Below are 115,343 nucleotides of genomic sequence, written 5' to 3'. Positions count from 1 at the left end.
GCGAGGCTGATTGCGTGGTGGCCGATCCGGCTCTTCACTGCTTTTCTCGGGGGCGACAAAGCCCTCTACCGGTAGTTTGGGAATCTCGCGCTTGATCAGCTTCTCAATGTCTTTCAACAATTTGAGTTCCTCCCTATCCACCAGTGACACCGCCGCCCCGGTAGCGCCTGCACGGCCAGTGCGGCCGATGCGGTGCACATAGTCTTCGGGCACGTTAGGCAGCTCAAAATTCACTACCTGCGGCAACTGGTCAATATCCAGGCCACGTGCAGCAATATCGGTCGCCACCAGCGCGGTGATGCCACCGGTTTTAAACTCAGCCAACGCCGCCGTACGCGCATTCTGGCTCTTGTTACCATGAATCGCCATCGCCGGGATACCGTCTTTAACCAGTTTTTCTGCCAGACGGTTCGCGCCATGTTTAGTGCGCGTAAACACCAGCACCTGCTGCCATTGTTGCTGCTTGATCAAAAAGCTCACCATCTCACGCTTGTGCGCCTGCGGCACCATGTGCACACTTTGCTCAATCAGCGCGTTTGAGGTGTTGCGCCGCGCCACTTCCACCAAATCCGGGTTATTCAGCAGGCTGTCTGCCAGTTGTTTGATTTCATCAGAAAACGTCGCCGAAAACAGCAGGTTTTGCCGTTTTTTAGGCAACAGGGCCAGCACTTTCTTAATATCGTGAATAAAGCCCATATCCAGCATGCGGTCAGCTTCATCCAGCACCAGAATCTCAATGCCGGACAAATCCAGCGCCTTCTGGTTGGTGAGGTCGAGCAAGCGGCCCGGCGTCGCCACCATGATATCCAGCGGTTTTTTCAGGCGGCTGATTTGCGGGTTAATGCCCACCCCGCCGAACACCACCATGCTTTTCAGCGGCAGATATTTACCGTAAGTGGTCACTGACTCGCCGATCTGCGCTGCCAGCTCACGTGTGGGCGACAAAATCAGGCAACGCGGCTTGCCCGCGGCGGTTTGTTTTAACGGGCTTTCAGACAAGCGGTGCAAAATCGGCAAGGTAAAGCCAGCGGTTTTGCCGGTCCCGGTTTGCGCCCCGGCCAGTAAATCGCCACCGCGCAACACATAAGGAATCGCCTGTGCCTGAATCGGCGTCGGTGAGGTATAGCCAGCATCGGCAATCGCGCGCAACACAGGCGCGCACAAATGTAAATCAGCAAACGTAATGTTTGCGGGGGTCGTTTCTTGTGACAAGGTTATTCAACTTTAATAGCGTGCATGACCTATCACAAACGGCAGGCATGCAACAAATTATTGGGCGTTGGTCTGTTGCCGCAGCAACACCAATCTGGACAAACGAAGAGTATATCGATGATTTATGACAAGGCCGCTGTGAGGATTGGTAGTTCACAAGGTAGCTATATTATACGTGGTTTATTAATTGCTCATACATTTAATTGCTTTGTGAGGAGGACTCCTCCGACGCCTTTTATTCATGATAGCGTATGCGCTATCATTGAAGCATGACCTTCAACATTGTTCTGGGTACCAATATTATGGTTGCAGCCTTGCAAAATGAAGGCAGTGTTGCCAGAGAGATTATGCGTCTATGCCTGCAGGGTCAGATTCAACCACTGATAGGTGCTGCATTATTTGCAGAAAGAGTATTTTTTAAAGATGATTAGCCCCCTAAGGAGTCAACATGAGCATATTGACGATTCGTTTGCCGGATGACAAACACGAAAGACTGAAATCCCTCGCCAAAGCGCATAAGGTCAGCGTCAACAAACTGGTGGATGAGTTGGCGACTGTCGCCCTGGCAAACTTTGACGCCAAAACACGCTTTGAAGCCAGAGCCAAGCAGGGAGATGCGAACACGGCACTGACATTACTTGATAAATTTGGCGATTAATATCACGTTAACCTCGCTCATAACTCCTAGCTAATCGCCATGGCTTTTGGTGGACGCGCGAAACGTCCACGCCACAAACCGGCTTTGTTTCTGGCCTTGCGCCATCTCCACCGTATTGACTGTCAGCGCCCCAGCTTTGTTAAGCTCGCGCATCACCAGCGGCAAGTTGCTGGCTTTAGAGACCAGCGTGGTAAACCACACGCACTGTTTGGCAAATAGCTTGCTCTCATGAATCATGGTGGTTAAAAACGCGGCCTCACCGCCCTCGCAGACCAGCTCATTGGCTTGGCCACCAAAATTCAGCGCCTGCGGTGGCCGCTTGCCCAGCCCGCGCCATTTACGCTGCGTGCCTGCCTGTGCCTCGGCTGCAGACGCATGAAAAGGTGGGTTGCACATGGTCAGCGTCCATTGCTCGCCCGGCAAGATCACGCCTTTAAATATCGACGCCGCATTTGGCTGCTGACGCACACTGATCTTTGGCTGCAAGCCATTCGCTTCAATCAATTGCTGCGCATTACGCAAGGCCTTGGCATCAATATCCACGCCCAAGCACTGCCAGCCATAAGTCTGCGCTGCAATCAGTGGATAGACCAGATTCGCACCAGTGCCAATATCCAGCAAACGCACAGCCTGATCAATCCCCTGCCCGGCCAATAAATCCGCCAGGTAATGCACATAATCAGCCCGGCCAGGAATAGGCGGACACAAGTATTGCTTGGGAATATCCCACACCGCCACGCCATAATACAGCTTGAGCAAGGCCTGATTTAAGGCCTTTACCGCCTGCGGGTTAGCAAAGTCTATCGAGTCATCGCCATAGGCATTCGGGCGCACATAGGGCGCCAGGGCCGGATGCGCCTGCACCAGTAACGCAAAGTCATAGCCCTCGCGGTGCAGATTGCGTGGATGCAATACAGATGAAGAACTGACGGGCTTCATACCTAAGTCATCGCCAATGGCACTTGGTCAGCGCGCCTAAGCAGCCCCGGCCTTGGCGCGTGCGGCGTGCAACTTCCGGTAGCTATCCAGCAGTCTATGGTGCCTGTCCAGCCCTTCCAGCTGCAAGTTGGTCGGTGTCAGGCCATAAAAACGCACACTGCCATCGACAGCGCCTAGTACCGCGTCCATACGCGCATCACCAAACATGCGGCGGAAATTCACCTCATAATCAGCCAGCTGCAGCTCGTCATCAAGCGTCACTTCGAGCACGGCATTCAGCGCCTGGTAAAACAAACCGCGCTCCAGCGTGTTATCGTTGTACTGCAAAAATGCCCCTACCATATCTTGCGCCTCTTCAAACTGCTGCAACGCCAGGTTGATCAAGAGTTTGAGCTCTAGCACGGTGAGCTGACCCCACACCGTGTTCTCGTCAAACTGGATGCCAATTAAAGTGGCAATATCGCCATAGTCATCCAGCTCGTTATTCTCCAGCCGCTCTAGCAAGGCTTGCAGGCTGTCATCGTCCAGCTGATGCAGGTTGAGGATATCTTCTCGGAACAACAACGCTTTATTGGTGTTATCCCACACCAGGTCTTCCACCGGATACACCTCAGAATAATCAGGCACCAAGATCCGGCATGCCGTCGCACCCAGCTGGTCATACACCGCCACATAGGCCTCTTTGCCCATCTCAGCCAAAATGCCAAACAAGGTCGCGGCTTCTTCAGCGTTGGCATTGTCGTCCTTGCCTGAAAAATCCCACTCCACAAACTCGGAGTCCGACTTAGCACTGAAAAAGCGCCACGACACCACACCGCTAGAGTCAATAAAATGCTCAACAAAGTTATTCGGCTCGGTCACCGCTTCGCTGACAAAGGTTGGCTGCGGCAAGTCGTTGAGGCCTTCAAAACTACGGCCCTGCAGCAACTCGGTCAGGCTGCGCTCTAGTGCGACTTCCAGTTTTGGGTGCGCACCAAACGAGGCGAACACGCCACCCGTGCGCGGGTTCATCAGCGTCACGCACATCACCGGATATTGCCCGCCCAACGACGCATCTTTCACCAGCACCGGAAAGCCCTGCGCCTCCAGCCCAGCAATGCCCGCCACAATGCCTGGGTACTTCGCCAGCACCGCTGGCGGCACATCCGGCAACGCCATTTCACTTTCAATAATCTCGCGCTTCACCGCGCGCTCAAAAATCTCGGACAAGCACTGCACCTGCGCCTCGGCCAGCGTATTGCCTGCGCTCATGCCATTGCTGGCATACAGGTTTTCAACCAGGTTAGACGGGAAATACACCACTTCGCCATCTGACTGCCGCACAAACGGCAGAGCGCAAATGCCGCGTTCACGATTGCCAGAGTTGGTATCAATCAAATGTGAGCCCCGCAACTCGCCATCGGGGTTGTAAATGTCCCGCGTGTAGTCATCCAGAATCTCTTTTGGCAGCGCATCTTTGCGCCCAGGCTTAAACCAGCGCTCGTTCGGGTAATGCACAAAGTCGGCATTGGCAATGTCTTCGCCCCAATAAGACCCAGCATAAAAATGATTGTTACTCAGGCGCTCAATATACTCACCTAGCGCCGAGGCCAGCGCGCTTTCCTTGGTCGCGCCCTTGCCGTTGGTAAAGCACATGGGCGAATGCGCATCGCGGATATGCAGCGACCACACGTTAGGCACAATATTGCGCCACGAAGCGATCTCGATCTTGATGCCCAGGCTTGCCAGCAAGCCGGTCATATTGGCAATGGTTTGCTCCAACGGCAAATCTTTGCCGGTGATATACGTCTGCGTCTCCGCCGCCGGGTTTACCGTCAGCAAGGCCTGCGCATCGGCATCCAGGCTCGCCACTTCTTCAATCACAAACTCAGGGCCGGTCTGCACCACCTTTTTCACCGTGCAACGGTCTATCGAGCGCAAAATGCCAATGCGGTCTTTTTCAGAGATATCCGCAGGCAACCCAATCTGTATCTTGAAAATCTGCTTATAGCGGTCTTCCGGGTCGACAATATTGTTGTGCGACAAGCGGATGTTTTCAGTCGGAATATTGCGTGTGCTGCAATACAGCTTCACAAAATACGCCGCACACAGCGCAGACGAAGCCAAAAAGTAATCAAACGGCCCCGGCGCCGAGCCATCGCCCTTGTAGCGGATAGGCTGGTCGGCAATCACCGTGAAGTCATCAAACTTGGCTTCAAGGCGGAGCTTATCGAGAAAATTGACTTTAACTTCCATGGGGGGATTCCGAAAATGACGTTTGAGCGAAAACCGCTATTATCCCTCACAACATTCAGGCGACCTAATTTAGCAGCAGCGCTGATTGCTTACTTTGCTACAAACTTAAGTCGAATAGAGAGTGAAACTTTGCTAGCCCCGCCGTTGAAACACTGAGTCCAGATGCTTGAAGCAAGTGTGCAGACCCGTAAAACGGTCAGCACTCGCGTCTCGTAAAGTGAAGTCAAAACAATTAAGTTTGTGTGCTATTCTTTAACGAATAAAACTACATTTTTCAGGGGTTACGACCATGGCTGCTGATGACAGAAAATTCATCATGCTGACAGATTATCTGCATGAACCTGTCATCCATTATGATAGAGATTGCAAGCGCACTTATCTCAATCCAGCCGCAATAAAACTGATTGGTGAACCTGCTAAAGATCTTCAAGGCAAAACACCCAGCTCGCTCAGACCCTCCTCCGTCGCTTTACAACACTACCAAGAAAAAATCCGCGGCGTCATAGAAACAGGCACGGATATCGAGTTTGATTTTTTTCTAGACCGGCTGCCTGATGGTCCGAATGTCCATACCAAGGTGCTCAGAATTCATGCCGTCCCCGAGCTGGATAGTGATAACAACGTGGTGGGCGCCCTTGCGATTGCCCATGACATCACGGCACTCAAGTTAAGTGAAAAACGTTTACGCGCGCTGATTGAAAACCATCCCGACCATATTACCCGCTTTGACCAGCATGCCAGATACAGCTACGTCAGCCCTTCTTTCACAGCATTGTTTGGCATAGAGGAATCCACGCTGCTGGGTAAGACCCTGCTTGAATCTGATCTGATTGCCACGCCAGCAGAACGCAAAAAAATTCACCACGCGATTTTGCAAACTCTAGAGCAAGAAACCGCTTGCACCATTGAGAGCCACTGGCCGCATGACCGCGTCATAGAGCTCCGTCTTGTCCAGGAAAAAGATGCCATCGGCGAGGTATCGGGGGTGCTTTGCATCTTGCGTGATATCACCCAACAAAAGCAGTCCGAAAAAGCAATGCTGACACTCAATCGCTCACTGCGTTTGTTGAGTAGCGGTAACCAGATGCTCATTCATGCAGAAAATGAACAGCACCTGCTCAACGACATTTGCCAGTTGGTGATTGACTCTGGGGGCTATCCGCTGGCCTGGGTGGGTTATCCCAACTATGGCAGCTACCAACCCTTGCGTATTGCCGCAATGGCCGGCCAAACGCTGGCGAAAACGATGGCGCTTGAGCAGCAAACCCCGGAAATCAGCCTGGCCGTAAAAGCCTTTCAATCCGAGCGTGTAGAGATTATTCAGGACTACCCCAATGCAGCCCGTTTGAATAATTTGGGCGACCTCGCCAGCCTGGAAGGCCTGCTTTCATGCATCGCCTTGCCACTCAAAGTGGCAAAACAGACCATAGGCGTGATCACGATCTACGCCTCCCGCACCTATGCATTTTCTGCTGAAGAAGTCACCCTGCTCGATGAACTCGCCAATGACCTGGCGTTTGGCATTCAGTCCCTGCGTATCCGTGCCGAACATCGGGACGCAGAAACAAAACTGGAATATCTGGCCCACCATGACCCACTGACCGGCCTCCCTAACCGCCTGTTACTGCGCAAACGTTTTGAACAGTTTATCCATCAAGCCAACAAGCGCGAATACGGCCTCGCCATGCTGTTTCTTGATATGGACAACTTCAAAGAGATCAACGACAGCTTTGGTCATGCCATAGGCGATGCGCTGCTAAAAGAGGTGGTCAGGCGCCTCGAACGTATGCTGTCTGAGGGTTGTATGCTCAGCCGCGAGGGCGGTGACGAATTTGTGCTGCTTATTAACAATGCCCAAGCGCCCGATATCGTGACTCAAACCGCACAGCAAATTCTTAACGCCATGCAAGAGCCGTTTGAGGTCAGCGGTAATACCCTGCATGCGTCTTTCAGCATAGGCATCAGCCTCTATCCGCACGATGGCAAAGACTTTGAAACCCTACGCAAAAACGCCGATGCCGCCTTGTATCTGGCAAAAGATTGTGGCCGCAATACCTACCGCTTTTTTGTCACCCAGATGAATGCCGACGCGCAAAAGCGCATGCGTATTCAAACAGACCTGCACACTGCACTTAAAAATAATGAGTTTTTACTGCACTACCAGCCACAAATACGCCTATCTGATGGCCGCATCAGTGGCATTGAAGCCTTAATCCGCTGGCAAAATGCAGATGGGCAGATGCTCCCGCCAAGCGAGTTCATACCTATCGCAGAACAAAGCGGGCTGATTATCCAAATGGGTCAGTGGGTGTTGCGGGAAGCCTGCCGGCAACTGGCCGCATGGCACCAGCGAGGGCAAACCCAACTGGTGGTGGCGGTCAACTTATCCTCACACCAGTTCCGGCATGGCAATATTGTAGAAACCATCAGCGCTGCACTGCATGATTTCGGCCTGCCCCCGCAATGCCTGGAGCTCGAACTGACAGAATCTATCCTGATCCAGGACACAGAATCCGTCATCAGCACCCTGCACACGCTAAAACACATCGGGGTCAAACTAGCCATTGATGACTTTGGTACCGGCTATTCCAGCCTGTCTTATCTTAAACGCCTGTCCGTCGACAAACTCAAGATTGATAAATCCTTCATCCGTGACCTTCACAAAGACCAGGACAGTGCTGAAATTGTCCGTGCGATCATCCAACTTGGGCACATTTTGCAACTCACGGTGATTGCAGAAGGGGTAGAGACTGAGCAGCAACTGGCTTTTCTCAACGACAGTCATTGCGACGAAATACAGGGATATCTGTTTAGCCGCCCGGTCGCCGCAGAAAACATACCTGGGATACTTGCTCAAATAGGCATGACGGCCTAATTCAGAAAGTAATCAATGAAAATAGCGAAGGACTTTGAATGAAAAATACATCGACCACCCCGCCATCTTTCTCAAAATCAGTCAAAGACGCTAAAAAACCCGCCGAGATTTTTAGCGCGCGGCAACAACAGGCAGACTATGAAAAGTTAGATGTGATTATGAATAGATCAGGTGGTCAAGCGCCGATTAAAGGCGATGTGATTGAAGAATGAATTTACTTAAGGTTTTGGCAAAAGACCAGATTATTCTTGCATTTGCTAATGCCGTCTAATTTGCCCCGACATCACATACAAAACCCCAGCGCCCTTCTTTTATATTCACGTATGGCCCAGTGACTGTTGCAAGAAAATACACGGCACGCTTTGGTTGATATTTAAAAGTGAAACTAAAGTCAGTAGCATTTTCTTCGTTTACCCCATATGTTCCAATCAAACTTGTAGAGTCTGCTCCTATAAACTCTTTCCTAATGAGTAACTTTTTATTCTTATCCCCAAAAGGTGAGAAATAATTTTGACGTAAGTGCTGATCAAGAACTTCCTTCTTAAAATCTGCCTCTACTTTTTTGAGGTGTAGTTCTGAGAGATCCCCATCAAAGGTAATACGGCAAAGTATCGATTTATCATTTAACTCAAAATCAACCGAAAGTTTATTGATAAATCGATATGCCGCTTTCTGTATTGTTTCAACAGAATAAACACGCTCATCAAATGTGAGCGTTGTTGTAGTCTTACTCACTTAATAACCAGATGAGTGTGAACGATGCGAGGAATGTGAGCTATGCGACGAATGAGAGTAGTGATCAGCGTAAAAAATACCGTCACTATTAGGTTTAAGAATAAACTTCAATGCGCTCTTATCACTAAAGTCGAACTTATTGATTTCTGCGGTCTCAATTTCAAGTAACTTAGACTTTTCCTGATTATCAATTGAAACGCTATCGATGGAGTTTGCGTGCGCTTGAGTTGCGGTTAATGCGTTCGCCAATACAGCCAAAGGCAAAAGATATTTTCTTTTATTCATATTAGCCTCCCACGTTAATTAATAATATTTTTAAAAAATTTAGCATGTACGCCACATAAACGTCCACAGCGACGAACTCAACAAGAATTAAAATATTGTAAATTTATGAATTTAAAAATTAACGTGAAAAATAACTATCAACATTATTGACCAACAGATTATTTAAACTAATCAATGACGCTTTTGATCAATAAATCGGAAGTTTGGGTAGCGCTGGATATCAAAACTCACCCAAACTACCGCTTCTCATAAACCGGCTCCACACCCAGTTTTTTAATTCTTTTCCTAAATGGCTTAAACGCGCCAGACTTGAGCGAAACAATAAACAAATGGATGGGAAATTCTTTGCTGACCAAGCGCTCGATGACTTTTTTCGAGGGGTCGGTGAGTGAAAAAGTGGGCATTTCAAAAGCGAGCAAATAGTCGCCCTTGGTGTTGTCGGCATCTAACACGCGCTTGAGTAAATAGACCCTTTTAATATCTTTGGCGTCGCTGGCGATGACGGCCCGGATTTGTTGCACGGTGGCATCATCGAGGTCGTGTTGTGCCAGCGTAGCGGCTGGGGTTAAGGTGGAGAGCTCCTGGTGGATGGCTTGCAACTTGTTGGCGCGGGCTTGGTAGCGTTGCAGGTATTCATCGGCACGGGACGGGTTTTTGGCAGCGTAGTAATGGTAGGCTTGCTCGCAGGCGGCGAGGATGGCGGATTCGTCTTGCGCCATGACGTACTCTAAATCGTCAATGCCGGTTTCATCATCGTCGAGGAGTTTGTACACCCCGACTCTATAGCGGCCTTGCAAATGCTCAGGGTGTTGCTGCACAAAGGCTTCAATGGCGGCGCGTTGCGGTTCGTCTGGCGTCAGGTCTTCTTTAATGGCAATGACTTGCCATTGCTCGTCGGCACTCAGCGTTTCTTTGGCGAGCAGTTCATTCAAGATGGCGGTTTGCGCCTGGATATCCTGATGGCGTGCGCTCCAGTTTTGTTCGATGCTGGACTGCCATTCTTGATCAAGCTTGTGGGTGAAGTGTGGCAGCTCGGCGCCAAGCCAGGCATCGGCGGCGGAGGTGCTGTTGTCTGCGCGTGGCAGGGTTTTCAGGGTCTCAAGTTCCACACCTATGGCTTTCAGGCGATCTTTGATGGCGGGATGCGTGTCGAGATGGTTGGTCTCGTAGGTGTAGGCGAGGTCTATGTAACGATTCAGGGTGTCTGGTTCTAGCGTTTGGTTGACGATAGATTGCCAAACGGCGCTTTTGTCTTGCATGGGCGTGGGCTCAGTAGCAACGCGTTGCTGGATGTGCGCATGCAGGCATTCTTTTTCAAGCTGGTAGAGCACGTGCACGCGTAACAAGGCGCTGGCGGTGTTTTCTACCCCGGCGATTTTGACCGAGACATGGTCGGCCTGATACTCATTTTTGCGCGCCAATACAAAGCTGTAGGCATTGAAATAAGGCGCATACCAGCCAAACATTTTGGCTACATAGCGCGAGCCCCAGTCACGCCAGCCACTGGCCATGTCGTGCAGGCGCGCCCAGGTGGAGCGCAAGCGGTAAATAAAGCCGGACCAACGGCTATGGTCGCCAGACAGGTGCCCATACTCATGCGCGATCACTGCCATCGCCTCGCCTTCGGTGAGGCCTTGCAACAGCGGCAGGCCCAGCATCAGGTAATTGGTTTCCCAGCCAAACAGGCCAAAGCGCGGATATTGAATAATCGCCGCATTGATATCGTGAGTGAGCAACACATGGCTGATTTTGGGGCCTGCGAGCGCAGTTTCGAGTGACTTGATTTTTTGCCACAGCGCAGGCGCTTGGGCGGGCGTGAGCTCGGTGCCCACTGGCTTATCAAAACGGCTGAACAAGACTTTGAAAGAGGCTTTAAGCATCAAGAAGGCGGGCAAGATCATCAAAATGAGCAATTTGCCCAGCTTGAGCAGGATGAGTAGCACTGCACCACCAGCAACAAAGGTCAGCGCGACCAAGCCGATGAGTAAGGCCAACGGGATCAAGGCCATCAAGATGGCAAATCCCAGAATCAAAAAGCCGAGCAGGCTCACGAGGATGACGCGGACAAAATAAGTACTGTAATTTTGCTCGGCCAGCCTTTCGGACCGCGTAATCAGGTTCTCTAAAGATGTTTCACGCATGCGCTACCAACCCCTTTACACCAAAGCTAACATCCGGCCTGTCATGACCGAATGACGATGAGGAAATCGTTGCACGCCAAGTTTTGTTGTATGCGTTTAATCACGGTGGATCAAACAGTCTGGCGCGCTATTTTTTAATGATTGTAAATGATGAGCTATTTTTTAAAAGGATTTTTTAATGCAGGCCAGAACAGCATCAGCCTTGCACTCAGCAGATGGATATCACGCTGCTGAGTGCAGCCTAACAATAGGTCGCTACACCATGATTAAAGCGACCGGGTAGCCGCCGAGCTGGCGATCTGCCGTCATTAACGTCACCCCTTCGACCTGCGTCTGCGCAAGCAACATGCGATCAAAGGGGTCTTTATGCACCTCTGGCAAGGTGGCGACGCTCATGGCATGGCTGCTATTGATCGCGATCTCCTCAAAACCGTTCTCCAGCAAGTTACGCCGCAATACGGCCAAGTCCACTTTAAAATCCGCCCGGCCCAGGGTGTTCTTGATGGAAATTTCCCACAGACTGGCGCTGCTGAAGTAGAGTTGATTGCCTGTATCTTCAATGAGGGCTTTTGCTTTGCTTGGCAGCTGCTCAGCCCCCGCCGCTGCCCAAAGCAAAATATGGGTATCGAGTAACAGCTTCATCTTACTCGAGGCCAAACAGGGTTGAAATTTCGGCTTTGCCCATCTCGTCAAAATCGGCGGGCACCTGAATTTGACCTTGCATAAAGCCAATACGCTTAATTGCGGGCGGCTCAGTCGCCTCTAGCCGGGTGACTTTTACCAGCGGCTTACCCGCTTTGGCAATAATGAAAGACTCCCCATTGACAGCCTGATCCACCAGTTTAGAGAGTTGTGTTTTTGCCTCGTGAATATTGATAATTTGCATGATGCCCAACTTAAACTAAGTTTAGTTAGTTTAGTTTAAACAGAAGGGAGATTGGAGTAAAGACTTTCGGACTCCAGCACAGCTTTTTATGAGCTGTTATGGGACGTCATGTGGCTAAGCATACAATACGTGAACAGATACTCACTGAACTTCTTTATAGCGAGCAACTTGAGTTTGCGTAAATAGTTTAGGCGAACTCAACGCACCTCTAACAGCACTTCTGGATGTTTATGCGCAATGCGCATCAAGGTTTGCGCCGCACCTGAAGGTTTAATCCGCCCCTGCTCCCAGGCTTGCAAAGTGCGAACGGATACCCCTAGCAATTGAGCAAACTCGCTTTGCGACAACCCCACCTGGTTGCGTGCTGAAACCACAAATGAAACGTCTACCTGCGTGCTACGCGCGACCTTGCCAGCTTTAAGCTCTTTGACTGATGTCAGCAAGTCTGCCTTGAATTGCGCCATCTCTTGATCAACTTTAGTCATTGATGAACTCCTGTTTTAAAACACTCAAGAAGTCACTGGGGAGATTGTCAAACTTGGCTTTTGCATACACGATCAGCAAGCCAATTGGCAAACTCAACGCGCCCTTCTTCCCTACATACATTTCTGCATACTTGATAATGACACTGGTCTCAATAATAGCGAGCATCAACTATACCCTTAAATGGTATAAAAATAAGCCGTCTACAAACAGGCGATACCAATTTGTTAGCCATTGTGAATATATAGCATTGCCTATTGAGATATGCGTCCAATCTTGGAGCTAAAAAGTTCAACTTAGGCACTAAATTTTAGGTGTTTTATGCAAATAGCCCCTTAAAGTATTGAATTGAATCACTTATCTACCGCTTAGCGGTGTATACATCAGCAAAAAACTCTGTTATGGTGTTTATAACTAAAAGAATTACGATGTTTTACAACGCATTGTTCCCGGGGTGGGTAAATTCGATTATGGCTAAAAGATCTGGAAAATATTTGTACTCCATACGTAGCGCCAATGGGGTGTTGGTAGAAAATCTACAGGTGTACGGCAAATCCCGCGCCGAAGCCGATGAGAAAATTCGCCAGATGTATTGGCGCTGCGAAATTTTGAGTTGCAAGCTGGTCGCGGACTTAGATACACGTGCGCCCAACCTCAAAATGCAATGGGTGCGACCGGCCCCACGTGCAGCGGGCTAGTGCATGAGCTGATTCCCCATCAGAAGCGATTTCAGGCAAACTATAAAAAAGGCGCGATAAAGATTCGCGCCTTTTTTATTATTGATGTCATTTAAAACGGTAAGCCCTGAAACTTAAAACAAGGACAAGTTGCTGGCAGTAGAAACCGGCCTGGGGATACGTCTTCTGGCCAGCTTTTTTACGCGGCTATCCAGCGTGGGCAAGTCATCATCAAACAGTGAGCCTTGGGCTGGGAACAGCTCTTCTTGTGCCTGGAACACTTGCAGCTCTGGCCGCAGCTCACAATCGAGACGGATATCGGATTTGGGGACACAGCAACAGGGCAGGATTTCGTCGCTGGCAATAAAAGCGAGCGGTTGCTCCAGATATTCGACCTCACCATCGAGCAGGCGCACGCGGCAGGCACCACAATAGCCCCCGCGGCATTGGTACTCGACCTCGTGCCCGGTGCGCTCCAGCCCTTCCAGCAAGGTTTCATGCGGGATCAGGCTAAAGCGGGTATGTTGGCTGCGTATGCTGATCACGTTAAAAATGACTTATTAAAACAAATAGCGAAACAATCAATAAATGAGCGAGCGGGATAAAGTGCAAGGCGCCCAGAGGGCAAATCCGCGTCACACCGCCATTTGCCCGCGCAGCCATTTATATTACAACTCAAAGTCGTTGAGATCGTCAGCCGATACTTCCGAATCAATCTGACCAATCAGATAAGAACTTAATTCTACTTCTTGTGGGGCGACCTGCACAGTGTCGGACGCCAGCCAGGTGTTGATCCATGGAATCGGGTTGTTTTTGGCGTTGGGGAACGCAGGTGGCAACCCAACCGAGCCCATACGGCTGTTGGTGATGTATTCCACGTATTGACACAAAATATCTTTGTTCAGGCCGATCATGGAGCCATCTTTAAACAGGTATTCTGCCCACTGTTTTTCTTGCTCGGCGGCAGCTTTAAACATCTCAAAGCATTCGTCGTGCAGTTCTGCAGCAATCTCGGCAAATTCGGCGTCATCCTGGCCGGAGCGCATGATGTTAAGCATATGCTGGGTGCCGGTGAGGTGTAGCGCTTCGTCACGCGCAATCAGGCGGATGATCTTGGCGTTGCCTTCCATCACCTTGCGCTCGGCAAAAGCAAACGAACAGGCAAAGCTGACGTAAAAACGGATCGCTTCGAGAATATTCACGTTCATCAGGCAGCGGTACAGCAGCTTTTTGAGCGCGCGCTTGTTGACCACTTTAGTCTCGCCATTGATGACATGATTACCCTCGCCCAGCTGCGAGTACAGCATGGTTTGCTGGATCAGCTCATCGTAATAATGGGCGATATCCGAGGCGCGTGCAGTGATGTTTTCATTGCGCACGATGTCATCAAACATCACCGAGGGATCATTAACGATATTGCGGATGATGTGGGTGTATGAACGCGAGTGTATGGTCTCGGAAAACGCCCAGGTCTCAATCCAGGTTTCCAGCTCAGGCAGTGACACCAGCGGCAGCAAAGCGACGTTAGGGCTACGGCCCTGGATCGAGTCGAGCAAGGTCTGGTATTTGAGGTTGCTGATAAAAATATGTTTCTCGTGCTCTGGCAAACCCTGGTAGTCAGCACGGTCCTGCGAGACATCGACTTCTTCTGGACGCCAGAAGAAGGAAAGCTGCTTCTCGATCAGCTTCTCGAAGACAGGATATTTCTGCTGGTCGTAGCGCGCCACATTGACGGGCTGGCCGAAGAACATGGGTTCTTTTAACTGGTCGTTGTCGGTTTTGGTGAAGATGCTGTAGGCCATCTTGTGTTCCTTGAGTGATAAGTGGCTGCGCGGGCGAATTACTGCGTTACGCGGTACTCCTAACCTCGCCGTACTATTTGTACTGTCTCGGTTCGTGCGTTCCGTGCGCCTTGTACTTCATCCCGCTCGCTCACTTATTGCTATTTCTTTTGTTCATTTACCCCAAACGCATAGGCACGCGCGTATGCGTTTTTACTTCTTAAATCTTACATGCTCCGCTCGCACACCCATCATCCTCTGCTTCCGTACCCCCCTCAGTCGCTCCATCGCGGGTGTTGTGGTAGTACAGCGTTTTAACGCCGAGTTTGTAGGCTTGCAGCAGGTCTTTGAGCAGTTGTTTCATCGGCACGCGGCCACCTTCAAAACGCGCAGGGTCGTAGTTGGTGTTGGCGGAAATCGATTGGTCCACAAACTTCTGCATAATACCCACCAGCTTGAGGTAACCGTCATTGCTGGGGATGCGCCACAACAATTGGTATTGGTTACGCAGGCGTTCAATCTCAGGCACCACTTGGCGCAGGATGCCGTCTTTGGACTGTTTGACCGAAACCAGGCCACGCGGTGGCTCAATGCCGTTGGTGGCGTTGGCGATCTGGCTGGAGGTTTCTGATGGCATCAAGGCGGTCAGTGTTGAGTTACGCAGGCCATCTTTTTGAATTTCTTGACGCAGACTTTCCCAATCCAGATGCAGTGGCTCGCTGCACACGGCGTCGAGGTCTTTTTTGTAGGTATCAATCGGCAAAATGCCTTTGGCATAAGTGGTCTCGTTAAACGCACCACAGGCACCAAACTCGCGTGACAGCTGTACGGAAGCTTTGAGTAAATAGTATTGAATCGCTTCAAACGTGCGGTGGGTCAGTCCCAGCGCAGCATCGTCAGTATAGCTGGTGCCATTTTTGGCTAAGTAATAAGCGTAGTTGATGACGCCCACGCCCAATGAACGGCGCTTGTTGGTGGCGTTGAGGGCTGCTTTGACCGGGTAATCCTGATACTCGAGCAAGGCATCCAGGGCGCGAACCACCAGGTCAGCCAGGCCTTCAAGCTCGTCCAGCGATTCCAGCGCGCCAAGGTTAAACGCGGACAAAGTACACAGCGCGATTTCGCCTTCTTCATCATTGATGTCGTTCAATGGATGGGTCGGCAGCGCGATTTCCATACACAGGTTGGACTGGCGTACCGGTGCCACCGATGGGTCGAACGGGCTGTGCGTGTTGCAGTGGTCGACGTTCTGGATGTAGATACGCCCGGTACCGGCGCGCTCTTGCATCATGAGTGAAAATAAATCGACAGCTGGCAAGCTGCGCTTGCGGATGCTGTCATCGGCTTCGTATTGGGTGTACAGGCGCTCAAACGTATCCTGGTCGGCAAAGAAGGCGTCATACAGGCCGGGCACATCATGCGGCGAGAACAAGGTGATCTGCTCGCCTTTGATCAGGCGCTGGTACATCAGGCGGTTGATCTGCACGCCGTAGTCCAGGTGGCGCACACGGTTTTCTTCCACGCCACGGTTGTTTTTCAACACCAGCAGTGACTCGACTTCGAGGTGCCACAGTGGGTAGAACAAGGTCGCCGCCCCACCCCGCACACCGCCCTGTGAACAGGATTTCACGGCAGACTGGAACAGTTTGTAGAACGGCAGGCAGCCAGTATGTTGCGCTTCGCCACCACGGATTTCACTGCCCAGCGCGCGGATGCGGCCGGCATTGACGCCGATACCGGCGCGTTGCGAGACGTATTTCACAATGGCGCTGGAGGTGGCATTGATACTATCGAGGCTGTCGTCACACTCAATCAGCACGCAAGAACTGAACTGGCGCGTAGGCGTACGCACGCCCGACATAATCGGTGTAGGCAAGGAGATCTTGAAGGTGGAGACAGCATCGTAGAAGCGCTTGATCAGGTCCAGTCTGGCCTGCCCTTTGTAATTGGCAAACAGGCTCATCGCCACCAGGATGTACAGGAACTGCGGGCTCTCGTAGATTTTTTTGGTGACGCGGTTTTGCACCAAATATTTACCCTCAAGCTGCTTCACGGCGGCATAAGAGAAGTTCAGGTCACGCCAGTGGTCGATATACCCATTCAGCGTATCAAACTCGTCACGGCTGTAATCGCTCAGCAAATGTTTGTCGTATTTGCCGAGTTCGACCAGATTGGTGACGTGGTCAAACAAATGCGGCGGCTCAAACTGGCCATAGGCAATTTTGCGCAGGTGAAAAATATTCAGGCGTGCAGCCAGGTACTGGTAATCCGGGGTTTCTTCCGAGATCAAGTCAGCGGCGGACTTGATGATGGTCTCATGGATATCATCCGTGCGGATGCCATCATAAAACTGGATATGTGAACGGAGCTCCACCTGAGACACGGAGACATTGTTAAGGCCTTGTGCGGCCCAATCAATGACCCGATGAATCTTGTCGAGGTTAATCGGTTCCTTGCGGCCATCACGTTTCGTGGCTTGCATGGATTCGTATTGTGTCATGGTGGCTCCCAGTGCTGGCGGCGGAACGGACACGGCACTGGCTGCGGGCGCATTTTTTCTGGCAAAAGCGTGCCCGTTGCCGAGCTATTCAAGAAAAAACCTGCACCCGTTCAAAGACCAGACATGCAATCAGTACAAGACTCATTGCATCTGCCGAGGACACCCCGCCTCAAACGTTAACAAGAAAAAATCACGGCAGGTCTCCTGGCTCTCAGGTCATGATTGTTTGCCTTGGCCTTCCCGAATCGCTTCAGTGGCGAGCAAAGCAGCAAACAACTCGCTGATTACAGTTGCGGGGGCAGCTCTGGCTTGATCATGGAAGACACCATCACGCACCAGATTCCCTTTTAAAGACAGGCACTGATGAGTGCCCGTATACCGTATGGACGAGACTATAAATCAATATATACGCATTTTCAACACACAAAAACACAATATATTGTTATCCATAACTAAGTGATTGTTTTACCAGAATATATTTTTTCAGGCACCTGAACGGTGCCATTTTTTGCGTTGCAGGGTTTTTACCACCTTGCTCGATTGGCGCTTTCTACTCCAGATCAGCACGCCCGTGACGGTAATCATCACCAACGAGAGGCCAGTCACACAGACAAATATACGGTAAGGCAAGCCAAACACTTGTGCCATGTGCAAGGCCCCTATCCAATTGCTGAAAGTATTGCCTGACTGGTCCTGGGTGGGCAGCCAGTGGCCTTTGATTTCACCGGTATAGGCATCAATGGCAATGGCGGTATTGCCACGGTCTTGCCGCAAATCGGCCGAGCTATGCACAAAATACTGGTACACGCCGCGCTCGCGGTCCAGACGCAAACGGTCTTCGTAATCAATCTGCAGGTGATGGCTTTGTGCAAAGCCTTGCATGGCTTGCTGCGCCAACTGGTGAGCTTGCGGCCAGGGCATGGGCAGGCTGGTCAGCGGTTGTGGCAATTTGGGGATGCTGCGCCAGGACAGATCAAATGGCATCAGCTTGGTCATGACCGGCAAATAAACTTGCTCGCGCAAGTTGAACATGACACTGGACCAGGCGAAGATCAGCAATACGCTGCATAGCCAGAGCCCAACCGCACGGTGCAGGTCAAAGTTGATACGGGTGCCTGAGGCTTGCCATTTGACCAGCCAGGCCGGTTTCCAGCGTTGCCAGTAACTGCTTTTGGATTGTGGCTGCCGCCGGGGCAAGGTGAGGAAAAACGCCACAATGGTATCCAGCGTCCACAGCACGGCGACAATGCCCATGATGAGGCGGCCGCTGACACCGGGCAAGGCCAGCGAATAATGCAGTTTGTACAAAAATGGCAACAGCGTCTCGCGCTGGAACGGCCCTGCCGTAGATAAACGCGAGCCGAGCACCTGCCCGGATTGCGGGTCGATAAAGAGCTGGTCAGCATGGAGACTGGCTTGCGGGTCGACCGGCGTCAGGCGGAATTGGACCGCCTCGCCATGGTGGGCAGCCTGCGCGTTTTGCGGCAATTTGAATTGCAACTCATCGACGCGGGTATTGGCCGGGGCCTGTTGCTGCGCCCGCACTTGCAGCTGATACGGGTCCAGCATGGGCTGGCCCGCTTGCCATGCCGGTTGAAACAGGTGCGGATTCAACCACGCATCCAGCTCATCCTGAAAAGTGATGATGGCGCCGGTGAAGCCAGCAATGACCAAAAAAGCGGCCATCGCCAGGCCTACCCAGCGATGCCAAACCACAAGTGCGTTTCTCGTTACCATTGGAAATTTAAATTGGCCATGACATTACGGCGGTAGCCCCATTTGCAACCGTCGCCACTGTATGCACAATTGGCCACATACTCCTTATCAAACAAATTACTGGCATTGAGTGCAAATTGCCAGCCTTTCCAGCCTGTGCCCAGCTGGGATAAATCATAACGGACCGCCAAGTCTACCAGGGTATAAGACGGCAGCTTGAAGGTGTTTGCATCGTTACCGAAACGGCTACCGGTGTAACGCACACCGCCGCCGACCACCACGCCGGGCAGCCATTGCCCAGGCAAGCGGTAATCGGTCCATAATGCGGCGGTATGGTGCGGTACATGGTTAGGGTCTTTGCCTTGGAACGGCACCCCCTGCAAGCTATTATTGCTGCGCGTGATTTCAGGCAGCATATAAGTATAACTGCCAATCAGCGACCAGGCGTCCCACTGGGTTTTGGCCTCAAGCTCCAGCCCGCGGGTACGCACCTCTCCATTCTGCAGATTAAACAAAGGATGCTGCAGGTCAGTCGTGGTCACATTCTGGCGGCACAAATCAAATACAACGGCACTTAATAGCGTCTGACTGTCTTTCGGCTGGTAGCGGATGCCCAGTTCATATTGTTTGCCGGTTTCAGGGGCGAAGGCCTTGCCATCAAACATGGTGCCGATCACGGGTAAAAAGGATTCCGTATAACTAGCATAAGGTGCCAGGCCATTCTCTGCCAGGTAAACCAGGCCACCGCGCCAGGTTTCTGCCTGATCGCGTTGCGACGAGGAAGCTGCTGGGCTCAGCACATTATTTGTTTGCATTCGCGTGTGGTCCTGACGAACCCCGAGAGTCGCCACCCATTGGCGGTCAATTTTTACTTGGTCCTGCAAGTAAATCCCGGTTTGGCGTTGCTGTTGCTTCAAATTGGCTGACAGCACCAGATTCACCGGCGTCACGCCATATACCGGCGTATACAAATCCAGCGGACTCGCCGTCCCTGATGTACGCAGCACATGGTTATCCAGACGCTGGTTATCTATCCCCGCCAGCACCGTATGCTCGAACATGCCATGCGTCCAGTGACCTTGCAGATGCGTATCCACCACCACATTGTCGACATTTTCATCGGTGCCCATCGCTGCCCGGTTAATGCTGCGCTGGTCTGCGCGCAAGCTCACCAAATAGGTTGAAATGGCATCAGTGCGCAGTTGCTGGTAGCGCAGGTTTTGGCGCAGGGTCAAATGCTCATTAAACGCATGTTCAAACTGGTAGCCCACCGAATACCGCTCTTGCAGGTATTTATCCAGACCTGGCTCACCCACATACCGGCTGGTGGAAATTTTGCCAAACGGGCTGCTAACCAGCGTGCCAACCCGCGGCAATGCCTGGTAGCCCTGTCCACGGTCATTTTTCTGGTAATCGGTCAGCAAGGTCAGCTGGGTCGCGTCCGAAGGCCGCCAGGTCAATGAAGGCGCCAGATAGACGCGGTCGTCAGTGACACGGTCGATCTGCGTATCGCTTTTTTGCACCAAGCCCACCAGGCGGTAAGACCACACGCCCTCATCATCCAGCCATTGGCTGACATCGCCACGCAGCTGTTGCCGGTCATACTGGCCCAAGGTCAACCCCAGCTCATGCAGCGGTTGATCCGTGGGCCGTTTGCTGACCAGGTTAACCAGCCCCCCCGGCGCGCCCTGGCCATACACAATGGAGGAAGGGCCGCGCAATAAATCAATGCGCTCAAGGCCGTAAGCTTCAACCACCGTACCGCCCTGATTATTAAATGCGTAATTACGCAAGCCATCGCGGAACTGGTCCCGGCCCAGGCTAAAGCCACGGATGCCGATATTGTCAGCGCGCGGGTCTGGCCCGTTTGCTTCGGACTGCACACCAGCGGTATAGCGCAAGGCATCCCCTACCGACTGCACGCCCTGTGCGTTCATCTGGTCACGCGTCACCACAGACAGCGATTGCGGCGTTTCGATCAGGGCGGTATCGGTTTTGGTCGCCGTCACGCTACGCTTGGCGACATAGCCTTTGACTGGGCCATTGGCGGGTTCTTGCGCGGTTTGCCCAGACACGCTGACTTCAGGCATTTCTTGCGGTTCGCTATGCGTATGTGGCACCACTGGCGCGGCTTTAGTCAGCGTATAGCCAGAGGCGGTGGTCTTTAACACCAGTCCACTGCCTGCCAGCAGTTTTTCCAGCGCCTGCCGTACGCTCAAATCGCCTTTCAGCGCAGGCGCTTGTTTGTGCTCAGTCAGCTCGGTTGAAAAAATAATGCTTTCGCCGGTCTGGTGGGCCAGGGCTTTAAGCGCTTTGTCTAACGGTTGTGCCGGCATATCAAGCTCAACAGCCTGCACAGTCAGGCTGGACAGCAAGGCGGCAAGCAAGGCGGAGTTGCGAGTAAATGACATCTTCTTCCCATTGAATAAATATGAATGACATGGGTATGTCGTGCCAGCCTTTGCCAATGTTGATGTCTTGTTGAAAATTTTTTTGCACCGTCATCACTTGCCAGCCATTTAAGCCTAAGCATTAACGCTGCCTGATCACGATTGTCGCTTCTGCCCGCTTTTCAACACGCACGGGCAATATCTCGGGCAACGCTGCCAGCAATGCATCAATGCCGTGGATGTCGTATTCCCCAGACAAGCGGTATTGCGCGGCACGCGCATCGGCGATAATGATCGGCCCGGCGTGATAGCGCTGCAACTCGGCAACCACCTCACTGAGGGGCTGCCCATCAAAGATTAACCGCCCTTGCTGCCAGGCGGTGACGGTTTCGGCATTAGCAGTTGTCGTTTCAGCGATAGCCGCCCCCGTGGTGGTCACTGACAAGTGTTGGGTGAGCCGCCGCTGTTCCTGCGCAGTGATCACATCCACACTGCCTTCGATCACCGTGACGGTGGCCCCCTGGGCGGTATTGCGGATGTTAAACACCGTGCCGATATCGCGGACCATCACCTGATTAGCAGCCACGGTAAAGGGCTGCCAGGCATGTTTGACGCTAAACAATGCCTCGCCTTGAACCAATCTGAACTGTCGCGAACGTAAATGCTGTTCAGCAATTAACAAGGTATTGGTATTCAGGCTGACGGTACTGCCGTCTTGCAACTGGAAGCTGGCAGACTGGCCAATAGCGGTTTGCATGGGCTGCGTAGACCACACCGGGTCGTACCAGACGACCGCGGCTAGCAGGCAGCACGCACTGCTTGCCAGGGCCTGCTTAAAGCGTCGCCGCTGCGTTTGCTGGATGGCCTCTTGCAACAAGGCCTCGCGGGATGGGAAATGCGCGCGCAGCGCTTCAGCATAGGGGGATAAGGCATCTTGCTGACCAGCCGGTTTGCCGGATGCAGGCAAGTTTTTATCCAGTGGCTTCATACGCCCTCCCACTGGCGCTGGATAGCCGCCATGGCCTTGTTAAAATGTTGCGTCACCATATTGCGCGAAATCCCTAGCGCATCGGCAATCTCCTGTTGCGGCATGTCATGCAGGCGGTGCAGCAAAAATACCTGCCGTTGCCGCGCGGGCAGCGCTTCTATAATGCGCTTCAAGGCTTCCAGGCGTTGCACAAAATGCAGCACCCGCTCGCCATCTACGTGATGTGATTGCGCTGCCGTCTGCTGGAGTTGATTGAGGTGGGTTTGTTGCGTCTGGTATTGCCGGTAACGGTCTATCGCCCGGTGCCGCGACAGCTGGCGCAAAAACGCCATGGGCGTCTGCACCGCCAGTTGTGGTGGCCGCTCCATAATTTCCAGGCAAACATCATGCACTACATCCCTGGCGAAATGCTGGTCGCCAAATCGGCGCCTGACATAGCTGACCAATTCATCATAGTGATAGACCAAGGCAACCACGAGTTTGGAGTGTTCGGAATGGAGCTGCACTGCACAACGGAGAAAGAATAAAAACCATATCTTAGCCGCTGCCCGCAAAAAATACAAATGAAAATCATTATCAATTAAAAGATAATTCTTAATCTCCTATTCACATGATAAAAAAGGGCCCTGCATGCGGGCCCTGGAAGTGAATGTGTCAGCGAATTGAGTACGCTGGTTAAAATGCAGCCTGCGCCCGTAATTGCTGCGCGGCAGAGACCATGTTGCGTAAGGCCGGAATCACTTCTGACCATTGGCGGGTTTTCAAGCCACAATCCGGGTTGACCCACAAGCGTTCGGCCGGAATGCGCGCCGCCGCTTTTTGCATTAAGGCCACCATCCGGTCAGGCTCTGGAATATTCGGCGAATGGATATCGTAAACCCCAGGCCCGATTTCATTCGGGTAGTTAAAGTCGTCAAACGCCTCCAGCAGCTCCATGTCCGAGCGCGAGGTTTCTATGGTGATCACGTCGGCATCCATGTCGGCAATCTCGGCAATAATGTCATTGAATTCCGAGTAACACATATGGGTGTGGATTTGCGTTTCATCTGCGACCCCGTTCGCCGTAATACGGAACGACGCCACCGCCCATTGCAGATACTTTTTCCAGTCCGACTTCCGCAGTGGCAAGCCCTCACGCAAGGCCGCCTCGTCAATCTGGATGATGCGGATACCGGCTTTTTCCAGGTCCAGCACCTCCTGGCGTATGGCCAGCGCCAACTGGTAGCATGACACTTCGCGCGGCTGGTCATCGCGCACAAACGACCAGTTCAGAATGGTCACCGGTCCAGTCAGCATCCCTTTCATCGGCTTGTTGGTCAGCGATTGTGCATATTCAATCCATTCCACCGTCATCGCTTGCGGGCGGCTGATATCGCCAAACAGGATAGGCGGTTTGACGCAACGCGAACCGTAGGACTGCACCCAGCCAAACTGGCTAAAGGCATAGCCTTCCAGTTGTTCGCCAAAATACTCCACCATGTCGTTGCGCTCTGCCTCGCCATGCACCAGCACATCCAAGCCCAATGCCTCCTGTTCACGCACGCTGCGCGCAATTTCGGCTTGCATCATAGCCTGGTAAGCGGCGTGGTCTAACTCGCCCGCCTTGAACTGGCGGCGCGCCTGGCGGATTTCTGCCGTCTGCGGAAACGAGCCGATGGTGGTGGTCGGAAATTTTGGCAGGTTGAACAAGGCAGCCTGTTTGGCGGCACGTTGAGGATAAACACTCTGGCGCTGCCCCAGTTGTGGCGTCAATGTTGCCAACGCCGCCTGCACGGCGGGATTGTGTACGCGCTTTGACAGGCGGCGTGCCTCAATCGCCACCTGATTCACAGCCAAGGCGACCTTCACCGCCTCCCGGCCATGATTGATCGCCGTGGCCAGCACCTGCAGCTCATCAAGTTTTTGTTTGGCAAACGCCAGCCATGACTTGATTTCGCTATCCAGCTTAAGCTCGCTGTCGATATCCACCGGGACATGCAATAACGAACAGGAAGGCGCCAGCCATAAGCGTTCTCCCAGGCGCTCAGCAATGGGCGTCAGCCAATCCAGCGTAGCATTCAAATCGGTTTTCCAGATATTGCGGCCATTAATCACACCCAGCGACAGCACCTTGTGCGCGGGCAACATCGCCAGCAAAGGCACAACTTCATGCCGGGCATTGATGGCGTCTATATGCAAGCCAGCCACCGGCAGGTTGGCCGCCAGGTATTGGTTATCCGCCAGCGGGCCAAAATAGGTCGCCAGCAGCAGCTTGACCCGGCTACTCTTGAGTTGATGATAAGCCAGGTTAAACGCATGCTGCCATTCCGCGCTCAGCTCAGTGACCAGCAACGGTTCGTCCACCTGCACCCATTGCACACCCTGCTGCGCCATGGTTTCCAGCAATTCGGCATACACATTGAGCAATTGCGGCAACAGTGCCAGCCGGTCAGAGTCATCTTTGGCCTTGCCTATGGCCAGATAAGTCACCGGGCCGATGATGACTGGCTTAGCTTGCACGCCCTGTGCGTGGGCTTCGGCCAATTGCTCAAGCAACCGCGTCGCATCGAGTTTGAACCTTGTGTCGGCCGTGAATTCCGGCACAATGTAGTGGTAGTTGGTATCAAACCATTTAGTCATCTCGCCGGCGGCCACGCCGCCGCAACACTGCGCATGCGCCTCAGCGGACTGCGCTGACTGTCCACGCGCGACACGGAAATAGTTATCCAGCGCATCGCCATGAAAATCCTGCACCCGTGCAGGCAAGTTGCCCAGCGTAAAGCTCATATCCAGCACTTGGTCATAAAAGGCAAAATCACCCACCGGGACTAAATCCAGCGCTGATTGCAATTGCCAGTGCTGCTGGCGCAAGTCTTTGCCCACCTGCTTGAGGGTGGCTAACGAAGACTGGCCTTTCCAGTAAGACTCCAGCGCAAACTTGAGCTCGCGCTGTGCGCCTATGCGCGGAAAACCGAGGTTGTGGGTCGTGATCATGATGGGTTCCTTAACAAATCAGAACCGGCATTCTAGAAAGCGCAATCCATGAAGTAAAATGGTATTATTTCAACAAACCATTAATTTAATTCATATATAGAGTCATGATAGAACGTATCCACCTGGCGATTATCCGTGAGGTCGAGCAACAAGGCTCACTCACCGCCGCGGCTGAAAAATTGTTCCTGACACAATCGGCGCTCAGTCATTCGATTAAAAAACTGGAGCAGCAATTGGGCACGGATATTTGGCTGCGTGAAGGCCGTAGCTTGCGCCTGACCCAGGCCGGACAATACCTGCTCGCCGTCGCTAACCGCTTGCTACCACAACTGGCGCTGGCTGAAGAGCGCCTGCGCCAATTTGCCCAAGGAGAACGCGGCACCCTGCGCATTGGCATGGAATGCCACCCCTGCTACCAATGGCTACTCAAAGTGGTCTCGCCCTACCTGGCCGACTGGCCGGATGTCGATGTGGACGTCAAACAGAAGTTCCAGTTTGGCGGCATCGGCGCGCTGTTTGGCTACGAGATCGACATGCTGGTCACGCCCGACCCCTTGTATAAACCCGGCCTGCTGTTTCAGCCGGTGTTTGATTACGAACAAGTGCTCGTCGTGCATCGTCAACATGCGCTCGCGCAAGCAGACTACGTGCGACCCGAGCAGCTCAGCAGCGAAACGCTGATCACCTACCCGGTAGACATAGACCGCCTCGATATTTACAACCAGTTTCTACAACCCGCCGGCATCCGTCCGCACCTGCATAAGCCCATAGAAACCACAGATATCATGCTGCAAATGGTCGCCAGTGGCCGCGGTGTCGCCGCCCTGCCACGCTGGTTGGTCGAGGAATATCAAACCCGGTTTGATGTGGTGCCGGTTAAGCTTGGTAAGCAAGGTATTGCCAAGCAGATTTACTTAGGGATTCGAGAAGCAGATATACAGATTGATTATGTACAGGCGTTTATTAGCTTGGCACAGACTTAATGCACCGGTACGGTTAGCCTTTTGATTGGTGGCTAACCCACACGAATCAGATGGCTCGCCCAAGGTGGTACGGTGGTGTACAAGGCATGGAAGCCGCTATTAAAGCTTCCAAAGTTAAATTGGTTACGCTGGGCAAGCAGCGCGAGCGAGCTTTTCGAAAACAGGCTGATATGGCCATTACGCGGGGAGGCATACCACCAGCTCAGCCGCTGGTTTGGATGAATATTACCGTCAGAGAGCAAGGTAGAAAATAGCACCAAGCCATCTCTAGCCAACAAGGATGACAGGTCAGACATCAGGGCCCATACATCGGGCACATGTTCAAACACCTCAAACGCGGTGATGAGCTCAAACTGCCCCAGCGATGCAAGGTCTGTGTGCTTATCGACAAAGGGATCATATGAAGCAGAGTGCCAACCAGCCGCTGACAGTTGCCGTGAGAGTAAGCCATTGCCACCCCCATAATCCAGATGCCTCAGCGTAGGCGGAAATACCGGGAAGATTGAACGCAACACCTCAGCATTCGATTGAGGCCTGGTCTCAAGATAGTCCGGGTCTACCGCGCCATAATCCGCGTTGTAGATATATTCCTCAAACTGGCTTAAAGGCCATTGGTGCAACTCAGGCGCCCAGCAAAAGCCACAGTGATTGCACAGGCTGTAATAAACCGCATCGCCCGAAAGCGGCAGAAACTTACCGCGCTGCTCCTCGCAAGATTTGTTTAAATCCACCACATCCAGCAGCGTAGCCGCCGTGTTGCAGATTGGGCAAACCAAGTTTTCTTTGATCATCGGCAGATTCGCTTTCGAGGCGTTGTCAAAGGATTATCAGACATGTTGCGCGTGCAGTGCTTGGCGGTCAACAGGCCATGAAATCCGTGTTTTTAATAAGCGTCCTGGAAAGCAGTTGCCCCAAAACGGACTATTGTTAGTTGCCACTATATTGACGCATTTGCCAAGACACTGATTTTTCAAACTACCATACTTTTCAGGCATACATTCAGCCATCACCCAAAGCGTATCAATGACAAAATTGCGATCGGTCTATGATTTTTTGACGGATACTAAAGCATGCCACCACCTGCTAAATTTGCTATTTCCGGGTTCACGCTCGTAGAACTGCTAATCACCATTGCCATCCTGGCTATTTTGGCAGCCAGTGCCATGCCTCGCTTTGTCAATACTAACCAGTCTGCCATCAATTCATCGCTGCAAAGCATGAAAGGCGCGCTAACAGCCAACGCAAGTTTAATGCGGTCAAAATGCATCGTCACGGAAGGATGTGATGGGGATAACGTCTGGTATCTGGAAGATGGCGGCCAAACATTTCAAATGTGGCGGGGTTGGCCAGATGCAGGTGACAATCTCAATAATAACGAGCTCGATGTGCAAATCACTTACTCAGGCTTTACTGTCTCGATTGCCAATAGCCAAGAGCACATCTTCAAGCACAACTCTGCCAGTGACCCGAACAATTGCTATGTGAAATATACCGAGTCTCTCACCTACGGCACCCCACCCACTGTAAGTATCGTCAACTCAGGGTGTTAACGCTTTAGATTGAATCTTTGAGGTCATTGATCTTGATCGAGCCTCACAAGTCGCATGCTAGATTTGCATCAGCCGTCCAGTCTGTAGGGCGGACTCGTTTACAGTCCGCCGTATGTTCAATTCAAACATGCTTAATCTTTATAGCCCAATTCAGCTTCCATTCCACCACCCCACCCTGGTTCATAAACACTTTCTTTTACAAGCCTGTGAAAGGTCGAGTATGGCCAATCCTTTACTTCTTTAACCAAACCATGCTTGACTGGGTTGATATGAACATAATCCATATGGGCCTTGTAATCACGATCATTACGGATCAAATGCTCCCAATAACGTCTTTGCCAAACACCACGCTCACGCCTTAATTGGCGCACACCTGACAACCTCTCTGTCTTCGGCAAACCTCTTGAAAATAACATTTTAATCAGCATCCAGCGTATCGAAAAATTTGCATCATTCTCTGGTAACTCAATCACACAATGCATATGATCTGGCAGCAAAACCCATGCATGAATTTTAAATGGATGTGTTTGCTTGACTTTGGCTATCACTTCCCGCAACAGGCTGATATTGTCAACGAGACAATGATTATCTTTACGTTGCAAACAATTCACGGTAAAAAAATACGTTCCACCATTCCGCCAAGCGCGACGATATTCCATGAGTGTGTTGTGTTGCTTATCAACTAGGTATTTTTAGGCGTACCGCAAGCGGGTACGCCCTACAAATGCTGCTTTATAGCGTAAGTTGAGTAAAAAATGTGGCTTTAATCTCTGAAAGGTCTGGTATTGCTTTAGCTTGCCAACGCACGACTTTTATTGCTGCAGCTGTTAATGCTTTATCTTTTTTACTGTCCGCAATTTGTCTATCCAGTTTCTGATGAGTGCTGTCGTCCAATTCAATCACAGCAACCACTGACGCATCTTTTTTGCAGATCACAAAATCTGCACTCATGCGATTAATACGATTAGACCATGATTGATAATTGTGGCCTTTCTTAACACCTAAAAATCTGGAGAGTTGGACCTGAGCCAAAATGATGTGGTCTGGGAGCGCCTCAATCAGGCGGAAATATAAAATTTGCTCTGGTTGTGAAAGCGGCCTTTTTGCATAAAAAGGCCAAATATCATGCTCATTTGAATTAACTTGAAACGTTGTTTTCAACCATCCGACAATAGCGATAATCGCCACCAAAACTAACAGTAAAAAGGCAAAACTCATCATTTTGATTCTCCTGTTTTTTTAAGCTATCACCCATTTAATTGCTGCTCGGGTTTATTGGGGAAATTCTAATTTAACAATTATAAATATTTGTTAAATTTTTCCGATACTAAAATACAACCTTAATCGCGTCAACAGATAGCTTGAGCGAGGCAGGATTGCGAATTGAACCGTGAGAAAAACTGATTAGTTAAGGGATAGGGATAACGCTTTACGCACTGCAAACAGCAAATCTGATTGGATTAGAAAAGATCAAAATGCTGTTCCAAGTTGAACTTATGATTGATCATTAATGTGTTCGGCGTACCGCAAGCGGGTACGCCCTACGAGCTCTGCGCGTGAGCGAGCGTTGCGGTGAAAAATTTCGAGAATGACCATGGTACGGTCCATCACCTCGCAACCGACTTCAATTTCGAGGTTACGCGCCTGCGACGGCGAGATTTCATGGTCCACCAGCACCGCCTCAATATTCAGTGCCTCTGGATTAAACGCCAGCACCTCAGGGTCACCGGCCATACTGCGCACATAATCACGAATCTCTTCACGCTTACCCACGCCCAGATAGCCCGTGATATCAAAGCCTGCGCGCTTCTGCACAAAGGTGTGGACGATTTTGTAGCCCAGCGTTTTTGCCAGTTCACGCAGCTCATTCAGCGAAGCTTCAAACTCCATATCACTGACATTGGGCAGTTGCACGGCCGCCACAACGGCATGGCTGACGGGCTCTTTGACTTCACTTTGCATGAGGGAACGAAGCTTCTTGAATGGTAGAGGGCAGATAGTACCTGCAAATGCAGGAATCACCACTATGCGTGTTTAGAAATAGTCAATAAAGGCTATATAAATTCATGTAGCAATTATATAGAATCAAGCATCTCATCCGACTGTAAGCAGGCAGGGCATCAAGGGAATTTAACGAGAGTTAAAAAGCGCATCGTAAAGACTATAAAATTAAGCATTCGTAGAGGATTAATAATGAAAAAACAGCTATTCCTCCATTTGGTTTTGTTTTTTGCATCCATTTGGACTTCCAACTCGTTTTCTGAGGAGCTCTTTAATAACGGAGTACCCATCTTCGCAACAGATCGCTGCATCAGTGGCCCTTTACAGTGTGGAGAGTTTGATGGTCGAACATGGGTTGTATATGATGACTTTACTTTGTCGTCAAATAGTGTAGTCACAGGGTTTAGTAACTGGAATGGCTTTGGCAGTATATCTGACTATTTAAATACTAGTTGGAGCATTTGGTCCGATCTTCACTCTTCTCCAAGCTTGGAAGTAGAAGGAACATTGATAGCATCTGGCAACAACGTTGGGGAAATCAAATTGTCCAACGGATTCAATAAAGTAACTATTGATGGTATTAACGTCAATTTGGATGCTGGAATCTACTGGCTAGGTATTAGCCATACTTTAAAATCAGGTTCTAATCCATACACATATGTCGCATCAGACAGTCAGGCACCTGCTAATGGAATTCAATCTATTGGTACGGCACTCACTTTGATGTTTGGTTTAGAATCAGCATTTACAGTAAATGGCTATATAAAAAATGCCCCTCCACTTGCAGTACCTGAGCCTAGCAACTCTGCGCTACTACTGGTCAGTCTTGGAGTTTTAATTTTCACAGTGAATCGTAGAAAGTTTAAGCAGACTTGAACGAAACGTTTACTTTGTAGGATACCTGAAGGTGATTCTCAGGTTGACTAAATGCCTTGTAGACATACAAGGCATTTCTTTAATCTTCCAAACAATTTGCTGCACGAATAATCTCAGATTCGATTGATTATCTGTTTTTGATACTCGTTTGATTCCCAATCGATTTCATTTTTCGATAAGGCCAGATATATGCCGCCCCTCCGCTGATGCATAACTTTGAGTCCAGTAGAGGGTGGGCAAGGCTTTGCCCACGCGTAAACTGATTATCCGTCACCAAACGCTCCATCCACAAATCTAGCCCAACACCCCAATTTCCATCATAAACGCTCGCTTTAACATGTCGGTAAATGAGGTTTAGGGTCAGATTAAAATCAGTCCATTAGAGACCGTGGAGCTAACTGGAGCCGACAAACGTCTAGATTAAGGACGGGTTATGCCGACACCTGCCCCACTTTATGCACGCGCATTCACACCAACCGCCTAGCCTTGTTGCTTAAGCATGACATCTATCGCCACTTGTAGCCTCTTGGCTAAATCTGGATCGTTGTTAGAGCGGGCTCCTTCGATGCCCAACCGGGCTTTCTCAATAAAATTGATACGCGTGGTGTCTGTAGCCATATCAACTGGTTGACCAGTCGCCACCGAGACTTTCATAGTCATCCCCAGGAAAGGTGAACTCTCATCAAGTGACATTTTTCCGCTACGGATTTGCTCGTTCATCCAATCGAACATTTCTTTGCGCGTCATGCCAGTGAAGTCTGATTGTTTGGGGGAGGATGCTTCGGCAGTTGCCGCAGAGAGTGCTGACTTAAACGATGCGGCGATAGTTGCCGCCGACGGTGTCGATCCACTCTGGGTGGTGTAAAAGTGATTTGATTCCGTGTTTACCTTCATATAAGCCTCCTCTTGTTGACGATGGATAGCGGGCATGACGTAAAACTATGCATGATTGATGGTTTTTTGAGTGCATACTTTAGGAGCATGCTTAAAACCATCGACTTGTTATTAAATTTTAGACCATCCTAAAACACACATTTCAACACGTCAATCACGCCGTTTTAGCAGCCTAACTGCCGCCTAACGCTTTATATAAACCCACCTGATTCTGCAACGCTTGTTGTTGAATCTGCACAGCCTGCGATTGCGCATCCAACACGCTGCGTTGGGCATCGAGCAATTCAAGATAAGTCACCAGGCCTTGATCCAGTTTGCGCTTGACCAGTTGCAAACGGCTAGTTTCGAGAGTGTGCAAACGGTCTCTGGCAGCGCTTTCTTCGGCGATGGCGGTGCGCGTACTGAGCACATCCATGACTTCTTTAAATGCGGTCTGGATGGTTTTTTCGTAATTGACGACCTCGATATGCTGGCGGGCTTGGGCCAGGTTGAGGTTGGCTTTGTTGCGGCCGTAGTTAAAGATCGGGAGCACCAGTTGCGGGCTGAAGGCCCAGTAGTTGCTGCCTGTATCCGAGAACAATTTGGAGAAGTTTGAATTGACCAAACCGACATTGGTGGTGAGTTGCAGGCGTGGGTAAAACGCGGCTCTGGCAGCGCCAATATTGGCGTTGGCGGCTTTGAGCTGATGCTCGGCGGCACGGATATCGGCCCGTCTGGTGAGCAAGCTTGAAGGTATGCCGGGCGTGACGTCGACCAGTTTGAGGGCAGCGAGTGGTTTGACTGGCAGTGGCGTGCGGTGCGAGGTTTCGCCTAGCAGCAGATATAAGGCATTTTGCGTGGTGGCGAGCTGGCGCTGCCATTGCGCGCGTTGCGCTTGCACTTGCTCAACCTGGATTTGCGCGGCTTTGACATCCAGCACTTGATCCAGCCCGGCTTCAAAGCGACGCTGGGTGCGTTGCAGCGTTTGTTTGCGGTCATCCAGCGTTTGCTGGGCGAGCTTGAGCTGGTCGTTGATCGCTAAAAAATTGACGTATTGGGTGGCAATCTCGGTGATTAGCGTGGTTTGTACCGCTTGCCTGTTTTCGGTCACGGCAAGGTATTGCTCAAGGGCTGATTGCGACAAGCTTTTCACCCGGCCAAAAACGTCAATTTCGTACTCTGAAATACCGACGCCAATCCGGAACAATTTAGCCTCAAACGCCTGGCTGGAGCTGAACACGGTCCGGCTGCGGTCGTAATTGAGGTTACCTTGCACAGTGGGCAGGCGGTCTGCTTTTTGCACGCCATAAGTCGCTTGCGCCTCATCCATACGCAACACGGCAGTTTTGAGATCGCGGTTATGGTCTAGCCCGATCTGGATCAAGTGCTGCAAGTCAGCATCGGCAAAATAGGTTTGCCAGCTGAGTGGGGGCGCCTCAGTGACAGGCGTATTGGTCACGTTGTCAGTGGCTGGCTGGCCAGGGTAAGTTTCAGGTACGGGTGCAGTCGGCCTGAAATATTCGGGCACGAGCGAGCAACCACCCATCGCAAAGGCCACGGCAATAATGAGGGATATACGGCTAAACTTCATGAGATACCCTTTGCTTTGAGGCTGGCTGTTTCATCCAGCGGCCCACGACAATAAAAAACAGCGGCACAAAAAAGATGGCAAGCAAGGTGGCGGTAATGATGCCACCGAGCACGCTGGTGCCAATGGCGACTTGTGCGCCGGAGGCAGCACCGGTGGAAAACGCCAGCGGAATCACGCCGACGCCAAACGCGAGTGAGGTCATCACAATCGGCCGCAGGCGCTCTTTGGCCGCCAGCAGGCTGGCCTCGATCAGCGGCATGCCTTGCAACACGTGTTCACGCGCAAACTCCACAATCAAGATAGCGTTTTTGGCGGACAAGCCGATGGTCGCAATCAGGCCGACTTTGAAATAAATATCATTGGGCAATTCACGCAAGGTGACCCCAAGCAAGGCACCCAGTACGCCCAAAGGTACCACCAGCATCACGGCAAACGGAATCGCCCAGCTTTCATACAGCGCAGCCAGCACCAGAAACACAATCAATATCGACAACCCAAACAGCATGATCGCCTGGCTGCCGGACTGTTTTTCTTCCAGCGACTGCCCGGCCCATTCAAAACCAATGCCTTTGCCCAGGCCTTGCACCAGTTTTTCCATGGCCTGCATGGCCTCACCGCTGCTAAAGCCGGGCGCGGCACCGCCATTGATATTAAATGACGGGAAGCCGTTAAACCGCGTACGTTGGGGTGACCCCATGGCCCAATCCAGCGTCATGATCGAAGACAACGGCACCAAACTGCCATCTGCCGCTTTGAGGCGGATTTTCTTGATATCTTCTAGCGTTTGCCGCTGTTTGCCATCGGCCTGCACAATCACGCGGCGCACCTGGTTACCATAGACAAAATCACCCAGGTAATTCGAGCCGAGCAGGGTCGCCAATGAGTCATTGATTTCATCGAGTGAGACACCTAAGGCCTTGGCTTTGCTGCGGTCTAGCTGCATGTTGACCACCGGCGTGTCATACAGCCCGGCAAACAGCACGTTAGCCAGTTCAGGATGCTGGGCAGACTCAGCCAGTAACTGGTCACGTGCTTTCATCAGCGTCTCTACCCCTACACTGGCCCGGTCAACCAGCCGCAGGTCGAAGCCACCAAAGCTGCCCAATTCAGGCAAAGGCGGCGCATTCATGGCAAAAATGCTCAAGTTAGGGCGGCCAAAGAACTTCTGGTTGACGCGGTTTACAATCGCCTGCACCTGCTGATCCCTATTAGGCCGCTCTGCCCAATCCTTGAGCGTGATGAAAAGCATGCCGCTATTGGTGCTGGTGCCATAAAAGCTAAAGCCACTCACCTCAAAGATAATATCAACGGGCTCATTGGCCTGAATATAGCGGCTCATGTCGCCCAGTACTTCAGCCGTTTCTGCCAGCGTCGCGCCTTGTGGCAATGACACCATCACCATAAAGTTACCCTGGTCTTCTTCGGGTAAAAATGCACTTGGCAAGCGCATGAACAACCAACCGACCAGTGTCACAATCAGGGCAAATACGGCCAGCCAGCGCAAAGGTTTGTTGAGCAGGCCACCGGTCAAGCGGGTGTAACGCTCGGTCAGGCGCTGAAAGCTGCGGTTAAACCAGACAAAAAAGCGCGCTTTATTGCCGCTCTCGTGGCGCAACAGTGTCACGCACAAGGCTGGTGTCAGTGACAACGCCAAAAACGCCGAGAAGCTGATGGACACAGACAGCGCCAGTGAAAATTGGCGGTAAATATTACCCACCGCACCACTGAAAAACGCCATGGGGATAAACACCGATACCAGCACTGCGGTAATGCCGACCACGGCACCACTGATCTGCGACATGGCTTTGACTGTCGCGTCATAGGCAGAGAGGCCTTCTTCCACAATCAGGCGCTCGACGTTTTCGACCACGACAATGGCGTCATCCACCAGGATACCGATCGCCAGCACCACGCCAAACATGGTGAGCACGTTGATCGAGTAGCCCAGCCAGTACATGACGGCAAAGGTGCCCATCAGCGCAATCGGCACGACGATGGTCGGGATCAGCGTGGCGCGCAGGTTTTGCATGAACAGGTACATGACCAGAAACACCAGCACCACCGCTTCAACCAGCGTTTGAATCACCTTTTTGATCGAAATGGAGACGAATGCAGACGAATCATACGAGAGCTGGAAGGCGACATTCGGCGGAAAATACGGCTGCATCTGCTCCATGGCCGCTTTCACACGCTTGATGGTTTCAACGGCATTGGAGCCTGGTGACAGCTTGATCGCCATGCCAGCCGCATTTTTGCCGTTCACACGGGAGCTATAGGTATAGTCACTGCTGCCCAATTCGACCTTGGCCACATCCTTGACCAGCAAGGCCGAGCCATCCGCCTGCGCACGAATCGGCACATTGGCAAAATCATCCACAGTTTTCAGCGTGGCTTCTGCCTCCAGCGACACGCTGAGCGGGGCGCCGTCTGGCACACCACTGGCACCCACCTGGCCCAACGTCAGGCGAGTGTTGTAGCTACGTAAGGCATTGATGATCTCGGTCACGCTGACATTGAGGCCGGCCATTTTTTGCGGATCCGGCCAGATGCGCATGGCGTATTCCGGGCTGAACGATTGTACTTTACCCACGCCTTGCACCCGCTTGAGGGTAGGCATCACGGTGGCTGAAGACAATTCGCCCAGGTCAATTTCGCTGTAGCGGTTATCTTCCGAGGTCAGGGAGACGATCAGCTGGAAACTATCTGCTGACTTTTCCACCATGATGCCGCTACGGCGCACGATCTCAGGCAAGCGTACCTCTACACTTTTGAGACGGTTTTGCACATCCACAGCCGCCAGGTCGGGATTGGTGCCTTGGCGGAAAGTCACACTGATAGAAGCCATGCCGACATTGCTGGTGGCCGAGACATACATGAGGCCAGGCATGCCGTTCATCTCGCGCTCGATAATTGAGGTGACTGTTTCCTCAACCACCTTGGCCGAGGCGCCAGGGTAAGTTGCGGCGATATTGACCACGGGCGGCGCAATATCAGGATATTGGGCAATCGGTAATTGTTTAATGGCGATCAGGCCCGCCAACACAATCAGAATGGCAATCACCCAGGCAAAAATAGGGCGATCAATAAAAAAACGGCTCATTGCCTAATCCTTCATTCAAGGGTTATCTGTGCCGCCGGTTATGGCGCCACCGCTTTGGTGATCTGGTCGCCGGCATTGACCTGTTTAGGCGTCACTTTGGCACCGGCGGTCTGGCTGGCAGCGTTGGTCACCACCACTTGTTCACCCACTTGCAAGCCCTGCTCTATCACCCATTGTTTGTCGATCACGCGCCCGGGTTGCACCTCGCGCGACTCCAGTTCATTCTTGCTGTTCACTACCCAGACGCGGGTGGAAAACTGGTCACGGATCAGCGCATCCCGCGGGATCAGGATCGCATTCGGGTTGGTTGCCTGGCGCAGCTTAAGCCGCACATAAGCGCCAGGCATCAGCTCTTGTTGCGGGTTTTCAAAAATGGCGCGCATTACCACCGAGTCTGTGGTCTGGTTAACGGAAACATCCGAAAAAGACAGTTTGCCCGCTTTGGCATATTCAGAGCCATCCGGCAGCAACAAGGCGATTTTGAACTGGCCGTCGCTGCCTTTGAGTTGACCGTCACGCAGCGCTTTGCGCAAGGCAAATACTTCAGAGGAAGACTGGGAGAAATTGACATACACCGGATTGACCTGCTCAACCGTGGTCAGATGCGTGGCTTCGTCTTTGCCCACCAGCGCCCCCTCAGTCACCAAGGCACGGCGTGCCACCCCTTCGATAGGCGCAATCACGTTTGCATAGCCTAAATCCAGACGGGCACGGTTCAGTTTGGCCTGGGCAGACGCCACCTCGGCTTTCGCCAGTTGCGCCTCGGCCTGTGCGGCGCGGTAATCGCGCTGGCTCACTGACTGATCTGCAACCAAGGCCTGGTAGCGCTGCAATTTATCGTTGGCATTGACCAGGTTAGCCTCTGTCCGCGCCAACTCAGCTTCAGCTTCCAGCTTGCTGGCTTGCAACTGCTCAGGGTTGATCTGGAATAGAGGTGTCCCGGCTTTGACCACCTGCCCTTCCTGATACAGCCGTTTGGCGACAATACCGGAGACGCGTGCGCGCACCTCGGCAATGCGGTAAGCCTCGACCCGGCCAGGCAGTTCGACTTCATCGGGGATATCGGCCTGCTGCACCTTGACCACCTCCACCACAGGGGACGCACCCGCGGCCTGGGGAGTCTCTTGCGGCTTGCTGCACGCAGACAGTTGCAAGATCAACAGCGTTGAAAGCACCAGCGTCGAGTAAGAAATTCTGAACATGCAGCAACCTTGATAATTACATGGATGGCAATATTCTAGCGGCACTTTTATAATTAATCAATCATGACTGATTAATTGTTTTTTGGTATCATAGCGGCATTGTTTGATGGATGATCCCCCTAGAAATCATGGCCAGAAAAACCAAAGAAGATGCGCAAAAAACCCGTGACCAGATCCTGGATGCAGCGGAACAGGTGTTTTACCGCAAAGGCTTTACCCTGGCGACCATGGCAGATATTGCTGAGGCCGCGCAGCTCTCGCGCGGCGCCGTCTATGGTCACTATAAAGGCAAGCTCGAAGTCGCCACCGCCATGACAGAACATGTGATCCAGCACACCTCGCCCTTTCAGGCCGACCCTGCACTGAGTGCGCTGGCAAACCTGAAACAATATTGTTTGCAGGAAGTCCGCAGTTATATTGACCCCAGTCCTATCCAGCGCGTGCTGTTTTTTTTGTATGTGGGCATTGATGATACGCCCGAGCTGCTGCAACTGCGCTTTAACTGGGAGAAAAAACGCATTACGCAGATCAATCAGCTGTTAACCCTGGCCATCACCCATCAAGAGCTGCCTACGGACATTGATTTTGATTTAATCAGCCTCTATTGCCAGTCAGTGATCGAAGGCGTGTTCAGCATCGTCTACTTTGGCAGCATGAGCGAAAGTGAACGCTGGCAGCGTGCAGAACAACTCTGTACTTATAGCTTGCAGCGTTTGTCCATGCCTTTTTCACAGCCGTGAGCGAGAGCTGTCCGTGATTGATGATTGACGAGCTGCTGCTTCTTGCGGCAAGATAAAAACGGATACATTGATCGCAATTAATTTCAACTTTCTGGCCAGAACACGGTCAGTCTAGTTGGGCCGCCTATCAGCCCCTTAACATTGCGCATCGCGCCAGTGGCGAACATGCTGCGGATAAAAACAACTTAAAGAAACCCTTGCTATGGACCATAACCTGACCCTCATCACCACCATTGCCGCGGCGTTTGCCTTGGCGTTGGTGTTTGGACTGATCGCGGAAAAACTCAAATTGCCTGCCCTGATCGGCTATTTGCTGGCCGGCATCATGATCGGCCCATCCACGCCAGGCTTTGTCGCTGACCTGGAAATCGCCTCGCAACTATCCGAGATTGGCGTCATGTTATTGATGTTTGGCGTTGGTCTGCATTTTTCGGTACAAGACCTGCTCTCGGTCAAACGCATTGCCTTGCCTGGCGCGCTGGCGCAGATGACACTGGCCACCTTGCTCGGCATGCTGGTTGCCTGGAGCTGGCACTGGAGCCTGGGCGAAGGCCTGGTGTTTGGCCTGTCGCTGTCATGCGCCAGTACCGTGGTCTTGCTCAAGGCGCTGGAATCCCGCCGCATCCTGGAAAGCATGAACGGCAAAATTGCTGTGGGCTGGCTGGTGGTAGAAGATATGGTGACCGTGCTGGTGCTGGTGTTAATGCCCGCCTTGGCTGGTGTGCTGGGCGGGACACAAAATGAAGCCACCAATGTCGCTGCCATCTGGGAAACCATAGGCATGACCCTGCTGGAAGTGGCAGGCTTTATCGCCATCATGCTGGTGGTAGGCAAACGTGTGCTGCCCTGGTTGCTGTGGTATGTGGCAGGCACTGGTTCGCGCGAACTGTTTACGCTGACCGTGATTGCAGTGGCGATTGGCGTGGCTTTCTTTGCCGCTTCCCTGTTCAATGTCTCGTTTGCGTTGGGCGCTTTTTTTGCTGGCATGATCATGCGCGAATCAGAATACAGTCACCGCGCTGCCGAAGATTCCCTGCCCTTCCGTGATGCATTTGCGGTGCTGTTTTTTGTCGCGGTGGGGATGTTGTTTGACCCGAGCATCCTGATCAAACAGCCGATGCAGGTCTTATCAGTGGTCGGCATTATCATTCTGGGTAAATCTCTGGCCGCAGTGGCGATTGTGCTGGCCCTGCGCTATCCACTGAATACAGCCCTCACGGTCGCTGCCAGCCTCGGGCAAATCGGCGAGTTCTCGTTTATCCTCGCTGGGCTAGGCGTGTCACTAAACCTGATGTCTCCCGATGGCATGAGCCTGGTGCTGGCAGGGGCGCTGATTTCAATTGCGCTGAATCCGCTGGTATTTGCCTCAATCAAGCCATTGGCAAACTGGATTGTGAGCAAGTCTGACCTGGCCAGGCAACTGGCGCTACGCATGGATCCATACGGGGAATTACCCATGACCACAGAGCGGAAGTTTCTGGAGGGACATGCGGTGCTGGTTGGCTATGGCCGCGTTGGCCGACGCATCGCCCAATCTCTCACAGACGCAGGCATCCCGTTTGTGGTGGCTGAACAAAACCGTGAAGTGGTGGAAAAGCTACGTAAACAAGGCCAGCCAGCCGTCTCAGGCAATGCCGCCGACCCCATGGTCCTGATCCAGGCGCACATTGCCAATGCGGCGATGCTGATCATTGCCACGCCGGATGCCATGCATATCCGCAAAATGGTGGAGATCGCCAAACAGCTCAAACCGGACATTGAAGTGGTGATCCGCACCCATCATGAAGACGAGTATCAACGCCTGCAAAAGGAGCTGGGCACCAGCGAAGCCGTCTTTTTTGGCGAGGAAGAACTGGCCAAAGGCATGGCAGCACACGTGTTGCAGCGCTATGAGCGGGCCATTTAATCTGTCGCACGAAGCATCGCGGATACGCCAATTAACGTATGGCAGGCACGTCAAGCTAAGGTTAAACTAGCACCAAGGTTAATACCTGCTACGCCCTACATTTTAATCACACCGTCAACAGCGCCGGTGATGATTCGAGCAAAAAAGCTCACCCGCCATCTTCGTGGCCGGTGGGCTTTTTTTATGCGTAATCGGTATGTATCGAGTCTTAAGCCTTTTTAAATCTTTCAGGAGAAGCTTCATGATACATGGTGATATTTCCAGCAGTCAGGACACCGTCGGTGTTGCCGTCGTCAATTACAAAATGCCGCGCTTGCATACCAAGGCCGAGATTCTGGCTAACTGCCGCAACATTGCCGATATGGTGGTGAATATGAAAGCAGGCCTGCCTGGCATGGACCTGGTGATTTTCCCCGAATACAGCACCCACGGCATCATGTATGACAGCCAGGAAATGTATGACAATGCGACCACCGTGCCCGGCCCGGAAACCGACATTTTTGCCGAAGCCTGCCGTAAGGCGAAAGTGTGGGGCGTGTTCTCGATCACCGGCGAGCAGCACGAAGAGCATCCGAAAAAAGCACCGTATAACACCTTGATCCTCATGAATGACCAAGGTGAAATCGTGCAGAAGTACCGCAAGATCATGCCATGGGTGCCGATTGAAGGCTGGTACCCAGGCAAGGAAACCTTTATCAGCGAAGGCCCTAAAGGTCTCAAGGTCAGCCTGATTATCTGTGATGATGGCAACTACCCTGAAATCTGGCGTGACTGCGCCATGAAGGGGGCTGAACTGATTGTGCGTTGCCAGGGCTATATGTATCCGGCCAAAGAGCAGCAAATCCTCATCAGCAAGGCGATGGCGTTTGCCAATAATACTTATGTAGCCGTCTCGAATGCGGCTGGCTTTGATGGCGTCTACTCCTACTTTGGTCACTCGGCGATTATCGGCTTTGATGGCCGGACGCTGGGCGAATGTGGCGAAGAAGAAAATGGCGTGCAGTATGCGGCCTTAAGCAAACATTTGATCCGCGACTTCCGTAAACATGGCCAGTCCGAAAACCACCTGTTCAAGTTGCTGCACCGTGGCTACACCGGCATGCTCAACTCAGGCGATGGCGACCAGGGCGTGGCAACCTGCCCTTACAGCTTTTACAGCAAGTGGGTACAGGACCCGGCAGCCGCGCGCGACATGGTAGAATCGTTTACGCGTACGACGCTAGGCACCAAAGAAGCGCCCATTGCAGGTTTACCCAATGAGTAGCCGATTGAGCTGACTGGCGATGACCAGAGGCGATCATAACTTGCTTGATCGCCGCAACACTATGGCTCCGGCCTGGCCGGGGCCCCTGACGAAAGAATCTCATGGCAAACACTGACCCGATCCCGGTCGGCGTGCTGTTTTCCACCAGCGGCGCCACGGCCACCATAGAGCGCTCACAGGCCTTTGCCACGTTTTTTGCCATAGATGAAATCAATGCGGCGGGCGGTATTCATGGGCGTGAACTGGTGCCTGTCCACTATGATCCGCAGGGCATGCCGCAACAATACCAGTTACTGGCAGAGCGTATGATCCGCGAGGATGGCGTCAATGTGATCTTTGGCTGCTACCTGTCCAGTACGCGCAAAGCGGTGATCCCGGTGGTGGAAAAATGGCGCAAGCTACTGTTTTACCCCACGCCATATGAAGGCTTTGAGTTCTCGCCGCATGTGATTTATACAGGTGCGGCGCCCAACCAGAACAGTGCACAACTGGCCGATTACATGACACGGCATTTTGGTGCGCGCGTCTACATGATAGGCTGCGACTACATTTACCCCTATGAGTCCAACCGCATCATGAGTGACTTCATTCTTGAAGTCCCGGGTGGCAAAAAACTGGCTGAACGCTACGTGCCGCTGACGGCCACAGAAAAAGATTTTTTAGCCGTGGTCAAGGATATCAAGGCCAAGGCACCCGATTTTGTGTTTTCTACCGTCGTCGGTCAAGCAACGCAGCGACTCTACCAGGCCTATGCCGAACTCGGCATGGATGCGCTGCAGACGCCCATTGCCAGCCTGACGACCTCGGAAGCAGAAGTGGCAGAAATGGGGGCTGCAGCGGCCCAGGGCCACCTGACATCTGCCCCTTATTTTCAAAGTATCGCCAGTGCCGCAAACCAGGCCTGCATCGCCCGTTTCCAGCAGCAATACGGCCCCGACATCGTCCCTAACATGGCCTGGGAAGCGGCTTACTTTCAAACCCAGCTGTTTGCCGAGGCCATGCGTGCCGCTGGCAGTGACCAGTATGATGTGCTGCTCCCCCACGTGCTAGGCCGTGAATTTGAAGCCTTGCAAGGACGCATTGCCATTGACGCTGGCAACCACCATACCAGCCTGCATCCGCGCATTGCCCGTGTCAATGCCAGCGGCCAGTTTGAAATCATTGCCGGTGGCGGCACCCAGGCGGTCATGCCCGACCCTTACCTGGTCACGCATCCTGGCGCCAGCTGGAATAACCTGGCCCAGGCAACGGAGTATCGCGTTGGCTGACACACCCGCAACGCCTCAGCGCCCAGCCAAGCCAGCGTCCGCCCAGCGCTCGACGCTGGAGTTATTCCGCCATTTGCGGCATGCCTGCATCACCATTTTTCATCCAGAAGACCAGAACCGCGAAGTCTTGGTCCAGCAATTGCATCGGATTGGCTGCCAGACCGTCGCTTTATGGCCGCCCATCCCCCAACTGCCGGCAGACACCGAGCTGGTGATTTTTTTGCTCGACGCCGAGGCCAGCGCAAAAAAGAAACTGCCCTGGCTAAGCCCAGATTCAGCAATTCCACTGATCGGTGTCCTCGATTATGAAAACCCGACCACGCTGGAGACGGCCACTGCGCTGGGCTGTCATGGCATGCTGGTAAGGCCGCTGCAAGCCAAAGGCTTGCTCTCCACCCTCATCCTGACCATGCATCATTGCCAGCAACTGAAAACTTTGCGCAAACGTAACCAGCGCCTGGAAGAAAAACTGCAGGCGGCAGGCGAAATCAGTGCGGCACAAGCCATGTTGGCGCATGCGCGCGGAATCAGTGCAACCGAGGCTTACAAAATCCTGCGCGAGCAGGCCATGCTCAAACGCGTGACGGTGGAAGACATTGCACGTGCGCTGCTGCAAACCGACGGTCTATTGTCCAATCCAGCCAAACACCGTTAGAATGCACGCCCTTGCATGGCCGCTGCCGGTCCTGCGCACAGTTTTTGCTTGAATTAGTCCGATGATGACCGACATTTCCCCCGCGCAAACCATTACCTTGGCCAAAATCAGGCATATCGAAGAGCTCGAGCGCCTGGATAGCTGCATTGCGTTTGTAGAAAAAATTGGCCAACTGATCCACCATTTGCAAATTGAGCGTGGCGCCAGTTGTCTCTATATTGCCTCCGAAGGCCAGCGCTTTGCCGCCGAGCGGGCAGAGACTGTGGCGCAGAACCAGGCGATCGAAACCGGCTTCAGGGCCGCCTTGCAGCAACACTTGGATAAAAACAGCCGCGCCGATGCCAAGCAGCTGACGCTGATCTCCTGGATATTGCTCGGTCTGGACCAGATGACCACACTGCGGCATCAAATTACCCTGCTCAATATTTCGTTTGCCGATGGCATCGAATCATTTAACCGCCTCATAGGCAGCTTGATTGCGCTGATCTTCGAGATCACCGACAGCTCAGTCAACAGCAAGATCTCTACCTGTTTGTTGGCCCTGTACAACCTGATCCAGGGCAAGGAATTTGCAGGACAGGAACGTGCAGTGGGCGCTTATTTATTTGGCTCTGGCAGCCTGCAACTGCCACACCAGCAAAAGCTGTTTGAACTGATTGCGCAGCAGGAGCGGCACTTTGAATTGGTATGCCAGTTTGGCAGTAAAGAACTGTGTGAAGTCTGGCAGCAGTGGCAAACCAGTGACTGGCAGCAGCAACATACCAAGTACCGCGCCAAGCTGACCAGCGCGCGCGACCAACAAACCCTTAACCCCAGCCATGCCGACCTCTGGTTTGACTTATGCAGCCGCCGCCTGAGCGAGATGTGGCAGATTCAGTGCCAGCTGGTCGACACTATGCATGAACTGCTGGCCGGGCTCACCCGCCAGGCCAAACAAGATTACGAGCAAACCCGGCAGTACCTGCAAACTATCCAGGCCAGTCCGCAGGCCAACTTGAACAGCACGTTTTTCAACCTGGCGATTCCCATCGAAAATGCGCTGAACTTTCAGGCCCATGACACCTCGCAAACCTATCCCATGGCGTCTATGATCGCCTTGCTGCAACACCAGTCCCGGCAAATTGCCGACATGGAAACAGAGCTTTCAGACACCAAAAAGGCGCTGACCGAGCGCAAATTGATTGAGCGCGCCAAGGGCTTGCTCATGAGTACGCGCGGCCTCAATGAAATGGAAGCCTACAAAACCATGCGTAGCCTGGCCATGGAGCAAAACCGTAAAATTATTGATGTGGCGGAAAATATTTTGGCCCATCACACCGTGACGCGATAACGGTTTTCACAACGCTACCAGACCTTCAAATTGGTGCATCCGCACCCACGTGGTGCGAGAGGCATGCCCCCTTCTTAAGCCCTGCTTGAAAAAAGTTCCGTTAAAACCCAATTAAAATCAATCACTTAAAAAAATCAACCCACTTGGCACAGGCTTTGCTTATATGAAATCAAGCAACTTACCAAAGGCGGTGCGTTGCTTGTAGTGAGTTAACTGGAAACCACAGTTTGAATTTCTGATTAGCCGTTGCTGTTTCATCATCCACGGCTGGCAAAGATAAGGACAAAGGCGTCCTGAGTGTAGACCACGGTCTGCATTCAGGACGCCTTTTTTGTTTTGTATTTTCCGAACCCCTTTTTCGAATCAAATCTCAAGGAGCCGACATGAGCAGTTCTGACAAAAAAAATGTATCCCCCACCGAGGCAACGCCGGTGGACCAGGTGAACCAGCAACGCCGCCATTTCTTTATGAATACGCTGGCAGGCGCGTTTGGTGCTGCCGCCATGATGAACATGGTGCCTTCCGCCATCCGTAGCCAGGCTTGGGCGGCAGGCTCAGATGCGCCAGAAATCACGGAAGTGAAAGTGGGCTTTATCCCGCTGACCGACTGTGCACCGATTATCGTCGCCGCACAAATGGGCTTTGATAAAAAGTATGGCATCAAGATTGTGCCGTCTAAAGAAGCCTCCTGGGCAGGGGTACGCGACAAACTGGTCAATGGTGAGCTGCACGCCGCACATGTGTTATATGGCCTGATCTACGGTGTGCAAATGGGCATCGGCGGCCAGCAAAAAGACATGAACGTGCTGATGACGCTGAACAACAATGGCCAGGGCATCACGCTGGCTAACCAGCTCAAGGAAAAAGGCGTCACCAGTGGCGCGACGCTGAAACGCCTGCTCGACAACGAAAACCGCGACTTTACCTTTGCCCAGACCTTCCCTACCGGCACGCACGCCATGTGGTTGTACTACTGGCTGGCGACCTATGGCATCAACCCGATGCAGGACGTGAAAACCATTGTGGTGCCACCGCCACAAATGGTCGCCAACATGCGGATTGGCAATATGGATGGCTACTGCGTGGGCGAACCCTGGAACGCCCGTGCCATTTACGACAAGATCGGTTACACCGTAGCCACCACCCAAGATATCTGGGTAGACCATCCGGAAAAAGTATTGGGCACCACCGCTGACTTTATTGCTAAAAACCCGAACACGGCCCTCGCACTGACCAAAGCCATTCTCGAAGCCTCACGCTACATCGATGCGACTAAAAACCGCGCCGAGGTAGCCAAGCTGATTGCAGGCAAAGCCTACGTCAACGCGCCAGAAGAAGTGATTGAAGGCCGCTTCCTCGGCCACTACGACAACGGTATCGGCAAAAAATGGGAAGACCCCAACTACATGAAGTTCTTCAATGACGGCAAAGTCAGCTTCCCTTACCTGTCAGACGGCATGTGGTTCCTGACCCAACACAAACGCTGGGGCTTGCTCAAGTCTGACCCGGATTACCTCGGCGTGGCGAAAAAGGTGAACCGCATTGATATTTATACCGAAGCCGCCAAATCTCTGGGCATTAGCGTGCCGACAGACGTGATGCGTAGCAGCAAGCTGATTGATGGCGTGGTGTGGGATGGCAAAGATCCCAAAGGCTATGCCAATGGCTTCAAGGTTAAAGCGTAATTCTTTCAAGGAGAGTCACCATGAGTGTCGTCAGCTTTAACAAGGAAAAAATCATGCAAAACAGTGAGCAGGCTGCCAAAGCAATGCCAGCCAAGCAAGCAAAACCGGTTGTCGCGGTGGTGAGCCCTCTCTCGGCCACCGCAACAGCAGCCACCCCGGCGAGCAAAAAAGCCGGGGCATGGGCGGCAATAGCCAAACGAGTCTTTGAAGGACTGTTGCCGCCTGTGATTGGCCTGCTGATCTTTGGCGCCATCTGGTCTACCGTGGCCGCCCTGACTCAGGGCTTGCCGGGACCGGTGCAAACCTGGCATTCGGCGGTGGAACTGTTTAGCGACCCGTTTTACATCAACAACCCGAATGACATGGGCATCGGCTGGAACATCCTCAACTCGCTCAAACGCGTCGCCACCGGCTTCGCGCTGGCAGCCGTTGTTGGCATCCCCATGGGCTTTGTCATCGGCCGCTACGCCTTTATGTCCAAAATGGCGGCGCCCATTATCAGCCTACTCAAACCCGTCTCCCCCTTGGCCTGGCTGCCGATCGGCCTGTTGGTATTCAAAGCTGCGAACCCGGCGGCGATCTGGGTGATTTTCATCACCGCCGTCTGGCCGATGATCATCAACACCGCGGTGGGGGTGAGCAAAGTGCCGCAAGACTACATGAACGTGGCCAAGGTACTGAACCTGTCCGAGTGGAAGGTCATCACCAAAATCCTGCTGCCCTATGTCATGCCTTACATGATGACCGGCGTACGCCTGTCGATTGGGGCAGCGTGGCTGGTGATTGTGGCGGCAGAAATGCTGACTGGCGGTGTGGGCATTGGCTTCTGGGTGTGGGATGAATGGAACAACCTGAATGTTGAGCACATCATCATCGCGATTTTCATTGTGGGCATCGTCGGCTTGTTGCTGGAGCAGTGTCTGGTCATGCTGGCCAAACGCTATAGCTACGAATAATGACTCGCCCCATTTGACTGAAGGATTCTAATCATGACGACCACTGTAAAACAAGACCGCTATGTGTTGATTGAAAACGTCAACATGATTTTTAACACCAAAAAAGGCAGTTTCCAGGCCTTGAAAGACATCAACCTGTCTATCCAGGAAGGGGAATTCATTTCCATCATCGGCCACTCCGGCTGTGGCAAATCGACCGTGCTCAACCTGATTGCCGGCTTGTTGCAACCGACAGACGGCTATTTGTTTTGTGCCGGCCGCGAAATCGCCAAGCCGGGTCCTGAGCGCGCCGTGGTGTTTCAAAACCACTCCCTGCTGCCCTGGTTGACCTGTTATGAAAATGTTTACCTGGCGGTGGAGCGCGTGTTTGCGGCCACTGAAAGCAAAGCACAACTGGCAGAACGTACCCGCGCAGCACTGGAGCTGGTGGGCTTAAGCCACGCTATGGAAAAACGCCCGAATGAAATCTCTGGCGGCATGAAGCAACGCGTAGGGATTGCCCGGGCACTCGCCATGGAGCCCAAGGTGTTACTGCTGGATGAGCCGTTTGGTGCGCTGGATGCGCTGACCCGTGCTGGCCTGCAAGACGAACTGATGGCCATCATGGCACGTTCCGGTTGTACTGCCGTCATGGTGACACACGATGTGGACGAAGCCGTACTGCTCTCGGACCGCATCGTCATGATGACCAACGGCCCGGCAGCCACCATCGGTGAAATCCTGGAAGTCGATTTACCCCGTCCACGCAAACGCCTGGAGCTGGTGGAAGACCCGGCTTACACGCATTTGCGCAGCGAAGTTTTGAAGTTTCTGTATGAGCGGCACGCCAAAAAAGCGGCCTAAGTGAAAGGCGCTGGCAGGCGGCCACCTGCCAGCGCCACTTGCTTATCAAAAGCAACCCTCATCCAAGCAAGGTTACCCCAATAGAGAAAAGGAGCAACACATGAACGCTAACCTACACCCCCGCTTGCGTCAAGTTTCCGCAGCCATCCTGCTGGCCGCACTTGGCTCACCGGCAATGGCCGAAGAAGAGGCCCTGCCTGAATATACCTTTATGGACGCCATTAAAACCGGTAAAAACATGAGCAGCTTCAGATTACGTTATGAAAACGTTGATCAGGATGGCTTGCAGCCTGGGACCTATGCCAATGGCAGCCCGAATCCGACGGCAAACCAGAACCTGAAAGAAGCGCATGCATACACCTTGCGCAGCCTGATTGGCTGGCAAACCGCGCCTTACCACAACTGGAGTGTGGCCGGACAGTTGATCAATGTGACGCAATTGAATAGCCAGTTTAATGACGGCACCAACAATGTATTGATCAACGGCGCATCCAACCAGAACAGCGGCATTCAGTATGCCAAAGTGGTAGACCCGGACTACACCGATATCAACCAGCTGTTTGTCGACTGGACTGGCATCAAAAACACCCGTGTACGTGCGGGCCGCCAACAAGTGAACCTGGATAATGTACGTTTTATTGGTGACATTGCCTTCCGCCAGGTCATGCAGGTATTTGACGGCGTCTCGGTATTTAACAAGACCATCCCGGATACCGAAATTTATGCGGCCCACTTTAGCAAGGTGAACCAGATCACCACGGCAGCGCATCATGGTGCGTTGGAAGTCATCAATGGCCGCTACCGTATTTCCCCGACCGAGTTTCTGGTCGGCTATGGGTATTTCTCTGACTTTGAAAACCTGGGCTTTGGTAATGGCTGGTTTGGTGTAGGGGCCTCTAACAACCCCAAAGGCACGAACAACCAGTTTGCCGACCAAAGCAACAAAATTATTGGCCTCCGGCTGGACGGCACCCACCCCTTCACCCCTAACTACCGCGCGCACTACACCGCGGAATACGCCAAACAGTCTGACTACAGCGGCGGTGACAGCCGCATTGATGCGCATTACTACAAGTTGGGCGGTGGCTTCGGGATTGATAACTTCAACCTGCGTGTAGACCAGGAATTACTCTCCAGCAACAACGGAAAATATGCCTTCCAAACCCCATTTGGGACCAACCATTTGTTCCAGGGCTGGGTAGACAAGTTTTTGGTCACCCCACGCGATGGCATCAAAGATAGTTTTGTCACGGCGACTTACCGCTATGGCGATTTTCTGTTTTTTGCCGACTATCACATCATTGACGCGGACAGGGATTTTTATACCGTGGGTAGCGGCACCAACCGCAATGGCAGCCGTTACGGTACCGAGTGGAACGCCGCCGTCACCTGGAATGTGGATAAAAACTGGATGACCAAACTGGAGTACGGCAAATACACCGAAGACGACCATTACGCGACTGGCCCCAATAGCACAAGCAATGCTGGCCGTATCCGTGATACCGAAAAACTGTGGCTGACCGCCATGTATACTTTCTAAGCGGACGTCTCGTCTCAAACCAAAGGAGCCCCTCATGTCAGCAAGCAAAGTGTATTTAATCGGTGCCGGTCCTGGCGACCCTGAGCTCATCACGCTCAAGGCGGTCAAGGCCTTGCAGCTGGCAGAGGTGGTGCTGGTCGATGACCTGGTCAACCCTGAACTGCTCAAGCATTGCCCGCAGGCGCGTATTGTGCCGGTGGGCAAGCGCGGCGGTTGCAAGTCTACGCCACAGCATTTTATTCACCGCATGATGATCGCCCTGGCCGAACAAGGCCAAACCGTGGCTCGCCTGAAAGGCGGTGACCCGTTTGTGTTTGGCCGTGGTGGCGAAGAAATGCTGGCACTGCGTGCCGCCAATATTGACTACGAAATTATTCCGGGCATGACCAGTGGCCTTGCCAGTTGCGCCAGCATGGAGGTACCGGTGACCCACCGCGCCTACAACCATGGCGTGACGCTGGTCACCGGCCATACCAAAGATGGCGGCCCCCTGCCCTGGCAAGCGCTGGTGGCCAGCCATACCACCCTGGTCATTTACATGGGCATGCAGCATCTGGCTGAAATCTGCCGCGAACTGATCGCTGCAGGCATGCCCACAGACATGCCCTGTATGGTGGTTGAAAACGGCACACGCGCCGAACAGCGTGGCCTGACCTCAACGCTGCAAGCCATGCCTTATCTGGCCCATCAGCAAAGTCTTAAAAGCCCGTCCATTATCGTGGTCGGCGAAGTGGTGAAATTAGCCAGAAACAGCCAACAAGAACAAGATTGGCAACAAAACCTGCAACGCTGGCTCAGCATCGGCGATGCAGCATAAGCGCTTAAAGGAGTGATTAAATGATAAAACAGAAACTGGTGGTGGTCGGCAACGGCATGGCCGGTATGCGAGCAGTGGAAGAACTGCTCAAGATCGCGCCGGACATGTACGACATTACCGTGTTTGGCGATGAACCCTACCCCAACTATAACCGGATCATGTTGTCACCGGTGCTGGCCAACGAGCAGACCATCGATGACATTATCCTGAATAGCCGTGAATGGTATGCCGAGCACCACATCACGCTGCATACCAGCGCCCGTGTCAACAAAATAGACCGCAAGGCGCGGACGGTGACTGCAGAAAACGGCCTCACGGTGGAATATGACCGCTTGTTGCTGGCGACCGGCTCCAAGCCGTTCATCCTGCCGATCCCCGGTGCAGATTTGCAAGGCGTGCTGGGCTACCGCGATATTAAAGACACCAACGACATGATCGCTACGGCCAAGGTCTACAAGCATGCCGTCGTCATCGGTGGCGGCTTACTTGGGCTGGAAGCCGCCAACGGCCTCAAGGTGCAAGGCATGGACGTCACCGTGGTGCATAAAAATGAATGGCTGCTGGAGCGCCAGCTAGACAAGACCGCGGGCAAGATGCTGCAAAAATCCCTTGAAGCGCGTGGGCTACAGTTTTTGCTGCAAAAAGACACGGAGCAATTGATCGGCAAAGACGGCCGTGTGGTCGCCGTACGCTTTAAAGATGGCCAGGAAATACCGGCCGACCTGGTGGTCATGGCAGTGGGCATCCGCCCCAACTATGCCTTGGCCGAATCGGCAGGCATCCATTGCAACCGCGGGATTGTGGTGAGCGACACCATGCAGACCTATGACCCGCGCATATATGCCGTAGGCGAATGCGTGAACCACCGTGGCATCGCCTATGGCCTGGTGGCACCCTTATTTGAAATGGCCAAAGTGTGCGCCACACATTTGGCCAACTTTGGTATCGGCTTATACAAAGGCTCGGTCACTTCGACAAAATTGAAGGTGACCGGTATAGATTTGTTTTCTGCCGGTGATTTTATGGGCAGTGACGATGCTGAAGAAATTTTGCTGCACGACGCGGTCGGCGGGGTATACAAAAAACTCGTGATCAAAGATGACACCATCATCGGTGCCGTGCTGTATGGCGATACGACGGATGGAGCCTGGTATTTCCAGATGCTGCGCGACAAAAAGCCGATCCACGAAATCCGTGATCACTTGATGTTCGGGCAAGATAGTCTGGGCAATACCGGCCACCAGGGTCAGGACAAGGTTTCCGCCATGACCGACGAAATGGAGGTCTGTGGTTGTAATGGGGTCTGCAAAGGCACCATTGTCAAAGCGATCCAGGCACAAGGCCTGTTTACGCTGGACGACGTCAAAAAACACACTAAAGCTGGGTCCAGTTGTGGCAGTTGTACCGGCCTGGTTGAGCAGATTCTGGCCTCGACGCTGGGCGGCGGTTACGCGCCACCCTCCAGCAGCAAAGCCGTGTGTGGCTGCACCGACTTTAACCACGAAGAAGTGCGCGACGAAATCCGCAAACACAAATACCTGAGCATCCCAGCCGCCATGAAAGGCATGGGCTGGAAAACGCCGAATGGCTGCGCCACCTGCAGGCCGGCGTTGAATTATTACCTGATTTCGACCTGGCCGCATGAAGCCAAGGATGATCCGCAATCACGCTTTATCAATGAGCGTGTGCATGCCAATATCCAGAAAGACGGCACTTACTCTGTGGTGCCGCGTATGTACGGTGGCGTCACCTCGCCCGAGCAATTGCGCAAAATCGCCGATGTCGCCGACAAATACAAGGTACCCATGGTGAAAGTCACCGGCGGTCAGCGCATCGACTTGCTGGGCGTCAAAAAAGAAGACCTGACCGGCATGTGGGCGGACCTCGATATGCCGTCCGGTTATGCTTACGGTAAATCGATCCGCACGGTAAAAACCTGTGTCGGCTCGGAGTTTTGCCGCTTTGGCACGCAAAACTCCACACAATTGGGGATCGATATTGAGAAGGCATTTGACCATATGTGGGCACCCCATAAGGTCAAATTCGCAGTATCTGGCTGCCCGCGCAACTGTGCCGAATCCGGCATCAAGGACGTTGGCGTCATCGGCGTGGATTCCGGCTGGGAGATTTATGTCGGTGGCAACGGTGGCATCAAAACCGAAGTCGCGCAGTTTTTATGCAAGGTGAAGACCGCTGAAGAGGTGATTGAATACTCTGGCGCGTTTATCCAGCTCTACCGGGAAGAAGCCCGTTACCTGGACCGTACCGTGCACTGGATAGAACGTGTCGGGCTGGATTATGTGAAAAAACGCATTCTAGAAGATGCTGAAGGCCGCAAAGCGGCATATGAGCGTCTGTTGTATGCGCTACAAGGCGCGGTGGACCCGTGGGCAGAACGTGTCAGTCAGCGTGATGCCCACAAAGAGTTCGACACGATTGTTGTGTAAAGACAAATACTGTTTAAATGTAAAGTGGCGTGACAGCATCCTGCTGGCACGCCCGGGAGAATTAAGATGCAAAAAAGTTTTTGGGAAGTGGGCCATAAACCCACCCTGTTTTCGGCCTTCTTTTATTTTGACCTGAGTTTTATGGTCTGGGTTATGCTGGGGCCATTGGCGGTGCAAATCGCCGCCGACCTGCAACTGAATCCGGCGCAAAAAGGCCTGATGGTCGCCACGCCGGTCCTGACTGGCGCCCTGCTGCGGATTGTCATGGGCGTACTGGTGGATCAGCTACAGCCGAAAAAAGCTGGCCTGATTGGCCAGGTCATCGTCATCGCAGCCCTGCTCACCGCCTGGCTGCATGGCATCCATACCTACCAGCAAGCCTTGTTACTGGGGATGTTTTTGGGCTTTGCCGGGGCGGCATTTGCGGTGGCCTTGCCGCTGGCCTCACGCTGGTATCCACCTGAGCATCAGGGCACTGCGCTGGGCATTGCCGGTGCAGGCAACTCGGGCACTGCCCTGGCCGCCCTGTTTGCACCTGGCCTGGCCGTTGCCTTTGGCTGGAACAATGTGTTTGGCCTGGCACTGATTCCGCTGGCGCTGGCGTTTGTGGTTTACCTGGCCCTGGCCAAAGATGCACCGGATACCCCTGCGCCGAAATCGCTGTCGCAATACCTGGCCGTGCTCAAGGATAAAGATGCCTGGTGGTTTATGTTTTTCTACAGCGTCACCTTTGGCGGTTTTGTCGGTATGGCCTCTTCATTGACCATTTACTTCCACGACCAGTATGGGCTGGATGCTGTGCATGCGGGTTACTTCACTGCAGCCTGTGTCTTTGCCGGCTCGCTGGTGCGCCCCATTGGCGGTTGGTTGGCTGACCGCATCGGCGGTATCCGTTCACTGAGCTCCATGTACGTGCTGGCAGCCGTGTTCCTGTTTATCTTAAGCTTTGGTCTCGGTAGTCAGTCGCTCGGCTTGCTGGTGGTCGTGCTCGCCATGGCGGCGCTCGGCATGGGCAACGGCGCAGTATTCCAGCTGGTGCCCCAGCGCTTCCGCAAGGAAATTGGCGTGATGACTGGTCTGGTCGGCATGGCCGGGGGCGTCGGTGGCTTTTACCTGGCGTCCAGTTTAGGCTACTCTAAGCAAGTGACCGGTAGCTACCAGGTCGGCCTGACCATTTTTGCCGGCTTGGCGATTCTGGCGCTGATTGGTCTCTCACGCGTAAAAAACCGCTGGCGCACCACTTGGGGCGCAGCAACGGTCACCAGCGCCAAAATTTAGCGGCAGCGGACAACCGCCCAGCATTGCAATGTTAGCGTCATCACGGACCCCTACATGAAATTACGGATCAGCGTCGGCGAAAGCAGCCTCACCGGACCGCGGCCTCGAAATGAGGACTACGTCGGTCTGGTGACGCCTGCAGATGCACAGCTGGAGATCAAGGGTGCCTTGCTGGCGGTGGCCGATGGCATCAGCGGCGGGGCTGGCGGCGCCGAAGCCGCCGAGATGACGGTACGGACGGTGTCGGCAGATTATTACGCCACCCCGGAAACTTGGACTATCCAGCATGCGCTGGACAAGGTGATCCAGGCGGCTAACCGCTGGGTGCTGTCACAGGCGCGCAAACATAGCCAGATGGCCGGCATGGCCACCACCTTATCCATGCTGGTATTACGCGGGCAGCGCTATGTGCTGGCCCATGTCGGCGACACCCGCATCTACCGCCTGCGTGAACAGTCTCTACAGTGCCTAACCACCGACCATGTCTGGGACCGCCCCGATATGCGGCATGTGCTCAAGCGCGCGGTCGGGCTTGATGACCAGTTGAGCGTGGATTATGCCGAAGGCCTGCTGCAAAGCGGCGATGTCTATGCGATTGTCAGTGATGGCGTGTGGGCAGCAATGGGCGAGGCCGAACTGCACAAAACACTGATGCTCTACCATACGCCACAACTGATGGCGGAGCACCTGACGCGGCAAGCGCTGGAGCTTGGTGGCCAGGATAACGCGTCTGCCGTGGTGGTGCGGATCGACCAGCTCGGACAAGATCACCTGACCGACATGCTGGCCGATGCCTTGAGCCTGCCAGTGCCGCGCAAACTGGCCGTAGGGGACGCATTAGATGGTTTTACCGTCACCCGCGTGTTGCATGACTCTCGCATTAGTATGCTATACCAGGTAAGAAATGCCGCCGGGCAATTATTTGTGCTGAAAACCCTGCAGCCCGCCCGCGCGGAGGATAAAGCGAGTTGCGAAGCCCTGCTTAATGAAGAATGGCTGGGCAAGCGCGTGGTATCTCAATGTGTGCCGCAAATTTTGCCGCTCACGCGCGAACAACGCACGCACTTGTATTACGTGATGACCTGGCATGAAGGAGCCACCCTGCAGCAACGGCTGGACGCAGGTCATCATTTCACCATCAACGGCGTGGCCAATATCGGCCAGGACCTGTTGCGTGGCTTGAGCATGCTGCACCGGCTCAATATTGTGCACCGTGATATCAAACCCGCCAATATCCACCTCGGCAGTGATACGCGGCTGCGCATTCTGGACCTTGGGGTCGCGCTCAATACCACGCTGCCCATGCCCGAGCAGATGGAAAACCCCGGCACCCCCAGTTTTATGGCACCGGAGTTGTTCGACGGCAAATTGGCGGACCGCCAGGCCGATATTTACGCCGCAGGGGTGACGCTGTATCACCTGCTGACGCGTAAATATCCTTATGGTGAAATCGAGCCGTTCCAGTCCCCGCGCTTTGGTGAACCGGTGCGGCCCAGCCGCTACCGGCCGGAGATTCCTGCCTGGCTGGAAAACATTATCCTGAAAGCGATTGCCCGCAAACCGGAAACCCGCTTTGAAACCGCCGAAGAAATGCTACTGGCACTGGAGCATGGCGAACTCAGGCCCATCGTCATCCCGCGTACACCGTTGATTGCCCGCGCACGCCTGGTGAAGTGGCAATGGCTGGCGATTATTTCATTGTGCGTCAATGTGTTATTGATTTATCTGCTGCTGGTCTCGTAAGACCAGCCTTGCATGAAAAAGACGAAAAGAGGAAAAAATGAATTGGACTAAAATCTGCCCAGTGAATGACATCCCTGCCCTGGGCGCGCGCGTGGTGCGTCATGGCGAGATCGATATCGGCGTGTTCCGTACCGAAGATGACCGCGTATTCGCACTCAACAACCGTTGCCCGCACAAAGGGGGCCCGCTGTCACAAGGCCTGGTCTACGGCGACAAAGTGGCCTGCCCCCTGCATAGCTGGAAAATCAGCCTGGTCGATGGCAAGGCCGAAGAACCCGATGTTGGCCAAACCGCCTGCTATGCCGTCAAGGTAGAAGATGGCATGGTTTATCTACAATTAAACAAGTAATTTGTCGCTCCTAGGTTTATTCATTTCCCAGGTTTCTTAATTTCCAGGTATCGTATGACGCAACAGCAACAACTCCAGACCTCCAACCATGCGCTGACCGCAGAGCCGGTGACGTTTTACCAGCACCGGCGCGAAACGCGCAGCACTTGTTGCTATTGCGGCGTGGGCTGTGGCGTCATTATTACCACCGAGGGCCAGCAGATTGTTGATGTCAAAGGTGACCCCGAGCACCCGGCTAACTATGGCCGCCTGTGCACCAAAGGCTCTACGCTACACCTGACCGCCAAACTGGATGCACGCGCACTGTACCCGGAAGTCCGCCTCTCCCGCCATGCGCCCAGGGAGAGAGTGAGCTGGGATACCGCCCTCGACTACACCGTGGACCGCTTTGCAGACATTATTAAGACCCACGGCCCGGATGCAGTGGCTTTTTACATCTCTGGCCAGTTGCTCACCGAAGATTACTATGTCTTTAACAAGCTGGCTAAAGGTCTGATCGGCACCAACAACGTCGATACCAATTCACGTCTGTGCATGAGTTCGGCCGTGGCCGGCTACAAGGCCACGCTGGGCGCCGATGCCCCGCCTGCCTGTTATGAAGATATCGATCATACGCAGTGCCTGTTTATTGCCGGCTCGAATACCGCTTTTGCCCACCCGATTGTGTTTCGCCGCATTGAAGATGCCAAGGCCAAAAATCCGGACATGAAAATGGTGGTGGTGGACCCGCGCCGCACCGATACCGCACAGCTGGCCGACTTGCACCTGGCGATTTTGCCCGGCACCGATGTCGCGCTGTTTAACGGCTTGCTGCATGTAATGCTGTGGGAAGGCCTGCTGGATATGGCGTATATCCGCAACCATACCGAAGGCTTTGAGGCGCTCAAGGAAACCGTGCGCGAATATACCCCCAAGATGGTGGCCGATATTTGTGGCGTGCCTGAGGCCGATATTATCCAGGCCGCCAAGTGGTTTGGTGCGGGCCCGACCTTGTCCATGTATTGCATGGGGCTGAACCAGTCCATCCATGGTACCGAAAAAAATGCGGCCCTGATTAACCTGCACCTGGCCACCGGCCAGATCGGCAAGCCCGGCGCGGGGCCGTTCTCACTGACCGGCCAGCCCAACGCCATGGGTGGCCGCGAGGTTGGCGGCATGGCCAACCTGCTGTCGGGCCACCGCGACCTGGCCAATGCCGAACACCGTGCTGAAGTGGCCCGCTTGTGGGGCGTGCCCGACGTCCCGGCCACGCCAGGCAAAACCGCAGTAGAGATGTTTGAAGCGGTTAAAAATGGCGAAATCAAGGCGATCTGGATTGCCTGCACCAACCCCGCACACTCCATGCCAGACCTGAATAATGTGCTGGCAGCCCTGCAACAGGCAGAATTAGTTGTGCTACAAGATGCGTTTAACAATACCGACAGCAATGTCTATGCGGATGTGTTCCTGCCAGCCTCCACCTGGGGCGAAAAAGAAGGCACGGTCACCAACTCCGAGCGCCGCATCACACGCGTGCAGCCTGCTGCCCCCAAGCCGGGAGAAGCCCGTCATGACTGGGAGGCGGTGGTTGATTTTGCGCAGCGGCTGGAACAGAAACTGGGTAAACCCCAAACGCTGTTTAATTATCCGAATACCGAAACCATTTTTAATGAGCACCGTGAAACCACCAAAGGCCGCGATCTCGATATCGGCGGCTTAAGCTATCAAATCCTGGAAACTCAAGGCCCGCAACAATGGCCATTTAAATTGGGCGCCAGCCAAGGCGAAGCGCGCTTATACACCGATGGCGTGTTTCAGAAACCGGGCGGCAAGGCGCATTTTGTCAGCGCGGTGTATAAACCAACCGCCGACAAACCGGATGCGCGCCATCCGTTCCGCCTGCTGACCGGCCGCCTGCGCGACCAGTGGCATGGCATGAGCCGTACCGGCACCCTGGCGCAGCTTTACAATCACGTCGAAGAACCCGTGGTCTCCATGCATGCCGATGATATGCAGCGCCGCCAGATCAGCCATGGCGATATCGTCAAGTTGAGTAACAAGCGTGGGACGCTCACCATCAAGGTCCAACGGTCAGAGGAGGTCAAACCGGCGGAGCTGTTTATCCCCATGCATTGGGGCAGCCAGTTTATGCATGGCCTTGGCGTCAATGCGTTGATGCCCCCAGCATTTGACAAAAGCTCCAAGCAGCCTGAGCTCAAGCACACGGCCGTCAAAATCGAAAAACTGAGCCTGCCGTGGCAAATGACGGTCATGCGTAGTTGCAACGACCTGCACTTGCTTGCCGACATTCGTGCCTTGCTGCCAGCCTTTGATTACGCCACAGTGGGCCTCTATGGCCGTGGCAGCGGCATGCTGATTTTGCGTGCCGCCCATGGCGCCGCACCGGATCCCAAGCTGATTGCCCAGCTCGACCACTTACTCGGCATGGTGGAAGATGCGCCCATGCTGCGCCTGGATGATGTCAAACGCGGCATTAGCAAACGCATCCTGGTCGAGCAAGGCCAGGTCAGCGCAGTACGCCTGATTGGTGAAACACTGGCAGCAGACTGGCTCAAACAAGTCATGCTTGAAGGCCAGTTTACCGATGAACTACGCAAGTGGGCCCTCGCCCCGCTGGCGGCGCCCCCCACCGGACAAAAATCCCGCGGCAAAATCGTCTGTAACTGTCTGGATGTCTCAGAAAATGAGATTATCGAAACCTGCCAGCAGGGCGCAGATCTCGCCACGCTGCAAGCCAAGCTCAAATGCGGGACCAGTTGCGGCTCCTGCGTGCCCGAGCTTAAACGGCTGGTGAAGCTGCATGGTAAAAGCCATGCGGAATAGGCCCCGCAAAACCGCGCCTGAGTGAGTCCGTTTGCCTGCCTGCAGCGGACGGTGCCCACTATACAATCCCGGTGCTGCAATCCTGTGCGCATGCCTCATTAGCGTGCACAAGACCAAAATCGCATCAATCACTTGGCGCCCACGGGTTGAGCGATGCACCAGCGCATGCAGATAAAATCAATTCGAATCAATGACTTAAAATAAACCCTGAGTCATTCACCCGCTTCTGCTGGCGGTTGGCATGCCAATTGCTTTTTTTGTAATACGTGGCATTTGATCATGCCATGTTTAAACCAGAGATTGTCCATCGTCGGCCAATCTCTAACCGGACAACGGCGTCCATAGCTTGTTTCGCAGGATTGCAATGTGCAATCGCGGCATAGGCTATGGACGCCGTTTTTGTTTTTAGGCTTTGAGTTTGGTAACGCAATGCACGCAACTGACATGAAAACATCGTGACACTGCCTGCTTGCATCTGATTAGGAATACAAGATGAATCAACACACACGCATCCTCGTCGTCGGCAACGGCATGGTGGGACATTACTTTGTGCAAGAACTGGTGAAACGCCACCCTGACCTGGCCGCCGCCAACCTGCAAGTCACCGTGCTAGGCGAAGAACCACGCCCGGCTTATGACCGCGTGCACCTGTCCAGCTTTTTCTCGGGCAGTACGGCGGAAGACCTGTCGCTGGTCGAGCCTGGGTTTTATGACCGGCCGGGCCTGACGTTACGCCTGAATGCCCGCGTCAGCCAGATTGACCGCCACCAGCATACCGTGACTCTGACAGACAACACTATCCTGCCCTACGACAAACTGGTACTGGCAACCGGCTCTTATCCATTTGTCCCTTCTGTCGCCGGGCGCGACCGTGAAAACTGTTTTGTCTACCGCACCATTGAAGACCTGGAAGCGATGACGGCCGCAGGCAAAACCGCCAAGAGTGGTGTCGTTGTAGGCGGTGGTTTACTAGGTCTGGAATGTGCCAAAGCCTTGAAAGACATGGGCCTGGAAACCCATGTGGTTGAATTTGCGCCGCGTTTGATGGCGGTGCAAGTAGACGAAGCGGGCGGCAAAGTGCTGCGCAGCAAAATTGAAGCACTGGGTGTACACGTGCACACCAGCCGCAATACCACCGCGATTGTAGACGGCGCGACTGCACGCCACCGCATGGTGTTTTTTGATGAAACCTGGCTGGAAACCGACATGATCGTGTTCTCTGCCGGGATCCGCCCACGTGATGAACTGGCACGTGAATCCGGCCTGGCCATCGGCGCCCGTGGCGGCATCGCCATTGATGACTTCTCCCGCTCCAATGACCACAATATCTACGCCATCGGCGAATGCGCCAGCTGGAACGACGAGATGTTTGGCTTGGTGGCACCTGGCTATGACATGGCACGTACTGCTTGCGCACACCTGCTGGGTGAAACATCGACCACGTTCCGGGGCGCAGATATGAGCACCAAGCTCAAACTGATGGGCGTGGATGTCGCCAGCGTCGGCGATGCCCATGGCAAAACCCATGGTTGCCGCAGCTACCAGTACACCGATGAAGTGCGCAATATCTACAAAAAAATCGTCGTCAGCGAAGATGGCAAAAAGCTGCTGGGTGCGGTGCTGATCGGGAATGCCGATGAATACGGCACCTTGCAGCAGATGACCGTCAACGACATGCCGTTGCCGGAAAATCCTGAATTCCTGATTCTGCCAGCCAGTGATGGCAAGGAAAAACCTGGCCTGGGCGTCGATGCCCTGCCGGATACCGCGGTGCTGTGTTCTTGCAATAACGTCAGTAAGGGCGCCATTGGTGAAGCGGTGGCGGCTGGCAATTGCAGCATAGGCGCCATCAAGTCTTGCACCAAAGCCGGTACGGCTTGTGGCGGCTGCGTGCCGTTGGTGACACAAGTCATGAAAGCGCAGATGATGAGGCTGGGCATGACCGTCAACAACCACCTGTGCGAACACTTCCCGTATTCGCGCCAGGAGCTTTACCACCTGGTGCGTGTGGGCCAGATCAAATCGTTTGACGAGTTACTGCATAAGCATGGTCAGGGCTTGGGCTGCGATATCTGCAAACCCACCGCCGCTAGCATTCTGGCCTCATGCTGGAACGAATTTATCCTGAAAAAAGACCTGGCGTCCTTGCAGGATTCGAATGACTATTTCCTGGGTAACATCCAGAAAGACGGCAGCTACTCGGTGGTGCCACGCATGCCGGGCGGCGAAGTCACGCCAGATGGCCTGATCGCCATCGGCCAGATTGCGAAAAAATACGGCTTGTATACCAAGGTCACCGGTGGCGCACGCGTGGACATGTTTGGTGCCCGCGTGGAGCAATTACCCAATATCTGGGAAGAGTTGATCGCGGCTGGCTTTGAATCTGGCCATGCTTACGGCAAATCGTTGCGTACGGTCAAAAGCTGCGTCGGCTCCACCTGGTGCCGCTATGGCGTCGATGACAGTGTCGGCCTAGCCGTGCAACTGGAAAACCGTTACAAAGGCCTGCGTGCCCCGCACAAAATCAAGTTTGGCGTCTCAGGCTGCACGCGTGAATGTGCAGAAGCCCAAGGCAAAGATGTGGGGTTGATTGCGACCGAGAACGGATGGAACCTGTACGTGTGCGGTAACGGCGGCATGAAACCACGCCACGCCGAGCTGATCGCCAGTGATCTGACTAAAGAAGAAGCCATCCGCATGATAGACCGCTTCCTGATGTTCTATATCCGCACCGCTGACCGCCTGCAACGCACCAGCACCTGGCGCGACAATATGGAAGGCGGCCTCGACTACCTGCGTGATGTCGTGATTAACGACTCGCTCGGCCTGGGCGCAGAGCTGGAAGCGCAGATGCAGCATGTCGTGGATAACTACCAGGACGAATGGAAAACCGCCGTTAATGACCCTGAAGTGCGCAAGCGCTTCCGCAGCTTCGTCAACAGCGTGGCGGGTGACGACAATATTGTCTTCGTCAATGAGCGCAACCAGATCCGGCCGGCCACGCCCGCAGAAAAACAGCAGACCGCACCTGCCGCCAAGGTCATTCCCATCCTGGCGGCAACAGAGTAATCAAGGAAACCGTTTATGAATCAGTTACAAGCAACAACCGCCCAGCCTGCCACGGCAGCTGGGGCATGGCACCCGGTGTGCGCACTCGACGATATCTGGCCGAATATGGGCGTCTGTGCCCTGATTGAAGGCCAGCAGATCGCCATTTTCCGCCTCAAAGACGGCGAGCTGTACGCGCTGGATAATCATGACCCGCATAGCGAGGCCAATGTGCTGTCGCGCGGCCTGATCGGTGACTTGGGCGGCGAGCCTGTGGTCGCCTCGCCGATTTACAAGCATCACTACCAGCTCCGCACGGGCCTTTGTGTTGAGGATGCAAACGTATGTCTGAATGTTTACCCGGTCGAAGTCAGGGATGGCAAGGTGTGGGTACAACGATAAGCAGGGTGACTCAGAGGACAGAACCATGCACGCCATGAAAAAGACCGATAAACCCGGCCAGCACCCCATCCTGAATAGTGACCGCATGGTGGCGCTGATCAACCTTTCTGGCCGTCAGCGCATGTTGTCGCAACGGATCGTGCTCAACCTGGTGATGAGTACCCACCACCCAGAAGCGCTGGCCCAGGCTAAAGAAGCCCTGGCATTGTTTAGCCAGACGCATGCGCTGCTGGTCAAAGGCAATCATGAGTATCCCGGTGTGTATTTTGAGGCACTGGAAAAAGTCTTGTTTGGCCCGGAGGACAACGAAGCCAACATCCGGCAATTTATTCAGCATTGCCAGCAGGCGATTACCGCCTGTGAAAGCAATCAGGGCCTGCCCGCAGCCATGATCCCATTGCTGGGTGAAGAAGCCGGTTTGATCGTCGCCGTCCTCAACCAGATCACGGTCACTTATGAAAATGAGTCCAAACGCTGCGAGTTGCTCAGGCGTAAAAAGCAGGAAAACCTGATGAGCAGCATCCAGCAGATCGCCAAAGAAGCCAAAATCGTCTCCTTTAACGCGCAGGTGATTGCTGCGCGTTCTGGCGAGGCAGGGAAGGAGTTTGCGGTCGTCGCCAGCGTCATGACCGATATCACCAACGAAATTGAACAACTGGTGGCTAAAGCAATGGTGAGTGATTAAAGCGCCCAAAATGCAATCACCATCCGCCCACATGGGAGATGGTGATTTGTTTCAGCCTTCACGGTCGCGCCTATCAATGGCGTCGCTGGTTAAACGGCGAAAGCTACGTCATGATGCCCGCGATTAACCATGTTGCGGATGCGCAGCAGCCAACTGTTGCTGCGACTCAACGTTATTTTCGATCACTTGCTCAATAAAAGGATTCTGGCTGAGCGCATAGCCTGACGTTGCAGAACTCCCCGCCTGACTCGATTCAAACTTGGTATGCAGCATGTTTTCCACGGCATGCAAATCTGTCGCGTTTGAATTGTCGGCCGCAAAGCCAGCAACTGAAAAAGACAAGAGAATAATGGCAGATAATAATTTCATTTTTGACTCCTAGTAATGAACGACAGTACGTTGTGAAATGAAATTTACGCGCACTCGCCCCGCAAATGAAATTGTTTGTTTGAATGAATTTATTCAAACAAACAATGGAACCTTTGGCGTCTTACGGCGAGCTTACAAAGCCTCAAATAGGGAAGAAATTCCCTTGACCATAGATTGATGCCCATCTAATATTTAAGCCATGGGAGATGACATTCCTCCCTGGGAGTCGCGAGTAAGGACTTCCTCAACCGCCTCGTGCTGATGATGTCTACACGAACCCGGGACCGGGGGTGTAGACACGACCATACGCCTTGTCCTGATCATGAAATTAAGCTTAGGACAAGTCTCTTGAAATTGACGCTGACCTCTCTCTACCAAATGCGATTGCTTGAAGGTACAGGCTGGATCTCCTGCCCGCCACAACCCTATCCGCCAGTGATTCCCCAACCATTGCCGCAGCCGCCCGAGCCTGTTGCGCCGCCTTGACGCCACGATGCATACATTCAGCGTTTTGATACGCCAGTATTTGTATCCACCCAGCAATGAAAATGGCATCACAACGCCTCATGAACGGCGTCTAGCCAAGGCATAAACAGGGAATCCACCATGAATTTACGTGATTTAAAGTATTTATTAGCCGTCTCTGAATTCAAGAACTTTAGCAAGGCGGCTGAACATTGTGCGACCACGCAACCGACCTTGAGTAACCAGATCCGTAAACTGGAGAATTATTTAGAGGTTGAAATCTTTGAAAGAGGCACGCACTATGTGCGGGTGACTCCGGTGGGTAAAAAGATTATTGATGCGGCCACACGCGTGATTGAAAATGCCAATCAGATTGTACACATTGCACGAGAATCCAGGCAGTCTCTGCCTGCCAAGCTCACCTTTGGCAGTTTTCCGTCATTGGGCCATGCCCTGCCCCTGCAATACATCTTCCATTTAAAACAGCAGTTCAAGCCATTTAAAGTGCAGCATGTCGAAGAAGATGTGGATGTACTGCTAGACCTCTTGGCCCGGCAGGAAATTGATTTTGCCTTACTGCCGATGCCGGTCACGCATGCCAGTCTGGAAGGGGTAAAACTACTCGATGACCCCTTATATGTGGTGACACCGACGCATCATGCCTATGCGACACGCGCCAGTCTCACCTTAAGCGACTTAAGCCAACAGCCGCTCTTGTTTTTAGTGGAAGACCAGTCGCATTACAGGCAATTACTGGAACAGGAGGATCCTGCGTTTGCCCAACAGCACCAGGAGAAGGATGAAGACTTTAAAGCCGTCAGCTTTGAAGCACTGAGGTTGATGGTCAAACATGGTCTGGGACTGGCCGTCATCCCTGGGACCGCCATCAACCATGAGGATCAAGATGTCCGCTACATCCCGTTTGCCTCCCCTGCCATTGCGCGCGAGATTGGCCTCTTCTGGCACAAGCAGCATGCGAATCCAGCGCTATTGCAGCAGATACTCAAGCAATTGCAGTACCAGCATGCCGGACCAGAAAAGTGAAATGAAGCACTTATTGCATCAAGCCATGGTTGGTTGCTGATATGGTTGGTGTTCATGCTGTGCAAGCAGGTGCCCAATTTTTGCAATCACCAGATTGAGCGTGTACTCGGAAGAAATTAAGCAAGGTAACAGCCGGATAACACGCTCTCTCGTCACATTGATCAATAGCCGCTCCTGTTGCAACGCTTGAGTCACCAACTGATGCCCTGGCCGCGCTAGTTCTATGCCCAACATCATGCCCAATCCTCGAACATTCAACACCTGTGGATTGGCTGCCGTAGCGTATTTGAGACGGTTTAAAATAGCTGTACCGATCTCGCTAGCGCGACTCGCAATCTGCTCGGCTTGCATGATATCGAGGACCGTACAGGCAACCCGGCAAGCCAACGGATTGCCACCAAATGTCGTGCCATAGCCTCCGGGTGAAAAAACACTGGCAGCAGCCCCTGTTGCCAGACAGGCGCCTATTGGCACCCCATTGCCCAAGGCTTTCGCCAAGGTCAACACATCCGGCAAAATATGTTCATGCTGGTAGGCAAACCACCGGCCAGTCCGACCCAGACCAGACTGTATTTCATCCAGCATCAGCAACCAGCCATGCTGATCGCAGAGCGCTCTTAACCCTTGCAGATAGCCTGGAGAGAATACTTGCACGCCCCCTTCGCCTTGCACCGGCTCCACCAGAATCGCAACAACCCCAGTGTGTTCTGCTGCCACTTGCTGTATGGCTTCCAGCTGATTAAAAGGCACCCGGATAAACCCTGTAATTTGCGGTTCAAACTCAAACCCGGTCTGACGGGCAGCATTGAAGCTCGCGGCATTAGTGGCATAGGTTCTGCCATGAAATGCATTTTCCATGACAATCACCACTGGATGGCTGATGCCTTTTTTCAAGCCATAAAGTCTTGCAATTTTTAAGGCAACTTCGTTTGCCTCGCAGCCGGAATTACAAATAAAAGCCTTTTCCAAACCACTTAGCGCACACAGTTTCTCGCCGAGCAAAGATTGCCAGTAAATTTCGACCATATTAGAGGTATGGATCAATTGTTTCGCTTGTGCTGCGATCTGTTCAGCAATCAAAGGATGCGCATGTCCGAGGCTGGTAACACCGATGCCAGAAACGGCATCAATATATTCCGTTTGGCGAGTGTCCCACAAACGGTCTCCTTTACCCCGTTGAAACATCACAGGCAGGCGCTGATAGGTATGCATCAAATGCATGGATGGTCTTTCTAATGAATGTCTAGGGAAGAAATGTCTACCGTTGTAAAAATCGGCTCTATTGCGAGCAAACGGGTGCCATGAGGTCCTGTTTCCAGAATCCGGTTTTCCTCGCAGGAGATCTGCATTTCGATCGAATACCCCGCCTGAGGGCTCAACAAAGCCATCATGTCACGCACCACGTCTTTCGCCATCGGGCCATGCGTTTCCACCTTGCACCACAGGCGAAAATCTTTCCAGACGATGAGTCTATACCGCGTGCTCATAGCTCTTTGGCCCTGCCAACCGTGCGCGCCAATCCTCTACCGTCGCAGTCTCCAGCCTGCGCTCAAACATGGCCTGCCACTTGGTCACCAGAGGCAAACGGAGTGCGCTATTCAGTTCATCCTGATCCAGCGGATGGTGATAAAGTAGTGCCAGCATCCGCTGCAAGGGCCATTCAGGATAAGGCCGCTGAATCAGTGTAATCGGCTCACCTGCAGCGATGACACCAGCCTGTAGGACGCGGCAGTAAAACCCTGTCTTCTTGTGTTGCTGCATTTGCCAGGCCAGATCCGGCACCCCAAACCGGTCGTTGACTTTCCAACAAGGTTGCCGGGGTTGCGTCACTTCCAACATGACACTTCCAATCGACCATATGTCGCCGATGCACACCGTCAGCTCGGTGAGGCCTGTTGTACTTAAATTTTCGCCAAAAGCGCCATGACTAATCAGGCGCGCTGACGGATGGCTAAAAAAAGGCAGCCATTGGGCATAATGCTCCCACGGATAAATATGCACCGCTTTATCGCGTCCACCATGCAGTCGTTGATCAGCCTGTGCATCGCCATCCAAGCCGTTAAACCCGACCCTGACTGGGGTGGTGACTGCCGTTTTTAAGATGGCGCTGTGCGTACCAGGACGCAAAAAGGCCTGTGGTTTTCCCACACAAATGGCTTGAACAATTCCGGCTATATTTTCCATTCCAGATCCTTTTCTGCTTGATCCAACCAGGCATTAAATACACGACTGGCTGCATTAGCCAAAGTCGGTCCATACAGTTTGGTTTGTCCGCGCAGCTCATGCAGATTGATGTCAGCCATATGTAATTCACAGGCATGCCCAATCAGCCATTTTTCTAGCACGCCCGCGTCAAACTCCAGATGGCATTGCAAACACAACAGAGAGTCCCCCAGGCTAAATGCCTGCTGTGGGCAGTGCGTTGTAGCCGCTAATAGCGTGGCCTGAGGCGGCACAGAAAACTGATCGCCATGCCAGTGCAAGACAGGGACATCCACTCCAAGTAACCCCAATACAGATTGTCGACCTTCAGCGGTTAACTTAAGGGGTGAAAAACCGATTTCTTTACCTTGCCGCATCGGTAGCACTTCGGCGCCCAGTTGTTTGGCGATCAGTTGTGCGCCAAGACAAATACCAATCATGGGTTTACGCGACAGCAACCTGGTATGTATGAGTTCCATCTCATCTTTAAGAAATGGGTAGCGACCCAGTTCATACACGCTGATGGGGCCACCGAGAATGACGACCAAATCGGCTTGTGTGACATCAGGCAATGCAGGGAATGGATCGCCTGCCTCAACATAGCGAATCTCATAATTACGGTTGTGTAGCACAGGTCCCAGTGTCCCCAGATCCTCAAAGGCTAGATGACGGATCACAATCGCCTTTTTTCTACGCAGGTTAACATCGTTCATTTCTTTTCTCCCATCGCCGGTAGCGTCTGTCGGCAGGTCACGCTGTTTCAGGCGTAAATGTATGAGAGATGAGCCCCGCTGTCGTGAGCCTGTTATGAAATATGGGATGGTCCAGCAAGATGCTGGTATTGGGTATTAGCGCTAGTTAACGCTATTTGCGTTTATCATGAATACGATCATGAGGTGAGAAGCGATTGCAGTTTGCCCAACAGCTGCGCGAGTTGCCTGTCATCATGGCTACCAAACCCCAACCTGATCGCTGCCAGCATGTGATTGCCATGCGTGTAAAGGCTGTCGCGATGAAAATGTAGTCCATGCTGTGTAGCCCGTGACAGAAAGTCTTGCATCGCAACAGGGGTTTTCAAGGTCAGCCAAAAGGCTAGGCCACCACTGGGTAGACTAAAATCAAACACATGACCAAAGTCTTGGTGTAGGGCAGCCGCCAGCGTTTTTCGCCGCTGATCATATATTTTCAACGTTTTAAGAATATGGCGCTTTAACTCACCGTTGCCCATCAACTCTGCCGCCGCCAGTTCTGTGACCGGGTTGCCTTGCCGGTCTATGATCATGATATGTTCGGCACACGCCTCAATAAACGCTTTGGGCGCAACGATATAACCCACGCGTAAGCCTGGCGCCAACACTTTGGAGAGTGAGCCGACATAAATCACGCTTTCCGGGCTACGACAGGCTAATGGCAACACAGGTTGCCAGAAATAGTGAAATTCATGGTCGTAATCATCCTCAAGAATCTTGAAGCCATGCTTCGCCGCCACAGTGAGCAGTTGCATGCGTCTTTCCATGCTCATCATTACAGTAGTCGGAAATTGATGATGTGGGGTCACATAAACAAATCGGATCTCGCGTTTGCTACAAATATGATCCAGTTGATCAATATTCATGCCGTGCTCATCGGTCTCCACCGTCATCACTTCTGCGCCACAGGACTGAAAAGCCAGCCGAGCTGGCTGATAGCTGAGCCGCTCCATCACCACGGCATCGCCTGGCTGAATCATGACTTTCGCCGTCAGAAAAATACCCATCTGACTACCACGCACGACACAAATATGCTCTGGCGTAACATGCAGGCCCCGCTCCATATTGAGCATGTGTGCAATCGCACTGCGTAGTTCATCTGTCCCCAAGGGATTGCTATAGCCGAGACGGCTGGAGCGGGCGGTGTAGATCAACGCGTGGCGAAAGGCACGGGAGATAATTTCAAACGGAATCAGGCGTGAATCAGGAATACCGTCGTTAATGTTTACATCAAATCGCTCTACAGCGGGGGATGTGACCTTAGGCATCGCAGGAACAGTGGCCACGGGATATGATGAATCTTGGCTAGGTGCTTGATGCAAGCTCACAGGCAAATGACTTGCGACAAAGGTACCCCGCCTACCCTCAGTTTGCAACCACCCTTGGGCGATGAGTTCATCATAGGCCAGTACAACGGTTTTGCGATTGATGGCAAGCTTGCTGGCCATCTCCCGCGTGCCCGGCAAAGCATCTTGTGGCTTGAGCCTGCCAGCTCTGATCTCTGCAATGATCAGCGTCACCAGTTGCAAATAAAACGGCGTGGATGAAGATTCATCCAGCTTAATTACCAGGTCCCATGGTCTTAGCATACCCCCTCAACTTTCTCTCGCAAGCGTCTGCGATTGTTTTTCTCAAGACACAGTTTACCTATTGTTGACATGAGCTGGCGCGTTTCAAGCCTGGACCCATGAACATTTGAATTCTGGCTGGTTTTTGAATCCCAGCAGATGGTTACAGTGGCTGCACTGATGCAATCAGTCTCTCCCAAACGACCGGGAGATCAAAACCAAGATTATCAGAATATGGAGAGAATCAATGAACGTGAAAACAACTTACTTAGCGATCGTTGCCATGGCAAGTGCATTGGCTTATGTGCCGGTCTTGCATGCCGAAACCGACATGGAAGCTGCCATGAAAAACCCGAACAACTGGGTTCATCCCCGTGCGAACTACAGCAACCATGGGTACAGCACCTTAAATCAAGTCAATGCAAACAACGTCAAAAACCTCAAGTCGGCGTGGACATTTGCAACCGGCGTGAACCGTGGCCATGAAGGCTCGCCGATTGTGGTTGATGGTGTCATGTATGTTCATACAGCGTTTCCAAATAATGTGTATGCGTTGGACCTGAATGACAACCAGAAGATACTCTGGTCCTACTTCCCCAAACAGGAGCCGTCGGTACAAGCCGTACTGTGCTGTGACAACGTTAACCGTGGACTGGGATGGGGCCACGGTAAAATTTACCTGACCCAAAACGACGGCACGCTGGTCGCGCTGGATGCAAAAACCGGAGCCAAACTATGGGACACCAAGGTCGTCGATACCAAAGTGGGCGGGACGCTCACTGCAGCGCCACACGTGATCAAAGACAAAGTGATTGTAGGCTGTTCAGGGGCAGAATTCGGCTTGCGTTGTTACTTGTCAGCCTATAACGCGAAAGATGGCTCTCTGGCCTGGCGTGCCTACAGTACCGGGTCAGATGCAGACGCTTTGATTGGTGAAGGCTTTAATGCAGATAATCCGCACTACAGTGCTTTATCGGTGTATCAGGATGTCAACGGCGGCAATAAACAAGGGGGCTCATTCAAAGCCTTGAAAAAAGAACAACTGCAATATCCTGAAAAAGATCTGGGCATCAAAACCTGGCTGAAACCTCAAGCGGTTAAAAATGGTTGGGAACATGGGGGCGGTTCCATTTGGGGCTGGTTCTCCTTTGATCCGAGAACCAACTTGATGTATTACGGCACGGCCAACCCTTCGGTCTGGAACCCGGATGTCCGCCCTGGCGACAACAAATGGACCATGACTGTGTTTGCGCGTGATGTAGACACGGGCATGGCTAAATGGGGTTATCAAAAAACGCCGCATGACGAGTGGGACTACGATGGTGTAAATGAACTCATTCTGTTTGATAAAGGCGGTAAAACCTACGCCTGGCATCATGACCGCAATGGCTTTGCCTATACCTTTGAAGCGAAAACAGGCTCCATCGTTGTTGCCGAAAAAGTACATCCATTTGTGAACTGGGCCAACGGGATTGATTTGAAGACAGGCATCCCTGACAAGAACGCTGCGGCTTCTACCCATCAGGACTATAACGCCAAGGGGATTTGCCCGGCAGCACAAGGTACCAAAGACCAACAACCCGCTGCCTACTCCCCCAGAACCGGCTATATGTACACACCGTTGATTCACTTGTGCATGACTTATGAACCGGTCGAATCCAAATATATTGCAGGACAACCCTGGGTAGGGGCAACCTTGACCATGTTCCCTGGACCAGATGGCGTGATGGGAGGCTTTGCCGCCTACAACCCCATGAATGGCAAGAATGTTTGGTACAACAAAGAAAAATTCTCAGCCTGGAGCGGTGCATTGACGACCGCGGGCGACATCGTCATGTACGGCACCCTGGACCGCTGGTTTAAAGCTGTCGATGCTAAATCCGGGAAAGAGCTCTGGAAAATGCAAGTGGGCTCGGGCGTGGTCGGCAATGCTTTTACCTATGGCCATAAGGGTAAGCAGTATGTAGGCGTCTATTCAGGCATTGGCGGTTGGGCCGGGGTGGCGATGAACTTGGGCATGAGTAATGACACCGATGCGCTAGGCGCAAGCGGCGCATACAAAGAGTTGACCAAATATAACGCTGCACCAGGCGGTGGCACGCTCAACGTGTTTTCACTGTAGCAAGATTGCAAGCACCTTTGAATTGATCTCCAAAGGTTTTGAATACCTCCTATTTTCAATAGGAGGTTTTTTTGGCCCTCTTTTCTTGCTTGCCTGGTATACAGGTCTGGCTGAATGAGAAGACCTGCTTCAGCTGACTTAAAGTTCGCCCATCAAGCAACTTGAGATCACTACAAAACATGCGTCGTAAGCAATCCAATCCCTACATGGCAGCTGTTTGGCATGTCACTAAACTTGGTTCTAGTGGCTGCACACAGCAAGAGTTAAAAATTCATACAACTAAATAATCTCAATAATAATATCCGCGCAAATAAATGATTTGAAACTATCAACCGGGTTTTCTCTATCAATTCCCGCAAACCATTCAGGGGTTTAATAACAGACTCACAGAGTGTATCCATCCTTTAAAAATCAAAAGAGGACATGTTTCATGAAGATCGCACGTCTCAAGCTGTCTACCCTGATAGTCAGCGTTTTGACGATTATCCTGCTATCGGTATGCCTGTTTGTCTATATTGACATCCAGACCAACAAAACCGTCGCCATTAATGGTGAGCAATATGGCAAGATCATTGACCAGAAAGACCTGATGGCGGATGTCTTGCCTCCACCTGAATACTTGATCGAAACCTGGCAATTGATTTTGCAAAGCGTGGCAATGAATGAGTCTTCAAATCGCCAGTTGGAGGAAAGGATTACGTCCCTGCGCGCAGAGTTTGAAAAACGCCATGACTATTGGGCTGGCAAGCTCAAATCATCCGACATCCGGCAACTGGTGGTTGAACAGTTATATGCCTCTGGACAAGCCTTTTTTACGATTTATGACAGCAAATTTGTGCCTGCGCTGCGCAGCCAGGATAAAAAACAGATTGAGGCTGCACTGGCAGAATTAAATACCGCTTATCAAGCGCACAGACGCATTGTGGATCAGATCGTGGCCTCTACAACCAGTGCCTCAGAGCAACTGGAAATTGAAACGGCGCATGTGATTTCACGCGGCGAATGGATCAATTATGCAATGGTATTATTGCTGATCGCATTTGCTTCCAGCCTGGGCTATTTCATCGTTAAAACCGTAAAAAATCGCTTGGGAATGGATCCTGTTGAGCTATCGGAGCTGGCTGGCCGTTTTTCTGACGGTGACTTTTCTGCGCAGATTGAATTGCCCGCTGGCGATGAAACCAGCGTCGCGCATTCGATGCAGGTACTCCAGAACACACTGAGCAAACTCACCACCGAAACCAACCGCCTGGCGCAGGCGGCGATTGAAGGGCAATTGTCTACCCGCGCCAATACGGCAGGGTTCAAGGGCGAATTTAAGCGTCTTGTGGAAGGCTTTAACCAGACACTGGATGGCGTGATTGTGCCGTTAAATGTGGCTGCAAGCTATGTGGCAGATATCTCCAAAGGCAATATCCCGGACAAGATTACTGAAACGTATCATGGCGACTTCAATGCCATTAAAGACAACCTGAACCATTGTATTGATGCCGTCAATGCGCTAATTGCGGACACCAATAGGTTGTCAGAGGCGGCGGTTGCCGGACGCTTGTCTACACGTGCAGATGCGAGCAAACATGAAGGCGATTTCCGCAAAATTGTGGAGGGCGTCAATAATACGTTGAATGCCGTCATTTCGCCGCTCAATGTCGCTGCGGAGTATGTCGACCACATTGCCAAAGGCCACATTCCACCTAAAATCACGGACACTTACCATGGCGATTTCAACACCATTAAAAACAACCTTAACCAGTGCATTGATGCCGTCAATGCGCTGATTATGGATGCCAACCGACTGTCAGAGGCCGCCGTCAAAGGCGAGCTGTCTACACGGGCGGATGCCAACAAACATAATGGCGATTTTAGAAAAATTATTGAGGGCGTGAATCACACGCTGGATGCGGTAATTGTGCCGTTGAATATGGCGGCCAGCTATGTCGCGCGAATCGCGCATGGCGACATTCCTGCCGAGATTACCGCCCCCTATTACGGCGATTTCAACGAAATAAAAAACAACCTGAATACTTGCATCCAGGCGATCAATCAATTACTAGAGGACTCTGCGCTATTGGCACAAGCGGCCAAGGAAGGACGTATCCAGGTGCGGGCTGACGAAATGAAGCATGCTGGTGATTTCCGTAAGGTGATTGCTGGCGTTAACCAGACACTGGACCTGATTGTAGAACCGATTAAAGCCGTACGTCAGGCTGTTGAAGCGATTGATACCGCAGCCAGTGAGATCGCCAGTGGCAATAACCAACTTTCGCGCCGTACCGAAGACCAGGCAGCGAGCCTTGAAGAAACCGCCGCCAGCATGGAGCAATTCGCTTCTATCGTTAAACATAATGCCGAGAATGCTCAAGAGGCCAACCAGTTGGCGCTGACAGCATCAAACGTGGCTGAAAACGGCGGCCAGGTTGTACGCGAGGCCATTGCTAGCATGAATGCAATGAACGAAAGTGCACGCCAGATTGAAGACATCATTGCCGTGATTGATGGCATCGCCTTCCAAACAAATATCCTGGCCTTGAACGCAGCCGTAGAAGCGGCGCGCGCCGGCGAACAGGGCCGAGGCTTTGCCGTGGTAGCGAATGAGGTCGGCGCACTGGCACAGCGCTCATCCGTCGCTGCAAAAGAAATCAATAGCTTGATTAGTACCTCGGTCAATAATACCTACGATGCGGTCAAACAGGTAGATCTTGCTGGCAAAACCATGGAAGAAGTGGTCAGTTCAGTGAAAAAGGTTTCTGAAATCATGCGTGACATCAGTGAAGCCTCGTTTGAGCAAAGCAAAGGCATAGAACAAGTGAATCAGGCAATTACCCACATTGATGAAGCCACGCAGCAAAATGCGGCACTGGTCGAAGAAGCCGCCGCGGCAGCAGAATCATTGCTGGATCAGGCGCATCAACTCAGCCAATCCGTCCAGCGCTTCAAACTGGATCAACCTGGCCGTACAACAGCGCTTAGGTTAACGTCGGCGGCGCCGGTGGACGAGGAGGATTCTTTAGTGCGCATGACAGGCACTTAAGCGCGCGTTCATAGGCGAGGAGAAAACATAAACCTCGCGCTAAGTTTGAATCTTAACGGGCTTTTGCCCCCGAGAACGCGCTAAAACTGACGGCACTGATCACCAGCACGGCACCAAATAATTGCCCCTGCGTAGGTGGAACGTGCTCAAAAGCGGCAATCACCATGGTAGTGACTGGAATCAGGTTCATGAAAATCGCTGCTTTGGCAGGGCCTAAATGTTTAATGCTGGCATTCCAGAACAGGTAAGCCAGGACACCGCCGCCCAGTGCCATGATCAACAAGGCCAAACCGGCATGTGCCGTCGGCATCACCAGCGGGCTCCCGTTGCACGCCGCAGCCAGGCTCAATGCCAGCGCTCCCACCGTCATGATGCCGGCGGTGCTGGCAATCCCGCTCACCTGTTTAGGCATCATTTTTTTCACCAGCACGTTATAAACCGCCCAGTTGAGCGATGCAATCATGATATACAGATCGCCCGTCGCAATCGTCCACTCCGCCCCTGCCGCCAGCACCACAATGGCAACGCCGGCGATGCCTACCGGGAAAGCCAACAGCTGCGCCAGCTTGGGCCGCTCACCAAGGATGACATAGCTTAAGATCGCCGTCAGGAGCGGATTTAAAGCCATGATCAACGCGCCATTGATGGCCGAAGAATGTGCCATGCCCAAAAAGAAAAACAGGTTAAAGCCAAAAACACCCACAATCCCCAGCGTCAAGTACGCCTTCCACTCGCGTAATGGAATTGCCGCCCGTGTAAACTGGGCAATCATGATCATGACAATCGCCGCAATCGTATAGCGGCTGGCACCGGCCAGATAAGGGCTCATTTCAGCCAGCACAGGTTTTGCCAGGTTGAAATTGGCTCCCCACAAAATCGCTGCCAGGGTAGCCATCAAATAGGTTTTGATCAGGTTCACTTGTTACTTTCGCTTAAGCCAGTGACAGTCGTCTCAGGCCAGGATGGCGTGAAACATAGGGTCACTGAAAAATCTTGTACTGGGGCCAGCATGGACTTGGCTTAACCTGGTCACTTCTGGGCCGCCAGGTTTATTTTGAGGGCGTTGTGCCGGTGGCCAGCAATGACTGCAATACGGATTGCAGCACGCCAGGAAACTTCTGCTCGATCTCTGCCAGCCGCAACGCATTCATATGCTCGGTACCTTCGATAATGGTTTCAACCACACCAGCGGCGCGCAGGATTTTAAAGTGATGCGACAGGCTGGATTTGGGTCGGTTGAGATCAAACTCACCACACGTCATCTTTCGGCCCGCGGCTGCCAGGCGCCCGACAATCTCTAACCGGGTCGGGTCAGACAAGGCATACATGAGGTCGGTGAGTTCTACCTGCTCAATGTTGGGATGTTTAATTTGTCGCATGGTTTAAATTTAACATACTACTTGATATTATTCCATTGTTCGATTATATTCGAATAATGGAATTTAGTCATTCACTGCTTATTCGAAAGAGATGATGAAAAAAGAGACTGCTTCACCAGGCATCCCGCTCGCCCTGTACGCCTTAATGGCGGGGGCATTTGGGATAGGCACCACTGAGTTCGTGATCATGGGGCTCTTACCTGACGTCAGCAGGGATTTGCAGGTCAGCATTCCCAGCGCCGGCCTGTTAATTACCGGCTACGCACTGGGGGTTGCCCTGGGGGCGCCGCTCATGTCTATCCTGATGGCAAAATTCTCGCGTAAAAATGCCCTGTTATGGCTGATGGGTATTTTCACCCTGGGTAACCTCATTTGTGCGATTGCACCCGATTACCCGACCTTAATGTTTGCCAGGATAGTTACCTCCTTTGCACATGGTACTTTTTTTGGCATAGGCGCCATTGTTGCCACCGACCTGGTGCCTAAAGATAAACGTGCGTTTGCGCTGGCATTGATGTTTACCGGCCTGACGGTGGCAAACGTCGTGGGCGTGCCTGCCGGCACATGGTTAGGCCAGATGCTGGGCTGGCGCTCGACCTTTTGGGCAGTCACCCTAATCGGCCCGATCGCACTCGCTGCACTGTATTTTCTGCTGCCCGCAGACCAGCATAGCACCAAGGTCGATGTGAAATCCGAAATCAAGACCTTGCTGCAGCCACAGGTGATTGCCGGATTACTGTTAACCATTATTTCGGATACGGGCTTATTCGCGATCCTGACCTATCTCGCCCCCATCCTGACTGATGTCGCGCACCTCCCCCCTGCTGCGGTTTCGCCGGTGTTCTTGCTGTTTGGCGCCGGGATGGTGGTCGGCAATATCCTGGGAGCTAAACTCGCGGATATCCATCTGGATCGCACGCTGACCGGTGCTTTGCTTAGCATCATCGCTGTGCTGGCCGGTTTTTCATGGCTGTCACATGACCAAGTGGCGGTGATCAGTCTGGTGGGCTTGCTCGGCATTGCAGGTTTCGCTGTCGTGCCGTCATTGCAAATCAAAATCCTGGAAAAAGCCAGTGGCGCGCCCACGTTGGCTTCTGCCATGAATATCGGCGCATTCAATATTGGCAATGCCGCAGGTGCCTGGGTGGGCGGACTAGTGATTTCTTTCGGCTTGGGCCTGACCGCCATCGGCTGGATCGCGGCTTGCATCGTCGCGACCGGGCTCGCATTGGCATTGATAGAAATGCATTTCTTTGCGCACCCATCAACGCAAACAATCAAGTAGTGGGCAATTTTAAATTCAACATTCACACAAAGGACTGTTATGGCTGACTTGTTTTCTAGTTACACATTAAAAGGCGTTACGCTCAGAAACCGCATCGCAATCCCGCCCATGTGCCAGTACATGGCCGAAGAGGGCGTCGCCAACGATTGGCACCAGGCGCATTACGCGTCACTGGCCCGTGGCGGCAGTGGCCTGGTGATTGTCGAGGCCACTGGTGTCGCGCCTGAAGGCCGCATTACGCCGGGCTGCCTGGGGATCTGGAATGATGCGCAAGCAGAACAATTACGCAAGATTGCGGCGGCCATTAAAGCCGCCGGGGCGGTGCCTGGCATCCAAATTGCGCACGCAGGCCGTAAAGCCAGCGCCAACAAACCCTGGGAGGGCGATGACCATCTGCCGGAAAATGATGCACGCGCCTGGCAGCCGATTGCGCCTTCTGCAATTGCGTTTGGCGGTGGTTTGACGCGTGTGCCCAGGGCCATGACACTAGACGATATTGCCCGTGTACAGCATGACTTTGTCGCAGCCGCCCAACGTGCATTGGCCGCGGGTTTTGAATGGCTGGAAATCCACTTTGCGCATGGTTACCTGGGACAAAGCTTTACCTCCGCGCATTCGAACCAGCGTACCGACAGCTATGGCGGTAGTTTTGAAAACCGCTCACGGTTTACCATTGAGACCCTGGAAGCCATCCGCGCCGTTTGGCCGGAGCATTTGCCACTCACCGCACGGTTTGGAGTGATTGAGTATGATGGCAAAGATGAGGAAACCTTGGCCGAGTCTATCCAGCTGGTGAAAGCCTGGCATGAACGCGGGCTGGATATGCTCAGTGTCAGCGTTGGCTTTACCATTCCAGAAACCAATATTCCCTGGGGACCCGCCTTTTTGGCCCCGGTTGCCGAACGTGTACGCAATGAGGCAGGCATTCCGGTGTCTTCGGCCTGGGGCTTTGGTGCGCCTAATTTGGCCGATGACGCCATCCGCAATGCCCAACTGGATCTGGCCATGATCGGCCGCGCGCATCTTGAAAATCCGCACTGGCCTTATTTTGCAGCCAAGGCCCTGGGCAAGGATCAAGCCTCTTGGGTGCTGCCCGCGCCTTATGCGCATTGGCTAGCCAGGTATCACAGCCCGACCGAGTCGGTTAAAAAGTAAGCCTGCGGCTGACGCATGCTTGATGTACAAAAAAAGAAACCTGCTTGCGCAGGTTTCTTTTTTTCAGGTAGAACACCGTTTACTCAGCAGGCTTGTCCAACAACTCCATTTCATCACTGGTCATCAAGCGCTCGATATCCACCAGGATAATCATTTCGCTCTCTACCGTCGCCAGGCCAATCACATAATTCGTATTAATCCGCGTCACCAGGGTGGGCATTTCACGCAGATTTTCTTCAAACAACTCGCGCACATCAGACACGCCATCCACCACGATGCCGACAATACGGCCACTGAGGTTCAAGATAATAACCACGGTGAACTCGTTATACACCACCTCGCCCAGGTCAAACTTGATGCGCAAATCGACAATCGGCACGATTTTGCCGCGCAGATTGACCACGCCCTTGATGAATGCCGGCATATTGGCAATATGGGTGACGGGATCATAGCCGCGGATTTCCTGCACCTTGAGGATATCAATGCCGTATTGCTCGTTACCAAGAATAAAGGTCAGGTATTCCCCTGCCGTCTGTTTGGCGCTTGCGCTCTCCGGATTGCTGTTTTGTGTCGCTGTACTCATCACTGCTTCCTCACTTGGACTCATAAACCCTGATATTGTTAGCGGAAGACTCGCCGCATGCATGATGGCATACCACGGTCCCGCTTGCCCTCAGGGGGACATGGTTAAAACTGTATGGCGACGGCGGTAGTAGCGGTCAAGCTTTGATCCGTCTGCCGATCACCGGATTCATTAAAAATGGCATCCCGGCTTTGCAACTGCCGCAGCTCGGCGCGCAAGGTCACACGCGGACACACCTTATAATCCGCATTAACCGAGTAACCCATGGTTTTAAACCCATGCGGCGTACCGGTGTTAATAATCACACCGTGCTTATCCTGATAATACTCCAGCCGTCCGGTAAAGCTCAGTTGGCTGGAGTACTGGTATTTAGCCAATAGCGCCGGGGCAAGCCACACATGGTAGCCATCCCCCGCCCCTGGCGGTTTTTCTTCGGCACCAATATCAAACGCGGTGATCAGGCTCCACTGCTCATCCAGCTTGAAGATGCCATAAAAGTCATGAAAATAACGCATCTGGCGGTCACGGTCAGACTTGTCATTGCCGATAAACGAACTGCTATTGAGCGTCACGCGATCATTCGGCTTGTACGTCAACTGATGTCCAATCGACGGCGTGGTATTGCCTTGCGGCGCACGGATACGCTGCCAGCCATTGAGTAACAAGCCGCTCGCCATCCATTTGCCATCCGCAGAGGTATAACTGACCTTAGCCCCTGTTTCAAAATACGGCGAATTCTCTGCCATCAGGCCCCGCGTCAATGTCCAGTTTTCGGTGCCCACCGCACTTTCAAAGCCCAAATGCGAGGGCATCACCCCGGCATCTAACCAAAGGTCGTGACTGTCAGACAGCTTAACACCCACATTGGCCTCAAAAATGTTCTGCAAATCCTTAGGCTCTGCGGCGTAATTGGCGCGCATATAACTGCCCGAAGCCAGCGCCAGGTTACCGCGTAGCCGTTGCGTATTCAAACTGGCTTTCAGCATGGCCAGGTTGACACTCAACACATTGGCCCGGTTGTGGCTAAAAATAAAATCTGGCCGTTTATGGTTGGGCGGATCATTAAAATCACGTACATAATACGTTTCCAGATAGCCGCTTAAAGTTAACGGCGCAGGTGTCTCTGCCGCTGCCAACATCAAGGGTGCTGGCGCTTCTTCAGTCCACCCGGCCACGGGTAACAAACCGGCCGCCATCCCCAGCAGCCATCCCCAGTGTTTCATCCTCAAATACATTAACGGCACATTCCACTAGAAATTAAAACGGATCGCCGTCATCAACACATGATTTTCACGGTCTACGGTTTTGGTATTCACAAACTGGTTCAGGTAGCCGACATCCGCATTACTAAAATCATTAAACTTCCAGTTGATGCCCAGAAACAAGCGGTTCTGGTCAAAGCCTTTGCGCGGGCCCCAGTGCGTATCGTTAAAGTTGATGAACAATTCGTCATACACCACCCAGGACAATTGTGGGTTCAAGCTGGATGGCAAGCTGGCACGCAGCATTTGCCGCCAACGGTAAGCATGCTGGCTAAAATCTTCGCGCTCGCGGTTTTCCAGCCTTGAACGGCTACTCAGATTCACCCCGCCAATCGGGTCAAACTGGTAAGAAAACTGTTGCCACAAGCGGTTTTCTTGATACGCCGAACCGCCTGCCGGATGGTTGATAATCGTGTCGTAACCCAACCACACACTGGCTTTGGGCGTCACTTTGTAAAAAATGGACGGACGTAAAATCAAGGTATCAAAATGTTTGCCTTCATCGCGCCAGCGCGGATGCGTATCCATGCTCCAGTATAAGTTTTCTACCGGCAATTTGCCTTGGGCATAAATATTGAGCCAATAGCGGCCGTCTTCTTCCACCTCGGCCCGCACCAGACTTGCAAAGGTCATAGAAAGTAAAACGATGAAATAACTAAATACACGCACTGTAAGGCCCCATCATAAGTTAACAATTAAGCAATGATCAGATCACTGATCATCAGGCCATTAAAGGCTGCAAATTTAAAGATTGATCAAGTACCACTTGGTTTCGACCTGAATGCTTAGCCTTGCTAAGCGCACCATCAGCACGCGCGAAAAGATGCTCAAAGTCATCGCCAGCATGATACGAAGCCACGCCAGCACTGATGGTGACATTTAATCCGGATAAATGTTGGCTTGCAAAAAAGGCGCAAAAACTTTGAGCACTCTTAGTCGCAGCCAGCATGGTTGAATTTTTCAAAATCACCAGGAACTCTTCGCCGCCTATACGAAAACATAAATCATTGGCAAAAAAATGTGCAAATAAAGCGCCTGCTGCGGCAAGGACCTCATCCCCAATTTTATGCCCATAGGTGTCATTAATCCGTTTAAAGAAATCGACATCGGCCACAATTAAGGATAGGGGTGTGAAATACTGGTTAGCCTCGGCAATGACTTGCTCTTGTACGCTACGCAGATAATGCCTGTTATAGAGCTTGGTCAATGCATCATGCGTTGCCAGGGCTTGCATGGACTGATATTGCTTTTCATAAGTGAGTAATAGATGGTAGTTCTCAAGTAAATGCTTCACCCTGATTTCAAACTCCTCCAGAGAAGAGTCTTTTGAATAAAAGTCATTGGCACCATTGAGTAACAACTGCGTGCGTCTGGCGGGACTATTTAATCCTGAAATAGCCAATATCGGCACACACGCTGTTGCCGCATCAAGAGAGCTTCTGACGGCGCTAATCACGGAAAATCCGTCGCCCAATCCTGCTAAATTGAAGTCAGTGATGACCAGGTCATAATTTTTTTTACCAATATGCTGAATGGCCTCTTCTGCATCCGCACAACAGTCACAAGCGAGCCCCATGTGCTCTAAACGGTCACTGTAGACTTTTAAAACGGCCGGGCTATCTTCAATTAATAGCACTTTTCCTTGCAGTTTATTACGCTTGAATTGCGCAAAATTCCGAATAAAAACATTCAAAGACGCGATATTTAATTTACTAAAACAGGCAGTAATGCCAGCCTCAATGGCTTCATGCGCCACTTTCTGCATTGCGGTGGACACCATCAACAAGCTCACACAGCGCGTGCGCGTTTTTAGAGGCAGTGCCTTGAAAAAATCAATGCCATGCATGGCTTTATGCTGATAAGAAAACAAGAGCAAATCCACCGGCCATCCATCTAGCATTTCCATTGCCTGGGCAGGACTCACCGCCTCTTTCACCTCAATCTCGTATTCTTTCAATAAAGAAGACAATATTCTTCTGGTTGACTTTGAAGAGTCTACAATCAACGCTTTCACCTTACCGCCCGCTCCCATACGTCACAATCTCTTGGGGAATTTTTGCCAGTGACACCTCTCGCTCAACAGCGCCCAGTTTGTTTGCCTCTTTAGGCATGCCATAAACCACACAGCTTCTTTCATCTTGCCCTAGCGTTTTTGCACCAACATCGCGCATCTCTTTGAGACCTTGAGCGCCATCATCCCCCATGCCGGTCATAATGATGCCCAGGGCATTCTTACCGGCCTGCTGGGCAACCGAGCGAAATAGCACATTCACCGAGGGGCGATGGCGACTCACCAGCGGGCCATCAATCACGTCAACATGATATTGCGCACCACTGCGTTTAAGCAGCATATGTTTGCCACCAGGCGCAATCAAAGCGCGGCCGGCAATCACACGATCGCCATGGGCGGCTTCCTTGACTTCAATCTCGCACAGTTCATTCAGGCGTTTGGCAAATGCCGCAGTGAAGTTTTCAGGCATATGTTGCACGATCACCATGCCAGGACAAACACGTGGTAACGAGGTCAGCACGGCCTCCAATGCTTGCGTGCCGCCTGTTGAGGTCCCAATTGCAACAATTCCCTCGGTGGTTTGTGCCATGGCGCGACTTGTCGCAGCAAGTACAGCATCTGCAGTCAGCTTGGGGGCGACCTTGGCTACCGGCTCGGTGTGCACAATGCGTTTCAGGTTGGCCTTTGCCGCCACTTTGATCACATTGATGATGTCATTGGCATCATCTTCTAAAAAGTCTTTCAATCCGGCTTTGGGTTTGGTCACAATGCTCACCGCCCCGGCGGCCAAGGCCTGAATGGTGGTTTCAGCCCCCTTCTCGGTTAGCGTCGAGCAGATAATCACCGGCGTCGGGCGTTGTGCCATGATTTTCTTGAGAAAGGTAATGCCATCCATCCTGGGCATTTCCACATCCAGAATCACCACATCCGGCCAATCTTTCATCATTTTGTCCATGGCAAAAATCGGGTCAGAGGCCGCGGCAATCACCTCTATCTCTGACGACTTTGCAATTTTTTCGGCGAGGACTTTTCTGACAACAGCAGAATCATCCACGATCATTACTCTGATTTTTTTCATATTAGCAATCCGTTCTTAGACCCGGCTTTTTACCCAGGCAAACCCGCTCCAGATATCAAAAATAATATACCGCGAGTCTTCACCCCCATAATGATTGGCGTGAATTTGAAATCCATGTTCATCCAGATGCATGAGGACAGCATGCAGATTCCGGTCTCCAATATTGTTTTTTTGCTGTATTTGCAATTGGGGAAACATATTGCTGCCGCCAAACACCTTCACCTGGCAATCTTTAGATCGAATTTTCAGCTTGGCCATTTCGTCCATCATTAAAGCGAGCGCCTCATCCGCATATTTTGCAGACTTGCCAGCAAGGGCCTGATGACTTTTCTTTTGCGTCGCCTGACGTTGCGGCAACAGGATATGGCACATGCCACCCACACGCTTCTCAGGGTGCCAGATGGTCACAGCCACACAGGAGCCGAGGATGGTACGGATTCTGGTATCGGCATCGCCCCAATACCATTCGCCAGGCTGCAAAAATACCTCAAAAACCTCTTCCGGCTTTTTCTCCACCAACCCAAAACACAATGCAGGCTCAGTACGCATCAACATAAGCAATCATTAAGTGCTTTTTTTATAAATAGAGGGGGCTTCAGAGGTGAATTTGTCTGTCACCCCATTCAAGCTCTCGGAATGACTGATCATGAAATAACCGTCATTTTTAAGCAGCGGCAGCATTTGGTCAGTGATCTGGCGCTTGGTCTCTACATCAAAATAAATCATCACGTTACGCAAAAAGATCACATCAAACTGGCCGAGATCAGGATAAGGCTTGGTCAGGTTAACCTGCAAAAACTTGATACGCTGACGCAACTCCTTGACCATCAGCAATTCACCTTCGTGATCGCCGGTGCCTTTCAGGCAATACTTGGTCAAGTATTGCCTGGGGATCTCAGACGCGCGCTGCATGTTGTAGCAACCGGTTTGTGCCTGGTGTAATACCTTGGTACTCAAATCAGAAGCCACCACTTCCCATGGCTCTTTACCTAGGTGCTCGTCCAACAGCATGGCGATGGTGTACGGTTCCTCCCCAGAGGAGCAGGCCGCACTCCAGACCCGGAAAGGCTTGCCCTTACTGCGTTTAGGCAAAATGACATCCGTAAAAAAATCAAAATGCTTGGGCTCACGGAAGAAATGGGTTTCATTGGTGGTGAGCAAATCAATCGCAATCTGTTTTTCCGTCGCATTGGCCGGATCATTAATCAACTTGTAATACTGCGTGAATGAATGCAGTTTATGAAAATGCAGGCGCTTGCTGAGCCGGCCACTCACCAACGGTTTTTTAACGTCAGACAGGGCAATGCCTGCTTGTGAGTAAATAAAGCTTTTAAACAAGCCAAACTCTTTGACGGTTAATGATTCAATCTGATCCATCTTATTTACCCTTTAACTCGCCAATGTTTATCAGACTAGCGATTAGTTTCCAATCTCTCACTTGCTTCAAGCGTTAATTCGCCAAAGCGGCGCCAGTCGCCAGACTAGAGACCTCATCGACAGACAATACCTTGTTCACGTTGAGTAAAATAATAAACTTACCCTCGATCTTGCCCATGCCTTCAATAAAATCAGCGCGGATATTGGCACCAAAACTCGGCGCCGGCTCAATATTGCCAGCCTCAATATCCACCACCTCATTGACCGCATCCACCATCATGCCGACCACTTGTGTTCCCTCAGCATGCGCAACCTCAATAATCACAATACAGGTTTTGCGCGTGATGTCCGCCGTTGGCTTGTCAAACCGTGCTGCCATATCAATCACAGGAACCACCGCACCACGCAAATTAATTACTCCTCGAATAAACGCAGGCATTTTGGGCACTTCAGTGAGCTGCCCATACTCAATAATCTCTTTAACGTTGAGAATATTCAGTGCAAACACTTCGTGCCCGAGCATAAACGTCAAATACTGCTGCACCCCTGTCATGCCGTCCAAGGGATGCTTTGCTTGCTTTGCAACCACCAATTCGCTCATTTTTCTATCCTCTGTTTTCAGTTCTAAACACATCCTAGACACACCGCAAAGTGTGCTCCTCTCAAGGTTTAAAACCTCACGAATTGTTCCTCATCAATACCGCCGCCGTAGGTACCCGTTTTATTAGCCATGGGCATGGTTGAGCTAATGGTGGGTTTGCTCGCTACTGCTCTGCTCGCCATAGACTTTGCTTTTGGTCGCTCGGATCCCGCAACGGCGTGATGCTCGGCGCCCACTTTAAAAAAAGCGATTAAGTGCTGCAGTTGCTCGGCCTGGCCACTCATTTCTTCTGCTGTCGCCGCCAGCTCTTCACTGGAGCTGGCATTTTGTTGCGTAGCCTGGCTGAGTTGATTCATGGCTGCTGTAATTTGCTCTGCACCACTACTTTGCTCTTCACTGGCCGCAGAAATCTCTTGTACCAGGTCACTGGTTTTGTTGATGCTAGGCACAATCTCATCCAACAAGTCACCGGCACGTTCTGCCAGGCTCACTGAGTTCTTGGCGACTTCACCAATCTCTTGTGCAGCGACTTGGCTACGCTCAGCCAACTTGCGTACTTCTGCCGCAACAACAGCGAAGCCTTTGCCATGCTCACCTGCACGTGCCGCTTCAATCGCCGCGTTCAAGGCCAGCAGATTGGTCTGATAGGCAATGTCATCAATAATGCTGATCTTGTCAGCAATGCTCTTCATGGCAATCACGGTGTCTTTCACGGCTGCGCCGCCTTCGTTGGCGTCTTTCGCGGCTTTACCGGCAATGCCATCGGTCACTTTGGAGTTCTCGGTATTCTGGTTAATAGACGCACTCATCTGCTCAACTGAGGCAGAGGTTTCTTCGACAGAAGCCGCTTGTTCATTGGTCGCTTGGCTAATACTTTGCGCCGTTGCACTCACTTGCTCAGAAGCGCTGGCAATGTTGTCAGCAGAACCCCTGACCTCCACAATCACTTGCATCAGGCGCTCTACTGTATTCACCACAGACAGCTTCAGCTCTTCGAGCTGGCCTTGGTATTCATTGTCGATACGTTGAGTCAAATCGCCTTGCTCAACCTCTTTCATCAATGCCATCACCTCTACCAGTGGATTGACAATGTTATCCAGCATGTCATTGAGGCCTTGCACCATCTTGCGGTAATCGCCCTTATACAAGTTGGAATCTGCACGTACGGTCAGGTTGCCTTGTGAGGCGGCCTCAATCAGCATATTGATTTCACCTGACATGGCTTTCATATTGCTGCGGACCATTTCAATGGTGTCATTGATAAAGGCTTTTTTGCCAGGCAATTGCTCCATCGGCGCGTCAAAGTTACCCTCGCCAAACTCCTTAATCACAGCCATGGCTTTTTTCTTCACTGCAATGTGGCCGCCAACCATGGTATTCACCCCGACTGCCATGGTTTTGAAATCGCCTTGGAATTTATCTGCATTGATGACCACATCAATATCCCCGGCATCGTGCTCTTTGGACATATGGTTCATGTCTGCAATAAAACCTTTAAGGTTACTGCGCATGCTTTCAATGGTGTCGTTGATAAAGGCTTTTTTGCCAGGCAATTGCTCCATGGGCGCATCAAAGTTACCTTCACCAAACGCCTTAATCACAGCCATAGCTTTTTTCTTCACCGCAATGTGGCCGCCAACCATGGTATTCACGCCCACCGCCATGGTTTTGAAATCGCCCTGGAACTTGTCCGCATTCATCACTACGTCAATGTCACCCGCATCGTGCTCTTTTGACATATGGCTCATGTCGGCAATAAAGCCTTTGAGGTTGCTGCGCATCTTTTCAATAGTGTCGTTGATAAACGCTTTTTTGCCAGGCAATTGCTCCATCGGCGCATCAAAGTTACCTTCACCAAAGGCTTTGATGACCGCCATGGCTTTTTTCTTCACCGCAATGTGGCCGCCAACCATGGTATTCACGCCTGCAGCCATGGTTTTGAAGTCTCCTTCAAACTTGCCTGCATTCATCGCCACATCAATGTCCCCGGCATCATGCTCTTTCGACATATGGTTCATGTCAGCAATAAAGCCTTTGAGGTTGCTACGCATCTTTTCAATGGTGTCATTGATAAACGCTTTTTTACCAGGGAGTTGCTCCATGGGCGCATCAAAATCCCCTTCACCAAACGCTTTGATGACCGCCATGGCTTTTTTCTTCACCGCAATATGACCGCCAACCATGGTATTCACCCCTGCAGCCATGGTTTTAAAGTCTCCTTCAAACTTGCCTGCATCCATCACCACATCAATATCCCCAGCATCATGCTCTTTGGACATGTGCTTAAGATCATTCATGAAATCATCCAGCAGCTGTTGTTTGTGCGCCAATTGCTGTTGCAGCTCGTAAATTTGCAAAAAAAGAGGGCTTAACTCATCTTGAACACTTAAGTCCAGAGATTGATTCAACTGCCCTTTACCTAACTGCATTAAATATTGCTGCGCCACCTGAATGCGACTTTTATTGACTGCCCTGTAGTTCAAAATAGACATAACGCTTCCCCCAACATAATCACCCGTGATTGAATAAACTTCTGGCCGACTGGCCGTGTGGCTCATGCTTCCCGACATCAGCCACACCCATCCCGATCAAGTTAAAACTTCACAAACTGTGACTCATCAATATCAGCCGCCGTCGCAGTCGCGACATGCAGTGATGCTTTACTGCTGGCAGGCGTGGTCACTTTTTTAACGCTCTTTTTCACTGCGGCTGAAAAACCACCACTGCCTTCGGAACCTACCTTAAAGTAGGAGATCAGTTGTTGCAGTTGCTCAGCCTGGCCGCTCATTTCCTCTGCCGTGGCTGCCAGCTCTTCACTTGAGCTGGCGTTTTGCTGGGTCACCTGACTCAACTGGTTCATGGCTGCCGTAATCTGTAAGGCACCGCTGCTTTGTTCTTCACTCGCGGCATAAATCTCTTGTACCAAATCACTGGTTTTGTTGATGCTAGGCACAATCTCATCTAGCAAGTCACCGGCACGCTCGGCAAGGCCCACGGAGTTCTTAGCCACTTCACCGATCTCTTGCGCAGCGACCTGGCTACGCTCTGCCAGCTTGCGTACTTCTGCCGCAACCACCGCAAAACCTTTACCATGCTCACCCGCACGCGCTGCTTCAATCGCTGCGTTCAATGCCAGCAGGTTGGTCTGGTAGGCAATGTCATCAATGATGCTGATCTTGTCGGCGATGCTCTTCATGGCAACCACGGTGTCTTTTACAGCAGCACCACCCTCATTGGCATCTTTAGACGCCTTACCAGCAATGCCGTCAGTGACTTTAGAATTTTCGGTGTTCTGGTTGATCGAAGCACTCATCTGCTCAACGGAAGCAGAGGTTTCTTCGACAGAAGCGGCTTGCTCATTGGTCGCCTGGCTGATACTTTGCGCGGTGGCACTCACTTGCTCAGAAGCACTGGCAATGTTATCGGCTGAACCTCGCACTTCGGAAATAATGCCGGTCAGGCGGTTCACCATGCCATCAATGGCAAACAAAATACTGGTTGTATCGCCTGGGCGTAAATCTGTCTTAACGGTTAAATCGCCTTCTGCCACGCGTTTAACAATGCCTGCAGCATAAGCGGGCTCACCACCGATTTGAGACAGTAACTGTTCCACCATTTGCTTCATGGAATACAACAGACTAGTGGTATCGCCGGGTTTGGTTTCCACTTGAACAGTGTAGTCGCCGGAAGCGACTGTTTTGACCACAGATGCCGCGTAATCTGGCTCACCGCCTAGTTGTTTAAGCAGGTTACGGGTAATAAAGAAGCCAATGGTGGCTGCTAGTACGATCACAGCCAAGGCGATTGAACGGGAGAGTAGTAGAGCGGTCGCCTGTGTGTCAGAAGCGTCTTTTGAAGCCTTTTGACCAATTTCCACGTTGTATTTTCTATCCGCTTCAATCGCTTGTGAAACTTTCAGGAAGTCATCTTTCGCAGCGAAGACAGCCTTACGTGCCTCATCAATTTTGTTAGCACGTGAGAGCGACAATACACGCTCACGTACTGTATCGTAACTTCTCAACTCAGACTTAATCCCTTCAATCAAGCTACGATCTTTATCGTCGGTGATATTCTCGGACTCATACTTCTTAACGCCTTCATCAAGCTTGGCCCGGTATTCCAGAATCACGCGATCCAACTGTGTCATGGTCGCGTCATCGGTATTGACGATATGCTGATAAACCGTTTCTTGCATATCCGCATAAGCTTTGGACATCTCATCCAGCACAATAATGCTGGGCACGGTATTGATATTGAGATAATTGGTTTTATTGTATACCTGGTCCAGGTAATACTGTGCCATAGAGGCGATTAAGACTAGGCCAAATACCGCTGTACCAATCAGCAATATCATTTTTTTTGCAACGGTCATTTTCATTTCATCTTCCTTTTCCACATTTAGTGATGCGTCTCAACCGTACCAGCCAAGGTTGCGATCTCATCTACAGACAAGACACTGTTTACATTCAAGATAATCACAAACTTGCCTTCAATTTTCCCCATGCCTTCAATAAAATCAGCACGGATATTGGCGCCAAAACTGGGTGCCGGCTCGATATTGGCAGACTCGATATCCACCACCTCATTCACGGCATCCACCATCACGCCTACCACCTGCGTCCCTTCTGCATGAGCGACCTCAATAATCACAATGCAGGTTTTACGGGTAATATCTGCGCTGGGCTTATCAAACCGAGCCGCCATATCAATTACGGGTACTACCGCCCCCCGTAGATTAATCACGCCTCTGATAAAGCCCGGCATTTTGGGCACTTCAGTGAGCTGACCATACTCAATAATCTCTTTGATATTGAGAATATTGAGGGCAAAAATCTCTCGCCCGAGGACAAAGGTCAGGTACTGCTGAATCCCGTTTTCTAATATTGCTTGCTGTGTTTTTGGTGGCTCTGCCACACTGACTGCACTCATGAATTTTCCTTTCTCTCAGACCGCCAGCTTGATAGCGCTAACCGATTAGCTAGCCCTCACCTGAACGGTCAATATCCTTTAGAATTTGACGAACTGTGCCTCATCAATCTTGTGATAGTCGCTAGATGGCGTAGCAGCAGCCGGACGCGAAACCAAAGGCTTGGAAGCCTTCTGGATGACTTTTTTAGTCGCCGCAGAGACGGGTTGATCATCGGCACTGACTTTGAAGTAACCGATCAGTTGTTGCAGTTGCTCGGCCTGGCCGCTCATTTCTTCTGCTGTTGCTGCCAGTTCTTCACTTGAGCTGGCGTTTTCCTGCGTAACTTGACTCAGCTGGTTCATGGCCGCCGTAATCTGTAGGGCACCGCTGCTTTGTTCTTCACTCGCGGCATAGATCTCTTGCACCAGGTCACTGGTTTTGTTGATGCTAGGCACGATTTCATCCAGCAAATCACCAGCACGTTCGGCTAAGCCCACAGAGTTTTTCGCCACCTCACCAATCTCTTGCGCGGCCACCTGGCTACGTTCTGCCAGTTTGCGCACTTCGGCCGCGACCACGGCAAAGCCCTTACCATGCTCACCAGCACGTGCCGCTTCAATCGCCGCATTCAAGGCCAGCAGGTTGGTCTGGTAGGCAATGTCATCAATAATGCCGATCTTGTCAGCAATGCTCTTCATCGCAATCACGGTATCTTTCACCGCAGCGCCACCCTCGTTAGCATCTTTCGCGGCTTTACCGGCAATACCATCGGTCACTTTGGAGTTTTCAGCATTCTGGTTAATAGAAGCGCTCATCTGCTCAACAGAAGCAGAAGTTTCTTCTACCGAGGCCGCCTGTTCATTGGTGGCCTGGCTGATACTTTGTGCCGTCGCACTCACTTGCTCGGAGGCACTGGCAATGTTGTCGGCAGAGGCTTTGATCTCATTAATGACATTGCTGATTTTTTCGGACATGGTCTTCATCGAAGCCATCATCTGGCCAATTTCATCATTAGAGGTCACTTCAACCTTTTGGGTTAAATCACCATTGGCAATCGCATTGGCAGAAATCACGGCATTGTTCAAAGGGCGGGTGATGGATCGGATGATAAAAAATGCCAACGCCAACACGGTTAATGAAATCAGGCCGCCAATAATAAGACCTGTTTTAACTGCGCCTGCTTTGATTTCCAAGGCATTTTCGGCTGAAGATTTAGCGAGTGCCTGGTTATAAGCCATATGTTCATCAATGGCATTGTTCAACTCTTCAGCGACTTTTGCGTTTGAGGTCAGCACAGCCAACGCTTCTTTTTGCTTACCGTCTCTTGAAAATTTAATGACCTCATTCACCCCAGGCAAATAAGCCTCGTAACCTTTACGAACCTTATCCAAAAGCTCTTTATCCTTGGCGTCAGCAATATATTCATTGCCATATTTTGTGAGCCCGCTTTCAACGCCTTGCTTGGCGTCATTGATCGCTTGCTCAATGCTAGTCATGGCGCTTGCGTCAGTGTTCAGAACGTGACGATAAACGCGGACTCGCAATTGACTAAACCGCTTCATCACTTCATTCAATGTATTGATGCTTGGAATTGAATTCACGTTTGACATATTGGTGGCATCAAATACTTTTTCGATACCGTTGTAGCTGAGGCCGATCAAACTGAATAATCCAAGGATTGCGATGGCAATCATGAGGGAGATCTTGTGAGAAACTTTCATTACAAACCCGCTTTCTTTAATCAATAAATTGTTTGGCTAAACCGCTTGGCGAATGGTTACTTAACCTTCCGCCAGCGCCTGTTCTTTTATGCTTTCCATATTGGCCAGTTGCATCATGCGCGGCACATCCAATACCAGTGCCACACTGCCTGAGCCTAGAATGGTGAAGCCGCCAATACCTTTCACATGCTCAAACACCTTGCCTAGGGGTTTAATCACGGTCTGGAATTCACCAATTAACTTATCCACCACTAATCCTATTTTTTGATTTGCGTACTGCATGACGACGATGTTTTGCCGTGTGGGAGGTTCCCCTTTACATTCGAACTCATCCCTGAGCTTGAGGTAAGGCAATACCTCGCCCCTCAGGTTAATAAAGTTACGTTTATCGCTGACTGAAGACGCGTAATCTTCAGCCGACAATTCGATACATTCCACCACCATGTCCAATGGCACCACATAGGAGGAATCTGCGACCCCTACTAGGAAACCGTCAATAATCGCCAACGTTAGCGGCAGGCGGATGCTCATTGTGCATCCCAGCCCTGGCGTGGATTGAATGTCTATGGTGCCGCGTAAGGCCTGAATATTGCGCTTGACCACATCCATGCCCACGCCGCGGCCAGACAGGTTACTCACGGCATCTGCCGTTGAAAAACCTGCTTCAAAAATAAGGTTATAAATATCTTTGTCGCTGAGTGACTGTTCTGCAGATACCAAGCCTTTGTCTATGGCTTTGGCCAGGATCTTGTCGCGATTAAGGCCTGCGCCATCATCACTGACCTCAATCACAATACTGCCTGAATCGTGGAAAGCGTTAAGCTTGAGCGTGCCATAAGCGGGCTTGCCTTTAGCGACACGCGCTTCGGCAGATTCAATACCGTGGTCCATGGAGTTACGCACCAGATGGGTGAGCGGATCACTGATTTTTTCCACCACGGTTTTATCGAGTTCGGTCTCTTCGCCACTGATTTCCAGGCGGATATCTTTACCCAGCTCCTTGCTCACATCGCGTACGACGCGGTTAAAGCGGCTGAACGTGGCACCGATTTGCACCATACGCAGCGCCAGTGCTGAGTCACGCACTTGCTCTACCAATGTAGCAATATTGGAAGTGGCCTCGTTCATGGCGCTGTCGCCTATTCTGTCAGCAATCAGGGTAGCACCGGCACCGGCGATGATCAGCTCACCTACCAGGTTAATCAGTTCATCGAGCTTGTTGGCATCAATGCGGATAAAGTTGGATTCTGAATTTTTGGTTTCTTTGACCTGGCGTTGTTTTTCAAGCGCCGCATTCACCACCGCTGGCTGTACTAGTTGCTCATTGACGAGCGTTTGGCCAATCGGTTGTTTATCAACCGCTGCAACATCAGCCTGTTTGGCAAGCGCCGCTTCAAGCTCTGTTGGCGTCAAGGTGCCACACTTGACCAAGATCTCGCCTAGCTTCATTTCTTCATTCGAGAGGCGGTCAATCAGGTCAATATAGTGCTGAACCTGGCTGTGCGGTGGCAGGATATGAATGTCACAATCGTCACGAACAAAATCAAAAATACTTTCTATTTCAACTTTACTTGCCTGACTTTCATAGCTGATTTCAAAGCCCAGGTAACAACTCTCAGCATCCATTTCTTCCAGAGATGGCAATGCCTGGGTGATGGTCGCGACATGCACTATCTTGCCCATGGTGTTCATGTAGCGCAGGAAACTGAAAGGATCCATGCCACTGCGGAAAGTGTCAGGCCCAAATCTTAACGAGATATGCCAGCAGCTGGTTTCTACACCATCCAAGCTTTCCACCACACCTGAAGCCTCATGCTGTGAGGCAACAGGCAATGCAGCTGCAGTTGCACTAGGCGCACCCAAATAAACATTCAGGCGGTTAATCAGGCCATCATTGACCACCAGGGTATCGGCGTCAGGGGTAGTCCCCTCGGCGACATGATCAATCAGTTTGCTGATAAAATCGCCGACTTCCAGAAACAGGGCGACGATTTCTTCGGTGACCGGGATTTCACCATTGCGAACCTTATCCAGTACGCTTTCCGCCACATGCGTAAAGCTGATAATAAAATCCAGGCCAAACAAGCCAGCCGAACCTTTAATGGTATGTGCCGCACGGAAGATGGCATTAATTTTCTCTTCGTCTTCTGGATTTTGCTCCAGCGTCAGCAAAGCCTCTTCCATTTGCTGCAACAAATCGCGGCTTTCAATAATGTAAATCTGCAGGGATTCATCTAGTTCCATCGTGTTTTATCCTCGAATATGGGCTTAAGCAGCCTCTTCAGTGAGCACTTGGGTAATGCCAAAGAAGCCCGCAGTGTCAGAAAGCTCGATCAACGCCATCACCGCATCGCTAGGGTTCTCAAGCTGACACGCCAGCCCATGGGAGAGTGCATGCAAGCGGATCGCCATCAAAATCTGCAGACCTGCCGCATCCACTTCATCAACCTCTGCCAGATCAAGATGCAGCGGCACCGTTTTGCTCAGCGCGGCCTTGACTTCGGCCATGGTTTCCGCCGCGTTGTAAATATTTAGTTCGCCACTAAAGGTCAGCGCACAACGCGCTTCATTGGTATCAATCATGACTGGCATATTGGAACTCCCTGAGATAAAAAATCGACGGATCGCTTAAAACTGGTCCAACCCTATGGCAGTACCAGTTTGGAAACTGCGTTTAATAGTTGTGGTGGTTGGAAAGGTTTCACCATCCAAGCCTTGGCACCGCCGGCCTGGCCTTGCATTTTTTTCTCTTCGGCGCTCTCGGTGGTGAGCATGATCACTGGCGTGAATTTGTACGCCGGGATTTGCTTGCTGGCTTTGAGAAACTCAATGCCGTTCATATTGGGCATGTTGACATCACTGATGATGAGATGGATTTTTTGCCCGTTTAACTTGGTGAGCGCGTCTTTACCGTCTTCGGCTTCGATCACATCGTAACCGGCGCCTTTGAGGGCAGTCCCGACCACGGACCGCAAAGAAGAAGAGTCATCTACAATAAGTATGGTTTTTGCCATGGCGATATCCTTATTATCTAAAGCATTTAAAAGAAAGTGATGTCATCTGCATCGTTGCTGGTGCTGGCTGGAGGGGGGCTGGCACCAAAAGTTTTTTTGCCAAACTTAGAAGCGGGCTTCGAGCGTTTGTCATGAATCTGGGTTTGCTCACGCATGGTGTAAGTGGATTTGAGCTCCTTCAACCATTCATCGACACTGCCCAGGCCATTGACATCATCGACTCTGTGGTTCAGTTTCTCGATATCCTGCTGCACATGGCTGAGCATCTGGCTGACGCGGTCCTGAAACTGCAATGAATACAGCACTTGGTCAATTTCCTGCGCAACGTGCTGGCTTTCGTTAATCATCTGCTGGCTCTCCTGCACCACCTCGTTGGCGGTATGACCAAATTTATCCAGCACAGTGTTCACAATCTGCTCCGCTTCCACCAAGGTGTGCGCATCTTTCTTTTCGAACTCTTTTGAAACTTGGGAAACGTTTTTAATCGCTTGCGAGACACGGTTCACGGTTTCAGAAATATGTGAGCCAGTCCTGCCCGCATCTGAAGACAGTCTTTTCACCGCATCGGCCACCACCGCAAAACCACGTCCGCGTTCACCGACGCGTGCGGCCTCAATTGCGGCATTCACAGCCACCATGCCGGTCTCTTTGGCAATACGTGTCACAATATCTGCCATGTCCAGCAGCTCTTTGGTATAACTGGATAAGGTAGACACGGCCTCTAGCAAGGTATGCTTTTCATCAATGCTGGTTTTGAGCAAGGCAATCACCGTGGCCAATTGCTCCTGGCTTAAATTAAGCAGCTCAAGTAATTGCGCATTACTCTCAGACTGCCCATGGCTGGTGACTGCGCGTACACTTTGCGACAAGCTGGCAAACTTCGCGCTCAACTCATCAATCGAGCTACTGGTCAGTGTTTTTGCTGCGTGAATCTGATCCGCCCACAGCGGTAACACCGATAAGCACAACTGCTGTAACTCCTCAGGACGGAATTCAGGCATATCGTTGGTGCTCGAAGTGTGATCGTAGTAGTTTTGCATTCATGAGGTCCTTACAGTAGTGCCGATGAAATGACATGTATTTATCTCAATTTTAAGAGACTGACTGGTGTATTAATCCCCTGATAAGCGTGGGTTTATTTGCCCTAATCAACTGCTTGGGACTACCCTAAAGCCTGCGCGATTTATGGCGTTATAGAGAGACGAGTGGTGCACAACCGCCAACGTGAGTTTTTCACGTTAAAACAAGGAGTTGGTCATGAAAACGCAGGAAATCAACATCAAAAAAACCTTATTGCGGTTCATCTTTATCATGATCGCCAGTATTTCAGTGACCGTTGGTTGCCTGATCTGGATGACGCACCAAACCTACTTTTCACGCGGGGTGATCACGAATACGTTGATCCCCAATATGGAGGCATTGAATGAGGTCAGGACGGAAACGTTGATTCTGATTGCGGATGTGAGAGAGTCGCTCAGAACGCAGGATTTATATGAACGCAAGCATGTATTACCCAAAATATTGAACAAAATGCATGTGCTCACCAACAAGGTAGAACAGCTCAAAGAACAACCATCCGTCAATACACGCAATTTGGAACTGGTGAACAAAATTCAGCAGGATTACCGGCTGTTTAATGAGGAAGTCCAACAGCTGTTAGCGCAACAGCCTCAGGACAAATCGGTTGCGACATTGACCACGCGATTTACCCCGGTATTTCATGCAGGAAAAGCAACCATAGAGAGCGTAGATAACGCACTCGCGGCCAATCTTTTGCAAACGGAAGAAGAGTTCAAGTCGCTCGAATATCTGGAATTCACAAATATCGGGATTTATCTGGCCAGCATGCTCTTACTCCTTGCAGTGCTGTATGTGGCCGGCAAAAAAACCTATCAGAAAATCATGGCGGTACTGGGTTCAGAACCAAGTGAATTTATCAGCGTGATCAATGGCTTACTCGAAGGAAAGCAGCTCCCTCAGCAACCAGCACAAGAAAATAGCTTGATGTACAAACTGCAGCAATCCTTGTTGTTTGATAAGGAAACAGGCGTACTGAATAAACTGGGTTTTTTACAACAATTCCCGCAGTCGTTTAAAGTAGATCAACCTGTGGTTGCAACCTTGATCCGGGTGCAATCTTTAGAAGAGCTGTCCGAGTTTATCGGCTCAACCAATACCACTGAGTTGTTGCGGCAGCTTTTGGCACGACTGCAGGAGAAGACCGTGTCAAATAGTCTGATTGCGCGCGTGGCGTACTCTAGTTTTCTTTGGGTCAGGGAGGAGTGCGGCGATGATAAAACGCTGGTTGCCGAAATTGAGACATTGCTTGCCCGCTTGCAAGCCCCCTACTCACTGGGCATCCGCACCATCAAGATCAAAACCTATGCCGGGATCATGAAGCTGCCGCAAGACACCGAGAATTACAAATTGCTGGTCCCCTATACCACGCTGGCAGCCACCAAAGCGGAAAAAACGCTACAGCAGTACCTGTTTTTTGCCCCTGGCTTTTTGCAGGAATCGCTGGATTATATTGAAATGGAGAACGCGCTATCGCATGCGCTGGAAAACAAGGAGTTTGAGGTTTATCTGCAACCGCAAGTGGATATCCGTGACAACCGGATTGCGGGTGCCGAGGCCTTGATCCGCTGGAAACATCCATTAAAAGGCTTTATCCCGCCCGACAAGTTTATCCCGGTGGCTGAACGCAACGGGCAGATTCTGGAAATTGGCGACTGGATTTTGGGCCAAGGCATGAGCTATGCCGTTGAAATCAATCAATCCCGCCATGACATCATCCCAATTTCAATCAATTTATCTTCACACCAAATCCAGGCGCCCTTCTTTTTTGATCACTTGCAATACCAGCTGAATCATTGGGAATGCAAACCCGCCTGGATCAAGCTGGAGATTACCGAATCTGTACTGTTAGAGAAAAGTGAAGAGGTCCTCAAAACCCTGCTACAAATTGCCGCATTGGGCATCACCATCTCGCTAGACGATTTTGGCACCGGCTACTCCTCACTGAGCTACCTGACCAAATACCCGATTAGCCAGATCAAGATAGACCGGGCGTTTATGAACGATATTCCCTTGCATCTAGACAATACCGAACTGGTTAAAGCGATTGTCAAACTGGCCGAGATCCTGCACTTTGAAGTGGTGGCTGAAGGCATAGAGTCGCTGGAGCAATTAAACTTCTTGAACACCACGTCATGCAAGCTGGTGCAGGGCTATTACTTTTATAAGCCCATGCCTTACAGCAACTTCAAGACACTGATCAAGGCACCTGAAACGCTCAAGGTGACGAGTGCCGCTTGATTAAAACCAGTACATCTTTTGACCCATTGCCCTCTGCTGCACACAACCACAGACCAGCCAGCGATTAAAACTGGTACAGCATCGTCAACCAGCTTTTAGTGGTATCCGGTTTACGTGAAGCTGCGTTGAGACTGCTGCCTAACGTGTCGTCCTCATAAAAGCGCGCGTATTCAAACTTGGCCTGCAACTTTGGCGTGTATTGATAAGCACAGGAAAAATCCCACTCGTTACCATAATGGTCTCCCATGCCACGAGGCGTCTGATAGCGCTGATCGGCAAAGAGGGTGTGCCACTCCGTATGCAAGGTCCACTGGTCAAACTTACCGCCCACTGTCAGATAGCGGTCTATCATGCCTTGTCTAGGGGTGGTGGTAAACAAATCCGTCCAACCCTGAAAAGGGTGCAAGGTCGCAAATGGCGTTTGAAATGCATACAACCCGTGGTTACTGGATAGAATTTCCTGATCCACTCTGGCAAACCATTGTTTGTAGCCTAATCCTAACCCCATTCTACGGTAAGACACATCAATAGCGCTGGCACCGCCTTGGTAAGCCGTTTGATGGGCCAGCTCCAGCGTATGTAGCCAGCGCCAGTCAGCATGCAAATCGATCGCCCCATCAAAACGCAAGCCGATATCCTTATGCGAATTATTCAGGACGCCGGTATTTTGTCCTGTGTCAGGCTGATCCATAAAGTAGCCGTAAGCGGTGACACTTGCCTTGGGTGCATACTGATAACTGGCATGCGCGATATCAAAGTTAGTATTGCGGTATTTGCCTGTAGACTGGCGCAAATGCTCATAATGCCCAACTAAAAATTCAGTGTTGGCCAGCGAGTGATTGGTCAGCGTCAGCCCGTCAAACACTTGAGACGATTGCCGGAAAATAATATCCCCGACATAGCGCGTATTATCGATACGGATAATTTGCCTGCCAAGCCGGACTTTACTCTGCGGAATGCCGGTGTAATCAATAAATAACTGATTAATATCAGTGATTTCAGGATCTTGCACCGTCGGTAGCTGACTGGGATGGTTGCGTCCCATATTATTGTCGTAAAAATCCTGGTTCAGGTGGCTCACATTAATCAATTGCGCCGTGACACTGAGGTCTTTGTAAGGCGCGGTTTGCCATCCGAGCAAGGACTGCAAGGTTAATGCGTTGGCGTCGTCTGGCTTGTTGGCCTGGTCTACATACTCATAACGGAACCGGAATTGTGATACCGATTTACCCTGATGAATCGCCTCATACACACTGCTCACGCTACCTTCCTCTGCATAGAGCGCAGCATGAAAAGTCAGCAACAGGCCCAACAAAGGACGGCTACCTAGCCTGGGAATATGGTGCATGGTTGTCACCCCATTAATCAATTATGGCAAATAATAACGGTGATCGCAGCAAGGCAATTCATGCATTATCGTTTTGAATCTGCCCCATTTTTTGAATTGATACCCGAGTCAATGAATACAGAAAACCGGCTGGTGGCTGGCTTGTCATTGGTTAATCAGGACGGCCAGGAGCAGTCTGTAAGAGATTAAGAAGTTGAGAATAAGCGTTGATTTAGTCTTAACACAAAAAGACAATAGCCTTTCATGCGCTCACAATCGGGCTCGAGTCAAGCGGTATGTCATGTTACTGATTAGAATTACTCATCGCCATTGGGTATAGTTTCCAACCAGGTACGAATTGCCCATATTTCCTCTTGGGTCAATTTATCTGCGAAAGCCGGCATGGATATTTTGCTATTGCTACTGTTTTTTCCTTCATGCACGGATTTGAAGTAAAAAGCATCCCCCTCTTCTGCTGTAGGTAAAAAACGTAAATCTGGGGCTTTGCCCTGAGCGACAGCATTTTCCCCATGACAGAGGGCACAGTGCGCTTTATATAACCGATAACCAATATTTTCTGCCGTGCGATTGCCTCGATATGGATTTTTATTTTGTGGTTCCTCCAAGGGAGACAGTCCATTTTGCATCGCTTCAGCAGAGAGTGCGCTAGATGCAATCAGTGATAAAAAAATGAGTCGAGTTAACTGAGTTGATATTGAAAAAAAACTGACAATATTCATTGGTGTTGGCTGCTCTGAGATTGTCAAAATATGGCTGCTACACTTGCTAACAGTTGGTAGCAGCCATGTGTTAACCCTTTAAAAACCTGTGACTAAACGTCTCTTTTTTGCCTGCGTACCAAGCAAACCAAACCCAAGCCCATCAGTGACAGAATCGCTGTATCTGGCTCAGGGACTGCAGCAACCAGCTGTGAACCATACAATCGCAGTGTAGAACTCGCATTGAAATCGCCAATATCAACCACGCCGAAATAGATATCGAAATTACCGGTGTGGTCTGCTTTGAATGAGAAACTGGTGAGACCAGTACTCGCTAAATCATTACCGGAGGCATGGCTTGCAGTTGTGTTACCCACATCGCTTAAGGTAGACAATTTGCCGTTGATCACAATAAAACTGTAGTCTTTACCAATGTTACTTGCGCCTACATCGCGCGTTGCAAAGCTATAGTCAAAAGAAAGCGTGTCGCCCGCTTTTAAGTTGAAACTCAGCTTCATTGCAGAGCCTTCGTAAGCTTGCGCACTGAAGGAGTCAATATCCAAACTGCCATCAGCCAAACCTAAATAGCTTTCCAACCCTGTGCCAATATTTGTTTGCTCAGGCTCATTGCCAGAAACATTCAGCGCACCAGCATCAAGGGGATAATCATCCTGGTTGAATTTAGAGGCTGTAGTGAGCGTCCATACATTATTCAAATTGCCAACATCGCCTCTGTAACTTTGTACCTGGAGGTTGTTTGCCATTGCGTGGCCCGAGACTGAAAAGATCATTAAAGAAGCGATTAACACATTGCGTAAAATCAATTGCGGTTTCATTTTAATACTCCTGTGATATGACTCATGAATGTCATCAATGGGTAGTGCTCATCATCTGCACCACCCTGAGTTGTTTAAGAAAAATCGTTAGAAATAAAAGCTATTTTTGTCGATTTTATTAGCGGTTGTTGCTTTCAAAGTAATCAGTGTACGGAAAGCAGTCGGTCTGGAAGCGCCATCAGTATCCACCTGAATAATGGTATCGCCGCCCTGGCTGACTGCACGCACATAGCCATCTGCGATTGGATCACTTCCTTTATATCCAACCGCCTTCAGCAACTGGATGAGGTTCAACTTATCACGCCCAACAATGAAATCGGTAACCGTAGCACCGGCATCCCGGATCGAACGCAACACGTAAGTATTGTGACCATTCCCTCCAGTGAACAAGGATCCCCCCGTGACAATAATTTCATCATCATTGTTTGTAGCGTTAACCACTTGACGACTACCGGCTGGGGTAACCCTGTTTTTACGTGCGGTTAGCCACTGATCGGGAGTCAGTGCCGCATTGGTGATACGAATTTCGTTGATACAACCACGGAACCCGTTGACATGCCCGCCTTGCCAGCCACCATATTGACCGGCGCCAACAACCCAGGCGGCCCAATTTAAACCTGCGATCCCAACGGCTGATTTGACATTACGCAAAACCGGAGCGCCTGCAACATACATCGTTGTATCATGTGTCACAGGATCATTCACAATCGCAACATGCTCCCATGTATCGGCCATCACCTCCCCTGACCAGTTTGTTTTTTCGGCAACACCTGAACTTAAAAAGGTAGTTGGCTCCCATTGAAATTCACGAAGGCTTGAAACCGCAAATAACAGTGAACTCTCCCCCCCGTCACCCCCTTGATAACCACCAATCCAACCTCTGGGCATATCACGCGTCAGAATATTCATCCAGGCACCATTCGCCGGTGTCCAGTCTTTGGCAATTTTTACGAAAGCTTCAACGGTATATCCTGAGTTTTTGAATTGCTCATTACTTAAAGCACCATTACCATCGGTAAAAAAGAAAGCAGGATTGGGTTTGGTCTTGTCGTTTGTCATAAAACAAACGCTACCATTAGAGGCGGAATAGGCGTGATGATCGGCTGACCACATAATATCGCCAGACTTACCCTCAAAGTGCAATGGATTTTTTCCGGTTTGATCAGGCACGGCATACTTATCAGCGCCATTGACGACAGGAGTACCCACTGTGCCGGTATCAAATTTCCAATGTGCCAAAGTGTTACCGCTATGTGCATAATCATCTCGGTCTAGCGGTGTAAGAACGACTGGTTCTGGCTGCTCCGTGAAGCTTTCAGCAATATCATTACGCAAATCTTCGACAATAGATGTGTGGTAATTTATTGAGCCAGCAATAAAAGTCGGGTTAAAGCCTTTAAACCTCTCAGCAAAATTCATATCCACCGAAAATTCATTGCCATTGCCAGTTAATAGTGCGCGGTCAAACTGTGTGATAGTCGACTCAGGCTTTTCTGGGACCCAAGGTGAAAATGCCAAGCCATTGATCTTATTATTAGTCAGGTCAAATTCATATACCTGCATTTGCGCATTACCACCTTGGTAAGCCATTTGATAGTCAACTACCATCTCCCAAACAGTATGACCATAATTATTGGTCCTTGCCTTGTGACCGGAGCCGTGATTATGCCCACAAACAACCATGAAGATTTGATCGTTATCCTTGATGAGTTGATCCCATAAAAAGTTACTGTAGTCTGTTTCTACAACATTGACACCGTCACTTTGTATAGCCAAGAATTCATGGCTAGTCAAAATAACAGGGAGTGTTGGATGATCTTTGATCACCTGGCGAGCCCATGCGATAGCGGAATTTGAGGCGCGCCACGAAAGAGCAAGGACCAAGTATTGCTGACCTTCAGCCGTAAAAATGTGATATTCGTGCCAGCCATTTGGACTGCGTCCTCCAAAGGTGCTTTGCTTTTGCGCTCTGGAAGTAGGAAAATATTTTAGATAGTTGTCATTACTCGTTCTTTGCTCATCAGTGCAGTCTGTTTGCGATCCCCAGTAACTGCATCCGTAAGTAACGTCATGATTGCCTGCCAGAATGGAGTAGTTTACACCGCCATCCTCAAGTATTTTCATTGCCTTCGTTGCAACTTCCCACTGTGGAATCTTACTCTGCTGATCCACAACATCGCCGACATGAACAACAAAGGGAATATTGTATTTTTTTGAGTTTTGCACTAACCAGCTTGTTTGTGATGTATATGGCTCAGAGCCATATCTTTCCATAAATTGATTACCTTCTGCAGGGGTAGCATAACGTGAATAAAATTGCGTGTCGGGTAACACAGCAATCCCGAAACTAGATACTACTTGGGCAAAAGCAATGTTTTGCATCAAAACACCCGCTAATATTAGGCCCATACGATGACAGACTTTCATTTCTACTCTCCAAATTGAATGTACCTGTGGCTTGGTTGCCAGAAATGAAATGTAGGATTTAAATATGAAACCTAAGCTTCATTGAAACGATATTATTATTAAATCGAGACTAAGCCGCTCAAATCCTGAAAAGCAAACGCTTGCGTCATCAGCTCAAGCAGTGCCATGCTATGCCTTGTGCATGCACAAGATTGTGCGACTGAGTCTTAAAACCCGATATAGAACCTACAGAAATCGACCCAATAAAAAAGCCCGTCGCAAGACGGGCCTTCATGCTGTAAAAAAATAGTATGGAGGATTGATTAATCCCCAGACACTGCTGGAATTTTATGGATACTTAAATCCGCACCATCAAACTCCTCTTCAGGGTCCAGACGTAGACCGACCAGTTTTTTGAGCAAACCATACACCACCAGCCCACCGCTTAAGGCAATCATCACGCCGACCAAGGTGCCCAGCAATTGGCTGATCAGGCTCACGCCACCCAATCCGCCCAAGGCAGTGCTGCCAAAAATACCCGCTGCAATCCCGCCCCATGCGCCACATAAGCCATGCAGTGGCCATACCCCTAATACATCATCAATCTTGAGGCGGTTTTGCGTGAGGGTAAACGCCCAGACAAACAATGCCCCGGCCACGCCGCCGGTGATCAGTGCACCTAGCGGATGCATCACGTCCGAGCCGGCACAGACGGCGACCAGGCCGGCTAAGGGACCGTTATGGACAAAGCCCGGGTCATTCTTACCCAATACCAGCGCAGCCAGCGTAGCGCCAACCAAAGCCATCAGCGAATTGACCGCGACCAGACCGGAGATATTTTGGATAGCTTGCGCAGACATGACGTTAAAGCCAAACCAGCCCACCGTTAATATCCATGCACCCAATGCCAAAAATGGGATATTCGAAGGCGGATAGGCATGCAACTTACCGTCTTTGGTGTAGCGGCCATTACGCGCACCAAGTAATAACACCGCGGCCAAGGCGATCCAGCCGCCCATCGCATGCACCACCACAGAACCGGCAAAATCATGAAAATTAGCGCCAAAACTGGCTTTCAGCCAATCCTGAAAACCAAAATGACCATTCCAGGCAATGCCCTCAAAGAAGGGATAGATAAAGCCGACAATCAGAAAAGTGGCCGCCAATTGCGGATTAAACTTTGCGCGTTCGGCAATGCCGCCAGAGATAATGGCAGGAATCGCTGCGGCAAACGTTAACAGGAAAAAGAATTTGACCAGGCCAAACCCGCTTTGCGCAGTCAAGGTCTCCGCGCCATTGAAAAAGTGGATGCCATAGGCAATGCCATAGCCAACAAAAAAATAGGCGATGGTAGACACACAAAAATCCACCATGATTTTTACCAGGGCGTTCACCTGGTTTTTTTGACGTACTGTGCCGACTTCCAAAAAGGCAAAACCGGCATGCATCGCCAGGACCATAATAGCTCCCAGCAATACAAACAGGACGTCATTAGCTGTCACTAATGATTCCATTTCGCTCTCCGAATTCAATAATTATTAATGGGCGTTTTGTCTCAAGGACACGCCTTTTTAAAATGCGCAAGTTTTAAGCAAGTATCAGGCCATTTTTAAGTGATTGATTTTAAAAGGACAGGCATTTCTTGCAAATAAAAAATGCACCAAAATAAAACTAACAAAAGTGCATTGCACATTTATAGTGCAAAAAAAATAAAGTACGCTTGCAAGAACATACTAACCGGTGTGCCTAGACTAAACGCTCGCGACGGGATAGTGTTTTCAGCACGCGTAAAACCCGCGATATAAGCACCGCTTGCGCGATGAAACTCCTCAAGACAATGAAGGTGTTTAAATAATCTCTACCGGCTGCAGTTGCTTGAGCATTTCAACGGCATCAGGATGCGCAGACCAGAAGTAGTAAAACTCACGGACGGCGTTTAGAAAAAGGTGGCGGGTATTTTTAAGGTTAAATAAGGGCAAGGTGGCGTCAGCCGTGATGCGGTAAGCATTTTTTTCCGTGAGAGGCGCCTCACGCAAGCGTAAGAGCATGAGTTTTGCCATCCGCGTACGCAATTCAATATCCATCTCTTGTTTGTGTTCCATGGATTTGAGCGCTTTAACGTAACCATTCAGCGGCCATAATTCAGCCGTTTCAAACTTTTCGGATTGCAAGGCAGGCCAGACAGACTGTAAATCAATGACGGCTGGTTGCCAGCCAATCGGATGTAACTCAAAGCCGACCGTATCCGCATATTGCATCACGGCTTTCACATCGCCGCGCCAAAAAGGATAAAACTCACGGATAATAGTCAGGATTTCTGGCCAGCGCTGGGCTTCCTTGTCAGCCAGGCAATCATCAACGGCTTGACGGTAGATGGTGCTAGTACATTCCTGATCTTTTAACAGCGGCGTCAGCTCGGCCAACACCGCATCGCGCTGTGCCATGATGGCAGCATCGGCGCCCTTGCTGTGCAATAAATTATAATAAGCTTGAATTGCATCTGCTTCGCGGCTTGAATTCATCGTTAACAACACTAAATAAGAATGAAGTGAATATGAAATGGATTACTAGTCATCATACACTGAAAATGATTATCGCTTTAAAGGAGAATAACGATGGCTGAATGGGGCTTATTGGCCATTTTGATGGCGGGGGCATGGTATTGGATGGATACCATATCCAAGCGTGAAATTGCACTCAAGATAGGTCGCCAATTGGCCGAGCGTTGCCATCTGCAGTTTTTGGATGAAACCGTGGCTTGCGCCCGCGTCGGTTTTGCCAGGGATGGCAATGGACGCATGCAATTACAGCGTACTTATACCTTTGATGTCTCCAGCCAGGGCGTTGAACGCATGGCTTGCCATCTGCAATTGCGTGGCGGCCAATTGGTGGCTTGGCATATTCCCCCTTACGTCACCCAGTAAATCACCATGGTGGTTGGCCGCTTTGCCCCCTCGCCTACCGGCCCCTTGCACTTTGGCTCCCTGGTCGCAGCCGTCGCCAGCTACTGTGATGCGAAAAGCCAAGGCGGTCAGTGGCTGTTACGCATCGAAGATGTAGACACCACTCGCCGTGTCGACGGTGCCGGCGCAGACATTATTCATACCCTGCAGCATTATGGCTTTGTTTGGGATGGGGAAATCGTCTATCAAAGCGAACGCAGCGAACATTATGAACAGGCACTAACACAGTTACGCAAGCAGGCCCTGGCTTATCCTTGCACCTGCTCGCGCAAGGAAATTGCCGACAGTTCGACTCAAGTGGGGATCGAAGGCGCCATTTACCCTGGCACTTGCCTGCATCATCCGGTCAAAGCCAACACACCCGCCGCCTGGCGTCTAAAGACGACAGCTATCAATCTTGGCTTTAAAGACCGTATCCTGGGTTGGCAACAACATGCCATGGCCGCGGACATTGGCGACTTCGTCATCAAGCGTGCGGATGGCCTCTTTAGCTACCAGTTAGCTGTCGTTGTTGATGATGCCCTGCAAGGCGTTACCCAGGTTGTGCGCGGCGCTGACTTGTTGCAATCCACTACCAGACAAATACACCTGCAGCAATGCTTGGGCTACCTGACTCCAGACTACGCGCACATCCCGCTGGTTTTGAATGCACAAGGACAAAAACTCAGCAAACAAACGCTGGCAACCGCCTTACCGCTGGACAATCTCAAAGACACGCTCACCCAAGCGTTTAACTTTTTGCCATATTTACCCAAACCCGTGCCCCGTTTTTCCAGTCTGCCTGCGCTGTGGCAATGGGCCATGACACATTGGCAGCTAAGCCCGGCTGCCCATCCTCTGTAATCTCGTCACCGCTGTCATTTCCTGACAAAACTTACAATATTTATTGATAACCATTATCAACTAGTTTAATATTCGCGACAATCATTGAGAGGATATTAATTTTATGACTATTAAAAATGCCATTAAAAATAACTTAAATCCACGCCCAACTTTACTTTCCATCGGCGTATTTTTCAGCACGGCCATGCTGTCTGTCACGGCCATGGCTGAAACTGCGAGCGAAACCCAAGAATTACATGAAGTGGAAGTCACCGCAGAAAAAAAGAGTGATACCAAACCGGTGAAGGGATATCACGCAAAACGCTCAACCTCTGCGACCAGAACCGATACCGAGCTGGTCAACGTCCCGCAAGCCATTACCGTGATTACGCGTGACTTTATGCAAGACCAGTCTATGCAAAGTATTGCCGACGCAGTGCGCTATGTACCTGGCGTACAAGCAGCGCAAGGCGAAGGCAACCGTGACCAGCTGGTGCTACGTGGCAATCAGACGACAGGAGATTTGTTTGTAGATGGCATGCGCGACGATATCCAGACTTACCGTGACTTATATAACACCGACCGTATCGAAGTGCTCAAAGGCCCTAACGGCATGATTTTTGGCCGCGGCGGTGCTGGCGGCGTCGTGAATCGTGTCAGCAAAAAAGCTGGCTGGGACCCGGTCAAAGACCTGAGTGTGAGCTATGGCAGTTTTGATCACCGCCGCATCACCGCTGATTATGGCCAGGGCTTGTCAGACGAGTTGGCATTCAGACTCAATGCGGTGTATGAAAACTCTAATTCTTACCGTGACGGTGTCGAATTGAAGCGCTATGGCATCACACCAACCTTTACGATCAAACCAGGCGATAAAACCGAGATTATTTTAAGTGCCGAATATTTCAAGGACGAACGCACTGCGGACCGCGGCGTGCCTGCCCAAGCGACACGCACAGGCACATTAACCGTCAATAATGCAGACCTTAACCGCCGTCCTTACCGCATCGGCGATTACGATCAGTTTTTTGGTAATGCGAGACTCAGCCCAACCCAGACGGAAACGACCGCATTCAATGCGATTATCAGCCATGCGTTTGATAACGGTGTACAAGTTAAAAACAGCACGCGCCTGGCCTTCTACGATAAGTTTTATCAAAACATTTATGCAGACAGCCCGGTCTCGACCACAGGAACATTAACAATTTCAGCTTACCGGGATGATACCAAGCGTGAAAACCTGATTAACCAAACAGACATCACTTACAAAGCGAAAATCGGTAACGTTGAACATCAACTGCTTGCTGGCGCAGAATTAAACGCGCAAGACACCGATAACAAACGACTGACAGGAACCAGTGTCAATGGTGTTTCAGCGAGTGCACCTTATGCCAACATCGCGATTAACACCCTTGCACGTAACCAGAAAAGTGATTTCACAGTAGCCGCTTTCTATCTGCAAGATCAGATTGTGTTCAATCCACAATGGCAAGCCGTGGTCGGATTACGGCATGATCATCTGGATACCCGCTATGTAGATGCATTCAATAATCAAACAATTAATGTTTCTAATAATTTGCTTTCGCCAAGAGCTGGCTTAATCTTTAAACCCTCTGAGAATAGCTCACTCTACGCCAACTACAGTACCTCATACGTTCCCAGGGCGGGGGATCAGTTGATTGGTCTTACCGTGAGCACTGCAAGCTTTAAACCAGAAAAATTCATTAATAAAGAAATTGGCGCCAAATGGGACATCAACCCTAACCTGGCATTGACTGCAGCCGTTTTCCAGCTTGAAAGAGAAAATGTTTTAGCCGCAGACCCTTTAAATACGGGGAACTCAATTCTGCTTGATGGCCAGGAGACCAAAGGCCTGGAAGTTGGCCTAAGCGGCAAGGTGACAGACCAATGGCAGGTAATGGGTGCATTCACACTGCAAGAAGGTGAAATCACCAAGCAACAAGGCGCAGGCAACAGTGCGATTTTGGCAGGCAGCCATCTGGCAATGACCCCTACCCGCACTTTTTCATTATGGAATAAATACCAGATCAATGACACTTGGGCGGTGGCGCTAGGTATGGTTAGCCGTTCAGAAATGTATGCCGCTACCCCAACGGCCAGCCAGAGTACCCTTCTGCCGGGTTATACGCGTTTTGATGCAGCGATTTTTGCCAAGCTCAGCCCGCAATGGGATGCGCAAATCAATATCGAGAACCTGACCAACAAAGACTATGCCCTGTTTGCACACAACAACAATAACATTACGCCAGGAGCCCCTTTAAATGCCCGCGCAACATTGAATTACCATTTTTAATCATTAGACTGCCTGTGATTGAAGCCCGCCCAAGTGCGGGCTTTTTTATCGACGTGATCAGCCACGGCAGGCTTCAATGTTAAAATAACGCGTATGAAAAATGCACAACACTCTGACCAGCTTTACCCATTTATTTTCGAACAGTCCGCTGTACGCGGTAACTTTGTCCAGCTTGATCAAAGCCTGTTCACCGCCCTGGAGCATCAGGCATTACCAGAAGCGCTCAAGCGCGTGATTGCTGAGTTTGCTGCGGCCAGCGTATTACTGACCGCGACACTCAAAATGCAAGGCAAATTGATTTTGCAATTGCAAAGCAAAGGCGCCTTGCAGTTATTGGTGGTGGAATGTACGTCAGGCTTAAATATCCGCGCCACCGCCAAAACCAATGGCGAACTCACAGGTGCGCATTTAACCGACTGGCTGGCACAAGGCCAATTGGTGATCACCTTGATGCCAGAAGCAGGCGAACCTTACCAGGGCATCGTTCCGCTGGAAGGCGACAATATCGCCAATATGCTTGAAAACTATATGCTACGCTCGCAACAGATCGATACCCGGCTGTGGCTGGCGGCTGAGGGCGACCGTGCAGCAGGGCTGTTATTGCAAAAGCTACCGCAGCAGCAAGAAAGTGATCTGGATTGCTGGAACCGTGTACAACATTTGGCAGGCACCGTCACTGCGCCGGAACTGCTGGATCTGGAAGCCGTAACGCTGTTACAGCGATTGTTTGTGGAAGAAGATGTGCGGCTGTTTAATGGGCGCGAAGTGCAGGCATTTTGCAGCTGTTCACAAGCCAATGTCAGCAATATGTTGCAAATGCTGGGCCTGGAAGAAGTGCAGAGCATCCTGCAAGAACAAGGCAGCATTGAGATTCAATGCGACTTCTGCAATAAGCATTATGTGGTGGATGAAGAAGAGGCTTTAGCCTTGTTTGACCGCAGCGACGCTTCTGAAATCAAACATTAAGCGACCTCTTTCACTGCACGCTATTGGCCCATTCCGCGCTGCCGCTGGCATTCAAATAACGCAATCGCGGTGGCCGCGGCAGCATTGAGCGATTCCAGGGCCCGCGTCCCTTGGTGTGCCATCGGGATAGTGACACAAGTCTCAACCGCTGCTTGCACCGCAGCAGAAATACCGGCGCCCTCATTGCCCACGACAAACAAAACCGGCTCGTGTAGTGCTTGCTGATAAAGGCTGGCTCCTTGCATGGTCAGCGCAAGTGTTTTGCCAGCAAAGCCCGCGATCACCTCGAGCGCATCCACGCCCTCAAGCAGAGGCAAAATAAACTGCGCCCCTTGCCCGCCCCTGAGCGCTTTCGGTGACCAGGCATCGGTACAGCCTTTGCTGAGATACGCGGCCTGTACGCCTGCCGCCGCCGCTGTACGCAAGATACTGCCCAAATTGCCGGGATCCTGGATATCTTCAATAACGAGCACAAAATCCGCCTGTTCCGGTAACACCGCGGCAGGGATATCGACCAATGCCATCACCCCGCTGCTGGAGGCCACCGGCGCCAACTCTGCAAACATGAGTGTAGGTAGCAGCATGGTATCCACATCGTTCAGCTGCTGTATTAAAGCGGTCGCCTCATCATTACTATGCCCTTCAGGAATAATCAGCAATCTGGGCTCACCATAGACCTGCTGGTAGGCTTCTATCAAATGCACGCCTTCTAACAGCGTAGAGCCTGTTTTTCTGCGCTCACGCGACTGGTCGGCCAGCTTGCGCAATTGTTTGAAGATGGGATTGTCACGGGAGGTAATATGTTTGAAAGCCATGGCAGAATTATACGTGAATTGCCAGCGCGGCTGATTTTTAGCTGAGCCCAGACTGCCAGACCAAAGCACCGCTGCAATTCACGTATAATTCTTGCATGGCAAAAACACTTGATTTGGAACGTATCCTGCACAGGCAGGGCTTTGGCACACGCAAAATGTGCCGTATTTTAATCGTCAACGACGAGGTCACCGTCAACGGCGAGCCGTGCGACGACCCGGATGCAAAATTTGTGCTCGATGACACGCTGCAATTCACAGTGCAAGGCACGGCCTGGCAATACCGTGAACACAGCTACCTGATGATGCACAAACCGGCACATTATGAATGTACGCATAAAACGCAGTTTCACCCTACCCTTTATACGCTGCTGCCCAGCCCCCTGGTGGAGCGCGGAGTACAGTGCATAGGCCGGTTGGATGAAGATACCACGGGATTAATTTTGCTCTCCGATGATGGGCAGTTTATTCATAAAGTCAGCTCCCCCAAGCACCACGTGCCTAAAGTCTATGAAGTGACCTGCAAGCATCCATTGAGCGCCGCCGACATTGATCATTTACTGGCGGGCGTCAAATTAATTGATGAAGAGGAAACAATTGCGGCCCTGGCGGCCACCCTATTGACGGAAACTGTCTTGCACCTCACCTTGGCAGAGGGTAAATACCATCAGGTCAAGCGGATGGTAGCCGCAATGGGTAACCGTGTCACCGCCTTGAAACGCATCAAAATTGGTCAATTAAGTTTGCCTGATACACTGGCCGCAGGGGAGTGGCGCTGGTTGACTGCTGAGGATTTAATCGCTGTTCAATCTTGAGCTTGCTCAAAGGAATGCCATGATTTGGTTAGTGCTGATTATTGCAGGCTTATTTGAAACTGCTTGGGCCATTGGGTTGAAATACACCGAAGGCTTTAGCAAATTCTGGCCATCGTGCTGGACCATTGTTGCCATGGTCATTAGCGTCTGGCTGCTAGGTGTATGCGTCAAGCATTTGCCGGTAGGCACTGCTTACGCAGTCTGGGTAGGCATTGGTGCCGTTGGCACGGTGATTGGCGGCATCTGGTTATTTAATGAGCCGGTGTCCGCCTTACGGGTTTTTAGCTTGTGCATGATTATGGCAGGGATTATTGGCCTAAAGCTGGCAGCGCATTAGCGCGCCGGATGCGCTCAGCCAACAATCACACCAGCCAATTTATAGAGTTAACTACCGAGTAACTTTTGGGCTTTGGCAGTAGCATTGTTGGCCGTTTGCCTTTTGCCGTGTGCAGCATGGTGTGTTTTTGTCGCACCGCTTTGCTGTGCCACACACGCCCCACCTGCACTACCTAACCCTGCACCGATCACGGCAAGCAATCTGCCGCCCCCTAAACCACGGCCAAGAATAGCGCCACCGGCGCCCCCTACGGCACCACCCAGCATGGTCGATGGCTGCGTTTTGCCGCCATTCGCCACCACACTGCCGACAGCACCACCGACGGCACCGCCAAGTACTTCGCCAGCAGGCCCCAGCATGACTGCGCCAATCGCCGACCCAGCCAGGCCACCGACGCCACTGGCACCCACATTTTTATTATTACAACTTTGCGCCCAGCTTGGGTTACTAGCCATCAGCAAACTGACCGCAATCATCCATGTTTTCATGACAGGCTCCATTGAATCAAAAAGTGAAAGAGATGCAGCATCCGCTGTACCTGCTCGTCCAAAGGTTGATGCACGCTTTGCTTATTTAATCGTGATCGTGGTGTCTATGTTTGTGGTGGTGATGGGGACCTTTGTGCCGCTTGCCATAGCCACGGCCCGCGTAAGGATCAGGTTCGTCAATCACTTTACCCAGCACTGAGCCGCCAGCGCCGCCAACACCCGCACCAACCACAGCCCCTGTGGTGGTACCGCTTACTTTACGTCCGACCATGGCACCCGTCGCGCCACCTGCGGCCCCACCGAGAATCGCGCCAGTGCGACCGGCACGGCCTGTCGTCGCAGCGCCACCTAAACCGCCGCCGACCGCCCCGCCGATGACCTCACCGGTTGAGCCACCCAATACGCTGCCAACAGCGGTACCTGCAGCAGCGCCCAAGCCGCCACCGAGTCCCGTTTCCAAATTATCAGCCATCAATGGTGTTGAACAAAGGAACAACACACCCCAAATCAATTGTTTCATTTTTATCCCTTATTTGAATTTATGCTATTTTAAATGGTCTTTGCCAGACGACACTCATTTGTCTATCTATTTTATCTTATGTTACTTAAGCTATTTTCTATGCAGCTATTTTCCATGCACTTGCGTTTATCGATGCTTTTTACCTGCCTGCTATGCTGGGGGTTGATGGGCTGTTCAGAACCCATGTCGCCTCAAGCCGAGCAATCCATTGTCCACAGCTTTGATCCCAATCAATACGTTGGCACCTGGTATGAAATCGCAAGGCTGGAGAACAGGTTTGAAAAAGGATTGGAACAGGTGACCGCCACTTACACGCTAGAAACCGACGGCACCATTAAAGTGGTAAATCGCGGCTTTGATCCTGAGAAAAATGACTGGAGCGAAGCCATCGGTAAAGCTAAGTTCGTTGATGCAGCAAACCCTGATGGCAGCCGTACCGGTAAACTCAAAGTATCATTTTTTGGCCCTTTTTATGGCGATTACAACATTCTTGAAATCGACAAGCCTTATTACAACTATGCCCTGGTGAGCAGTGGCAAAGACTACCTTTGGATTTTATCCCGCACCCCACAACTCACCTATCCCATCAAACAACATCTGATGGCGAAAGCCAAGGAACTCGGCTTTGCAACAGATCAGTTACTGTTCATCCGACAAGCCAATCAGGTTGAGTACGAATCCGGTCGACATGTGATGCCCCAGCATCAGTAACTCTTGCCGGGACATCTGCGACGCCACTGCATGACCTTGCCCATCAATTCATTGGGCATCCATCTGCTCAACGGCACTGCCTGGTGCGGGCGGGGTATCCATGACTGGATCCAAACCTGCGGGCGCCGGAGCTGGGACTACCTCACCTGTGGTATAGCGCAGTTCGCCCAGAACGGCATACACGCCTTCAGCCTGTTTGGCCAAATTAGTCACCTTTTCAACCTGCTCTTTGGAAGAAACCTGACCGCTCAGTTGAACTACACCCTGAGTGTCGGAATTCACTTCAATTGCTGAAGCATCTACACCATGGTTTTGCAACAGTGTTTTCACATTGTCGACCACTGTTTCGCTAGGCAAGAATTTATACATGGGTTCACCTTGCGCCAATACGCTGCCGCTGGACAGCCCCATTAAAGCCACTAAAGCACTCATAGTCAGATAACGATTCATTTTCATGATGTTTCCTTTCATTTGTACACGTAAACTTGAGGGCGAACTGTCCTGGCTGCAAAGAGGATGAATCTAACAACAACTTGATGGACAGCCCGCCAAACAAAAAAAGCAAGCTACAACGTTGGGAGAGGATATGTAGCTTGCGAGGGGGTGTTAATTAACTTTTTACCACAATCGCGTTTTTC

Annotated in this window: 101 protein-coding genes, 1 pseudogene and 2 riboswitches (2 of these 104 running past the window's edge); of the genes and pseudogenes, 41 read left to right on the top strand and 61 right to left on the bottom strand. The window is 51.5% G+C overall.

The window, feature by feature from the left end:
• On the bottom strand, positions 1–1,212 hold the 5' portion of the coding sequence (locus tag ACIDF8_RS06755) for a DEAD/DEAH box helicase (RefSeq protein WP_412009852.1). The gene continues 270 nt to the left of window position 1, outside the view; only the first 1,212 of its 1,482 coding nucleotides appear in the window; it begins with the start codon at positions 1,210–1,212; its stop codon lies beyond the left edge, outside the window.
• A gap of 269 nt (positions 1,213–1,481) precedes the next feature.
• Here ACIDF8_RS06755 and ACIDF8_RS06750 point away from each other — a divergent pair, with 269 nt between their 5' ends.
• Both ACIDF8_RS06750 and ACIDF8_RS06745 read left to right on the top strand, forming a co-directional pair.
• The gene (locus tag ACIDF8_RS06750; protein WP_412009851.1) at positions 1,482–1,643 is read left to right on the top strand and encodes a hypothetical protein; all 162 of its coding nucleotides are present in this window, start codon (positions 1,482–1,484) and stop codon (positions 1,641–1,643) included.
• 17 nt (positions 1,644–1,660) lie between these two features.
• Complete coding sequence (locus ACIDF8_RS06745) at positions 1,661–1,870, top strand: toxin-antitoxin system HicB family antitoxin (protein ID WP_194747181.1); 210 nt, start codon at positions 1,661–1,663, stop codon at positions 1,868–1,870.
• A 30-nt stretch (positions 1,871–1,900) separates the two neighbouring features.
• On the opposite strand, the gene rlmF is transcribed toward ACIDF8_RS06745, so the two are convergent.
• Both rlmF and ACIDF8_RS06735 read right to left on the bottom strand, forming a co-directional pair.
• Positions 1,901–2,809, bottom strand: a complete 909-nt coding sequence (gene rlmF / locus ACIDF8_RS06740; RefSeq protein ID WP_412009850.1) for a 23S rRNA (adenine(1618)-N(6))-methyltransferase RlmF — start codon at positions 2,807–2,809, stop codon at positions 1,901–1,903.
• Between the two features lie 36 nt (positions 2,810–2,845).
• Complete coding sequence (locus ACIDF8_RS06735; RefSeq protein WP_412009849.1) at positions 2,846–5,044, bottom strand: OsmC domain/YcaO domain-containing protein; 2,199 nt, start codon at positions 5,042–5,044, stop codon at positions 2,846–2,848.
• 289 nt (positions 5,045–5,333) lie between these two features.
• Here ACIDF8_RS06735 and ACIDF8_RS06730 point away from each other — a divergent pair, with 289 nt between their 5' ends.
• Positions 5,334–7,919: an EAL domain-containing protein gene (locus ACIDF8_RS06730; protein WP_412009848.1), complete on the top strand. Its 2,586-nt coding sequence runs from the start codon at positions 5,334–5,336 to the stop codon at positions 7,917–7,919.
• Positions 7,920–7,957: 38 nt separating this feature from the next.
• The gene (locus ACIDF8_RS06725; protein WP_412009847.1) at positions 7,958–8,131 is read left to right on the top strand and encodes a hypothetical protein; all 174 of its coding nucleotides are present in this window, start codon (positions 7,958–7,960) and stop codon (positions 8,129–8,131) included.
• A gap of 55 nt (positions 8,132–8,186) precedes the next feature.
• On the opposite strand, the gene ACIDF8_RS06720 is transcribed toward ACIDF8_RS06725, so the two are convergent.
• The 7 genes from ACIDF8_RS06720 to ACIDF8_RS06690 all read right to left on the bottom strand — a co-directional run bounded on the left by ACIDF8_RS06720 (position 8,187) and on the right by ACIDF8_RS06690 (position 12,617).
• On the bottom strand, positions 8,187–8,654 hold the full coding sequence (locus ACIDF8_RS06720) for a hypothetical protein (protein WP_412009846.1): 468 nt from the start codon (positions 8,652–8,654) through the stop codon (positions 8,187–8,189).
• Complete coding sequence (hxsA2, locus tag ACIDF8_RS06715) at positions 8,655–8,939, bottom strand: His-Xaa-Ser repeat protein HxsA2 (protein WP_412009845.1); 285 nt, start codon at positions 8,937–8,939, stop codon at positions 8,655–8,657. It abuts the gene before it with no gap.
• 236 nt (positions 8,940–9,175) lie between these two features.
• Complete coding sequence (locus ACIDF8_RS06710; protein ID WP_412009844.1) at positions 9,176–11,080, bottom strand: M48 family metallopeptidase; 1,905 nt, start codon at positions 11,078–11,080, stop codon at positions 9,176–9,178.
• 255 nt (positions 11,081–11,335) lie between these two features.
• Entirely contained in the window at positions 11,336–11,722 is a 387-nt protein-coding gene (locus ACIDF8_RS06705) for a type II toxin-antitoxin system VapC family toxin (protein ID WP_412009843.1), read from the bottom strand.
• Position 11,723: 1 nt separating this feature from the next.
• Positions 11,724–11,966, bottom strand: coding sequence for a type II toxin-antitoxin system Phd/YefM family antitoxin (locus ACIDF8_RS06700; protein WP_194747195.1), 243 nt, complete (start codon positions 11,964–11,966; stop codon positions 11,724–11,726).
• A gap of 197 nt (positions 11,967–12,163) precedes the next feature.
• Entirely contained in the window at positions 12,164–12,451 is a 288-nt protein-coding gene (locus ACIDF8_RS06695; RefSeq protein ID WP_313983741.1) for a helix-turn-helix domain-containing protein, read from the bottom strand.
• The gene (locus ACIDF8_RS06690; protein ID WP_412009842.1) at positions 12,444–12,617 is read right to left on the bottom strand and encodes a hypothetical protein; all 174 of its coding nucleotides are present in this window, start codon (positions 12,615–12,617) and stop codon (positions 12,444–12,446) included. Before ACIDF8_RS06690 ends, ACIDF8_RS06695 begins: the two co-directional genes overlap by 8 nt.
• A gap of 302 nt (positions 12,618–12,919) precedes the next feature.
• Here ACIDF8_RS06690 and ACIDF8_RS06685 point away from each other — a divergent pair, with 302 nt between their 5' ends.
• Positions 12,920–13,147: a hypothetical protein gene (locus ACIDF8_RS06685; protein WP_228518658.1), complete on the top strand. Its 228-nt coding sequence runs from the start codon at positions 12,920–12,922 to the stop codon at positions 13,145–13,147.
• Positions 13,148–13,260: 113 nt separating this feature from the next.
• Here the strand turns inward: ACIDF8_RS06685 and yfaE are convergent, their stop codons facing one another.
• From yfaE to metE, 8 genes are all read right to left on the bottom strand, one after another.
• On the bottom strand, positions 13,261–13,671 hold the full coding sequence (gene yfaE, locus ACIDF8_RS06680; protein ID WP_194747197.1) for a class I ribonucleotide reductase maintenance protein YfaE: 411 nt from the start codon (positions 13,669–13,671) through the stop codon (positions 13,261–13,263).
• Positions 13,672–13,794: 123 nt separating this feature from the next.
• On the bottom strand, positions 13,795–14,928 hold the full coding sequence (gene nrdB / locus ACIDF8_RS06675) for a class Ia ribonucleoside-diphosphate reductase subunit beta (protein WP_412009841.1): 1,134 nt from the start codon (positions 14,926–14,928) through the stop codon (positions 13,795–13,797).
• Positions 14,929–15,127: 199 nt separating this feature from the next.
• Positions 15,128–17,407: a class 1a ribonucleoside-diphosphate reductase subunit alpha gene (gene nrdA / locus ACIDF8_RS06670; protein ID WP_412009840.1), complete on the bottom strand. Its 2,280-nt coding sequence runs from the start codon at positions 17,405–17,407 to the stop codon at positions 15,128–15,130.
• 176 nt (positions 17,408–17,583) lie between these two features.
• Positions 17,584–17,805: riboswitch (cobalamin riboswitch) on the bottom strand.
• Positions 17,806–17,890: 85 nt separating this feature from the next.
• Entirely contained in the window at positions 17,891–19,123 is a 1,233-nt protein-coding gene (locus tag ACIDF8_RS06665) for a PepSY-associated TM helix domain-containing protein (RefSeq protein WP_412009839.1), read from the bottom strand.
• 14 nt (positions 19,124–19,137) lie between these two features.
• Entirely contained in the window at positions 19,138–21,534 is a 2,397-nt protein-coding gene (locus ACIDF8_RS06660) for a TonB-dependent siderophore receptor (RefSeq protein ID WP_412009838.1), read from the bottom strand.
• A gap of 121 nt (positions 21,535–21,655) precedes the next feature.
• Complete coding sequence (locus ACIDF8_RS06655; RefSeq protein ID WP_412009837.1) at positions 21,656–22,501, bottom strand: FecR family protein; 846 nt, start codon at positions 22,499–22,501, stop codon at positions 21,656–21,658.
• Positions 22,498–23,007, bottom strand: coding sequence for an RNA polymerase sigma factor (locus tag ACIDF8_RS06650; RefSeq protein ID WP_412009836.1), 510 nt, complete (start codon positions 23,005–23,007; stop codon positions 22,498–22,500). Before ACIDF8_RS06650 ends, ACIDF8_RS06655 begins: the two co-directional genes overlap by 4 nt.
• A gap of 169 nt (positions 23,008–23,176) precedes the next feature.
• Positions 23,177–25,474, bottom strand: coding sequence for a 5-methyltetrahydropteroyltriglutamate--homocysteine S-methyltransferase (gene metE, locus ACIDF8_RS06645; RefSeq protein ID WP_412009835.1), 2,298 nt, complete (start codon positions 25,472–25,474; stop codon positions 23,177–23,179).
• A 104-nt stretch (positions 25,475–25,578) separates the two neighbouring features.
• On the opposite strand from metE, the gene ACIDF8_RS06640 reads away from it, so the two are divergent.
• Positions 25,579–26,457, top strand: a complete 879-nt coding sequence (locus ACIDF8_RS06640) for a LysR family transcriptional regulator (RefSeq protein WP_412009834.1) — start codon at positions 25,579–25,581, stop codon at positions 26,455–26,457.
• 32 nt (positions 26,458–26,489) lie between these two features.
• Here ACIDF8_RS06640 and ACIDF8_RS06635 read toward each other — a convergent pair whose 3' ends face one another.
• Positions 26,490–27,248: a class I SAM-dependent methyltransferase gene (locus ACIDF8_RS06635; RefSeq protein ID WP_412009833.1), complete on the bottom strand. Its 759-nt coding sequence runs from the start codon at positions 27,246–27,248 to the stop codon at positions 26,490–26,492.
• Positions 27,249–27,527: 279 nt separating this feature from the next.
• Here ACIDF8_RS06635 and ACIDF8_RS06630 point away from each other — a divergent pair, with 279 nt between their 5' ends.
• Positions 27,528–28,007, top strand: a complete 480-nt coding sequence (locus ACIDF8_RS06630; protein WP_412009832.1) for a prepilin-type N-terminal cleavage/methylation domain-containing protein — start codon at positions 27,528–27,530, stop codon at positions 28,005–28,007.
• A gap of 131 nt (positions 28,008–28,138) precedes the next feature.
• Here ACIDF8_RS06630 and ACIDF8_RS06625 read toward each other — a convergent pair whose 3' ends face one another.
• The 3 genes and pseudogenes from ACIDF8_RS06625 to ACIDF8_RS06615 all read right to left on the bottom strand — a co-directional run.
• Positions 28,139–28,666: an REP-associated tyrosine transposase gene (locus ACIDF8_RS06625; RefSeq protein WP_412009831.1), complete on the bottom strand. Its 528-nt coding sequence runs from the start codon at positions 28,664–28,666 to the stop codon at positions 28,139–28,141.
• Positions 28,667–28,739: 73 nt separating this feature from the next.
• Positions 28,740–29,228, bottom strand: a complete 489-nt coding sequence (locus ACIDF8_RS06620; protein WP_412009830.1) for a DUF2726 domain-containing protein — start codon at positions 29,226–29,228, stop codon at positions 28,740–28,742.
• 330 nt (positions 29,229–29,558) lie between these two features.
• A pseudogene (locus tag ACIDF8_RS06615) lies at positions 29,559–29,969 on the bottom strand (GTPase HflX); the annotation flags it as partial.
• A gap of 231 nt (positions 29,970–30,200) precedes the next feature.
• Here ACIDF8_RS06615 and ACIDF8_RS06610 point away from each other — a divergent pair.
• A complete protein-coding gene (locus tag ACIDF8_RS06610) occupies positions 30,201–30,884 on the top strand; it encodes a PEP-CTERM sorting domain-containing protein (RefSeq protein ID WP_412009829.1) in 684 nt (227 codons plus the stop codon).
• Between the two features lie 480 nt (positions 30,885–31,364).
• Here ACIDF8_RS06610 and ACIDF8_RS06605 read toward each other — a convergent pair whose 3' ends face one another.
• From ACIDF8_RS06605 to ACIDF8_RS06590, 4 genes are all read right to left on the bottom strand, one after another.
• On the bottom strand, positions 31,365–31,778 hold the full coding sequence (locus ACIDF8_RS06605) for a hypothetical protein (protein ID WP_412009828.1): 414 nt from the start codon (positions 31,776–31,778) through the stop codon (positions 31,365–31,367).
• 172 nt (positions 31,779–31,950) lie between these two features.
• Positions 31,951–33,348 carry an efflux transporter outer membrane subunit gene (locus ACIDF8_RS06600; RefSeq protein WP_412009827.1) on the bottom strand — a complete coding sequence of 466 codons (1,398 nt, stop codon included), beginning with the start codon at positions 33,346–33,348 and terminating at the stop codon, positions 31,951–31,953.
• Entirely contained in the window at positions 33,338–36,448 is a 3,111-nt protein-coding gene (locus ACIDF8_RS06595) for a multidrug efflux RND transporter permease subunit (protein ID WP_412009826.1), read from the bottom strand. The genes ACIDF8_RS06600 and ACIDF8_RS06595 overlap by 11 nt, the downstream gene beginning before the upstream one ends.
• A 38-nt stretch (positions 36,449–36,486) precedes the next feature.
• Positions 36,487–37,650: an efflux RND transporter periplasmic adaptor subunit gene (locus ACIDF8_RS06590; protein ID WP_412009825.1), complete on the bottom strand. Its 1,164-nt coding sequence runs from the start codon at positions 37,648–37,650 to the stop codon at positions 36,487–36,489.
• 128 nt (positions 37,651–37,778) lie between these two features.
• Here ACIDF8_RS06590 and ACIDF8_RS06585 point away from each other — a divergent pair, with 128 nt between their 5' ends.
• The 19 genes from ACIDF8_RS06585 to ACIDF8_RS06495 all read left to right on the top strand — a co-directional run bounded on the left by ACIDF8_RS06585 (position 37,779) and on the right by ACIDF8_RS06495 (position 63,429).
• Positions 37,779–38,390 carry a TetR/AcrR family transcriptional regulator gene (locus tag ACIDF8_RS06585; RefSeq protein ID WP_412009824.1) on the top strand — a complete coding sequence of 204 codons (612 nt, stop codon included), beginning with the start codon at positions 37,779–37,781 and terminating at the stop codon, positions 38,388–38,390.
• 202 nt (positions 38,391–38,592) lie between these two features.
• The gene (ybaL, locus tag ACIDF8_RS06580; RefSeq protein WP_412009823.1) at positions 38,593–40,296 is read left to right on the top strand and encodes a YbaL family putative K(+) efflux transporter; all 1,704 of its coding nucleotides are present in this window, start codon (positions 38,593–38,595) and stop codon (positions 40,294–40,296) included.
• 241 nt (positions 40,297–40,537) lie between these two features.
• Entirely contained in the window at positions 40,538–41,560 is a 1,023-nt protein-coding gene (locus tag ACIDF8_RS06575; RefSeq protein WP_018986422.1) for an aliphatic amidase, read from the top strand.
• Positions 41,561–41,661: 101 nt separating this feature from the next.
• The gene (locus ACIDF8_RS06570; protein WP_412009822.1) at positions 41,662–42,828 is read left to right on the top strand and encodes a transporter substrate-binding domain-containing protein; all 1,167 of its coding nucleotides are present in this window, start codon (positions 41,662–41,664) and stop codon (positions 42,826–42,828) included.
• Entirely contained in the window at positions 42,821–43,483 is a 663-nt protein-coding gene (locus ACIDF8_RS06565) for an ANTAR domain-containing response regulator (RefSeq protein WP_412009821.1), read from the top strand. Before ACIDF8_RS06570 ends, ACIDF8_RS06565 begins: the two co-directional genes overlap by 8 nt.
• Positions 43,484–43,544: 61 nt before the next feature.
• Positions 43,545–44,813 (top strand): nitrate- and nitrite sensing domain-containing protein, encoded by a 1,269-nt coding sequence (locus ACIDF8_RS06560; protein WP_412009820.1) that lies wholly within the window; start codon positions 43,545–43,547, stop codon positions 44,811–44,813.
• Positions 44,814–45,196: 383 nt separating this feature from the next.
• The gene (locus tag ACIDF8_RS06555) at positions 45,197–46,498 is read left to right on the top strand and encodes a CmpA/NrtA family ABC transporter substrate-binding protein (RefSeq protein ID WP_412009819.1); all 1,302 of its coding nucleotides are present in this window, start codon (positions 45,197–45,199) and stop codon (positions 46,496–46,498) included.
• A gap of 20 nt (positions 46,499–46,518) precedes the next feature.
• On the top strand, positions 46,519–47,454 hold the full coding sequence (gene ntrB, locus ACIDF8_RS06550; protein WP_412009818.1) for a nitrate ABC transporter permease: 936 nt from the start codon (positions 46,519–46,521) through the stop codon (positions 47,452–47,454).
• Between the two features lie 33 nt (positions 47,455–47,487).
• Positions 47,488–48,297 (top strand): ABC transporter ATP-binding protein, encoded by an 810-nt coding sequence (locus tag ACIDF8_RS06545; RefSeq protein ID WP_412009817.1) that lies wholly within the window; start codon positions 47,488–47,490, stop codon positions 48,295–48,297.
• 100 nt (positions 48,298–48,397) lie between these two features.
• On the top strand, positions 48,398–49,837 hold the full coding sequence (locus ACIDF8_RS06540) for an alginate export family protein (protein WP_412009816.1): 1,440 nt from the start codon (positions 48,398–48,400) through the stop codon (positions 49,835–49,837).
• A 34-nt stretch (positions 49,838–49,871) separates the two neighbouring features.
• Positions 49,872–50,654 (top strand): uroporphyrinogen-III C-methyltransferase, encoded by a 783-nt coding sequence (gene cobA, locus ACIDF8_RS06535; RefSeq protein ID WP_412009815.1) that lies wholly within the window; start codon positions 49,872–49,874, stop codon positions 50,652–50,654.
• Between the two features lie 20 nt (positions 50,655–50,674).
• Positions 50,675–53,101 (top strand): nitrite reductase large subunit NirB, encoded by a 2,427-nt coding sequence (gene nirB, locus ACIDF8_RS06530; RefSeq protein WP_412009814.1) that lies wholly within the window; start codon positions 50,675–50,677, stop codon positions 53,099–53,101.
• A 66-nt stretch (positions 53,102–53,167) separates the two neighbouring features.
• Positions 53,168–54,379 carry a nitrate/nitrite transporter gene (locus ACIDF8_RS06525; RefSeq protein WP_412009813.1) on the top strand — a complete coding sequence of 404 codons (1,212 nt, stop codon included), beginning with the start codon at positions 53,168–53,170 and terminating at the stop codon, positions 54,377–54,379.
• A 54-nt stretch (positions 54,380–54,433) separates the two neighbouring features.
• Positions 54,434–56,122: a protein kinase domain-containing protein gene (locus ACIDF8_RS06520; RefSeq protein WP_412009812.1), complete on the top strand. Its 1,689-nt coding sequence runs from the start codon at positions 54,434–54,436 to the stop codon at positions 56,120–56,122.
• Positions 56,123–56,159: 37 nt separating this feature from the next.
• On the top strand, positions 56,160–56,471 hold the full coding sequence (gene nirD / locus ACIDF8_RS06515) for a nitrite reductase small subunit NirD (RefSeq protein WP_412009811.1): 312 nt from the start codon (positions 56,160–56,162) through the stop codon (positions 56,469–56,471).
• Between the two features lie 54 nt (positions 56,472–56,525).
• Positions 56,526–59,294, top strand: a complete 2,769-nt coding sequence (locus ACIDF8_RS06510) for a molybdopterin-dependent oxidoreductase (protein WP_412009810.1) — start codon at positions 56,526–56,528, stop codon at positions 59,292–59,294.
• A gap of 492 nt (positions 59,295–59,786) precedes the next feature.
• The gene (gene nirB / locus ACIDF8_RS06505; RefSeq protein WP_412009809.1) at positions 59,787–62,363 is read left to right on the top strand and encodes a nitrite reductase large subunit NirB; all 2,577 of its coding nucleotides are present in this window, start codon (positions 59,787–59,789) and stop codon (positions 62,361–62,363) included.
• A 15-nt stretch (positions 62,364–62,378) separates the two neighbouring features.
• Positions 62,379–62,744, top strand: coding sequence for a nitrite reductase small subunit NirD (nirD, locus tag ACIDF8_RS06500; RefSeq protein WP_412009808.1), 366 nt, complete (start codon positions 62,379–62,381; stop codon positions 62,742–62,744).
• A 25-nt stretch (positions 62,745–62,769) separates the two neighbouring features.
• Complete coding sequence (locus tag ACIDF8_RS06495) at positions 62,770–63,429, top strand: type IV pili methyl-accepting chemotaxis transducer N-terminal domain-containing protein (RefSeq protein ID WP_412009807.1); 660 nt, start codon at positions 62,770–62,772, stop codon at positions 63,427–63,429.
• A 123-nt stretch (positions 63,430–63,552) separates the two neighbouring features.
• Here the strand turns inward: ACIDF8_RS06495 and ACIDF8_RS06490 are convergent, their stop codons facing one another.
• Positions 63,553–63,798 (bottom strand): hypothetical protein, encoded by a 246-nt coding sequence (locus tag ACIDF8_RS06490; protein WP_412009806.1) that lies wholly within the window; start codon positions 63,796–63,798, stop codon positions 63,553–63,555.
• 193 nt (positions 63,799–63,991) lie between these two features.
• A riboswitch (Fluoride riboswitch) is annotated at positions 63,992–64,076 on the top strand.
• 70 nt (positions 64,077–64,146) lie between these two features.
• Here ACIDF8_RS06490 and ACIDF8_RS06485 point away from each other — a divergent pair.
• A complete protein-coding gene (locus tag ACIDF8_RS06485) occupies positions 64,147–64,284 on the top strand; it encodes a hypothetical protein (RefSeq protein ID WP_412009805.1) in 138 nt (45 codons plus the stop codon).
• 120 nt (positions 64,285–64,404) lie between these two features.
• Positions 64,405–65,307, top strand: coding sequence for a LysR family transcriptional regulator (locus tag ACIDF8_RS06480; protein WP_412009804.1), 903 nt, complete (start codon positions 64,405–64,407; stop codon positions 65,305–65,307).
• A gap of 18 nt (positions 65,308–65,325) precedes the next feature.
• Here ACIDF8_RS06480 and ACIDF8_RS06475 read toward each other — a convergent pair whose 3' ends face one another.
• From ACIDF8_RS06475 to ACIDF8_RS06455, 5 genes are all read right to left on the bottom strand, one after another.
• On the bottom strand, positions 65,326–66,528 hold the full coding sequence (locus tag ACIDF8_RS06475) for an aspartate aminotransferase family protein (protein ID WP_412009803.1): 1,203 nt from the start codon (positions 66,526–66,528) through the stop codon (positions 65,326–65,328).
• An 11-nt stretch (positions 66,529–66,539) separates the two neighbouring features.
• The gene (locus ACIDF8_RS06470) at positions 66,540–66,794 is read right to left on the bottom strand and encodes a hypothetical protein (RefSeq protein ID WP_412009802.1); all 255 of its coding nucleotides are present in this window, start codon (positions 66,792–66,794) and stop codon (positions 66,540–66,542) included.
• Positions 66,778–67,491, bottom strand: coding sequence for an MOSC domain-containing protein (locus ACIDF8_RS06465; RefSeq protein WP_412009801.1), 714 nt, complete (start codon positions 67,489–67,491; stop codon positions 66,778–66,780). Before ACIDF8_RS06465 ends, ACIDF8_RS06470 begins: the two co-directional genes overlap by 17 nt.
• Positions 67,479–68,222, bottom strand: a complete 744-nt coding sequence (locus ACIDF8_RS06460; protein ID WP_412009800.1) for a glutamine amidotransferase — start codon at positions 68,220–68,222, stop codon at positions 67,479–67,481. Before ACIDF8_RS06460 ends, ACIDF8_RS06465 begins: the two co-directional genes overlap by 13 nt.
• 176 nt (positions 68,223–68,398) lie before the next feature.
• Complete coding sequence (locus ACIDF8_RS06455; RefSeq protein ID WP_412009799.1) at positions 68,399–69,847, bottom strand: PLP-dependent aminotransferase family protein; 1,449 nt, start codon at positions 69,845–69,847, stop codon at positions 68,399–68,401.
• A 226-nt stretch (positions 69,848–70,073) separates the two neighbouring features.
• On the opposite strand from ACIDF8_RS06455, the gene ACIDF8_RS06450 reads away from it, so the two are divergent.
• Together ACIDF8_RS06450 and ACIDF8_RS06445 are read left to right on the top strand one after the other, a co-directional pair.
• Positions 70,074–71,948, top strand: a complete 1,875-nt coding sequence (locus ACIDF8_RS06450) for a PQQ-binding-like beta-propeller repeat protein (RefSeq protein WP_412009798.1) — start codon at positions 70,074–70,076, stop codon at positions 71,946–71,948.
• Positions 71,949–72,378: 430 nt separating this feature from the next.
• Entirely contained in the window at positions 72,379–74,979 is a 2,601-nt protein-coding gene (locus ACIDF8_RS06445; protein ID WP_412009797.1) for a methyl-accepting chemotaxis protein, read from the top strand.
• A gap of 52 nt (positions 74,980–75,031) precedes the next feature.
• On the opposite strand, the gene ACIDF8_RS06440 is transcribed toward ACIDF8_RS06445, so the two are convergent.
• Positions 75,032–75,898: a DMT family transporter gene (locus ACIDF8_RS06440; protein ID WP_412009796.1), complete on the bottom strand. Its 867-nt coding sequence runs from the start codon at positions 75,896–75,898 to the stop codon at positions 75,032–75,034.
• A 130-nt stretch (positions 75,899–76,028) separates the two neighbouring features.
• On the bottom strand, positions 76,029–76,358 hold the full coding sequence (locus tag ACIDF8_RS06435; protein ID WP_412009795.1) for an ArsR/SmtB family transcription factor: 330 nt from the start codon (positions 76,356–76,358) through the stop codon (positions 76,029–76,031).
• A gap of 91 nt (positions 76,359–76,449) precedes the next feature.
• Between ACIDF8_RS06435 and ACIDF8_RS06430 the strand changes: the two genes are divergently transcribed.
• Entirely contained in the window at positions 76,450–77,643 is a 1,194-nt protein-coding gene (locus tag ACIDF8_RS06430) for an MFS transporter (RefSeq protein WP_412009794.1), read from the top strand.
• 39 nt (positions 77,644–77,682) lie between these two features.
• Entirely contained in the window at positions 77,683–78,798 is a 1,116-nt protein-coding gene (locus ACIDF8_RS06425) for an NADH:flavin oxidoreductase/NADH oxidase (protein ID WP_412009793.1), read from the top strand.
• 79 nt (positions 78,799–78,877) lie between these two features.
• Here ACIDF8_RS06425 and ACIDF8_RS06420 read toward each other — a convergent pair whose 3' ends face one another.
• From ACIDF8_RS06420 to ACIDF8_RS06345, 16 genes are all read right to left on the bottom strand, one after another.
• The gene (locus ACIDF8_RS06420; protein WP_412009792.1) at positions 78,878–79,381 is read right to left on the bottom strand and encodes a chemotaxis protein CheW; all 504 of its coding nucleotides are present in this window, start codon (positions 79,379–79,381) and stop codon (positions 78,878–78,880) included.
• 104 nt (positions 79,382–79,485) lie between these two features.
• Positions 79,486–80,604: a porin gene (locus ACIDF8_RS06415; RefSeq protein WP_412009791.1), complete on the bottom strand. Its 1,119-nt coding sequence runs from the start codon at positions 80,602–80,604 to the stop codon at positions 79,486–79,488.
• 27 nt (positions 80,605–80,631) lie between these two features.
• Positions 80,632–81,312 carry a DUF2490 domain-containing protein gene (locus ACIDF8_RS06410; RefSeq protein WP_412009790.1) on the bottom strand — a complete coding sequence of 227 codons (681 nt, stop codon included), beginning with the start codon at positions 81,310–81,312 and terminating at the stop codon, positions 80,632–80,634.
• 52 nt (positions 81,313–81,364) lie between these two features.
• Entirely contained in the window at positions 81,365–82,675 is a 1,311-nt protein-coding gene (locus tag ACIDF8_RS06405; protein WP_412009789.1) for a diguanylate cyclase, read from the bottom strand.
• Entirely contained in the window at positions 82,659–83,732 is a 1,074-nt protein-coding gene (locus ACIDF8_RS06400) for a protein-glutamate methylesterase/protein-glutamine glutaminase (protein WP_412009788.1), read from the bottom strand. Before ACIDF8_RS06400 ends, ACIDF8_RS06405 begins: the two co-directional genes overlap by 17 nt.
• 15 nt (positions 83,733–83,747) lie before the next feature.
• Positions 83,748–84,287: a chemotaxis protein CheD gene (locus ACIDF8_RS06395; RefSeq protein WP_412009787.1), complete on the bottom strand. Its 540-nt coding sequence runs from the start codon at positions 84,285–84,287 to the stop codon at positions 83,748–83,750.
• 9 nt (positions 84,288–84,296) lie between these two features.
• Positions 84,297–85,109, bottom strand: coding sequence for a CheR family methyltransferase (locus ACIDF8_RS06390; protein WP_412009786.1), 813 nt, complete (start codon positions 85,107–85,109; stop codon positions 84,297–84,299).
• A 73-nt stretch (positions 85,110–85,182) separates the two neighbouring features.
• Positions 85,183–85,710 (bottom strand): chemotaxis protein CheW, encoded by a 528-nt coding sequence (locus ACIDF8_RS06385; protein WP_412009785.1) that lies wholly within the window; start codon positions 85,708–85,710, stop codon positions 85,183–85,185.
• 68 nt (positions 85,711–85,778) lie between these two features.
• Positions 85,779–88,202 (bottom strand): methyl-accepting chemotaxis protein, encoded by a 2,424-nt coding sequence (locus ACIDF8_RS06380; protein ID WP_412009784.1) that lies wholly within the window; start codon positions 88,200–88,202, stop codon positions 85,779–85,781.
• A 101-nt stretch (positions 88,203–88,303) separates the two neighbouring features.
• Positions 88,304–90,088, bottom strand: coding sequence for a methyl-accepting chemotaxis protein (locus tag ACIDF8_RS06375; RefSeq protein WP_412009783.1), 1,785 nt, complete (start codon positions 90,086–90,088; stop codon positions 88,304–88,306).
• Between the two features lie 20 nt (positions 90,089–90,108).
• Positions 90,109–90,639: a chemotaxis protein CheW gene (locus ACIDF8_RS06370; protein ID WP_412009782.1), complete on the bottom strand. Its 531-nt coding sequence runs from the start codon at positions 90,637–90,639 to the stop codon at positions 90,109–90,111.
• 78 nt (positions 90,640–90,717) lie between these two features.
• Positions 90,718–92,340, bottom strand: a complete 1,623-nt coding sequence (locus ACIDF8_RS06365) for a methyl-accepting chemotaxis protein (RefSeq protein ID WP_412009781.1) — start codon at positions 92,338–92,340, stop codon at positions 90,718–90,720.
• A gap of 60 nt (positions 92,341–92,400) precedes the next feature.
• Positions 92,401–94,584, bottom strand: coding sequence for a chemotaxis protein CheA (locus ACIDF8_RS06360; RefSeq protein ID WP_412009780.1), 2,184 nt, complete (start codon positions 94,582–94,584; stop codon positions 92,401–92,403).
• Between the two features lie 24 nt (positions 94,585–94,608).
• Entirely contained in the window at positions 94,609–94,932 is a 324-nt protein-coding gene (locus ACIDF8_RS06355) for an STAS domain-containing protein (RefSeq protein ID WP_412009779.1), read from the bottom strand.
• A gap of 53 nt (positions 94,933–94,985) precedes the next feature.
• On the bottom strand, positions 94,986–95,354 hold the full coding sequence (locus ACIDF8_RS06350) for a response regulator (protein ID WP_049637930.1): 369 nt from the start codon (positions 95,352–95,354) through the stop codon (positions 94,986–94,988).
• Positions 95,355–95,380: 26 nt separating this feature from the next.
• A complete protein-coding gene (locus tag ACIDF8_RS06345; RefSeq protein WP_412009778.1) occupies positions 95,381–96,394 on the bottom strand; it encodes a methyl-accepting chemotaxis protein in 1,014 nt (337 codons plus the stop codon).
• Between the two features lie 217 nt (positions 96,395–96,611).
• Here ACIDF8_RS06345 and ACIDF8_RS06340 point away from each other — a divergent pair, with 217 nt between their 5' ends.
• Positions 96,612–98,672, top strand: coding sequence for a putative bifunctional diguanylate cyclase/phosphodiesterase (locus tag ACIDF8_RS06340; RefSeq protein WP_412009777.1), 2,061 nt, complete (start codon positions 96,612–96,614; stop codon positions 98,670–98,672).
• 64 nt (positions 98,673–98,736) lie between these two features.
• Here the strand turns inward: ACIDF8_RS06340 and ACIDF8_RS06335 are convergent, their stop codons facing one another.
• From ACIDF8_RS06335 to ACIDF8_RS06310, 6 genes are all read right to left on the bottom strand, one after another.
• Complete coding sequence (locus ACIDF8_RS06335) at positions 98,737–100,020, bottom strand: alginate export family protein (protein WP_412009776.1); 1,284 nt, start codon at positions 100,018–100,020, stop codon at positions 98,737–98,739.
• Between the two features lie 296 nt (positions 100,021–100,316).
• Positions 100,317–100,739 carry a c-type cytochrome gene (locus ACIDF8_RS06330; protein WP_412009775.1) on the bottom strand — a complete coding sequence of 141 codons (423 nt, stop codon included), beginning with the start codon at positions 100,737–100,739 and terminating at the stop codon, positions 100,317–100,319.
• Between the two features lie 92 nt (positions 100,740–100,831).
• Positions 100,832–101,554, bottom strand: a complete 723-nt coding sequence (locus tag ACIDF8_RS06325; protein ID WP_412009774.1) for a PEP-CTERM sorting domain-containing protein — start codon at positions 101,552–101,554, stop codon at positions 100,832–100,834.
• Between the two features lie 87 nt (positions 101,555–101,641).
• Positions 101,642–103,936, bottom strand: coding sequence for a LamG-like jellyroll fold domain-containing protein (locus ACIDF8_RS06320; protein ID WP_412009773.1), 2,295 nt, complete (start codon positions 103,934–103,936; stop codon positions 101,642–101,644).
• A gap of 347 nt (positions 103,937–104,283) precedes the next feature.
• Complete coding sequence (locus ACIDF8_RS06315) at positions 104,284–105,474, bottom strand: ammonium transporter (RefSeq protein ID WP_412009772.1); 1,191 nt, start codon at positions 105,472–105,474, stop codon at positions 104,284–104,286.
• A gap of 333 nt (positions 105,475–105,807) precedes the next feature.
• The gene (locus ACIDF8_RS06310; RefSeq protein ID WP_412009771.1) at positions 105,808–106,482 is read right to left on the bottom strand and encodes a hypothetical protein; all 675 of its coding nucleotides are present in this window, start codon (positions 106,480–106,482) and stop codon (positions 105,808–105,810) included.
• Positions 106,483–106,575: 93 nt separating this feature from the next.
• Between ACIDF8_RS06310 and ACIDF8_RS06305 the strand changes: the two genes are divergently transcribed.
• From ACIDF8_RS06305 to hslO, 4 genes are all read left to right on the top strand, one after another.
• Entirely contained in the window at positions 106,576–106,884 is a 309-nt protein-coding gene (locus ACIDF8_RS06305) for a DUF3301 domain-containing protein (RefSeq protein ID WP_412009770.1), read from the top strand.
• A gap of 6 nt (positions 106,885–106,890) precedes the next feature.
• On the top strand, positions 106,891–107,766 hold the full coding sequence (gluQRS, locus tag ACIDF8_RS06300) for a tRNA glutamyl-Q(34) synthetase GluQRS (RefSeq protein WP_412009769.1): 876 nt from the start codon (positions 106,891–106,893) through the stop codon (positions 107,764–107,766).
• Positions 107,767–107,869: 103 nt separating this feature from the next.
• Positions 107,870–110,056: a TonB-dependent receptor gene (locus ACIDF8_RS06295; protein WP_412009768.1), complete on the top strand. Its 2,187-nt coding sequence runs from the start codon at positions 107,870–107,872 to the stop codon at positions 110,054–110,056.
• Between the two features lie 93 nt (positions 110,057–110,149).
• Positions 110,150–111,022, top strand: coding sequence for an Hsp33 family molecular chaperone HslO (gene hslO / locus ACIDF8_RS06290; RefSeq protein ID WP_412009767.1), 873 nt, complete (start codon positions 110,150–110,152; stop codon positions 111,020–111,022).
• A 20-nt stretch (positions 111,023–111,042) separates the two neighbouring features.
• Here hslO and ACIDF8_RS06285 read toward each other — a convergent pair whose 3' ends face one another.
• Complete coding sequence (locus tag ACIDF8_RS06285) at positions 111,043–111,837, bottom strand: TrmH family RNA methyltransferase (RefSeq protein ID WP_412009766.1); 795 nt, start codon at positions 111,835–111,837, stop codon at positions 111,043–111,045.
• Positions 111,838–111,932: 95 nt separating this feature from the next.
• On the opposite strand from ACIDF8_RS06285, the gene ACIDF8_RS06280 reads away from it, so the two are divergent.
• The gene (locus ACIDF8_RS06280; protein ID WP_412009765.1) at positions 111,933–112,649 is read left to right on the top strand and encodes a pseudouridine synthase; all 717 of its coding nucleotides are present in this window, start codon (positions 111,933–111,935) and stop codon (positions 112,647–112,649) included.
• Positions 112,650–112,668: 19 nt separating this feature from the next.
• The gene (gene sugE / locus ACIDF8_RS06275) at positions 112,669–112,986 is read left to right on the top strand and encodes a quaternary ammonium compound efflux SMR transporter SugE (protein ID WP_412009764.1); all 318 of its coding nucleotides are present in this window, start codon (positions 112,669–112,671) and stop codon (positions 112,984–112,986) included.
• Positions 112,987–113,033: 47 nt separating this feature from the next.
• On the opposite strand, the gene ACIDF8_RS06270 is transcribed toward sugE, so the two are convergent.
• Together ACIDF8_RS06270 and ACIDF8_RS06265 are read right to left on the bottom strand one after the other, a co-directional pair.
• Positions 113,034–113,474, bottom strand: coding sequence for a bacteriocin (locus tag ACIDF8_RS06270; RefSeq protein WP_412009763.1), 441 nt, complete (start codon positions 113,472–113,474; stop codon positions 113,034–113,036).
• A gap of 85 nt (positions 113,475–113,559) precedes the next feature.
• The gene (locus ACIDF8_RS06265; protein ID WP_412009762.1) at positions 113,560–113,994 is read right to left on the bottom strand and encodes a glycine zipper domain-containing protein; all 435 of its coding nucleotides are present in this window, start codon (positions 113,992–113,994) and stop codon (positions 113,560–113,562) included.
• Between the two features lie 183 nt (positions 113,995–114,177).
• On the opposite strand from ACIDF8_RS06265, the gene ACIDF8_RS06260 reads away from it, so the two are divergent.
• A complete protein-coding gene (locus tag ACIDF8_RS06260) occupies positions 114,178–114,705 on the top strand; it encodes a lipocalin family protein (protein WP_412010048.1) in 528 nt (175 codons plus the stop codon).
• A gap of 48 nt (positions 114,706–114,753) precedes the next feature.
• Here the strand turns inward: ACIDF8_RS06260 and ACIDF8_RS06255 are convergent, their stop codons facing one another.
• A complete protein-coding gene (locus ACIDF8_RS06255) occupies positions 114,754–115,161 on the bottom strand; it encodes a BON domain-containing protein (RefSeq protein ID WP_412009761.1) in 408 nt (135 codons plus the stop codon).
• A 154-nt stretch (positions 115,162–115,315) separates the two neighbouring features.
• On the bottom strand, positions 115,316–115,343 hold the final stretch of the coding sequence (locus ACIDF8_RS06250; RefSeq protein ID WP_412009760.1) for a BON domain-containing protein. It continues 488 nt past the right edge of the window; 28 of the gene's 516 nt are visible here — the last part of the coding sequence; the start codon falls outside the window, past its right edge — the gene reads right to left on this strand; it ends in the stop codon at positions 115,316–115,318.

This window comes from Methylophilus sp. 3sh_L, assembly GCF_046766015.1.
Lineage (GTDB): Bacteria > Pseudomonadota > Gammaproteobacteria > Burkholderiales > Methylophilaceae > Methylophilus.
The sequence above is the reverse complement of the archived record's forward strand: the minus strand, read 5'-3'. Positions and strand labels throughout refer to the sequence as shown.

What these genes read in the sequence shown, in the direction of transcription:
- ACIDF8_RS06750 (WP_412009851.1), top strand. Translation starts at nt 1,482, where the DNA reads ATGACCTTCAACATTGTTCTGGGTACCAATATTATGGTTGCAGCCTTG.
- ACIDF8_RS06745 (WP_194747181.1), top strand. Translation starts at nt 1,661, where the DNA reads ATGAGCATATTGACGATTCGTTTGCCGGATGACAAACACGAAAGACTG.
- rlmF (WP_412009850.1), bottom strand. Translation starts at nt 2,809, where the DNA reads ATGAAGCCCGTCAGTTCTTCATCTGTATTGCATCCACGCAATCTGCAC.
- ACIDF8_RS06735 (WP_412009849.1), bottom strand. Translation starts at nt 5,044, where the DNA reads ATGGAAGTTAAAGTCAATTTTCTCGATAAGCTCCGCCTTGAAGCCAAG.
- ACIDF8_RS06730 (WP_412009848.1), top strand. Translation starts at nt 5,334, where the DNA reads ATGGCTGCTGATGACAGAAAATTCATCATGCTGACAGATTATCTGCAT.
- ACIDF8_RS06725 (WP_412009847.1), top strand. Translation starts at nt 7,958, where the DNA reads ATGAAAAATACATCGACCACCCCGCCATCTTTCTCAAAATCAGTCAAA.
- hxsA2 (WP_412009845.1), bottom strand. Translation starts at nt 8,939, where the DNA reads ATGAATAAAAGAAAATATCTTTTGCCTTTGGCTGTATTGGCGAACGCA.
- ACIDF8_RS06710 (WP_412009844.1), bottom strand. Translation starts at nt 11,080, where the DNA reads ATGCGTGAAACATCTTTAGAGAACCTGATTACGCGGTCCGAAAGGCTG.
- ACIDF8_RS06705 (WP_412009843.1), bottom strand. Translation starts at nt 11,722, where the DNA reads ATGAAGCTGTTACTCGATACCCATATTTTGCTTTGGGCAGCGGCGGGG.
- ACIDF8_RS06700 (WP_194747195.1), bottom strand. Translation starts at nt 11,966, where the DNA reads ATGCAAATTATCAATATTCACGAGGCAAAAACACAACTCTCTAAACTG.
- ACIDF8_RS06695 (WP_313983741.1), bottom strand. Translation starts at nt 12,451, where the DNA reads ATGACTAAAGTTGATCAAGAGATGGCGCAATTCAAGGCAGACTTGCTG.
- ACIDF8_RS06690 (WP_412009842.1), bottom strand. Translation starts at nt 12,617, where the DNA reads ATGCTCGCTATTATTGAGACCAGTGTCATTATCAAGTATGCAGAAATG.
- ACIDF8_RS06685 (WP_228518658.1), top strand. Translation starts at nt 12,920, where the DNA reads ATGGCTAAAAGATCTGGAAAATATTTGTACTCCATACGTAGCGCCAAT.
- nrdB (WP_412009841.1), bottom strand. Translation starts at nt 14,928, where the DNA reads ATGGCCTACAGCATCTTCACCAAAACCGACAACGACCAGTTAAAAGAA.
- nrdA (WP_412009840.1), bottom strand. Translation starts at nt 17,407, where the DNA reads ATGACACAATACGAATCCATGCAAGCCACGAAACGTGATGGCCGCAAG.
- ACIDF8_RS06660 (WP_412009838.1), bottom strand. Translation starts at nt 21,534, where the DNA reads ATGTCATTTACTCGCAACTCCGCCTTGCTTGCCGCCTTGCTGTCCAGC.
- ACIDF8_RS06655 (WP_412009837.1), bottom strand. Translation starts at nt 22,501, where the DNA reads ATGAAGCCACTGGATAAAAACTTGCCTGCATCCGGCAAACCGGCTGGT.
- metE (WP_412009835.1), bottom strand. Translation starts at nt 25,474, where the DNA reads ATGATCACGACCCACAACCTCGGTTTTCCGCGCATAGGCGCACAGCGC.
- ACIDF8_RS06640 (WP_412009834.1), top strand. Translation starts at nt 25,579, where the DNA reads ATGATAGAACGTATCCACCTGGCGATTATCCGTGAGGTCGAGCAACAA.
- ACIDF8_RS06635 (WP_412009833.1), bottom strand. Translation starts at nt 27,248, where the DNA reads ATGATCAAAGAAAACTTGGTTTGCCCAATCTGCAACACGGCGGCTACG.
- ACIDF8_RS06630 (WP_412009832.1), top strand. Translation starts at nt 27,528, where the DNA reads ATGCCACCACCTGCTAAATTTGCTATTTCCGGGTTCACGCTCGTAGAA.
- ACIDF8_RS06625 (WP_412009831.1), bottom strand. Translation starts at nt 28,666, where the DNA reads ATGGAATATCGTCGCGCTTGGCGGAATGGTGGAACGTATTTTTTTACC.
- ACIDF8_RS06620 (WP_412009830.1), bottom strand. Translation starts at nt 29,228, where the DNA reads ATGATGAGTTTTGCCTTTTTACTGTTAGTTTTGGTGGCGATTATCGCT.
- ACIDF8_RS06610 (WP_412009829.1), top strand. Translation starts at nt 30,201, where the DNA reads ATGAAAAAACAGCTATTCCTCCATTTGGTTTTGTTTTTTGCATCCATT.
- ACIDF8_RS06605 (WP_412009828.1), bottom strand. Translation starts at nt 31,778, where the DNA reads ATGAAGGTAAACACGGAATCAAATCACTTTTACACCACCCAGAGTGGA.
- ACIDF8_RS06600 (WP_412009827.1), bottom strand. Translation starts at nt 33,348, where the DNA reads ATGAAGTTTAGCCGTATATCCCTCATTATTGCCGTGGCCTTTGCGATG.
- ACIDF8_RS06595 (WP_412009826.1), bottom strand. Translation starts at nt 36,448, where the DNA reads ATGAGCCGTTTTTTTATTGATCGCCCTATTTTTGCCTGGGTGATTGCC.
- ACIDF8_RS06590 (WP_412009825.1), bottom strand. Translation starts at nt 37,650, where the DNA reads ATGTTCAGAATTTCTTACTCGACGCTGGTGCTTTCAACGCTGTTGATC.
- ACIDF8_RS06585 (WP_412009824.1), top strand. Translation starts at nt 37,779, where the DNA reads ATGGCCAGAAAAACCAAAGAAGATGCGCAAAAAACCCGTGACCAGATC.
- ybaL (WP_412009823.1), top strand. Translation starts at nt 38,593, where the DNA reads ATGGACCATAACCTGACCCTCATCACCACCATTGCCGCGGCGTTTGCC.
- ACIDF8_RS06575 (WP_018986422.1), top strand. Translation starts at nt 40,538, where the DNA reads ATGATACATGGTGATATTTCCAGCAGTCAGGACACCGTCGGTGTTGCC.
- ACIDF8_RS06570 (WP_412009822.1), top strand. Translation starts at nt 41,662, where the DNA reads ATGGCAAACACTGACCCGATCCCGGTCGGCGTGCTGTTTTCCACCAGC.
- ACIDF8_RS06560 (WP_412009820.1), top strand. Translation starts at nt 43,545, where the DNA reads ATGATGACCGACATTTCCCCCGCGCAAACCATTACCTTGGCCAAAATC.
- ACIDF8_RS06555 (WP_412009819.1), top strand. Translation starts at nt 45,197, where the DNA reads ATGAGCAGTTCTGACAAAAAAAATGTATCCCCCACCGAGGCAACGCCG.
- ntrB (WP_412009818.1), top strand. Translation starts at nt 46,519, where the DNA reads ATGAGTGTCGTCAGCTTTAACAAGGAAAAAATCATGCAAAACAGTGAG.
- ACIDF8_RS06545 (WP_412009817.1), top strand. Translation starts at nt 47,488, where the DNA reads ATGACGACCACTGTAAAACAAGACCGCTATGTGTTGATTGAAAACGTC.
- ACIDF8_RS06540 (WP_412009816.1), top strand. Translation starts at nt 48,398, where the DNA reads ATGAACGCTAACCTACACCCCCGCTTGCGTCAAGTTTCCGCAGCCATC.
- cobA (WP_412009815.1), top strand. Translation starts at nt 49,872, where the DNA reads ATGTCAGCAAGCAAAGTGTATTTAATCGGTGCCGGTCCTGGCGACCCT.
- nirB (WP_412009814.1), top strand. Translation starts at nt 50,675, where the DNA reads ATGATAAAACAGAAACTGGTGGTGGTCGGCAACGGCATGGCCGGTATG.
- ACIDF8_RS06525 (WP_412009813.1), top strand. Translation starts at nt 53,168, where the DNA reads ATGCAAAAAAGTTTTTGGGAAGTGGGCCATAAACCCACCCTGTTTTCG.
- ACIDF8_RS06520 (WP_412009812.1), top strand. Translation starts at nt 54,434, where the DNA reads ATGAAATTACGGATCAGCGTCGGCGAAAGCAGCCTCACCGGACCGCGG.
- nirD (WP_412009811.1), top strand. Translation starts at nt 56,160, where the DNA reads ATGAATTGGACTAAAATCTGCCCAGTGAATGACATCCCTGCCCTGGGC.
- ACIDF8_RS06510 (WP_412009810.1), top strand. Translation starts at nt 56,526, where the DNA reads ATGACGCAACAGCAACAACTCCAGACCTCCAACCATGCGCTGACCGCA.
- nirB (WP_412009809.1), top strand. Translation starts at nt 59,787, where the DNA reads ATGAATCAACACACACGCATCCTCGTCGTCGGCAACGGCATGGTGGGA.
- nirD (WP_412009808.1), top strand. Translation starts at nt 62,379, where the DNA reads ATGAATCAGTTACAAGCAACAACCGCCCAGCCTGCCACGGCAGCTGGG.
- ACIDF8_RS06495 (WP_412009807.1), top strand. Translation starts at nt 62,770, where the DNA reads ATGCACGCCATGAAAAAGACCGATAAACCCGGCCAGCACCCCATCCTG.
- ACIDF8_RS06490 (WP_412009806.1), bottom strand. Translation starts at nt 63,798, where the DNA reads ATGAAATTATTATCTGCCATTATTCTCTTGTCTTTTTCAGTTGCTGGC.
- ACIDF8_RS06480 (WP_412009804.1), top strand. Translation starts at nt 64,405, where the DNA reads ATGAATTTACGTGATTTAAAGTATTTATTAGCCGTCTCTGAATTCAAG.
- ACIDF8_RS06475 (WP_412009803.1), bottom strand. Translation starts at nt 66,528, where the DNA reads ATGCATTTGATGCATACCTATCAGCGCCTGCCTGTGATGTTTCAACGG.
- ACIDF8_RS06470 (WP_412009802.1), bottom strand. Translation starts at nt 66,794, where the DNA reads ATGAGCACGCGGTATAGACTCATCGTCTGGAAAGATTTTCGCCTGTGG.
- ACIDF8_RS06465 (WP_412009801.1), bottom strand. Translation starts at nt 67,491, where the DNA reads ATGGAAAATATAGCCGGAATTGTTCAAGCCATTTGTGTGGGAAAACCA.
- ACIDF8_RS06460 (WP_412009800.1), bottom strand. Translation starts at nt 68,222, where the DNA reads ATGAACGATGTTAACCTGCGTAGAAAAAAGGCGATTGTGATCCGTCAT.
- ACIDF8_RS06455 (WP_412009799.1), bottom strand. Translation starts at nt 69,847, where the DNA reads ATGCTAAGACCATGGGACCTGGTAATTAAGCTGGATGAATCTTCATCC.
- ACIDF8_RS06450 (WP_412009798.1), top strand. Translation starts at nt 70,074, where the DNA reads ATGAACGTGAAAACAACTTACTTAGCGATCGTTGCCATGGCAAGTGCA.
- ACIDF8_RS06445 (WP_412009797.1), top strand. Translation starts at nt 72,379, where the DNA reads ATGAAGATCGCACGTCTCAAGCTGTCTACCCTGATAGTCAGCGTTTTG.
- ACIDF8_RS06435 (WP_412009795.1), bottom strand. Translation starts at nt 76,358, where the DNA reads ATGCGACAAATTAAACATCCCAACATTGAGCAGGTAGAACTCACCGAC.
- ACIDF8_RS06430 (WP_412009794.1), top strand. Translation starts at nt 76,450, where the DNA reads ATGATGAAAAAAGAGACTGCTTCACCAGGCATCCCGCTCGCCCTGTAC.
- ACIDF8_RS06425 (WP_412009793.1), top strand. Translation starts at nt 77,683, where the DNA reads ATGGCTGACTTGTTTTCTAGTTACACATTAAAAGGCGTTACGCTCAGA.
- ACIDF8_RS06420 (WP_412009792.1), bottom strand. Translation starts at nt 79,381, where the DNA reads ATGAGTACAGCGACACAAAACAGCAATCCGGAGAGCGCAAGCGCCAAA.
- ACIDF8_RS06415 (WP_412009791.1), bottom strand. Translation starts at nt 80,604, where the DNA reads ATGAAACACTGGGGATGGCTGCTGGGGATGGCGGCCGGTTTGTTACCC.
- ACIDF8_RS06405 (WP_412009789.1), bottom strand. Translation starts at nt 82,675, where the DNA reads ATGGGAGCGGGCGGTAAGGTGAAAGCGTTGATTGTAGACTCTTCAAAG.
- ACIDF8_RS06400 (WP_412009788.1), bottom strand. Translation starts at nt 83,732, where the DNA reads ATGAAAAAAATCAGAGTAATGATCGTGGATGATTCTGCTGTTGTCAGA.
- ACIDF8_RS06395 (WP_412009787.1), bottom strand. Translation starts at nt 84,287, where the DNA reads ATGTTGATGCGTACTGAGCCTGCATTGTGTTTTGGGTTGGTGGAGAAA.
- ACIDF8_RS06390 (WP_412009786.1), bottom strand. Translation starts at nt 85,109, where the DNA reads ATGGATCAGATTGAATCATTAACCGTCAAAGAGTTTGGCTTGTTTAAA.
- ACIDF8_RS06385 (WP_412009785.1), bottom strand. Translation starts at nt 85,710, where the DNA reads ATGAGCGAATTGGTGGTTGCAAAGCAAGCAAAGCATCCCTTGGACGGC.
- ACIDF8_RS06380 (WP_412009784.1), bottom strand. Translation starts at nt 88,202, where the DNA reads ATGTCTATTTTGAACTACAGGGCAGTCAATAAAAGTCGCATTCAGGTG.
- ACIDF8_RS06375 (WP_412009783.1), bottom strand. Translation starts at nt 90,088, where the DNA reads ATGAAAATGACCGTTGCAAAAAAAATGATATTGCTGATTGGTACAGCG.
- ACIDF8_RS06370 (WP_412009782.1), bottom strand. Translation starts at nt 90,639, where the DNA reads ATGAGTGCAGTCAGTGTGGCAGAGCCACCAAAAACACAGCAAGCAATA.
- ACIDF8_RS06365 (WP_412009781.1), bottom strand. Translation starts at nt 92,340, where the DNA reads ATGAAAGTTTCTCACAAGATCTCCCTCATGATTGCCATCGCAATCCTT.
- ACIDF8_RS06360 (WP_412009780.1), bottom strand. Translation starts at nt 94,584, where the DNA reads ATGGAACTAGATGAATCCCTGCAGATTTACATTATTGAAAGCCGCGAT.
- ACIDF8_RS06355 (WP_412009779.1), bottom strand. Translation starts at nt 94,932, where the DNA reads ATGCCAGTCATGATTGATACCAATGAAGCGCGTTGTGCGCTGACCTTT.
- ACIDF8_RS06350 (WP_049637930.1), bottom strand. Translation starts at nt 95,354, where the DNA reads ATGGCAAAAACCATACTTATTGTAGATGACTCTTCTTCTTTGCGGTCC.
- ACIDF8_RS06345 (WP_412009778.1), bottom strand. Translation starts at nt 96,394, where the DNA reads ATGCAAAACTACTACGATCACACTTCGAGCACCAACGATATGCCTGAA.
- ACIDF8_RS06340 (WP_412009777.1), top strand. Translation starts at nt 96,612, where the DNA reads ATGAAAACGCAGGAAATCAACATCAAAAAAACCTTATTGCGGTTCATC.
- ACIDF8_RS06335 (WP_412009776.1), bottom strand. Translation starts at nt 100,020, where the DNA reads ATGCACCATATTCCCAGGCTAGGTAGCCGTCCTTTGTTGGGCCTGTTG.
- ACIDF8_RS06330 (WP_412009775.1), bottom strand. Translation starts at nt 100,739, where the DNA reads ATGAATATTGTCAGTTTTTTTTCAATATCAACTCAGTTAACTCGACTC.
- ACIDF8_RS06325 (WP_412009774.1), bottom strand. Translation starts at nt 101,554, where the DNA reads ATGAAACCGCAATTGATTTTACGCAATGTGTTAATCGCTTCTTTAATG.
- ACIDF8_RS06320 (WP_412009773.1), bottom strand. Translation starts at nt 103,936, where the DNA reads ATGCAAAACATTGCTTTTGCCCAAGTAGTATCTAGTTTCGGGATTGCT.
- ACIDF8_RS06315 (WP_412009772.1), bottom strand. Translation starts at nt 105,474, where the DNA reads ATGGAATCATTAGTGACAGCTAATGACGTCCTGTTTGTATTGCTGGGA.
- ACIDF8_RS06310 (WP_412009771.1), bottom strand. Translation starts at nt 106,482, where the DNA reads ATGAATTCAAGCCGCGAAGCAGATGCAATTCAAGCTTATTATAATTTA.
- ACIDF8_RS06305 (WP_412009770.1), top strand. Translation starts at nt 106,576, where the DNA reads ATGGCTGAATGGGGCTTATTGGCCATTTTGATGGCGGGGGCATGGTAT.
- gluQRS (WP_412009769.1), top strand. Translation starts at nt 106,891, where the DNA reads ATGGTGGTTGGCCGCTTTGCCCCCTCGCCTACCGGCCCCTTGCACTTT.
- ACIDF8_RS06295 (WP_412009768.1), top strand. Translation starts at nt 107,870, where the DNA reads ATGACTATTAAAAATGCCATTAAAAATAACTTAAATCCACGCCCAACT.
- hslO (WP_412009767.1), top strand. Translation starts at nt 110,150, where the DNA reads ATGAAAAATGCACAACACTCTGACCAGCTTTACCCATTTATTTTCGAA.
- ACIDF8_RS06285 (WP_412009766.1), bottom strand. Translation starts at nt 111,837, where the DNA reads ATGGCTTTCAAACATATTACCTCCCGTGACAATCCCATCTTCAAACAA.
- ACIDF8_RS06280 (WP_412009765.1), top strand. Translation starts at nt 111,933, where the DNA reads ATGGCAAAAACACTTGATTTGGAACGTATCCTGCACAGGCAGGGCTTT.
- sugE (WP_412009764.1), top strand. Translation starts at nt 112,669, where the DNA reads ATGATTTGGTTAGTGCTGATTATTGCAGGCTTATTTGAAACTGCTTGG.
- ACIDF8_RS06270 (WP_412009763.1), bottom strand. Translation starts at nt 113,474, where the DNA reads ATGAAAACATGGATGATTGCGGTCAGTTTGCTGATGGCTAGTAACCCA.
- ACIDF8_RS06265 (WP_412009762.1), bottom strand. Translation starts at nt 113,994, where the DNA reads ATGAAACAATTGATTTGGGGTGTGTTGTTCCTTTGTTCAACACCATTG.
- ACIDF8_RS06260 (WP_412010048.1), top strand. Translation starts at nt 114,178, where the DNA reads ATGTCGCCTCAAGCCGAGCAATCCATTGTCCACAGCTTTGATCCCAAT.
- ACIDF8_RS06255 (WP_412009761.1), bottom strand. Translation starts at nt 115,161, where the DNA reads ATGAAAATGAATCGTTATCTGACTATGAGTGCTTTAGTGGCTTTAATG.